The 115343-nt window shown below is 49.8% G+C and carries 100 protein-coding genes (2 of these 100 only partly in view); 28 read left to right on the top strand and 72 right to left on the bottom strand.

Annotation, left to right across the window (positions count from 1 at the left end):
* The 9 genes from AAIH57_RS21555 to AAIH57_RS21515 all read right to left on the bottom strand — a co-directional run.
* Positions 1–95, bottom strand: partial view of a Dps family protein gene (locus AAIH57_RS21555; RefSeq protein WP_430022926.1) — the beginning only. 385 nt of this gene lie to the left of the window's left edge; the window shows 95 of its 480 coding nt (coding positions 1–95); it begins with the start codon at positions 93–95; its stop codon lies off the left edge, out of view.
* A 343-nt stretch (positions 96–438) separates the two neighbouring features.
* Positions 439–1179 (bottom strand): HAD family hydrolase, encoded by a 741-nt coding sequence (locus AAIH57_RS21550; RefSeq protein ID WP_430022925.1) that lies wholly within the window; start codon positions 1177–1179, stop codon positions 439–441.
* A gap of 135 nt (positions 1180–1314) precedes the next feature.
* The gene (locus AAIH57_RS21545; RefSeq protein ID WP_430022924.1) at positions 1315–3060 is read right to left on the bottom strand and encodes an adenine deaminase; all 1746 of its coding nucleotides are present in this window, start codon (positions 3058–3060) and stop codon (positions 1315–1317) included.
* A gap of 100 nt (positions 3061–3160) precedes the next feature.
* Positions 3161–4219: an ABC transporter ATP-binding protein gene (locus AAIH57_RS21540; RefSeq protein WP_175396797.1), complete on the bottom strand. Its 1059-nt coding sequence runs from the start codon at positions 4217–4219 to the stop codon at positions 3161–3163.
* Positions 4220–4237: 18 nt separating this feature from the next.
* Positions 4238–5029 carry an ABC transporter permease gene (locus tag AAIH57_RS21535; RefSeq protein WP_024632851.1) on the bottom strand — a complete coding sequence of 264 codons (792 nt, stop codon included), beginning with the start codon at positions 5027–5029 and terminating at the stop codon, positions 4238–4240.
* Between the two features lie 4 nt (positions 5030–5033).
* Positions 5034–5855 (bottom strand): ABC transporter permease, encoded by an 822-nt coding sequence (locus AAIH57_RS21530; protein WP_095290986.1) that lies wholly within the window; start codon positions 5853–5855, stop codon positions 5034–5036.
* Between the two features lie 282 nt (positions 5856–6137).
* Positions 6138–7076, bottom strand: a complete 939-nt coding sequence (locus tag AAIH57_RS21525) for a nucleoside hydrolase (RefSeq protein ID WP_175396798.1) — start codon at positions 7074–7076, stop codon at positions 6138–6140.
* 102 nt (positions 7077–7178) lie between these two features.
* Positions 7179–8249, bottom strand: coding sequence for an ABC transporter substrate-binding protein (locus AAIH57_RS21520; RefSeq protein ID WP_430023116.1), 1071 nt, complete (start codon positions 8247–8249; stop codon positions 7179–7181).
* A 236-nt stretch (positions 8250–8485) separates the two neighbouring features.
* Positions 8486–8830, bottom strand: coding sequence for a Na-translocating system protein MpsC family protein (locus AAIH57_RS21515; protein WP_095290982.1), 345 nt, complete (start codon positions 8828–8830; stop codon positions 8486–8488).
* 475 nt (positions 8831–9305) lie between these two features.
* On the opposite strand from AAIH57_RS21515, the gene AAIH57_RS21510 reads away from it, so the two are divergent.
* Together AAIH57_RS21510 and AAIH57_RS21505 are read left to right on the top strand one after the other, a co-directional pair.
* Positions 9306–10217: a hypothetical protein gene (locus AAIH57_RS21510; RefSeq protein ID WP_430022923.1), complete on the top strand. Its 912-nt coding sequence runs from the start codon at positions 9306–9308 to the stop codon at positions 10215–10217.
* Between the two features lie 261 nt (positions 10218–10478).
* Positions 10479–11222 carry a DUF3105 domain-containing protein gene (locus AAIH57_RS21505; RefSeq protein ID WP_430022922.1) on the top strand — a complete coding sequence of 248 codons (744 nt, stop codon included), beginning with the start codon at positions 10479–10481 and terminating at the stop codon, positions 11220–11222.
* 134 nt (positions 11223–11356) lie between these two features.
* Here the strand turns inward: AAIH57_RS21505 and AAIH57_RS21500 are convergent, their stop codons facing one another.
* Together AAIH57_RS21500 and AAIH57_RS21495 are read right to left on the bottom strand one after the other, a co-directional pair.
* Entirely contained in the window at positions 11357–12310 is a 954-nt protein-coding gene (locus AAIH57_RS21500; protein WP_430022921.1) for a nucleoside hydrolase, read from the bottom strand.
* 233 nt (positions 12311–12543) lie between these two features.
* Complete coding sequence (locus AAIH57_RS21495) at positions 12544–14775, bottom strand: MMPL family transporter (protein ID WP_430022920.1); 2232 nt, start codon at positions 14773–14775, stop codon at positions 12544–12546.
* Between the two features lie 174 nt (positions 14776–14949).
* On the opposite strand from AAIH57_RS21495, the gene AAIH57_RS21490 reads away from it, so the two are divergent.
* Positions 14950–15573, top strand: coding sequence for a TetR/AcrR family transcriptional regulator (locus tag AAIH57_RS21490; protein WP_430022919.1), 624 nt, complete (start codon positions 14950–14952; stop codon positions 15571–15573).
* A 122-nt stretch (positions 15574–15695) separates the two neighbouring features.
* A complete protein-coding gene (locus tag AAIH57_RS21485) occupies positions 15696–16271 on the top strand; it encodes a GNAT family N-acetyltransferase (protein WP_430022918.1) in 576 nt (191 codons plus the stop codon).
* A 59-nt stretch (positions 16272–16330) separates the two neighbouring features.
* Here the strand turns inward: AAIH57_RS21485 and AAIH57_RS21480 are convergent, their stop codons facing one another.
* Both AAIH57_RS21480 and AAIH57_RS21475 read right to left on the bottom strand, forming a co-directional pair.
* Complete coding sequence (locus AAIH57_RS21480; protein WP_430022917.1) at positions 16331–17227, bottom strand: diacylglycerol/lipid kinase family protein; 897 nt, start codon at positions 17225–17227, stop codon at positions 16331–16333.
* Between the two features lie 102 nt (positions 17228–17329).
* Positions 17330–18544, bottom strand: a complete 1215-nt coding sequence (locus AAIH57_RS21475) for a serpin family protein (RefSeq protein WP_430022916.1) — start codon at positions 18542–18544, stop codon at positions 17330–17332.
* Positions 18545–18823: 279 nt separating this feature from the next.
* On the opposite strand from AAIH57_RS21475, the gene AAIH57_RS21470 reads away from it, so the two are divergent.
* Complete coding sequence (locus AAIH57_RS21470) at positions 18824–19357, top strand: hypothetical protein (RefSeq protein WP_430022915.1); 534 nt, start codon at positions 18824–18826, stop codon at positions 19355–19357.
* A 147-nt stretch (positions 19358–19504) separates the two neighbouring features.
* Here the strand turns inward: AAIH57_RS21470 and AAIH57_RS21465 are convergent, their stop codons facing one another.
* From AAIH57_RS21465 to uxaC, 4 genes are all read right to left on the bottom strand, one after another.
* Entirely contained in the window at positions 19505–21391 is a 1887-nt protein-coding gene (locus AAIH57_RS21465) for an ABC transporter ATP-binding protein (protein WP_430022914.1), read from the bottom strand.
* A complete protein-coding gene (locus tag AAIH57_RS21460; RefSeq protein ID WP_175396808.1) occupies positions 21388–23115 on the bottom strand; it encodes an ABC transporter ATP-binding protein in 1728 nt (575 codons plus the stop codon). The genes AAIH57_RS21465 and AAIH57_RS21460 overlap by 4 nt, the downstream gene beginning before the upstream one ends.
* Positions 23112–23654, bottom strand: a complete 543-nt coding sequence (locus AAIH57_RS21455; protein WP_430022913.1) for a MarR family winged helix-turn-helix transcriptional regulator — start codon at positions 23652–23654, stop codon at positions 23112–23114. Before AAIH57_RS21455 ends, AAIH57_RS21460 begins: the two co-directional genes overlap by 4 nt.
* Before the next feature lie 199 nt (positions 23655–23853).
* Complete coding sequence (uxaC, locus tag AAIH57_RS21450) at positions 23854–25296, bottom strand: glucuronate isomerase (RefSeq protein WP_430022912.1); 1443 nt, start codon at positions 25294–25296, stop codon at positions 23854–23856.
* Positions 25297–25500: 204 nt separating this feature from the next.
* Between uxaC and AAIH57_RS21445 the strand changes: the two genes are divergently transcribed.
* Positions 25501–26247, top strand: coding sequence for an MBL fold metallo-hydrolase (locus tag AAIH57_RS21445; protein ID WP_175396811.1), 747 nt, complete (start codon positions 25501–25503; stop codon positions 26245–26247).
* Between the two features lie 81 nt (positions 26248–26328).
* Here AAIH57_RS21445 and AAIH57_RS21440 read toward each other — a convergent pair whose 3' ends face one another.
* Both AAIH57_RS21440 and AAIH57_RS21435 read right to left on the bottom strand, forming a co-directional pair.
* On the bottom strand, positions 26329–27801 hold the full coding sequence (locus tag AAIH57_RS21440; protein ID WP_175396812.1) for an alpha-amylase: 1473 nt from the start codon (positions 27799–27801) through the stop codon (positions 26329–26331).
* 128 nt (positions 27802–27929) lie between these two features.
* Positions 27930–30257, bottom strand: coding sequence for a helicase C-terminal domain-containing protein (locus AAIH57_RS21435; RefSeq protein WP_430022911.1), 2328 nt, complete (start codon positions 30255–30257; stop codon positions 27930–27932).
* A 135-nt stretch (positions 30258–30392) separates the two neighbouring features.
* Between AAIH57_RS21435 and AAIH57_RS21430 the strand changes: the two genes are divergently transcribed.
* Together AAIH57_RS21430 and AAIH57_RS21425 are read left to right on the top strand one after the other, a co-directional pair.
* Positions 30393–30890 (top strand): antibiotic biosynthesis monooxygenase family protein, encoded by a 498-nt coding sequence (locus AAIH57_RS21430; RefSeq protein ID WP_430022910.1) that lies wholly within the window; start codon positions 30393–30395, stop codon positions 30888–30890.
* A 159-nt stretch (positions 30891–31049) separates the two neighbouring features.
* The gene (locus AAIH57_RS21425) at positions 31050–33032 is read left to right on the top strand and encodes an LTA synthase family protein (RefSeq protein ID WP_430023115.1); all 1983 of its coding nucleotides are present in this window, start codon (positions 31050–31052) and stop codon (positions 33030–33032) included.
* A 129-nt stretch (positions 33033–33161) separates the two neighbouring features.
* Here the strand turns inward: AAIH57_RS21425 and AAIH57_RS21420 are convergent, their stop codons facing one another.
* The 4 genes from AAIH57_RS21420 to cidR form a co-directional block, all read right to left on the bottom strand.
* Complete coding sequence (locus AAIH57_RS21420; protein ID WP_175396815.1) at positions 33162–33833, bottom strand: GNAT family N-acetyltransferase; 672 nt, start codon at positions 33831–33833, stop codon at positions 33162–33164.
* Positions 33834–33864: 31 nt separating this feature from the next.
* Positions 33865–34542, bottom strand: coding sequence for a GNAT family N-acetyltransferase (locus tag AAIH57_RS21415; RefSeq protein ID WP_430022909.1), 678 nt, complete (start codon positions 34540–34542; stop codon positions 33865–33867).
* 70 nt (positions 34543–34612) lie between these two features.
* Positions 34613–35470, bottom strand: a complete 858-nt coding sequence (locus AAIH57_RS21410; RefSeq protein ID WP_175396817.1) for a carbon-nitrogen hydrolase family protein — start codon at positions 35468–35470, stop codon at positions 34613–34615.
* Positions 35471–35527: 57 nt separating this feature from the next.
* The gene (cidR, locus tag AAIH57_RS21405; RefSeq protein ID WP_175396818.1) at positions 35528–36421 is read right to left on the bottom strand and encodes a cidABC operon transcriptional activator CidR; all 894 of its coding nucleotides are present in this window, start codon (positions 36419–36421) and stop codon (positions 35528–35530) included.
* Between the two features lie 164 nt (positions 36422–36585).
* Between cidR and AAIH57_RS21400 the strand changes: the two genes are divergently transcribed.
* From AAIH57_RS21400 to AAIH57_RS21390, 3 genes are all read left to right on the top strand, one after another.
* Positions 36586–36957 carry a CidA/LrgA family protein gene (locus tag AAIH57_RS21400; protein ID WP_430022908.1) on the top strand — a complete coding sequence of 124 codons (372 nt, stop codon included), beginning with the start codon at positions 36586–36588 and terminating at the stop codon, positions 36955–36957.
* Complete coding sequence (locus AAIH57_RS21395) at positions 36954–37634, top strand: CidB/LrgB family autolysis modulator (RefSeq protein WP_175396820.1); 681 nt, start codon at positions 36954–36956, stop codon at positions 37632–37634. The genes AAIH57_RS21400 and AAIH57_RS21395 overlap by 4 nt, the downstream gene beginning before the upstream one ends.
* 105 nt (positions 37635–37739) lie before the next feature.
* Positions 37740–38258, top strand: a complete 519-nt coding sequence (locus AAIH57_RS21390) for an AbrB/MazE/SpoVT family DNA-binding domain-containing protein (RefSeq protein ID WP_175396821.1) — start codon at positions 37740–37742, stop codon at positions 38256–38258.
* Between the two features lie 230 nt (positions 38259–38488).
* Here AAIH57_RS21390 and AAIH57_RS21385 read toward each other — a convergent pair whose 3' ends face one another.
* The gene (locus tag AAIH57_RS21385) at positions 38489–38863 is read right to left on the bottom strand and encodes a DoxX family protein (protein WP_175396822.1); all 375 of its coding nucleotides are present in this window, start codon (positions 38861–38863) and stop codon (positions 38489–38491) included.
* A 579-nt stretch (positions 38864–39442) separates the two neighbouring features.
* On the opposite strand from AAIH57_RS21385, the gene AAIH57_RS21380 reads away from it, so the two are divergent.
* Complete coding sequence (locus tag AAIH57_RS21380) at positions 39443–39715, top strand: winged helix-turn-helix transcriptional regulator (RefSeq protein WP_175397069.1); 273 nt, start codon at positions 39443–39445, stop codon at positions 39713–39715.
* A 95-nt stretch (positions 39716–39810) separates the two neighbouring features.
* Here AAIH57_RS21380 and AAIH57_RS21375 read toward each other — a convergent pair whose 3' ends face one another.
* From AAIH57_RS21375 to AAIH57_RS21355, 5 genes are all read right to left on the bottom strand, one after another.
* Positions 39811–40815 carry a Gfo/Idh/MocA family protein gene (locus tag AAIH57_RS21375; protein ID WP_430022907.1) on the bottom strand — a complete coding sequence of 335 codons (1005 nt, stop codon included), beginning with the start codon at positions 40813–40815 and terminating at the stop codon, positions 39811–39813.
* 68 nt (positions 40816–40883) lie between these two features.
* A complete protein-coding gene (locus tag AAIH57_RS21370; protein ID WP_430022906.1) occupies positions 40884–42542 on the bottom strand; it encodes a glycerol-3-phosphate dehydrogenase/oxidase in 1659 nt (552 codons plus the stop codon).
* 401 nt (positions 42543–42943) lie between these two features.
* Positions 42944–44431, bottom strand: coding sequence for a glycerol kinase GlpK (glpK, locus tag AAIH57_RS21365; protein ID WP_430022905.1), 1488 nt, complete (start codon positions 44429–44431; stop codon positions 42944–42946).
* An 81-nt stretch (positions 44432–44512) separates the two neighbouring features.
* The gene (locus tag AAIH57_RS21360; RefSeq protein ID WP_175396826.1) at positions 44513–45091 is read right to left on the bottom strand and encodes a glycerol-3-phosphate responsive antiterminator; all 579 of its coding nucleotides are present in this window, start codon (positions 45089–45091) and stop codon (positions 44513–44515) included.
* A 235-nt stretch (positions 45092–45326) separates the two neighbouring features.
* Positions 45327–46091 carry a GTP cyclohydrolase II gene (locus tag AAIH57_RS21355; RefSeq protein WP_175396827.1) on the bottom strand — a complete coding sequence of 255 codons (765 nt, stop codon included), beginning with the start codon at positions 46089–46091 and terminating at the stop codon, positions 45327–45329.
* Positions 46092–46415: 324 nt separating this feature from the next.
* Here AAIH57_RS21355 and AAIH57_RS21350 point away from each other — a divergent pair, with 324 nt between their 5' ends.
* From AAIH57_RS21350 to AAIH57_RS21325, 6 genes are all read left to right on the top strand, one after another.
* The gene (locus AAIH57_RS21350; protein ID WP_430022904.1) at positions 46416–47690 is read left to right on the top strand and encodes an ABC transporter substrate-binding protein; all 1275 of its coding nucleotides are present in this window, start codon (positions 46416–46418) and stop codon (positions 47688–47690) included.
* 44 nt (positions 47691–47734) lie between these two features.
* A complete protein-coding gene (locus AAIH57_RS21345; protein ID WP_430022903.1) occupies positions 47735–48685 on the top strand; it encodes a carbohydrate ABC transporter permease in 951 nt (316 codons plus the stop codon).
* Between the two features lie 21 nt (positions 48686–48706).
* Entirely contained in the window at positions 48707–49534 is an 828-nt protein-coding gene (locus AAIH57_RS21340) for a carbohydrate ABC transporter permease (protein ID WP_175396829.1), read from the top strand.
* A 277-nt stretch (positions 49535–49811) separates the two neighbouring features.
* Positions 49812–51365 carry a gluconokinase gene (gene gntK / locus AAIH57_RS21335; RefSeq protein ID WP_430022902.1) on the top strand — a complete coding sequence of 518 codons (1554 nt, stop codon included), beginning with the start codon at positions 49812–49814 and terminating at the stop codon, positions 51363–51365.
* Positions 51366–51981: 616 nt separating this feature from the next.
* Positions 51982–52797: a hypothetical protein gene (locus AAIH57_RS21330; RefSeq protein WP_175397071.1), complete on the top strand. Its 816-nt coding sequence runs from the start codon at positions 51982–51984 to the stop codon at positions 52795–52797.
* A 119-nt stretch (positions 52798–52916) separates the two neighbouring features.
* Positions 52917–53876, top strand: a complete 960-nt coding sequence (locus AAIH57_RS21325) for an MraY family glycosyltransferase (protein ID WP_175397072.1) — start codon at positions 52917–52919, stop codon at positions 53874–53876.
* Positions 53877–54048: 172 nt separating this feature from the next.
* Here the strand turns inward: AAIH57_RS21325 and cydC are convergent, their stop codons facing one another.
* From cydC to AAIH57_RS21305, 4 genes are read right to left on the bottom strand one after another with little or no spacing between them, the layout of a single operon-like run.
* Positions 54049–55953, bottom strand: a complete 1905-nt coding sequence (gene cydC / locus AAIH57_RS21320) for a thiol reductant ABC exporter subunit CydC (protein ID WP_430022901.1) — start codon at positions 55951–55953, stop codon at positions 54049–54051.
* A 1-nt stretch (position 55954) separates the two neighbouring features.
* A complete protein-coding gene (cydD, locus tag AAIH57_RS21315) occupies positions 55955–57829 on the bottom strand; it encodes a thiol reductant ABC exporter subunit CydD (protein ID WP_430022900.1) in 1875 nt (624 codons plus the stop codon).
* A gap of 1 nt (position 57830) precedes the next feature.
* Positions 57831–58886: a cytochrome d ubiquinol oxidase subunit II gene (gene cydB / locus AAIH57_RS21310; protein ID WP_430022899.1), complete on the bottom strand. Its 1056-nt coding sequence runs from the start codon at positions 58884–58886 to the stop codon at positions 57831–57833.
* On the bottom strand, positions 58831–60246 hold the full coding sequence (locus AAIH57_RS21305) for a cytochrome ubiquinol oxidase subunit I (RefSeq protein WP_175396833.1): 1416 nt from the start codon (positions 60244–60246) through the stop codon (positions 58831–58833). Before AAIH57_RS21305 ends, cydB begins: the two co-directional genes overlap by 56 nt.
* A gap of 384 nt (positions 60247–60630) precedes the next feature.
* Between AAIH57_RS21305 and AAIH57_RS21300 the strand changes: the two genes are divergently transcribed.
* The 5 genes from AAIH57_RS21300 to AAIH57_RS21280 all read left to right on the top strand — a co-directional run bounded on the left by AAIH57_RS21300 (position 60631) and on the right by AAIH57_RS21280 (position 65435).
* Positions 60631–61923: a hypothetical protein gene (locus AAIH57_RS21300; RefSeq protein ID WP_430022898.1), complete on the top strand. Its 1293-nt coding sequence runs from the start codon at positions 60631–60633 to the stop codon at positions 61921–61923.
* Complete coding sequence (locus AAIH57_RS21295; RefSeq protein WP_430022897.1) at positions 61923–62813, top strand: glycosyltransferase; 891 nt, start codon at positions 61923–61925, stop codon at positions 62811–62813. Before AAIH57_RS21300 ends, AAIH57_RS21295 begins: the two co-directional genes overlap by 1 nt.
* A 1-nt stretch (position 62814) precedes the next feature.
* A complete protein-coding gene (locus tag AAIH57_RS21290) occupies positions 62815–64155 on the top strand; it encodes a glycosyltransferase family 4 protein (protein ID WP_430022896.1) in 1341 nt (446 codons plus the stop codon).
* Complete coding sequence (locus tag AAIH57_RS21285; protein ID WP_430022895.1) at positions 64152–64823, top strand: class I SAM-dependent methyltransferase; 672 nt, start codon at positions 64152–64154, stop codon at positions 64821–64823. The genes AAIH57_RS21290 and AAIH57_RS21285 overlap by 4 nt, the downstream gene beginning before the upstream one ends.
* Positions 64824–64886: 63 nt before the next feature.
* Positions 64887–65435: a hypothetical protein gene (locus AAIH57_RS21280; protein ID WP_430022894.1), complete on the top strand. Its 549-nt coding sequence runs from the start codon at positions 64887–64889 to the stop codon at positions 65433–65435.
* An 88-nt stretch (positions 65436–65523) separates the two neighbouring features.
* On the opposite strand, the gene AAIH57_RS21275 is transcribed toward AAIH57_RS21280, so the two are convergent.
* From AAIH57_RS21275 to AAIH57_RS21245, 7 genes are all read right to left on the bottom strand, one after another.
* Entirely contained in the window at positions 65524–66831 is a 1308-nt protein-coding gene (locus AAIH57_RS21275; RefSeq protein WP_430022893.1) for an MFS transporter, read from the bottom strand.
* Positions 66832–66897: 66 nt separating this feature from the next.
* A complete protein-coding gene (locus tag AAIH57_RS21270; protein WP_175396839.1) occupies positions 66898–68076 on the bottom strand; it encodes a winged helix-turn-helix domain-containing protein in 1179 nt (392 codons plus the stop codon).
* A 166-nt stretch (positions 68077–68242) separates the two neighbouring features.
* A complete protein-coding gene (locus AAIH57_RS21265) occupies positions 68243–69037 on the bottom strand; it encodes an ABC transporter ATP-binding protein (protein ID WP_430022892.1) in 795 nt (264 codons plus the stop codon).
* Positions 69038–69039: 2 nt separating this feature from the next.
* The gene (locus AAIH57_RS21260) at positions 69040–69900 is read right to left on the bottom strand and encodes an ABC transporter permease (protein WP_430023114.1); all 861 of its coding nucleotides are present in this window, start codon (positions 69898–69900) and stop codon (positions 69040–69042) included.
* Between the two features lie 150 nt (positions 69901–70050).
* Positions 70051–71100: an ABC transporter substrate-binding protein gene (locus tag AAIH57_RS21255; RefSeq protein WP_175396842.1), complete on the bottom strand. Its 1050-nt coding sequence runs from the start codon at positions 71098–71100 to the stop codon at positions 70051–70053.
* 315 nt (positions 71101–71415) lie between these two features.
* Positions 71416–72054: a helix-turn-helix transcriptional regulator gene (locus AAIH57_RS21250; RefSeq protein WP_312884309.1), complete on the bottom strand. Its 639-nt coding sequence runs from the start codon at positions 72052–72054 to the stop codon at positions 71416–71418.
* Positions 72055–72075: 21 nt separating this feature from the next.
* Positions 72076–72963: a rhodanese-related sulfurtransferase gene (locus AAIH57_RS21245; protein ID WP_175396843.1), complete on the bottom strand. Its 888-nt coding sequence runs from the start codon at positions 72961–72963 to the stop codon at positions 72076–72078.
* Positions 72964–73380: 417 nt separating this feature from the next.
* Here AAIH57_RS21245 and AAIH57_RS21240 point away from each other — a divergent pair, with 417 nt between their 5' ends.
* On the top strand, positions 73381–77007 hold the full coding sequence (locus tag AAIH57_RS21240; protein ID WP_430022891.1) for an InlB B-repeat-containing protein: 3627 nt from the start codon (positions 73381–73383) through the stop codon (positions 77005–77007).
* A 97-nt stretch (positions 77008–77104) separates the two neighbouring features.
* Here AAIH57_RS21240 and AAIH57_RS21235 read toward each other — a convergent pair whose 3' ends face one another.
* From AAIH57_RS21235 to lspA, 17 genes are all read right to left on the bottom strand, one after another.
* Positions 77105–78529 (bottom strand): YfcC family protein, encoded by a 1425-nt coding sequence (locus tag AAIH57_RS21235; RefSeq protein WP_430022890.1) that lies wholly within the window; start codon positions 78527–78529, stop codon positions 77105–77107.
* A 4-nt stretch (positions 78530–78533) separates the two neighbouring features.
* On the bottom strand, positions 78534–79727 hold the full coding sequence (locus AAIH57_RS21230) for a M20 family metallopeptidase (protein WP_430022889.1): 1194 nt from the start codon (positions 79725–79727) through the stop codon (positions 78534–78536).
* A 370-nt stretch (positions 79728–80097) separates the two neighbouring features.
* Positions 80098–81006, bottom strand: coding sequence for a LysR family transcriptional regulator (locus AAIH57_RS21225; RefSeq protein WP_175396848.1), 909 nt, complete (start codon positions 81004–81006; stop codon positions 80098–80100).
* Positions 81007–81140: 134 nt separating this feature from the next.
* A complete protein-coding gene (locus tag AAIH57_RS21220; RefSeq protein WP_430022888.1) occupies positions 81141–82250 on the bottom strand; it encodes a hypothetical protein in 1110 nt (369 codons plus the stop codon).
* A gap of 56 nt (positions 82251–82306) precedes the next feature.
* Complete coding sequence (locus AAIH57_RS21215; protein WP_430022887.1) at positions 82307–83812, bottom strand: ATP-binding protein; 1506 nt, start codon at positions 83810–83812, stop codon at positions 82307–82309.
* A complete protein-coding gene (locus AAIH57_RS21210; RefSeq protein WP_175396851.1) occupies positions 83809–84519 on the bottom strand; it encodes a response regulator transcription factor in 711 nt (236 codons plus the stop codon). Before AAIH57_RS21210 ends, AAIH57_RS21215 begins: the two co-directional genes overlap by 4 nt.
* Before the next feature lie 239 nt (positions 84520–84758).
* On the bottom strand, positions 84759–85679 hold the full coding sequence (locus tag AAIH57_RS21205; RefSeq protein ID WP_430023113.1) for a helix-turn-helix transcriptional regulator: 921 nt from the start codon (positions 85677–85679) through the stop codon (positions 84759–84761).
* 234 nt (positions 85680–85913) lie between these two features.
* A complete protein-coding gene (locus AAIH57_RS21200) occupies positions 85914–87323 on the bottom strand; it encodes an MATE family efflux transporter (RefSeq protein WP_175396852.1) in 1410 nt (469 codons plus the stop codon).
* 286 nt (positions 87324–87609) lie between these two features.
* Positions 87610–88473: a carbohydrate ABC transporter permease gene (locus tag AAIH57_RS21195; RefSeq protein ID WP_175397077.1), complete on the bottom strand. Its 864-nt coding sequence runs from the start codon at positions 88471–88473 to the stop codon at positions 87610–87612.
* A gap of 55 nt (positions 88474–88528) precedes the next feature.
* The gene (locus AAIH57_RS21190) at positions 88529–89410 is read right to left on the bottom strand and encodes a carbohydrate ABC transporter permease (protein ID WP_175396853.1); all 882 of its coding nucleotides are present in this window, start codon (positions 89408–89410) and stop codon (positions 88529–88531) included.
* A 56-nt stretch (positions 89411–89466) separates the two neighbouring features.
* Positions 89467–90798, bottom strand: a complete 1332-nt coding sequence (locus tag AAIH57_RS21185) for an extracellular solute-binding protein (RefSeq protein WP_175396854.1) — start codon at positions 90796–90798, stop codon at positions 89467–89469.
* A gap of 125 nt (positions 90799–90923) precedes the next feature.
* Positions 90924–91712, bottom strand: a complete 789-nt coding sequence (locus AAIH57_RS21180) for a response regulator transcription factor (RefSeq protein ID WP_175396855.1) — start codon at positions 91710–91712, stop codon at positions 90924–90926.
* The gene (locus AAIH57_RS21175; protein WP_430022886.1) at positions 91702–93465 is read right to left on the bottom strand and encodes a cache domain-containing sensor histidine kinase; all 1764 of its coding nucleotides are present in this window, start codon (positions 93463–93465) and stop codon (positions 91702–91704) included. Before AAIH57_RS21175 ends, AAIH57_RS21180 begins: the two co-directional genes overlap by 11 nt.
* Positions 93466–93743: 278 nt before the next feature.
* Complete coding sequence (locus AAIH57_RS21170) at positions 93744–94571, bottom strand: carbohydrate ABC transporter permease (protein WP_175396857.1); 828 nt, start codon at positions 94569–94571, stop codon at positions 93744–93746.
* The gene (locus AAIH57_RS21165; protein ID WP_175396858.1) at positions 94571–95437 is read right to left on the bottom strand and encodes a carbohydrate ABC transporter permease; all 867 of its coding nucleotides are present in this window, start codon (positions 95435–95437) and stop codon (positions 94571–94573) included. Before AAIH57_RS21165 ends, AAIH57_RS21170 begins: the two co-directional genes overlap by 1 nt.
* A 24-nt stretch (positions 95438–95461) precedes the next feature.
* Positions 95462–96667, bottom strand: coding sequence for an ABC transporter substrate-binding protein (locus AAIH57_RS21160; protein ID WP_175397078.1), 1206 nt, complete (start codon positions 96665–96667; stop codon positions 95462–95464).
* Positions 96668–96964: 297 nt separating this feature from the next.
* Complete coding sequence (lspA, locus tag AAIH57_RS21155; protein WP_175396859.1) at positions 96965–97456, bottom strand: signal peptidase II; 492 nt, start codon at positions 97454–97456, stop codon at positions 96965–96967.
* Positions 97457–97685: 229 nt separating this feature from the next.
* Between lspA and AAIH57_RS21150 the strand changes: the two genes are divergently transcribed.
* Positions 97686–98165: a heme-degrading domain-containing protein gene (locus AAIH57_RS21150; RefSeq protein WP_246310951.1), complete on the top strand. Its 480-nt coding sequence runs from the start codon at positions 97686–97688 to the stop codon at positions 98163–98165.
* Between the two features lie 193 nt (positions 98166–98358).
* On the opposite strand, the gene AAIH57_RS21145 is transcribed toward AAIH57_RS21150, so the two are convergent.
* The 15 genes from AAIH57_RS21145 to AAIH57_RS21075 all read right to left on the bottom strand — a co-directional run bounded on the left by AAIH57_RS21145 (position 98359) and on the right by AAIH57_RS21075 (position 112265).
* A complete protein-coding gene (locus tag AAIH57_RS21145; protein ID WP_175396860.1) occupies positions 98359–99306 on the bottom strand; it encodes a nucleoside hydrolase in 948 nt (315 codons plus the stop codon).
* 57 nt (positions 99307–99363) lie between these two features.
* Positions 99364–99768 carry a DUF350 domain-containing protein gene (locus tag AAIH57_RS21140; RefSeq protein WP_175396861.1) on the bottom strand — a complete coding sequence of 135 codons (405 nt, stop codon included), beginning with the start codon at positions 99766–99768 and terminating at the stop codon, positions 99364–99366.
* A gap of 15 nt (positions 99769–99783) precedes the next feature.
* Positions 99784–101094, bottom strand: a complete 1311-nt coding sequence (locus AAIH57_RS21135) for a glutathionylspermidine synthase family protein (protein ID WP_430022885.1) — start codon at positions 101092–101094, stop codon at positions 99784–99786.
* Between the two features lie 5 nt (positions 101095–101099).
* A complete protein-coding gene (locus AAIH57_RS21130) occupies positions 101100–101381 on the bottom strand; it encodes a hypothetical protein (RefSeq protein WP_175396863.1) in 282 nt (93 codons plus the stop codon).
* On the bottom strand, positions 101381–101914 hold the full coding sequence (locus tag AAIH57_RS21125) for a hypothetical protein (RefSeq protein ID WP_430022884.1): 534 nt from the start codon (positions 101912–101914) through the stop codon (positions 101381–101383). The genes AAIH57_RS21130 and AAIH57_RS21125 overlap by 1 nt, the downstream gene beginning before the upstream one ends.
* A gap of 182 nt (positions 101915–102096) precedes the next feature.
* Positions 102097–104025: a ribosomal protection-like ABC-F family protein gene (gene abc-f, locus AAIH57_RS21120; protein WP_175396864.1), complete on the bottom strand. Its 1929-nt coding sequence runs from the start codon at positions 104023–104025 to the stop codon at positions 102097–102099.
* 97 nt (positions 104026–104122) lie between these two features.
* Positions 104123–104284 (bottom strand): hypothetical protein, encoded by a 162-nt coding sequence (locus AAIH57_RS21115; RefSeq protein ID WP_175396865.1) that lies wholly within the window; start codon positions 104282–104284, stop codon positions 104123–104125.
* 109 nt (positions 104285–104393) lie between these two features.
* A complete protein-coding gene (locus tag AAIH57_RS21110; protein WP_175396866.1) occupies positions 104394–104678 on the bottom strand; it encodes a hypothetical protein in 285 nt (94 codons plus the stop codon).
* A gap of 51 nt (positions 104679–104729) precedes the next feature.
* The gene (locus AAIH57_RS21105; protein ID WP_430022883.1) at positions 104730–105728 is read right to left on the bottom strand and encodes a glycosyltransferase; all 999 of its coding nucleotides are present in this window, start codon (positions 105726–105728) and stop codon (positions 104730–104732) included.
* 17 nt (positions 105729–105745) lie between these two features.
* On the bottom strand, positions 105746–106723 hold the full coding sequence (locus AAIH57_RS21100) for a phosphotransferase (RefSeq protein WP_430022882.1): 978 nt from the start codon (positions 106721–106723) through the stop codon (positions 105746–105748).
* A gap of 275 nt (positions 106724–106998) precedes the next feature.
* On the bottom strand, positions 106999–107940 hold the full coding sequence (locus AAIH57_RS21095; protein ID WP_430023112.1) for a glycoside hydrolase family 113: 942 nt from the start codon (positions 107938–107940) through the stop codon (positions 106999–107001).
* A 34-nt stretch (positions 107941–107974) separates the two neighbouring features.
* On the bottom strand, positions 107975–109012 hold the full coding sequence (locus AAIH57_RS21090) for a glycoside hydrolase family 130 protein (RefSeq protein WP_430022881.1): 1038 nt from the start codon (positions 109010–109012) through the stop codon (positions 107975–107977).
* A gap of 24 nt (positions 109013–109036) precedes the next feature.
* Positions 109037–109876, bottom strand: a complete 840-nt coding sequence (locus AAIH57_RS21085; RefSeq protein WP_175396870.1) for a carbohydrate ABC transporter permease — start codon at positions 109874–109876, stop codon at positions 109037–109039.
* Positions 109873–110760: a carbohydrate ABC transporter permease gene (locus AAIH57_RS21080; protein WP_175396871.1), complete on the bottom strand. Its 888-nt coding sequence runs from the start codon at positions 110758–110760 to the stop codon at positions 109873–109875. Before AAIH57_RS21080 ends, AAIH57_RS21085 begins: the two co-directional genes overlap by 4 nt.
* Positions 110761–110951: 191 nt before the next feature.
* Complete coding sequence (locus AAIH57_RS21075) at positions 110952–112265, bottom strand: ABC transporter substrate-binding protein (RefSeq protein WP_430022880.1); 1314 nt, start codon at positions 112263–112265, stop codon at positions 110952–110954.
* Positions 112266–112495: 230 nt separating this feature from the next.
* Between AAIH57_RS21075 and AAIH57_RS21070 the strand changes: the two genes are divergently transcribed.
* The 3 genes from AAIH57_RS21070 to AAIH57_RS21060 all read left to right on the top strand — a co-directional run.
* On the top strand, positions 112496–113668 hold the full coding sequence (locus tag AAIH57_RS21070) for an AGE family epimerase/isomerase (protein ID WP_430023111.1): 1173 nt from the start codon (positions 112496–112498) through the stop codon (positions 113666–113668).
* A 2-nt stretch (positions 113669–113670) separates the two neighbouring features.
* Positions 113671–114855 (top strand): glycoside hydrolase family 130 protein, encoded by a 1185-nt coding sequence (locus AAIH57_RS21065; protein WP_413036386.1) that lies wholly within the window; start codon positions 113671–113673, stop codon positions 114853–114855.
* 181 nt (positions 114856–115036) lie between these two features.
* On the top strand, positions 115037–115343 hold the start of the coding sequence (locus AAIH57_RS21060) for a substrate-binding domain-containing protein (RefSeq protein ID WP_175396874.1). 707 nt of this gene lie beyond the right edge of the window; 307 of the gene's 1014 nt are visible here — the first part of the coding sequence; the start codon lies at positions 115037–115039; its stop codon lies beyond the right edge, outside the window.

Raw genomic sequence — 115343 nt, 5'->3', positions numbered from 1 at the left:
AGTACGGACCAGCCTGCAATCTGGCGGTTCAGAACTTCGTGCTGTGCAGCGGCATGGTTAGCAAAAGTGTTGGTTTTCGTTTGAATTGTGCTCATGGATAATTATCCCCTCTCGAATGTGATATCATTTGATTTTTTAATCATCATATAAGTTAATTTACACTTCTTTAATTTAGACTTAATCTAAATCTTGTTTTAATTATAACACCACCTTTCTACTTTGTGAAGAGATGAGCCCATTCAATCCAATGAAGATTCCATGAAGTTAAGCTTCATCTTTGGTCCATCACCAGAACCCGGAGCCATCCAGCTTACACACAGCATTTATACCTTAGATAGGAATAATACACAGCGATCATCCTCACATATCAAAACAAAACAAAAAACAGCCCTTCACCTCAGTGAGGTGACAGGACTGAATGAAAGAACGTATGACTCTTTATTTATGAACAAACTCGGATGTAAGAATACGAGCTACTTCACTATACGTGCGTGCCACATGATGCGGCTGATGATCCGATTCCGGCTGGGCATCACGGTGGTTGAACCAGATGACTTTCCATCCGGCGTTGACTGCACCCACTACATCGTTACGCCACGAATCTCCAATGTAATAACTGGAACGGGCATCTGTCCCTGTCTGCTTACTTACATGTTCAAACAACCTGGAATCCGGTTTAGCATAACCGATGGTGCCTGAGATGAAGATTTGCTCCTCGGGAACGAGGCCAAACACATCCAATGCTTCGAGTTTCCGCTTCTGATGTCCTCCCTCACCATTGGTAATGAGCCCTACGGTATGTCCGTCTGCCATAAGCTTTCTCATCAGGTCATATGCACCTTCAAAAGGCTGGATCTGAAACTGTCTGTTCAGATATTGTGCTTGCAGTTCTTCAGCATGACCCTTTAGCAAAGCTATGTCGAACTCCTTCATCGTCAGTTCAAACCTTTGCCGCCGCATCCGTTCCACCGCTTCTGGCTCAGGAACAGCAGAGAGGTCCTCCTGATCGGACAACCAGTCACTATAATAGCGGAAACGATGGTAAGCCTCTGCATATGGAAAATCATCAGGAAGTCCGAGAACTTCCTGCAAAGCTCCACGGAGCGGCTGCAAGTGGTCGTACAGGGTATCATCTACATCAAAAAATATGGCTTTTGTGTTATTTGTTCTTTCCGTCATTACTGATCTTTCCTCCTAACCATTGCTCCACATACTCCTTCTTAGTATACATGCTAAACTAGAAGCGCCCCATTTCATAGCATACTGCTTGAAATGGGGCACTTCTATAATCACTTTACTGTAATATCTAAATACTCATTGCTGCTCTACAATCAACGGTACAACTTTGCCTGCATTTACATCAATCAGGCCGTGATCCGTAATTTTCAATGCAGGACTCACCGCGAGGGAATGAGTGCTGATGGACATGATCGGGTTATAGTGCACATAACCAAGAGACAGCATTGCTGCCCGCAATTCCTTCACCTGATGAGAAACTACGGCGAGCGGCTCTTCCGTTAAAATGCCTCCCACAGGGAGCTCCAAGTGAGACAGCACCTTGCCATCCTCTACCACACAGAATCCGCCCTGGCTCGAAATAACGGTGTTAGCTGCCAGAATCATATCTTCACGGTTGCGTCCAACGACCAGGAGGTTGTGGTTGTCATGTGAATACGTCGTTGCAATAGCCCCCCGTTTAATCGTATCTCCACCGATCAAACCATGTGCCCGATTGCCATTGACACCATAACGCTCAAAGGTAGCAATCTGTCCGTATCCGCTGTCTTCCCACTGGAGTTCACCATTGGCAGCCTGAACCTGAGCGATATGCTCTTCCACAAAGGTGGACCCATCTTTCACCATCATGACGCGGCAGTTGTATGGTCCTTCATCCGTCTGATTGGCCGTACCCACAACTTTCGGATCGCTCAATTGAATAGCGAAATCTTCTGCTGCCAACTTGTCCAGCTGTACACTCTTATAAAAATGGGACGGGAACTGTCCGGTCATCCGTTCCTGCTTATACGGTTCGTAGTCGTCATAAGCTTTCCGGCCATTTTTGTACACCTGGTCAATCGCCAATTTCTCCAGATCGGATAACAGAACATAATCCGCCACTTTACCTGGGGCGATGCTGCCACGGTCGGTCATTTTCATCCGGGATGCAGGGGTAGACGTGGCTGCGTAAATCGCATCTTCGGGACGCATGCCCATGCGAATCGCTTTACGCACAATATGATCCAGATGACCGCGTTCTACAAGTGAATCCGGCATAACATCATCCGTCACAAAGCAGAAATGCTGAGTGACATCATGCTGAATCAGGTACTCCATCACTTCTGGCGTCATCGATTTCTCCTGAATTTCAATGAACATGCCTGCTGCAATTCGAGCCTGTAATCCCTCGATGCTCTGATGTGTATGATCGGAATCCACACCTGCATAGATCAGTCGATGCAGATCGAGTCCTAGCAGTTTTGGTGTATGACCTTCAATGACAAGATCCGGATAATGCTTGCGGATATGCTGCAAAATTTGATTGGTCTTACATTCCGGATCACGGATGACATCCACATAGTTCATGATTTCACCCAAACAGATGATCTCTCCGGTAGCCAGCAGCACATCCATGTCTTCAATCTCGATCGAGCCGCCTGTCGTTTCCATCGGCGTTGCCGGAACGGAGCTCGGGATGGCATAGAACATGTTGACCGTTGTCTCACGACTCGCAGCCATCATCTCCTGCACCCCTTCGAGCCCAAACACATTCGCCATCTCATGCGGTTCCGCTACAATGGACGTTACCCCGCAGCGAATCAGACCATGGGAAAAGGTAGCCGGCGTCACCATCGTACTCTCGATGTGCAGGTGGATATCGATAAGGCCCGGAATCATGTATCTTCCCCGTGCATCGATGACCTCATCTGCCTGAATCAGCTCAGGGCCGCCTGGTCCGACGTACATAAACCTGCCGTCCAGTACAGCGACGTTGTTCAATTCAAACCGTTTATAATAACTGTTATACACATTTACATTCACAATCAGTTGATCTGCACGCATGGGGCATAATCTCCTTCTTCTGAGCACGCTGCATATCCAATCATGCAGCATGCTGCCTTTGCTGCTTCTGCTTCCTGCTGCTATTTACGTTTTATTACTGCTATTCAACGAGGACGAGCTTGTCCTGCGGGAAAATCAGGCTGACGCGCTGCCCGCTAAGGTACGGCGTCTCCATTTCCTGGTTGGCTGTAAAGTCACCGAGTTCTGTCTCAATGACATACTGATAGCTGCGTCCCAGATACGTACTCACCTTCACGATCCCTGGCAGGGCATTTGCCAGATCCGCTGACGTATCCCCACTAACGATTAGATCATCCGGGCGAATCGCACCTTTGCGGGCACCAGGACGTGCCGTTCCGGGATGGGCTGTTGCGGTGAACAAACGTCCTCCCGCTTTCAACGAGATCTCATCTCCCGCATCACTGCGCTCAGCAAACTCAATAAAGTTATGGAATCCGATGAATTGGGCTACAAATTCCGTTGCCGGATATTTGAAGATGGTCTCCGGGCGGTCGAGCTGCTCGACAACGCCTTTGTTCATGATCGCTACCTGATCCGAGATGGAGAAACATTCCTCCTGGTCATGGGAGACATAAAGTGTCGTAATTCCCAGCTCCTGCTGAATCCGGCGAATCTCCACCCGCATGTTGAGCCGCAGGTTGGCATCCAGGTTACTGAGCGGTTCGTCAAACAGCAGCAGATCCGGTTCAATCACAAGTGCGCGGGCAATCGCCACACGCTGACGCTGTCCACCGGACAGCTCCTGCGGGAAACGTTTCTCGAAACCGTTCAGGTTCACCACTTCAAGAATACGCATGACGCGTGCCGAGATATCCTTGTCTTTCACCTTGCGCATCCGCAGGCCGAAGGCCACGTTGTCATAAACAGACAGGTGCGGAAATAACGCATAACTCTGAAATACAAATCCGAAGTTCCGCTTGTTCACCGGAACCTTCGTATAGTCCTTGCCGCCGAACATAAACTTGCCCTGTGTTGCTTCCAGGAATCCGGCGATGAGGCGCAGCGTAGTTGTTTTGCCGCAACCGCTCGGTCCGAGCAGGGAGAGCAGCTTACCTTTTTCCAGCTCCAATTGAAAATCCTTCAGGATCGTCTGGTTATCGTAAGCCACCGATACGCGATCCAATGTCAGCAATGCCATAGCGTTCTGCGCCTCCAATTAACGTTTAGTAAAGTATGAAAATCCGCCCATGATCCGTTCGATCACGAACATTAAAAGTCCGGTCAGTACCATCAGCAGCACGGAAATGGCTGCAATGGTTGGGTCAAAATAATTCTCGACATACGTCAGCATCTGAATTGGTAATGTGCTTACCCCTGGTCCGGTCATGAACACGGAGATGTCCACGTTGTTGAACGACTCCAGAAAGGCAATCAGCACAGCCGCCAGAATCCCCGAGCGAATGTTGGGCAGCACGATCTGGAAGAACGTTCTGACACGCCCCGCACCGAGACTCAGCGCAGCTTCTTCCACTGCAAAGTCAAAACTCGACAGACTTGATGCAATGACGCGAATAATAAATGGAAGCATGATAATGGTGTGACCGATCAACAGTCCGAGATACATCGGCAGATGGTAGATTACGATCAGGTATTTCATCAATGTAAAACCGAGCACGATTCCCGGAATGAGTACCGGTGACAGGAACAATGCATTCAGCACGGACTTGCCTTTAAAATCGTAACGACTAAGTGCATACGCAGCCGGAACCCCGAGCAGCAGCGCCAGCAAATTCCCCAGCAGGGAAATGATGATGGACGTCTGGAACGTACGAAGGAAACCGCCTGTGTTGAAAATATTCTCGTACCAGCGGAGGGAGAAGCCCTCCGGCGGAAATTTGAGTACCGTTCCCGGTTCAAACGAAGTGACCGATATGATCAGAAGCGGGCCCAGCAGAAAGATAAAGACCAGCAGACTGAACAGGCCCAGCCCGATATGTTTCTCCCGCATATGTCTACCCCTTCGGATTTAAAGTTTTGGCCATTTTGTTCATGACACCGACCACGACAAATGTAATGACAATCATAATCGCGGCAACGACCGAGGCCAGATACCAGTCGTTGAGGGTCATGGCGTTTTGATACAGGAACGTGGCGATGACGCGCTGCTTGCCTCCAAGGAGGGCTGGCGTCGTATACGCCGTAAGGCTTCCAACAAACACGAGCACGGCTCCGATGACAAGTCCTGGCACAGCCAGCGGGAACACGACCCGGCGGAATGCCGTAATGCGGGATGCACCCAGACTTTGCGCTGCCTTGAGCAGGTCATTGTCGATGTTCTCAAGCACACCGACCAGAGAAATGATCATCAGTGGCAGGAACAAGTGAGTCAGACCGATCATCATGGCTGCCGGCGTGTACAGGATATCCAGCGGCTTGTCCACGATGCCCAAACCAACCAGAGCGTTATTGATCAGCCCTTTACGCCCAAGAATGATCATCCAGCTGAACGAGCGCACGACCGGGCTTGTCAGCAGCGGGAAGATGGCCAATGCCAGCAGAATACCTTTGCGGCGCGGCGCTTTCTGCGAAATATAATAAGCTGTTGGAAATCCGAGCACCACACAGACGAGGGTGGTGACCACGCTGACCTGCAGCGTCGTAAGCAATATTTTCAAAAAGTAAGGGTCTCTGAAAAAATGCATGTATCCTTCAAACGTGAAGGAGTTTTCCTGGAAAAACGTTGATCCGATCGTCAGGACAATCGGAATGATCATAAATGCCGCCAAAAACACAAACCCCGGCAGCAATAGCCAGTAGATTACTGATTTCTTCATCGCGGTACTCCTGACTTGTAAAGTGGTTGTATTCCTACGTTTCATTTAGGCACATTTCAAAAATAAGTGCTTCACGTTAATCCCACCAGCCGTTCCGGTTACGAATCGTTCTTTCGATCGCTGTTATCCTTGGATTTTCTTGATCTCCTTCTTATAGAAGGAAAAATCCAAGGATAAAGGCGAACGCTTCGCTTCTACAGAATCGATTTCGTCCCCTACACTACCAGCGAATTACGTAAGGACTGATTTTTAGAGTGAACCCCAATTCCGTAAAGATCATAGCTACGCATTTAACGCGTTGATAAACAATTCAAGGAATGCTTCGGCGTCTACGGTTTCGCAGACGAGGGTGTTGGGCTGCTGGCCCAAACGGTTTTGAAAGTCGCATACCATCTGACCATCGCACAGGCGGCTGGCCGTCTCGACATCCACGTAATAGGATTTGCGTCCAACCAGTTCCGGGGCGAGGGCAACGCCAACGGCCAGCGGGTCATGCAGAGCGCAAGCCCGGATGCCATTCATTTGCTCATAACGATTGATATAGATTTCGGTACTTTGAGCCACGTACGAACGCAGTGCAGGATCTGTGAGACGCTCAATCGTTGCTTCATTCAGCAGCGTTTGACGTGTTACATCCAGACCTACTTGTGTAAGCTTCTCAATGCCTGCGTGCAATACAATGCGTGCAGCTTCCGGATCAGCGTACGTATTGTACTCTGCCGTCGGTGTAATATTGCCATGTCCGCGAACAACGCCACCCATGAAGATGACTTCCTTCAATAATGAAGGCAGTTCTGGACACTTGAGCAATGCGAGCGCGAGATTTGTTAGTGGCGCAGTCATAATGAGTGTCAGTTCACCCGGGTACAGTTTGGCTTGCTCCACAATGAACTCCGGTGCAAAGCCCTCTTCCGCCTTTTTGGACACTGCCGGATCAGGCAGTGCTCCGCCCAATCCGTCCTGTCCATGTACCCGATGTTCATAATGCGATTTGCGGGTGAGTGGTCCTGCTGCTCCGGCAATCACCGGGATTTCGGGTGCACCCGCCAGTTCAAGAATTTTGCATGTATTATCGGTTGCCTGCTGGAGCGATACGTTCCCACAGACCGTGGTAATGCCGAGAATGTCCAGCTTCCGGCTTTTGACGGCCAGCAAAATCGCCAGTGCATCATCAATACCCGTGTCTACATCCAGGATGATGCGATTTAACGCTTCACTCATACGTGCTCAACTCCTCTACCCTTAATCGTGCTTGCTGCAAAGTTTATTGCTTCCGAACCTTCGTTTATGCTGTCGTTCTTCTTAAGCTTTATTCCATGATGCTTATTGGGCAATCTCACGGTTCCAACGATCTGTCCATGCTTTCGCTTGTTGATTCACGAACTCCATATCCAGCTTGTTCAGCTTCTCAACCACGTCAGCACCATACGTTACGCCTTCTGCCTCTTCAGCAGTCAGTTCAACCTTGGTGTTTACCGGGGAATCCACTTTGGCTTTGGCAGATTTCGCTTGCACATCCTGGCTCAGCTGCCAGTTGATGAATTCTTCAGCAAGCTCTTTGTTTTTACTGCCCTTCACGACATTGATTGTGTTCATCACGGCATATGCACCTTCGCTAGGTGTAACAAACTTCGCATTAGGTACGGCTGCTTTCAGATCCTTGAAGTACATTTCCATGATCGGTCCGCCTGCAATCTCTTCCTGGGAGAACATGTTCACGTACTCGGACGTTTGGCTGTAGAATTTCACCACATTGCCGCTCAGTTTTTTCAGTTCAGCAAATGCCGCATCTTCATTGAACGTATCATTTCCGGCTACACGGGAAGCTGCATCCACCACCATTGGTCCTGCCGTTGCCGTAATATTCGGGATGGTCAGGTTACCCTCGAATGCCGGGTCCCACAGGTCACTCCAAGAAGTCACTTCTTTGGAAACGAGGTCAGGATTGTAGGCGATACCGAGCTGTCCAACCGTGTAGGCCGGGCCATAATCTTCACCAAGCGGTGCTTTTGCGATATCATAAATGTCATTTACATTTGGAATTTTGGAACGGTCAATTTTCTCAAACAGACCTTCATCAATGCCTTGTTGTGCATAGTAGTCAGACAGGTAGATGACATCGACATTCGACGTGCCCTGACGAATTTTGTTCAGACGTTCAGCGTTATTGCCGACTTCAAGCACGATGTCTACATTATGTTCTTTTTCAAATGGGCCAAATACTTCTTCATTGAAGAAATCTTCGGAGAAGCCCCAAGTGGAGATCACCAGTTTATTTGCTGCTTTTCCCCCACTGCCTGATGCGCCTGTCGCATCATCCGTGCTGCTGCCACACCCTGCAAGTAATACCGATGTCATTGCCACTGCTGCCAAACCGCTAATCCACTTTTTCATCATGATCCTGAATTCCTCCTGAAATGTGTGATGTGTATAAAAAAAACAAAAAGAAAAGCATTCTTGTAAGAACAAGAACACTTTTCTTCGTAAACAAAGGAAAGCGACACCCGCTGCCGGTACATCATTGGTTTCTGCTTCAGAATCAATCCAAAGACAAACGCCATCATATGAAATTGTCAGGGACGATATAAACGGAACGTGCGCATGACCTGTATCGAACCAGTCGATCCACGTTATGCCTGTTCCAGGATGATATTCGTAATGGCCCACTGCGTGGACGCATCATAATCCCGTAATACAGCTTCGATTGGCAAACCCATGTGCTGCTCTAGCTTCTCCCGGAATTTCTTCTTATATAAGACAGACATGCGGAAGTCCACTTCCAGCTTTAAGCCGGGGGCCTCCCCTTCCAGGGCGTCAGAGCGTGGCGAACGACGGTGCTTGGCAAAGAAGGTCACAATATTCTGATCGACGGTCACTCTCAGGAGAGTGGTACCGAAGCCGAATAGTTCCTTCGAAATTTCGTTGTAATACTGGCACATCTTTTTCTTGCTTTCATTACTGTCCAGCAGTTCCATGAATTCACCTTCATCATTTACTACCGTACATTCGACGTGTTAACACGTTTGATTATACATAAATATGCGGTAAGAGGCAACCCAAAAGATATACTTAACATGCAAATAACACATAAAAGCGAACGATAGCCAAAAATACACTGAATTTCATATGCCAATTCTGCCGTAAACAAAACCTCGCTGCCTCAAGACTTCATATAATATTGTGGCTTAGAAATCCATTTTTGATACGCCACCTTACTCGAAGCCCCACCTTTCTCTGCTTACGCCCCGGTATGAATCGGACTGGCTGACCATACGATAGAAGTATATATCAACCATTACAATACCTGTTTCTCGCTTATAAGACCTCTCTAGCATTTGGGAAATAACGGATATTAATTCTACTGGAAACATAGACAAACTTCGGCACCACCCGTTAAAATGAGACAAAATGTCTATGTTTCTTTAATTTATGAAATTGGAGGCTCATGCCATGAAATGCCCAGTATGTAATCATGAAAATGGAAATGCGCATTATTGCGAGAGGTGTGGTACAGATCTGACTCAGTCATCCTCTTCTTCTACCACTCCCCGCGACCACGAATCAGCAGCAGCTGCCGAATCGGAATATACGCGTTGGTCCAGTACGCAAGCAACGCCTTCTTCATCCGTTTCTTCCCGTACTCCCTCTGCAACACCGATTGAACAGACATATGACAATTCCGGTCCAAATAACCATTCATCGGATGGAGACAGTAACACGAATCAGTGGAGCAATGTCATGCAAAATGAGAAAATTCAGCAAGCCAAAGAAGTCAGCAAACAGTATTTATCCTATTTTCTTAGCGTACTAGCTCGTCCTTATCAGACCATGAAAACCGTTGGTGAACAACATGCACTGAACGGGTTGATTACGATGGCTCTTATCGCGATTCTGTCGTCTACATACTTTTTAATTACCTTCAGCCGCTTGGATATGGAAGGGGTATTTATAGCCGGGTTTATTCGCCCGCTGTTATTTACCGCCGTCATCCTGATCGTGGCTGTTATCCTGATCTACGCTATATTGAAAATTGAAAAAGTCATGTTTCGTCCGAAAACGCTCGCAGCCCAATATGGTACGTTACTCGTTCCGGCTGTGCCATCGCTCATTCTGGCGAACCTGTTTATTTTCATCTCTTTCCGTGTCTCCATATTCTTTCTGGTTGTGTCCTATGTCATTCTATTTGCAGGCATGAACACGGTGCTGTTCCAGTATCCGCTCAATCGCATCAAATCAGCCTTCGATAGCATGTATGCTGTACTTATTGCCAACGTTGTTTTGCTCTATATATTGTACCGTTTTCTCACAAGCACCATTATTGGTATTCTGGGCATGATGCTTTCGCCTTTTGGGCGTTTGTAATCAGCATTCCATATTATTAATTTTCATCTCGGAGAGACCCTTCTGCATCGTTCAGAAGGGTCTCTTTTCGTTTCCCAATCCATGATTGCACTGTCATCTTCGATACACTATAATGTGTAGTGCAAACCTTATGTTTGTATTTACGTACCGAGGTATTTCATTTTTTTCCTGAAGACGGGTTCTCATCGCAGTTTAACACTACGTAATGTAGTGAAATAATGCTATTTCCATTTTAAAAAAAAGAAAGAAGAGGATCAACCGATGAATCACGATATGAATCACATGCAAATGAACCACGAGGCAGGCACATCCTATCTGTGGCTCATTGTGGGTGCAGTTCTGCTGCTGCTTTCCATTGCAGCTTATATCCTTGCGTCACGCACACAGGGCAAAGTCCTGAGTCATATGAACAAAGATGAACGAGCCACAATCAAAAAGAAAAGTCGATCCATCCGGCTGGCTGCACACTCCTTGCTCGGGGTGTCGATCATTGTCCTTGTTCTTTTCTTCATGCAAGGTGCATTTACCAAGTATAATGTGGCTGATCTTAATGCGAACGCTACGATTGATGTAACAGATGACCCCTACTATGGTGCAGAACACACGGAGGAACCTATTGATTACGAGATGACGATCCCCACATCAGGGCCTCATAATCCGCATGACATCAAATTTGGTTTTTACACCGATTTCCCGGGGTATCCTTATCTTGTCCACAATCTGGAACATGGAGATATCATCATTTATTACCGTGAGAATGCAAGCGATGACCTGAAGGAGCACCTGAAATATCTCACCAAGTTCCGGGAGGCAGGAGCCGGTATCCTCGCTGTCCCGAACAAGGATATTCCCGAGGGCAGTGAAGTCGTGGTGACCGCCTGGACCAAAACGATGAAGCTGGACCAATTTGATGATGCAAAAGTCGGCACATTTATTAACCAATATATTAACCAAGGACCGGAAAAAATCCCTGCCTCCATTCGCCAGGGCGGCGGCACCATGTAATCACTACCGACCTTACAACCTTTAATTGCATAAAAACATAAAAAGCCGCACGGCGGAAACCAGGGAAAATCCTTGGCTGTCCACCTGCGGCTTTATTGTATTGTAATAATAGTACAACCCTGAAGTTGTCTGAATTAATAGCGCTGCGGAGCAGCTTTTTTACCCAGATCCGTCATATACGTGAAGAATGCCTCTGGATCGGTATCGTATACCAGTTGTACTGGACGTCCGTCAGCTTGCTCTACCGTGCGGCCCTGGCTTGGACCATCCGGAATCACGATGCAATTCACGGTTTTCTTTTTCACGATGTCTTCGCGTCCAACGGAAGCCGTTGTCAGCACGTCCCACAGATAATATGTGGAGTTCGTCTCACTGTAAACCAGTGGCGGGCATCCTGCATAGCAGTTCCCCAGGAAATCAACACCTTCGTAGCGGCGCTCAGCTGCCCAGCGATTACGCACAGCAGGTGTAAGAGGTACTTTGTTTGTACTCTCTAGTGCAACCAGGTCAATTTGAATACCGCTTTCCCATACACGGTAAGCTGCTTCCGGATCCCAGAATACGTTCCATTCAGCTGTGCCGTCATGCTCAGGCTCTTCCACGTTCCCTCTTTCGAACGTACCGCCCATCCATACCAGCTTGTCGATTTTCTCTTCGATGTCCGGTGCTTCGTCGAGTGCACGCGCGAGGTCTGTCAGTGGGCCTGTGAACAGAAGCAGCGTTTTGCCTTCCGTGCTGCGCACTTTCTCAATCAGGTGCTGGTGAGCCGGAACGGATGACAATGGAGCTTCCATTTTGCCAGACTCGTTCAGGATAGGTAGTGCATCTACATAAAAGGAGTGCAATCTCCAAGCCGCAGGAAACGGATTTTTACCTCTGGAGTTGGATTTGGATACTTCTACGGAATATGTACCGAAGCGATCAATAATTTTACGGCTGGCATCTGTGGCTGGCTCCAGATATCCATCTGCCGGAATAACCGATACACCTGTAACTTTTACATTGTCCATCTGCAGAAGCATGAACAGCGATACGAGGTCATCCACGCCGCCGTCATGGTTAAAGTACACATTAAGATGGTTCGTCATTGCTTGCTTTCATCCTTCCCCTGGTTGTCCCTATGATGTTATTCCATCCGTCAGCCCAAGACCAACGTTCCTTCTATTATGTCCCAAAACCCTGTTATACGTAAACCTTCCCCACGGACTCGCCATAAAAATGCGGACAGTGCCGTTGTTCGCACTGCCCGCATCTCTACATCCATGACGCGCTCATTTTGAGCGAAGTCTTGGTTCGGTTCGTCCTGAATCCCCACTATGGATTACATGGAGGATGTTTGCTTCTCGCCCGATTCCTCAGCGATCGGCTTGTATTTTCCAGGCCAGAATGCCCATTTGCCCAATAAGGTGGTGATGGCAGGCACCATGAACGGGCGAACAAGGAACGTATCGAGCAGCACACCTGCTGCCGTAATAATACCGAACTGCACCAATACCTGAATCGGCAGTGTTGCCAGTACGGCAAACGTTCCCGCGAGAATCAGTCCGGCTGAAGTAATGACCGACCCGGTCTCGCCAACACCTTCCTTGATCGCTTGGCGAAGGGGCATCGTTTTACGTTTCTGCCAGATGCTTGAGATCATGAAGATGTTATAGTCCTCACCAAGTGCTACCAGGAATACAAAGGAATACAGTGGAATCGCACCCTGAATAGCATCTGCACCAAGTCCATAATGGATGATGAGCCATCCGAGTCCAAGGGCCGAGAAGTAGGAGAGCACCACGGTGGCAATCAGATATGCCGTTGCGACCACAGAGCGCAGATATAACAAGAGCAGCAGGGTGATTATCCCGATGACAACCGGAATAATGATGCTCGCATCCCGTTCTCCGGTAACTTCAATGTCGTACTGCTCAGCAGTCTGACCATCGATCCAGACATGACTGTCAACACTCGTCACTCCTGCGTCGGTCAATGCCTGTTCAGCCGTTGCACGCAGATCCGGAATATGCTGCATCGCCTCCATGGAGTATGGATTCAGATTGAACTCGACATCATAGGCAGTGATGTTGGCATTCTCTGCACCCTGCTGGGCATCACTCACCTTGCTAACATAATCCAATGCTTCAAGGCGCTGCTTCAGATCTGTTTCCTTGCCCTCGGCATCAATAATCACCTTGGCTGGGGCCAATTCGCCCTCGGAGAATTGTTCCCCAATAACGGTAAACCCTTCACGGGAAGGTACATCTTCCGGGAAGGAAGACAGCAGGTCATACGTGAATTTGATCTGACTTGAGAAGGCAGCAAGTCCACCGAGCAGTATCAGCGTAATGGCCAGAACGGTCCATGGCTTGGTGATGACTGTGCGGCCAATCCAGCTTTCCTTGATTTTGCGTGGAGCTGGAGCCGGTTTACCTTTTTTCTTGGCACGCTCCACTTCCATATCGTGCGTACGAGGTACGAACGGGTAGAATGATCCCCGACCGAAAATTGCAAGCAGTGCCGGAACCAGCGTCAAACTGGCAATAAACATGATGAAGATGGACAAACTGAATGGAACGGCAAAACGGTGATACGCACCGTACTCAGCAAGCAGCAATACCAGCAGGGCTGCAACGACGGTGAATCCACTCATGGCGATCGCGCCGGATGATCCGGTTATTGCCTGGAAGAGTGCCTTCTTTTTGTCCGGCTCATGATAGAGAATCTGGCGGAATCTGGAGATCATGAACAGGCAGTAATCCGTTCCTGCTCCGAACAACAATACGGTCATAATGGAGATGGACTGTGCATCAACTGTAATCCAGCCCTGATCCGCCATAAATCCAAGAATCGGACTCGTGACCATGTAGGCGAAACCAACCGCAATAATTGGAATGATTGCCAGTACCGGTGAACGGTAGATCAGCAGCAGCAGTACCAACACAAGCACAACCGTCGCAATCAACAGAGACACGTCGGCTGATGAGAAAAGCCCACTCGCATCAATAGAGATACCTACAGGTCCGGTGACCCGTGCACTTAATGTATTAGCATCATCAATGGCAGCATCAAACGGGTTGGAGCCAAAAATGTCTTCCGTTTTTTGTTCAACTGCCTCGATGCCTTCCTTGAGCTGCTCCGAATCGGCACCCTCATTGAAGAAGAGCGGCATAATTAGCGTACTTCCATCCTCCGACAGTTGACCCTTCAGCGCCTGTGGCGGCATTTGATACAAAGGTACAACCGCTTGCTGCTGCTCCACTGGATCCTGATCCAGCCGCTCTGTCAGCGCCTGAATCTGTTCGATCTGCTGATCTGTCAGCCCGCCGGCTTGACGCCAAACGATTAATGCAGGCAGCCCTTCCCCACCGGGAAATTCTCTTTGGGCAACCGTAGCCGCCTCTACCGATGGTTTGGAATCACTCAGGTCCTGCGCATTATTCGTTTCACGCTCGCCTACGGCTGGCCACACCATACCGAGCACAACCGCAACGATAATCCATACCAACAGCGTAATCCATTTGCTTCGTTTGCCGGCAACCCAGCGACCGTAGCCTGATCCTTCTTGCATCGTCTCTTCATCTCCTGTTCTGTTTCTATGAAGCCCTATTGTATATGAATTGTAGAAATGAACCACGGGTCATAGTATAATCGAGTTAATTATATATACCGGAAGGTTAATTATGCAATACTAATTTTATGAACACTTTATGCCAAGATAATTTTATGTAAAGAGGTATGCCGCATGAATAAAAAAACAACGCCACCCCGCTCGCCGGGAAGACCCAAAACAGGTGCCGATCAAACATCGGTCCAGTCCAAAATACTGATGACTGCTTCGCAGTTATTTATGGAATATGGTTATGAACCTGTCTCTCTCCAGCAGATTGCTTCGCAATGCCATGTAACCAAAGCATCCATCTATTACCATTTCTCCAGCAAACCGGAGCTGTTCACTGTTGCCATTACGCGAATGATGGCCATGGGCATGCAGCAGACTGCGCTTCGACTGGAGGAACCGGGGACATTGCAGCAGCGACTGGAGAATGTTGCGACAGCGAAAATGCAGCAGTCCCACGTGGATACCGAGACCATGATGCGCGAAGCGGAGACCTACCTGAATGCCGATCAGCTCGCCCAGATCCGTGAAGCCGAGATGCGAATCTTTGAGGTTCTCGCTGCACACTTCAAGCAGGAAATGGATAGCGGTTATCTGCGGCCCGCCAATCCCATGCTGCTCGCTCATGCGTTTACGTCCCTGCTCATGCTGGCGAACCGTGAAGATGTACGCACTATGCATGGAAGCATTGAAGAGCTGGCTCATGAGCTGGTTGCTTTGTTTTTGGATGGAGCTGTTCAGAAAAAGTGAAGTGTACAGCATTGGAATATACCCATGTCAGTATCCTTGGTCGATGAATTTACATTCCGTAGAGGCATAGCATATGTTATTTGTGATGTCTACGCATTTAAATCTTTTAGGAGGAATTACTCATGTCCCAACCAACACCAGCCCCACGTGTTCCCCGTCTGCTTCAGACAGAACGGATCTATCTGCGTCCATTTGAGACGACGGATGTGGATGCCTATTTCCCCGGACTGTTTGACGCGGAGATGCGCAGGCTTACTGGAACACAGAACAGTTTTACCCGCACGCAAGTTGGAAAATTTATTGAGAATGCAGGTCAGGATGATTCACGACTCATGCTGCTGATTGCCTTGCAGGACAATGATCAGATTATTGGCGAAGTTGCCCTGATGGACATGCATGCCAAGAATCGAAGTGCTCACGTCCGAATCGGCATCGATCGTGCGGAGCACCAGGGCAAGGGCTATGGCAGCGAAGCGCTGCTGCTGATGCTGGATTACGGTTTTGGCATCTGCAATCTGCACCGAATTGAGCTTGAAGTGTACGCCTTCAACGAGCGGGCCATTCGAGCGTATGAGAAGCTGGGCTTCCAGCGCGAAGGTACACGAAGAGATGCACTGTACTATAACCATCGATATCATGATGCCATTCTGATGAGTATGCTGGAGCATGAGTTCCGGGAAAGACATACCGCAGGATAATTTACAGAGCGAACTCGACAAGATTGAAGTTTAATGTTTGAAAAAAGAAAAAACGGAGACTAATACCCATCCCCGGTCAGAAAAGTCAGATGACCCGCCAGCACCGACAGCTCGGCGGGTGTCTTCATATATAATTCGCCATCCGTATCGGCTGACATAGGTGCATCTGTCCGCAGCTTCAAAGTCGAAGCCTTCAAGTAACTGATACTTTCGTTCTGGGGCTGCCAATCTCCCTCCGGTTTGTGCGAAAGGATCTCTCGCAGCAGAGGGATGCCCGTCTCATGAATAACAAGGACATCGAGCTCGCCGTCCTGAAGCGCATCCGGGGCAAACGGCAGCGAATTGGTTCCCAAAAACCGCCCGTTAGCCGCATAGATCATGACGGCTTCGCCTTCCATTGTTTTGCCATCCGCCTCCATCTCGTAATGAAAAGGCTTGGTATTGTTAATGGTTTGCAAGGTACTGATGAAATAACTGAGCTTGCCCAGCGTACCTTTCAGGTTGGAGTTAATATTCTGCGATGTATCACTGATTAATCCGATGCCAAAAAAGTTTGTGAACACCCGGTCATTAGCCCGCCCAATGTCGATGGATACAGCGCGCCCCTCAAGCATCTGGCGTGCCGCGGTCTCCACATCCGGTGATAGTCCGAGAGAACGCGCAAAATCATTACAGGTGCCGCCAGGCAACACCCCGATCAGCGGTGGATTCTGCAAATCAGCCAGTCCATTCACACATTCATGCACCGTACCGTCTCCACCCAAAATAAACACAACATCAAATTGCTCTCCACGTTCACGGCACAATGCTTCTCCCTCTCCAGATTCATCTGTGCGAACAATGACGAGTTCACGAACGGCAGGCGCAAGTACCCCGGCAGCAGTGCCCACAGCATCCACGCGACTCGCTTTTCCGGCATGGTTGTGATGAATTAACAACGCTTTGTTAAATGTCATCGCTCTCTTCCTCCGTTCCAATGCTTGTTTACCCTATAACCGCTAGGGTTGAAGCAGTAACAGCCTTAAACCTTAAGCCACTTCCAAAATTCGGGTAACAAGTCACTGGGAAGCCTGCTGTTCGGGGTGGTGAATGGCTCCGGCAAAGACCCATGTTCCGGTTGCCTCATCCACCACTGCAACCATGAATGGACGGTTAACCTCCATCTTGACCGGGTCTGTGGGGGGAGCACTCCCAGCCCGCATCTCCACCAATGTTGAGGCAGCCGCTACGGTCCCTTGCTCATTCACTTCCATTACCGCTCGATGAATAACTTGACCGATATATGCTTGCCAGTCTGGTCCCCGCGGGATCATTTTCGTAAAATCGGCATCATACGGGTCAAAGGCCTTTTCCATACCAAGCTGCTGTAAAGCTTTTTTTAGATTGATTCCATACTCGGCGCGAAAACGCGGCAAAGACAAGTCCACCAGCTTAAATTCAGCTTCTTCTTCTTCCAACCTTTTGGGATGTTCCTCCAGCTGTTGCTGGACTTCTTCCAATGTACGATCCTCCCGTGGTAGCACAACAAGCAGATGCATTTGTCCGTTCCCATAGGGCAGCCGAATTGCCTGCCAATCCTCATTTTCCGTGTAATGAAATTGCTTCGACTGTTGCATCATCGGCACAGACACAATGCTTCCGTCTGCAAGCTGGAATTCGTCATGTTTTGTATGCTCAGGTTCAAATTCATTCATCCAATTGCCGTCAAATGCTATGGCATTCACTAGAATCATTAGTGTTTCCGGTACAGGCGGTTCCTGCATCATCTGAAGAATCATGCCACGGCTATGCTGTTCCACCCATTGATTAATTTCGTCTTTGGCCCGTTCCGGTTGTGTGTGTAATGGCGAGATTTCGGCTTCAAATGTCTGCTGTAATGATGCTTTATACACTTCTTCTACCGTAATTCCTTCCTTAATCCACATGGCATTGGCAATCTCGATCTGTATGCCGGCACCTAGATGCGTCAAAAACTGATGCATTGCTGCTTGGGCAGTACTCAGCTGCTCTTTATTCCATTCCGACCAACCCATCACTTCTGCCATTTCTCGCTGTGTTTCTCCATTACTCCCATAGTATGCCATGCCCATCCCCGCTGCGATACTATACGGAGAGATCAGCAGGTTTTCTCCAATCGATGCCTCCTGAGTCCCAAGCTGCCTGATCAGTTGCAGACCCAACCTGTTCATTGCCTGGATCTGTTCCGGATGGATCTCTTTTAGAAGAGCTCTTCGTTCATCAGCAGATAATTCCTGAATCGGTTTGGTTTCCATTCTGCTCTGGTCCTCCTGTTCTGAACAACTTGTAATCAACAGCCAACAAACACAACATAATAACAGGTGTAGACATAACCGGGCATGCATCATAATCCCCCCCATATCCGTAATACTAGATAGCGGTCACGGCAAATGGTTATTTCCCTTTTTTTACTAAACGCAAGATTGAGATGAAAGGTTACTCCGCACCCTATATTCCATCCTACTTGAGAAAGCACCATTCAAAACAAGTTAAATCGGTTATATCTATACCATATACGAATGGAGGGATTCCCTATGATTCCGGCAACGTTGGAACAATTGGAGCAAGTTCGCAAGGAATGCCGTACGATGGTCCGCAAAAGAGCTACCGCTTCCGCGGGTACCACTCTCGTCCCTTTACCTGGCACAGACGTACTGGCCGATGTGGGGATGCTTATGCAGCTATTGCCTGCCATTAACAATAAATTTGGATTGTCGCAAAAACAACTCGATGGCATGGACCCCGAGACCAAGTCCATGATTTACGGATTCGTAATGTCCATCGGAAGCAAAGTGATCGGGCGCATGGTAACGAAGGAACTTGTTGTACATGTACTCAAACGGGTCGGGGTACGTGTAGCCACCAAATCCGTTGCCAAGTTCGTCCCGCTTGCAGGCCAAGGTCTCGCCGCAGCTCTCAGTTTCACAGCCATGCGCTATGTGGGGAATAAACATGTCGATGACTGTTATGAGGTTGTGAAACGCATGATCGAACAGCGTGAGCGGATTCCGGGCGAACCCGCGCCTGCTGCGCTTGATGAAGCGAATACGAACGAGAAGCTGGAGTAGAAAACGGATGCCCATGATTCTGCAGACAAACCTGTGGCGGAATCCAAAGAATAGAGATTAACTTCACGGCAGAAACAATGATGCGCAACACAAATAGCCGGGACACCCCTCAGGGCAGTCCCGGCTATTCATTTATATCAAATGCAATCAGATTGCCTGTGGCTGCTGCTCTGCAAACTGGCTGTTGTAAAGATCCGCATAAAATCCTTGCTGTGCCATCAATTCCTCATGATTACCCTGTTCGATTACATTACCGTGATCCATGACGAGGATGAGGTCCGCGCCGCGAATGGTAGACAAACGGTGAGCAATCACGAAGCTGGTGCGATCCTTCATAAGGTCATTCATCGCTTTCTGGATAAAGATCTCGGTCCGTGTATCCACACTGCTCGTGGCTTCATCCAGAATAAGAATGGATGGGTTCGCCAAAATGGCTCTAGCAATTGTCAGCAGCTGTTTTTGTCCCTGAGAGATATTCGATGCTTCTTCATTCAGCACTGTATCATAACCATCAGGCAATGTACGGATAAAGTGATCCGCATGCGCTGCATCGGCTGCCTTAACAATTTCCGCTTCTGATGCACCTTCACGTCCATAGGCGATGTTATCCCGAATGGTTCCATTGAACAGCCATGTGTCCTGAAGGACCATTCCGAACAGGCTGCGCAGCTTACCGCGTTCCATGTCCCGGATATCAACACCGTCAATCGTGATCCGGCCATCCTGAATTTCGTAGAAACGCATCAACAGGTTGATCAAGGTTGTTTTACCGGCTCCAGTTGGTCCCACAATGGCTACGGTCTGACCCGGTTTAACATCGATGTTCATATTTTTGATAAGAAGTTCATCCGGTTTATATCCAAAGTTAACACCCTGAAACGCAACCGCACCTTTAGGCTGCTGTAATTGCACGGGTTGGTTGGACTCAGCCACTTCTTCCTCTTCATCCAGCAATTCAAATACCCGCTCCGCCGAAGCGATGGTGGATTGAATGATATTAGAAATGTTCGCAATTTGGTTAATCGGCTGTGTGAATTGACGAGAGTACTGCGTGAAGGCCAGAATATCCCCGATCGAGATGGCTCCGCGTGTAACAAAGATCCCGCCGACCACACAGATCAGGACATAACCCAGGTTACCGACAAAGCTCATGAGCGGCATGATGATCCCTGAGATAAATTGGGCTTTCCAACCGGATTCATACAGCTCTTCATTGACCTTCTCGAATTGCTCTACCGATTGTTCTTCGCGTCCAAATGCTTTTACGACCTTATGTCCAGTGTACATTTCCTCGACATGTCCGTTCAGCTCGCCAAGTGATTTCTGCTGACCAGCAAAATGTTTTTGCGAACGGGATGCCACCAGCATCACAACGATTACGCTTAATGGCAGTGTCAAAATGGTAATCAGTGTCATCCAAGGACTAATCGTCAGCATCATGATGATTACCCCAACAATCGTTACGACAGAAGTAATAAACTGTGCCAAACTCTGCTGAAGCGTATTACTGATATTGTCCACATCATTGGTCGCCCGGCTGAGCGTCTCCCCATGGGTGCGGGAGTCAAAGTATTTCAGAGGCAGCCGGCCAACTTTGGCACTGATCTGCTCACGCATGTCATATACAACACGCTGGGCAACGCCAGCCATCAGGTATTGCTGAATATACATAAATGCTGCACTGAACAGATACAATCCCAAGAGCAGATACAACACTTTAGTTAATGCAGGAAAATCAATACCTGCCCCCTGAATGCCCTGCAGAATGGCAATGGCGCCTTGACTCAATATATCGGTCCCTTCAGCCATGACCTTCGGACTGATAATGCTGAACACGGTACTCAGAATCGCTGCAACCAGTACACCGAGCAGGCGATAACGGTGTGGCTGGAGGTAATGAATCAGCCGCCGCAGAGTACCTTTAAAATCCTTCGGCTTCTCACCCGGTGGACGCATGCCCATACCGCCTCCCGGATGTCCTGGTCCGCCAGAGGAACGAGGTGATTTGCTTTTTTGTCCGGTACGTTCACTCATGCGATCTCCTCCTCTGTCAGCTGGGATGATACAATTTCACGATACACTTCATTATTCGCCAGCAGCTCTTTATGTGTGCCGGAACCGACAATGCGTCCTTCATCCATCACCAGGATCCGATCTGCATCCATAACTGTGCTTACTCGCTGTGCAACAATGAGTACTGCTGCTTCAGTCGTTTCGGATTTCAGCGCAGCACGAAGTTTGGCATCTGTTTTGAAGTCCAGAGCTGAGAAGCTGTCGTCAAAAATATAAACTTCCGGGCGGCGAACAAGTGCGCGTGCAATGGACAAACGCTGTTTCTGTCCACCAGACACGTTATTACCACCTTGAGCAATAAGGCTGTCATACCCGTCTTTCATCTCGGAGATGAAGTTCTCCGCCTGAGCGGTCCGGGCTGCATGGATGACTTCCTCCATCGTGGCATCATCCTTGCCGTGGCGAATATTCTCCGCAATCGTGCCCGTGAAGAGGACTGCCTTTTGCGGCACAAAGCCGATTTTCGCTCGCAAATCCTCCTGACTAAGTTCACGTACATCCGTACCGTTTACCCGTACGCTGCCTTCCGTTACATCATAGAAACGAGGAATAAGGCTGAGCAGTGTGGACTTCCCTGATCCCGTACCGCCAATAATGGCTGTTGTCTCACCAGGACGGGCTGTAAACGAAATGCCTGACAGTGCAGCATTCTCTGCTCCCGGATAACGGAATGTAACATTGTCGAATTCAATGGTGCCCTGCAGGGATTTCATGCTGCGAGGCTGCTCGGGGTCACTGAGGTCTGGCTGCATATCCAGCACTTCGTTGATCCGTTCTGCGGAAGCAGAAGCTCTTGGAATCATGACAAAGATAATGGAAACCATAATCAGCGAGAACATGATCTGCATCGCATACTGGATAAACGCAATCAGGGAACCGATATCCATATTTCCACTGTCTATGCGCTGTCCGCCGAAATAGAGAATGGCAATCATCGAGAAGTTCATGACCAGCATCATAACCGGCATTAATGTCGCCATCAGCACGTTGACCTTGATGGAAGCATCTCTCAGATCCGTGTTCGCCCCGTTGAAACGAACGCGCTCATGTTCTCCCCGATTGAAGGAACGAACCACCCGAATGCCTGTTAATTGTTCACGCAAAACCAGATTGAGCCGATCCAGCTTCTTCTGGATTTGTTTGAACAAGGGGAGACCTTTAGCACCAATCAGTGCAATGGCTCCAGCCAGTACAGGCAGGACTACGAGAAAAATGGTGGATAATTTGGCGTCCTGGGATACGGCCATAAAAATACCACCGATACACATCATCGGAGCCATAATCATCATGCGCAGCATCATCGTTAATACGTTTTGAACCTGTGTAATGTCATTCGTTGTACGTGTAATTAGTGAAGCTGTGCCGAGTTTATCAAACTCCTGCAGCGAGAAATTTTCCACATGGCGAAATACCCGGCTGCGCAATTGTTTGGCAAATCCACCCGCTGTACGGGATGAGAGGTAACTGGCTATCACGGAACAAGCCGTTCCCGCGATGGCGATCACCAGCATCCAGCCACCAATCTGCCAGATGTACGGGACATCTCCTTTGACGATACCAAAATTGACGATATCGGCCATCAAGGTTGGCAGGTACAGCTCGGCGAGCGATTGCAGCAATACCAGACCCAAAATGAATATAATGGGGATTCGATATGGCTTGAGCATGCGAAACAGTTTCATCATGGCGTATCATCTCCTTCTGTCGATTGCTCCTTTTGCAGGGAAGCGAGTGTATCAAAAAAGGTGTATACCTTCGTCAGCAGCTCAGCTAGCTGAGTGCTGTCTTCCTTTCCCAGATGCTCAACCAGTCTGTTGAATATTTGCATGCGCTCTTCGTGAGCAGCCCGTATAATGTCACGGCCCGCTTCCGTAATTGTAATGCGCACGGCACGGCGATCCTCCGGATCCATCGTTCGTTTAACCAATCCCTCGTCTTCAAGGCCACGAATTACAGGGGTAATCGTAGGCGATTTCACTCGCAGCAACGCACTGATTTCCGATACCTTCAGTCCCTGTTCATTTTCATTCAACTCTCCCTCGAAATCGGGAGGATTATCTCTCCAATCCAGACGTTCTCCCGGATGTGAACCGTGGAGCAAACACGCCAACACCATAATTTCATTATGGTTACGCCCATGGGGTTTATGGTGTCTCCATTTACCCTTATTAAACTGCATGATGGAATACAGCAGCTTCTGGGCTACCGGATCCAGATCCGTCATGTATGGTTCCTCCTCCTTTTTAACATTCTCAGTACATTCTCAATTAATATAGGGTTACTATTAAATAGTTAATCAATTAAATAGCACATCAATTAATTAGGTATACTAATTATATTTCCATCAACAGTGAAAGTCAAATGACTAAATTACACCAAAAAAACCGTGGCAGACCGCCACGGTTTTGAATGAATTTAGCTAATCAGGACTGCGAAGCAGAAACGGTTTTGAGCGCAGAGGAGAACGGGAAATACTCCTTGGCATTGTTGTAGGCAATACCCTGAACAATCTGACCAAGCAGATCCATGTCATGCGGCGCTTCTCCTTGTTCCACCCATTCCCCGATCAGGTTGCAGACCAGACGGCGGAAATATTCATGCCTTGTGTAGGAGAGGAAACTGCGAGAGTCTGTCAACATGCCCACAAAGCGGCTGAGCAGACCCACATTCGCCAGTGCCTTCATCTGAGCGAGCATACCGTCCTTGGTATCGTTGAACCACCATGCTGCGCCAAGCTGAATTTTACCCGGAATGCCACCACCCTGGAAGCTGCCGATAATGGCTGCAAGCACCTCATTATCCCGTGGATTCAAGGAGTAGAGGATTGTTTTTGGCAGTGCCTGCTCTTGCTCCAATGCATCCAGCAGACCAATCATCGCTGAGGACAGCGGCGTATCATTCACGGCATCGTATCCGGTATCCGGTCCAAGCTGTGCGAACATTCGGCTGTTATTGTTGCGGGCCGCATTGATGTGGAACTGCATCACCCATCCTCGCTGTGCATACAGTTTGCCCAGGAAGGTCAGCGTGACGGTCTTATATTTGTCCTCGTCCTCCCGGCTCACTTGATGACCTGCAAGTGCTTTGGCAAAAATCGCCGCCGCTTCTTCCCGTGTTGCCTTGCCATATGGCACATAATCAAGCGCATGGTCGGACACTCTGCCTCCTACGGAATGGAAGAACTCCACCCGGGATTCCAGCGCCGAGAGGAATGAGTCATAATCGGAGATGGCTGTCCCTGAAGCCTGAGAGAGCTTGCCCACCCAATCGATGAAGGTATCCCGGTTCAGTTCAAGTCCTTTGTCCGGACGGAAAGAAGGCAGCACCGCTGTATCAAAGCCTTCGATCTCCTGAATCTTCAGATGATACTCCAGGGAATCACAGGGATCATCGGTAGTACACACAACAGTGACATTGGATTTCGTAATCAGGTCACGTGCGCCAAATCCCTCACTGTTCAGCTTGGCATTTACTTTTTCCCAGATCACTGGAGCACTGTCTGCGTTCAACACTTCATACACCCCGAAGTAACGCTGCAGCTCCAGATGAGACCAGGCATATAACGGGTTGCCAATCATCATCGGTACCGTTTTGGCATAAGCCAGAAAGCGATCATAGTCGGTCACTCCTTCGCCGCCGGTAATGTATCGTTCTTCTATTCCGTTCGCTCGCATCAAGCGCCATTTGTAGTGATCCCCGTATAACCAGGCTTCTGTAATATTGCCAAATGTTTTGTTCTCGTAGATCTCCTGTGGACTGAGATGGCAGTGATAGTCAATAATCGGCATGTCCTTGGCATAATCCTCATATAACTTGACAGCCGTCTCATTGTGCAGCAAAAATTGTTCATCCAAAAAAGACTTCATTCGCTTCGCACGCTCCCTTTAGGTGAGTTTACGTTCATATGGGTACACATCCCAAGCTTTACGCTACACTGTTTCCTCTCAAAGTTCAATAACAAATGATAGCGTATTCAAAAAAGGTTGATTTAGGCATATGTCCTGCAACAATGTATACTGATTTTAGTGGTATATATGCTGATCTGAAGATGATAGAAGGAGATGAAATCGATGAAAATTACATTTCTGGGTACAGGGGATATGTTCAGTGTGGAGCAGTACCACAACAGCATGCTGGCCGAATTTGGAGGAACCCATTTGGTTATTGATTTTCCGGAATCGAATGCCAAAGCCCTTAAAGAGTATGGGTTTCCTATGACCGATATCCATAATGTATTTATCACCCATTTGCATGAAGATCACATTAATGGAGTACAGATGCTCGGATATTACGCACAAATTGTGGGTGACCGCAAACCACGCCTGTTTATCCACGAACAGCTAGTTGAGCCGTTATGGAGTATTCTTTCCCCAGGCATGCGCTACACAACGGATGGCGAGCGTACGATGAGTGATTATTATGATATCGTACCCTTGCCGGATGGAGGCACATTTGAATTGGGCGGCGTGACGTTTGAGACCTTCCGCACACAGCACGTTCCGGGCATGGTCAGCAATGGCATTCTTGCAAAGCCCTACTTCTACTATAGTGCAGATAGCACGCTGGATCAGGAACGAGTGGAGCAAGCTGCCCCTGATGTGCAGCTGATTTTCCATGAATGTCATATGCATGATCTGGTGATCAAATCACATACCTCATTGAAGGACCTGGAACAGCTGCCTGCGGAAGTAAGGCAAAAGACTGTCTTAATGCATTATCATGACGAATATGCAGATGTGAGTAACCGGGAACGGTTCAACCGCGAGCATGACCTGCGTATGGTCGGCACATTGGAATCCTTTGAGCTGGATATGTAAATATGCACAAAAAACCACCTGATGGCATACCATCGTCTCAGGTGGTTTTAACCGTTTATATCTTCTTATTTCAAAAATATCTTACTCTGTTGCACTTTCCTCGCCAGGCAAAGCCCATACGGACAAACCTCCGCCACACACATGGAAAGTAGCCCATCCGTCTTTCTCGATGGTGATGCTATCTTCACAACTATGTGTCAGATCCGTCCACACTTCTCCCGCGCGGTGCTCGCCGACAAACATTCGTTTCTCGCCATCATCGCCATTGGAGATTACTACCGCACAACCGGAACCCGGCAAATCCTTCACGCCACGGCGTACCCACCCAATCGTATTGGGATGATCGAAGTAATCCTCCTGCTCCCCATAAGCTATGTTATAGCGGGCAGACAGCAGAATGTCCAAAATCTCCTTCTTGCCCTCAACGGGCTCCGGACCGCCAATTCCATAGTAATCCCCGTAAAAGACAACCGGGTACCCGTCACGACGCAGCAGGGTCAGTGCGTACGCGCTGGGTTTAAACCAGTCATCAATCCACGATTCCAGCGCTTCATGCGGCTGGGAATCATGATTATCGACAAACGTTACGGCATGCGTTGGATGCGTCTGAACCAGCGTGTCATCGAAAATTTTGGACAAATCGAAGTCCCTTCCTGCCAGTGATGCCTCATGCAGCTTGTAGTGAAGAGATACATCGAACAGGTCAATCTGATAGTCCACCGTATCCAGGAATTCACGGCATGCGTCAAGATTGGAATTCCAGAACTCGCCTACGATGTAGAAATCCTGCCCCCGCTTGCGGAGCATCTCTGCTGCGAATTCCTTGATAAATTCGTGGTTGATATGTTTGATCGCATCCAGCCTGAAACCGCTGCACTGCAGCGTATCGATCAGCCATTTTCCCCATTGGAGCATCTCCTTGCGGACCTCGGGGTGATTGTAATCGATGTTAGCGAACATCAGGTAGTCATAGTTGCCGAACTCATCATCGACATTCTGATTCCAGTTCTTGTTCTCACCTGCGATGCGGAATATGCCATTGCGTTCTTTCCTTGCATCAAAGTCCGTACCGTTAAAGTGTTCGGAGCTCCACTTGAAGGAAGAATACTGGTTCCCACGGCCCGGGAACGTGAATTTGGTCCAGCCCTCAATTTCGAATGGTTTGGAAATTTCCTTCAACCGGTCATTGGGATCCACTTCAATCACTTTGATAACTTCTTTCTCGTCCGCACCTGCCTTGTGATTCATCACCAGGTCGACATAAACGGCCACGCCGTTTTTCTGACACTCGGCAATGGCCTCCACCAGTTCCTGTTTGGTTCCGTACTTCGTTCGTACGCTGCCTTTCTGGTCGAACTCACCCAGATCGTACAGATCGTAAACACCATAGCCGGTATCTTCCGGGGTAATGGCCTTGGTCACAGGGGGCACCCATACCGAATCAATGCCGTTGGCTTTCAGCTCCGGAGCCATTTGGGCCAGTCGTTTCCAATGCTTACCGTCTGCAGCCAAATGCCATTCAAAAAACTGCATCATCGTATGATTTCTCTTCATCAAAAACCGACCTCCTTGATTGCTTTCGAAGCGGACGTTGGAACGGATATGTATTCGCCCTTGTTCGTTCGTTTGCTATCCAAGTAATACCCTTTTTGACCCATGCTTCAATCACTTAAACCGAGAAGTTATCCGGACGACGGCGAAATGCGCTTGTAGTCCTGCCACTCCTCCGGCAGAAGGGAACGATATGGTTCCTGGGTGAAACGATCATCCACCAGCACAAGCACACCGGTATCTTCTTCCGTCCGAATTAATCTGCCGCCTGCCTGCAGCACTTTATTCATACCGGGAAAAACATAGGCATAATTGAAGCCATTGCGCCCTGAACGGTCAAAATAATCACGAAGTACGTTGTTTTCGAGCCCAATCTGAGGAAGTCCAGCACCCACGACGAAAACGCCGTTTAGACGGTCGCCCGGCAGATCCACCCCTTCCGAAAACACGCCCCCCATCACCGCAAATACCAATCGCGTTCGTTCCGGATGGGGCTGGAATGCATTCAAAAACTGCTCCCGTTCCAGATCATTCATGCCTTGCTCCTGCATAACCGTATCAGCCTCTGCGGGGAACTGCATGTAGGTTTCATAAACTTCACGCATATAAGGATATGATGGGAAAAAGACAAGCAGGTTGCTGCGCGGCCACTCGGCTACCAGCTGGCGCAGCATGTTTGCAATCGGCTGTCTGGAACGTTCACGGTCCTTGTAGCGGATGGATAACGGCAGCAGCCTTACATCCAATTGTTCCCGCTGGAAGGGGGAAGGAATACGCAGGGTATAATCCTCTTCTTCCGCACCAAGCATGTCCCGGTAATAACGCAGCGGCGACAAGGTTGCCGAGAAATGAATGATGGAGCGGAATCCCTTCGCCGTCTGACGCAGCAGCACGGATGGATCGAGACAGAACAGCTTCACCCTCACTTCACTTCGCACACATTCGGCATAGGTGACGAATCGTTCATCATACAGCTTGGCAATACGCAGGAAATTCTGTGCCGTGAAGTAGGCATCCAGCAGCAGCTGATCTGTTTCGGCATTTCCTGAACCGCCTTCAACAAGGTTCTGCTCTGCAACCATGACAAACGGCTCCAGCAATTCGATCAGTTCTTCCGGCGCCTCTTGCTGCAGCAGCTTGCCGTCGTCACCTCCGTTTTTGCGAAGGGTAATCAGGTATTTATCAATGGCCCTGGCATGATCAGTAATGGCCTTCGCGGCTGTCACACCGTTGCCCAGCGCTTGAAACTCCCTTTTGACATCCAGAAAAACAGCCTTCTCCAGCTCTGCCGAGAACATCATTCGGCCGCGATCGACCAGATTGTGTGCCTCATCGACCAGCAGCACGGTTTTGCGTTTTTGCTCCTCCAGCATGCGTTTCAGAGATATGCGCGGATCAAAAATGTAGTTATAGTCGCAGATGACAGCATCGGCAGCATATGCTGCATCGAGCGAAAATTCGAAAGGACATACCCGATGCTTGCGTGCGTACTGTTCAATAACCGAGCGAGTCATTAACGTCTCATGTTCCAGCATATCCAGCACGGCCCCATTAATACGATCATAATACCCTTCACACATGCCACACTGCCCGGCATCACATGCTTCCTCTTCCTTGAAACAGATCTTGTCCTTTGCAGTCAAACTGATGACATGCATGTTCAGCCCTTCTGCCTGCATCCTTGCAAAGGCTTCTTCTGCTGCAACCCGTGTCGTGGTTCTTGCCGTCAGATAGAACAATCGACTGGCTTCACCTTCACCAATGGCCTTGACGGTAGGAAACAATACAGACATCGTTTTGCCAATTCCGGTAGGCGCCTTCGCCATTAATCCTTTGCCTTCACGAATGGTCTGATACACCGCTCCTGCCAGCTTGCGTTGCCCTTCCCGATATTTTCGAAACGGAAACGGAAGTTCTTTTACCGTGATATCACGCTTCTCTTCGTAAGCAGCGATCATCTCGGCATACGGAGCATATCCAGCGATGACGTCTGCGGCAAATTGTTCTAGCTCCTGACGTTCCAGCATGCGGCGGAATCTTCTCTCCTGGTTGGTCACGGTCTGAATATACGTGAGCTGCACTTGCATTCGGGGCTCATCATGCTGAACAGCATACATATATGCATACATGATGGCCTGCGCCCAGTGGACCGGAAGTCCGTCACCCAAATCGTCCAGGCTGCTGGCCGTTGATTTGATCTCATCCACTGTGAGCTGACCCTCCAGACGAATCAGACCGTCACAACGTCCTTCCACTACATAGATCAAATCCCCATGCTGGATTTCAGCTTCGAGCACGACTTCTTTCAGATCTTCTTCCGTATAATCCTTCTGCACCCGCTGATGAATCCGTGTTCCTTCCTGCATCGATGCATTGGAGCGGAATCCGGGACGAATGCTGCCGCTGCGATATACATATTCAACCAAAGGCCTGACTGATATTCGAATGGTATTTAACATGCGATCACCCGTTCTGTTTTAGTCTTCCTACTTTATCATGAAAAGACCTGACCAAACCAGCCATTCCGCAGATTGGACTCGTCCCTCCCCATATGCTATGTTGAGGGGGAACGTACATTTAAGGAGGCAGCTTCCATGTATATATATTTGGTTCCTTCCCCGATTCCGGACGTGCTCGCTGCATATCCGCATCTGACCCTGCGGAGCGAGGAGCAGGTTCGCCTTGCCATTGAAACGACAGAACGTCTGATGAATATTGAGCCGAATGACAGCGTAGCCGCATATGAGGCATTTGATGCCGCAGGCTCCTGGACAGGCGGAAGCTTTGCTGTTTTGAATAATATCCCTGTTACGGAAGACGGCCGTGTCGACTTCGAGGAACGGTTCAAAAACCGTGCGCGCAAAGTGGAGGACGAGCCTGGTTTTGTCGGTATCCGTGTGCTCCGACCCCTGAAGGATGATACGTATGTTGTACTTACCCTCTGGGAGTCAGAGAATCACTTCAAAGACTGGCAGCAGTCTCAGGCATACAACCACGCTCACCGTAACCGCAGTACGAGTGAAGGGCCGACCGCGCAGAAACCAGCCATGTTCCCTAGAGCTTCTTTTGTTACGACATACACGATAGAATAATTGATAAATTCATGAACCCCAAGTTTCCGAACAGTCTATGTAGTGGATCGTATGGCCTCTTCCTGAATGGGAGGGGCCTTTCTATTTCGTATTTTTGACACAACATACCATGAGGTAGCATAATACTTGTTAAATGAAACTTCGGAAGGGAAGGCGGTTATGTTGTCACGCAGTTCACTCACCCGGTTTCTAAGCGGACCGTTTATATTGTTCACCGTTATTATGATTATCAAAAGCTCCCTGGCCTGGATCGTCATCTTTGATGATATTCCGGTCTGGAAACCATTGCTTACCGAGCTTCCACTCATCTGGATCTGCTTCTGTCTCATTGAGTGGTTCGCAGGCAAAAGGCGGATGTGGGCCTATCTTGCACTGAATCTGGTGCTGTCAGGCATTTTCTTCGCTGCCATTATGTATTACAAATATTATGGAGTTATCGTCAATTATCACGCCCTCGCGCAGGTTAATCAGGTGACTTCGGTTAAGAGCAGCATGTTCTCCTTGCTGGACCCGTATTACTTGTTTATTTTTGCGGATATCCTCATTATTAGTGGCATATTGATCCGACGTCGGATCAAGCTTGGCGCTGCCGAACGTCCGGAAAAAGCACCTCTGGATCGCAGAAGCAGACGACGGGTTGCCTCTGTAATTCTCATCATGTCCCTGGTAATCTGCATGCTCAATATATATCCGAACCGTGCAAGCATGAGCGAGATTACACAAGCGGAACAAATGGGGATTCTCGGTTACGAGGCGTATACGATTCTGGCGGATCGACCTGACAAGCCTGTGCCCCTGGATACAATCGATCAGGATTACATTGATCAGATTAAACAAACGACCGAGATCGACGCCGTTGTGGATGCGGGAGCAGCCAAGGGCCGGAATGTGATTGTCCTCCAACTCGAATCATTTCAGAATTTCCTGATCGGACTTAAGGTGGATGGACAGGAAGTCACACCAAATATCAACCGTCTTGCAGAGGAGAGTCTATACTTCCCCAATTTCTATCAACAGGTAGGCCAGGGTAATACATCGGATGCCGAATTCGTTGTGAACACATCCTTCTATATCCCGCCAAACGGAGCTGCATCTACGATCTATGCCGATAAGGCTCTGCCAAGTCTGCCCAAACTGATGTCCGCGGACGGTTATCAGACAGCCACTTTTCATACCAATGATGTTCGTTTCTGGAATCGTGATCAGCTTTATCAGGCACTGGGTTTTGACCAATATTATGATATAAATTATTTCGGCACAGAAGATTCCATTGCCTTCTCGGCATCGGATGAGGTGCTGTATACGAAGACACTCGACAAGCTTGAAGAGATGCAGGCAGCAGGTTCTCCATTCTATGCACAGATTATTTCCATGTCTGCGCATCACCCTTACCATTTGCCGGAGAGCAAGGTAAGCCTGACACTGCCAGAGCGGTACAAGGACACATTGCCTGGCGATTATCTGGTATCCCAGCATTATGCCGATCAGGCAGTGGGACAATTAATTGAAGGTTTAAAACAACGCGGACTATGGGATAACAGCCTGCTGGTGGTATACGGAGATCATCTCGGTCTGCCTATCTACTCCCTTGATCGGGATGACAAAGAACTAATGAAGGAAATCTATGGCCGGGAATATACATCCGCGGACATGATTAATATCCCGCTTATCGTTACCGCACCCGGCATTACGCCTGCTAAACAGCTCGAACAGATTGGCGGACAGGTGGACATTCTGCCAACGATAGCCGGGCTGACCGGAGCTTCTCTCCAAAACCAGCTGCATTTTGGGCAGGATCTGCTGCGAGAGTCAGGCAATCTGCTGCCGGAACGCTACTATCTTCCATCCGGTTCAGTGCTTAACGATGCTTCACTGTTCATTCCGGAAACAGGGTATGGCGACGGAACCCATTACTCACTTGCCAAAGCCGGAAGGCAGGATATACAACAGGTGGAGAACAATGGGGATCAGGACACTGACCCATCGGAAGAGAACGCTGTTCCAGCAACAACCACTCCGGATGATGGCTCTTCGTCCTCTGAACGTTATATTACGAAGGATGAGTATGAACGGGCTCTGGATCTCATGCATTTGTCTAACAGTTATTTGATTCAGCTGCCTGATGGAAATACGGAAGAGTAATTCCCAAGCCATCATTCAACCTTATAAAACAATCACGAAAAGCCCTTGGAACAGGATTGAATCCTGCTTCATGGGCTTTATTCATTTCACAGCTATAGTAGGCTGAGCAATATTCTAAGCTTTATAGTATCACAATGGCAGCAGCGGAACCGTAGTTCTAGCACGCAATTGGTCTACCATGGCAAGCCATTCCTGCGGCTTATTCGGCAGGACGGCATAATAGCGATTCAGGAAATCGGCCACCAGGCTGGCTGGCAATTCTCCCTGCTCCTCATGGCTTGGCATGAAGCACAGATCAAGACCCCCAACCGCTTCCCCATCACCTTGCCAGGAAGGATGAACATACGGGAAATCCAGTCGTTGATATCCGAGATGGGACAGCACTTCACGGCGCACATATGGGTCCATTGGTTTGATGCCGCCAAATTCATGATCCTGGCTCAGATATGGATTATAGATTTCGGCAAACATGCCGAACAACTCCTTGCCGTTCGCGGATGCAAGCTGCTGCAGGTCACGTTTACGATGATTGGCAAGGAAACTGCCGATCCCTAGTCCTTCGCGGCCGATGATCGTAAAATCGGTCATGGCTACATTCCAGTCTTCGTAATAGCGGTATTCTGTCGCACCCACCACGTTTCCTTCGTGTACAGCCACAAATACGCGAATGCCCGGGTCTTCCAGCGGTTCCTGCCACAGCGGAAAGTCCAGTACTTCCTCTGGCGGGAAAATCTCCTGCATCAGCTTGTGCATCTGGGCAAACAGGGGATCATTAATCGATGTTATACGAGTAAATTCCATGGATTCATCTACCTCCTTAATATGCGTTCCATTATGACTTGAACGGATTGCGCCATTCCATGAGGGCTGCATAGTTGCAGGACTCCTCGTCATCCAGATAATCGGCCGTCACACCTACGGGCATCCGTCCGCAGCGCAGCAGGAACGAGATCACCGGATCACGGATCTCGCCGGATACGACCTGCTCCAGATACGCCTGAGCTGTCATCTCGTCTGCAACCAGATGGTATCCCGGCATTCTTCCGGCACCGAGCAGCCGGTCCATTCCCTCGGCAATCACCAGATGATACATGGCCTGCATCATGAGCTGCGCCAGTCCCCACTTGCGGTACTTCGGACGTACACAGAGATCGACAATATAGAGCGTATTGCCATCCGGCTGATGATTGCGGATGTATCCGTCATCCGTCACTTCTGCCCAGGTATGGCTCATCGGATGTGAAGGGTCCCAATGTATTCGCAGCGAAGTCATTGACCCCGCCAGCTCTCCTTCCACTTCAATGCAGATGGCGCCGTCCGCGTAATTTGCGATGTGACTGGCAAGCTGCTCATGATTCCAGAGCAGCTCTTCCGGATAGGGCGGAGGGAAGCTCTCGGCCTGGATGCGAATCAGTTCATCGAAGTCACCCGTCTGGTATGGACGAATGATAGCCTTAACGGGCTTACCGTTTCGATCCGGACCGGTAATCAACATTTCTTTTTGATACATGCTGTTCCTCTCCTCCTCTCAGCAGATAACGCAATTACTGTTCATACCTCAGTATCGGCGGATCAGCAAACTACTCCCAATCTGTATACAGATCAGTGCGGCGGTCACGCCAGGTCGTTACGGATCCGCGCTCACGCACTTCGTAGAGCAAGTCCAGATCCAGATCGGCCGTTACAATCATATCGTCGTTAATTTCGCCTTCAGCCAGAATACCGCGCGGGGGGAACGGGACATCATTCGGTGTAATGATCGCTGCCTGCCCGTAGTTCGCCCGCATGAAGTCCACTGTCGGCAGGTTGCCTACCGTACCGGTCAATACAACATAAACCTGGTTCTCCACTGCGCGGGCATGACTCGTATAGCGCACCCGGTAGAATCCGTGGCGGTCATCCGTACAGGAAGGACAGAAAATGACGTCAGCCCCTTTGGCTTTTGCCATACGGACGATCTCCGGGAATTCGATATCGTAGCAAGTCAACATCGCAATTCTGCCTTTATCTGTATCAAACACTTCCAATCCATCACCCGGTGCCATGTTCCATTCCTGCACTTCGGTTGGAGTGATATGAATCTTGGCCTGGCGTGCAATACGTCCATCCGGATAGAACATATGGGCAGTATTATACAGCTTGCCTTCGCGTCTGATGACGTGGGTTCCCCCGATCAGATGCATGTTGTATTTGGCAGCCAGCGATGTGAACAGCTGCTCGTATTGCTCCGTAAAGTCTGGCAAATCCTCAATTGTCAGCGCATTGCCCTGACTGTCTCCGATAGACATTAACTGAGTCGTAAAAAATTCGGGAAACAGCACAAATTCGGTTCCGAATTCGTCAGCTGTCCGTATATAATGCTCGGCTTGTGCAGCGAACTGCTCAAAGGAGCTGATGGTTTGCAATTGATACTGTACAGCGGATACCCGCAGTTTCATCTTCCTCCACCTCCACCATTATTCTGCTCTCATTGTAACAACGAAATGAAGTAATTTCTATTTCCTTTGTTCGCTCAACATCGCCTTTGTAAACCCGATCCACTCCCGGGTGGCAAAAGAAAGATATCGGTCCTTGCGCCAGATCATGCCGAGCTGCCAGGGAATCACGGGTTCCACAACGGGCATAATGCGTACACGCATATGATCCACCTCACGGCAGATCGTTTCCGGCAGTAACGCCACACCCAGATTGGCAGCGACCATTGCACTGAGCAGATCCCATTGTGAGCTTTCATAGACGACCCTTGGCTGAAATCCTACATGCTGACAGGCAGCAATAATTCGATCATGCAGGGCAAAATCCTCCCTGAACAGCACGAATGCATCATGCTCCAATTCACGTAAAGCAACCGACTCTTTTCCCGCAAGCGGATGCGAAGGGTGCACGAGCAGATTCAGCTTTTCCTCCACAAAAACAAAATGATCGACGAGCTCATCCACCGTCGGAAGCACAGCAACACCAATATCCAGTGCACCGCTGATGACATCAGCCTCGACCTTCTTGGCACCATCCTCAAACAGTTGAATGCTCACTTGCGGGTAGGCCTTATGAAATTCACCAATGATCATGGGGAAAAAGCTGGAACCAACCATTGGAGGCAGACCGATACGCAGATGGCCTTTCTTCAGGTTCATCAGATCATCGAGTTCGGACGACAAACTTCGGAACGACTTCTCGATCTCCAGTGCCTGCCTGAAGAAGACATGCCCCGCATCGGTCAATTCGACTTTCTTCCCATACCGATCCAGCAGGGTAACGCCAAGCTCATCTTCAAGGCTTTTGACGGTTTTGCTAATCGTCGGTTGGGTGATAAACAGAACTTCAGCCGCCTTGGTAAAGCTCTGCTGCCGGGCGACTTCCAGAAAATATTGCAAATGGCGGATATCCATCGTCTGATTCCAGCCTCTCATAGATAAATGGAATAGAAAACATTCTTAATATGCATTTTACTCATGAAAGAATGCGATGTAAAATTTGTAACAACAAAGTATGTTTCCATTCATTTTCATAAACAATCAAATCATTCACGTTGATGATATAAGGAGGAATTAAAGTGAAAAAATGGGGCCTTGGTGTGCTGCAAGTTGCTCTCCTCATGGTCTTTTCACTGCTCATGGACCAGCTGGCCCGTGTTCTCCATTTGCCTGTGCCGGGTTCCATACTCGGTATGGTCGTGCTGTTCATTTTGCTTCAGACACGGGTCGTGAAGCTGCGCTGGATTGAAGTCGGAGCCGCCTGGCTGCTCGGTGAACTGCTGTTGTTCTTCATTCCTTCTGCGGTGGGCATCATGAACTACATGCCTATGCTGGAGCATGACGGACTGCAAATTCTGTTCATTGTCCTGCTAAGTACATTTCTGGTTATGGCCTGCACGGGCCTGGTTGCCACACGAATTGCGAAAAGAAAGGGGCGTCACACCGGATGATTGGATTTCTCTGCCTGTTATTAACCGTCGGTATCTACTTGATTGCCAAACGCATGTATCGTCAACTGCCCAAGGTTTATCTGTCTCCACTGCTGATTACGCCCCTGCTTGTCGTTGGCGTTCTGCTCGCAACCGGGACGGATTATGAGGCTTACAGCAGTGGTGGCAAATGGCTGAGCCTTCTGCTGCAACCGGCTACGGTAGCTTTTGCCGTACCGTTATATACGTTCTTTCATGTACTCAAAAAGCATATATCCGAGATCGTCTTCAGCGTGATGACCGGATCGGTGGTCGCCGTGCTGTCTTCCGCCCTGCTTGCCAAATGGCTGCAGCTGGATTCCGGGCTGATCCATAGCCTGATTCCGCGTTCCATTACCACACCGATTGCCATGAACGTTTCGGCTACCATTGGGGGCATCCCCGCAGTTACAGCGGTTTTTGTCATCATGACAGGTTTGCTGGGTGCAATTATGGGCCCTTCCATCGTAAAAGTGCTCCGCATTGACGGAGAGATTGCCCGCGGAACCCTGCTGGGAACGGGCGCGCATGGAACAGGAACCTCGAAGGCATTTGAGCTCAGTTCCCTGACAGGAACCATCTCCAGTATCTCCATGGTACTTGCTGCATTGTTCACTTTGGCGGTTGCACCCGTTCTTTCCAAACTTATTTTCCCATAATAGATGGAATTATCCCTTTTATTTGAAATATTATTGTTGTATTAAAGCCCTTTCTTCCTTACAATAAGGACAGGTTTTATAAGCGAATATTGCGGGGGAGATGCGATGAAAAGAACCGGAATGAAGAGATCTCTGGACCGCCTTGGACGAATTGTCCTTCCCAAAGAGATGCGGGATACGATGGAAATCCATATCGGCGATCCGCTTGAGTTTTTCATTGAAGGGAAAGAGTTGATTTTGAGAAAGTACAAATCAACATTGTGTGTGTTTTGCGGTGATATGGATACGGATATGTATTTCAAAGAGCAATTCATCTGCCGGACGTGTGCTGTTCAATTAAAACACCCGGATGACTCTCCCGAATGGTTCGTTCCTCAGAACAAACAGGCTCCTGCAGCCGTGGAGCGTCCTGCTTCTGATTCCGCCAAAGTCTCTTCTCCCACTTGGGATGAAGGAACTGTACCTGCCAGCACTGAATACCCTGACCTGCGGCCCAAGACGGCGCGCATGCTGCAACAGATGAAAGAAATTGTTGAACAGAATCCTGGTTTGGCTCAGCAGCAGATTGCGGAAAAGCTTGGTATAAGCCAAGGACGCGTCTCCCAATTAAAGAAATTGCTATAGTACGATTTCAATTCATTATTTATAATCAGGAGATTTTCCTCTATAGGAAGTCCTACTGCAAGAGAACCCTTTGTGATGTGTGGGTTCTTCTTTTTTTTTAATAAGGACAGTCTTTGACTTCTTCAGCACCAGAGAATAAGTACGGACCAGGAAAAGCATAACAAAAGAGGACTGCTGTTTATGACAGCAGTCCTCTTGTACTAATTTAATCTATACTGTTTGATCTGCTGTTACGCCTGAATGACTTCCAGGATCGATTCTTCTTCCTCCAGCTTGCGCATACCGATCACCAGAACGACAATAGTGGCAACCAGCAGTGCTGCCGGAAGAGCTATGGCCCCGTATTGCCCGTAGATCAGATGACTGCCGAGCGCACCAATCAGAATAAACGTCAGCACCCCTGCTGCCAACATGCGGGTACGCGGGATCAGCAGCCCTACTGCGCTAAGCAGCTCTACCGCTCCCAGCAGATACATCGTCCATTTCGGATACGAAAAGCTTTCGAAGGTCTGCACCATCATCTCCGCACCCATCACTTTGTTAAGCCCCGTCATCACAAATACACCCGCTAAAACAACCAGTACAATATATCCAATAACTTTCATTATGTATGTTCCTCCTGTAACGAATCTAATGGTTAGACAAAAAGAAAAGCTTGAGCATCTTGCCTGCTGCGCATTCCGATTCCAGTCCAATCTGCAAGATGCTATCTATGTAAAAGCTGTCTTGCGACAACTCGGTTTTCATGCTGGCATGTGAACCGACAAAACAGTCCGTTTCCATATGATAGGTATTAATGAATACCAACTTACTTTTATGAAGTGAGTATATAATAATAAGATTATTTATTCAAGTAATTTTTTGATAAATAGTGTATAATACATACAAAAGGGTTGCTGCATGGGTTGTTGTCGTGACTTTTTGGATTGAATGTTTTCTTATTTTTCGTCAGAGTGGCATTAAGCCAGACACTTTTATATACAAACATTTAGCATAAATCCAGTGAGCGACTTCCAACCGGCAAGATATGATCGAAATGACCTTTTCGTTTATATCTTGTACCCGGGAGTGATTGGAATCGAATTATGCAAAATGCAGATACAAGCATCGTTATGTGAATCGAGGTGAACACGTTGAAGCTGAGAAAAGCAAAATCGCCAAGTCCCTGTTTGATCACTCAGGCCATGGACATCATCGGTAAGAAGTGGGTCCTGTTAATCATGTACCAGCTGTTGTCCGGACCCAAGCGTTTCACGGAACTGGAAGCGGAAATGGCCATTAGCGGTCGTTTGTTATCCGAACGTTTGAAGGAAATGGAGATGGAAGGAATCGTAACCCGCCATATGTATCCTGAAATCCCGCCCCGGGTTGAATACGAGCTGACTCCCAAAGGCAAAGCTATTGAGCCGGTCATCGATCAGATTTATGGCTGGTCATCCGACTGGCTGAAACGATAGTAAGGTAATCGCTTATATGTAACACCAAAAAAGCCTGAACAGGGCTGATCTCCTCAGATCAGTTTCCCATTCAGGCTTTTTAATAATGAAATGAATTAGTGAGACAGATTCTTGGCAGGCTTAAGCTGCACCGGCAGTCCCGAATCCGCAGACACCAACGCAGCCGTTGTAATCTCCTGTGTACGGCAGGCATCTGCATAGTCAGACAGAATCCGTGTACGGTCCCCGGTACGAAGGGCATGAATAAACGCCTCATTTTCCCGTTCATACGGGTTATGTCCTGCCGGAATCTCCTGACCTGCCATCGCATGGGCAGCAGCACTCGGCAGCAATAGACGGTCCGGTGTCCAATCCCATACGCCAGCATCGGTATAGAACTGAAGTCCGGCCCCGCCTTCCCCATCCGGCAGCAGGCATGTATTGGCAATGCTCGCGATGGCTCCACTCTCCAGCTTGAGCGTAACATTCGCCACATCCGCCACCGTAACATGGTCATGTTTCTCATGCATCACACGCTGAGCTGCCACGGCGTACACCTCAGTTACTTCTCCCGCACAATACCGAAGCAGATCCACAATATGTGTTGTCTGCTCGACAAACTGTCCGCCAGACCCATCCTGACGCCGCCACCAGGCAACTCCTGGCATACCACCCATCCAACGTCCGAGTGCCATGCCTACCGTCTGATCCTTCATTGCTCCCCGCAGGACTTGAGCCGCTTCCTGATAGCGGAAGTGATAACCTACAGAAGTGAGCAAGCCTTTATCCTTCACCTGCTCCAATATCTGGCGCGGGATGTCCATCCCTGTGCTCAGCGGTTTCTCCACGAGGAACGGGACGCCGCGGCGAATCAGTTCCGCTTCAATTGAACCGTGGGACATCGGTGGCACACAGATGTAGACCGCATCCAGCTTTTCTCCATCCAGCATCTGTTCAAGCTCACTGTAACCCACTGCATCATATACGGAAGCCATCGCCTCAGCCTTCTCCAGCGTAGTCCCTAGCACACCTGCCACCCGAACACCTTCCATTCGTGCCAAAATATCTGCATGAACCTTGCTGAACCAGCCTGTTCCAATAATGCCGATCTGTAACGTCATGGATGTAATCCCCTCTCTTTGTTACGCGCTTACATGTTCCATTCGACCCCCGGAATCGAAATCCTGCATTACCTTTTGCCGGATGCCTCCAATATCAGCGGGTCCAGCTCCTGTTCGTACAATCTCTTTTGCTCATCCGGCCAGCATAACCGCTCACCCATGTACTGAATAACGGCCGACTTATACTTGCGTACCTCATGGATTCGAAAAAATAAATCCCCTGTCCGTCGCACCAAGAAGTCAGCCGGAGTTACAGCCATCTCTTCTTCAATAGCATAATCAAGCATGAGCAGCAGTTCCTGTGGCATGCCATGCCGTTCAGCCTTGGCACGCGGATCAGGCATGCGCTCGTATAGTGCTTCCACATTGGAGCCATAGGTACGGGCCAGCCGTTCCGCTGCAGACCGATCCAGCCCCAGAGCAACTCCGTCCTTAATTTTGCGCTCTGAATAGGAAGCAAATCCGGCTGAACCACCGACGTCTCCACCGGAGATTGGCATCTTCTTCGTGATGCTGGGACCTATGGATCTCCCCGTCTCCTGTTCCAGCTGGCGGGCAGCCAGATCAACAACCATTTCAGCCATTTTGCGATACCCGGTCAACTTGCCTCCTGCAATCGTGATCAGCCCGGACGGCGATACCCAAACTTCGTCCTTGCGTGATATTTCGGAAGGCCCCTTGCCTTCCTCGTGGATCAGCGGACGCACGCCGGCCCACCCCGACTCCACATCTTCGGCACAAATTTGAACTTCTGGAAACATGTCGTTCACCGCATCAATGACATAATCCCGATCTGCTTCGGAAATGAGCGGATGGGCCGGGTCATCTTTGAAGACGGTATCTGTCGTCCCCACGTATGTTTTGCCATCTCGCGGGACCGCGAAGACCATTCTTCCATCCGGGGTATCGAAATAAACAGCCTGTCGAAGCGGAAACCTGGACCCGTCAAACACCAAATGAATCCCCTTCGTCATCTGCAGCGTTTTGCCCTGGCGTGAACCGTCCACCTTGCGCAGCTCATCAACCCACGGACCCGAAGCATTGATGATCTTGCTCGCCCTTAGTTGAACATGCTGGCCTGTTATCTGATCTGTAGCCTGAATGCCGATGATCTTGCCTTGTTCCTTCACGAAACCGTCTGCTTTTACATAGTTCACAGCTTGTGCCCCGCGGCGCACAGCTTCTTTCATCACTTCAAGGGTGAGCCTTGCATCATCCGTCCGATATTCCACATATAGCCCACCGCCCAGCAGTCCCTCTCGGCGCAGCAAAGGTTCACGATCCGAGACGGCTCCGGCGTTCAACATTGCACGACGTTCACTGCGCTTTACGCCAGCGAGCCGGTCATACACCATCAAACCAATGGACGTGCTGAAGCGGCCAAATGTACCTCCCGTATAAATGGGTAACAGCATCGGTTCCGGTGTTGTCACGTGGGGTCCATTTTCATACACTATTGCCCGTTCACGCCCTACCTCAGCCACCATTTTCACTTCAAACTGTTTGAGATATCTTAAGCCACCATGTACCAGTTTGGTAGAACGGCTGGACGTACCCGCAGCAAAGTCCTGCATCTCAACCAGCCCGGTCTTAAGTCCGCGGGACGCTGCATCAAATGCAATGCCTGCCCCGGTAATCCCTCCGCCTATCACCAATATGTCAAAATGTGCATTCGCCATCGATTGAAGATACTCACTGCGTAGTCCTGCTGAGAAAGCTGCTGCCATCGGTATGCCTCCCATTCATTGACTTTATTTTCTTTACAAATTCTCCGTAAAAGAACAAAAAAAGACCACGTCATTCGCTGCAGCAATTGCTGAGCGGTACGTGGTCTCTCCCGATCTCCAGACATCATTTTTTAACTTGTGCCTTAATCCTATCACACATTTTAAGCGGCGTGAAGGCCTGAAATGACACATTATTCAAAAAAATTTCAAAAAGATGTTCTGCCTAAGGATGTAATTTCAAACTGACCCACTAACCTTTTTAATTTCCTTTTAATGGGCATATACATTTCCCCATCCAGGAAAATAAACCCTGTAAGTTATGCATCATTTTCCACCAATAAATATCAACTATTGAATTTGTTTAATGAAAAAGTACAAATGCCCATATTAAATTAGCACACTCACTTGAAGGCCATCGCAGCTTTTACCGCACGCTGCCAGCCGGCGTACAAGTCGTTCCTTGTTTCCTCCGCCATTACCGGATTGAACACACGCTCCGTGTTCTCATGATCTGTAAGTTCCTCGGTGCTTTCCCAGTATCCTACGGCGAGACCTGCCAAATAGGCCGCCCCCAGAGCGGTTGTCTCGTTTACCAAAGGGCGTTCAACCGGAACCCCCAAAATATCGCTCTGAAATTGCATCAAAAAGTCATTCGCCGCTGCACCGCCATCAACCCGTAATGAATCGACAGCGATGCCCGAGTCGGATTCCATGGCAGCCAGCACATCTCTGGTTTGATAGGCTAATGCCTCCAGCGCAGCACGGATAAAGTGTTCCTTGGTTGTCCCGCGTGTCAGGCCGAATACAGCCCCCTTAACCTCGCTGTCCCAATACGGACTGCCCAGCCCCACAAAGGCCGGCACCATATACACCCCATCTGTGGATGGCACCCTTGCGGCATAATCCTCACTATCCTTTGAGGTGCGCAGCATTCTTAACCCGTCGCGCAGCCACTGAATTGCGGAGCCTGCAACAAAGATGCTGCCTTCCAGTGCATACTCCACCTTACCGTTCACGCCCCAGGCAATCGTTGTAATAAGTCCATGATCGGACTGCACCGGATCTTCCCCGGTATTCATGAGCATGAAGCACCCGGTACCGTATGTGTTTTTCATACTGCCCTTGGTATAACATCCCTGCCCGAACAGGGCGGCTTGCTGATCGCCTGCTGCTCCCGCGATCGGAACCCGGTGACCGAAAAAGTGATAATCCATCGTATGTGCGTACACCTCAGAGGAACCCCGTACTTCTGGGAGCATCGCTTTTGGAATGTCGAGAATGCCCAGCAGTTCATCATCCCACTGCAGATCATAGATGTTATACATTAATGTGCGGGAGGCATTGGATACGTCCGTCACATGTGTACCTCCACTCAGCTTCCAGATGAGCCAGCTGTCGATCGTACCAAACAGCAGCTCCCCTTGCGCAGCACGTTCCCGCGCTCCTGGCACATGGTCCAGAATCCACTTGACTTTCGTACCGGAAAAATAGGGATCAATGAGCAGACCCGTTTTCTGACGAAAAAGGTCAGCGAGCCCATTTGATTTCAGCTCCTCACATATCTCAGCGGTCTGTCTCGATTGCCAAACTACAGCATTATAAATAGGCCGGCCCGTTTCTTTGTCCCACACCACGACCGTCTCACGCTGATTCGTAATCCCGATTCCGGCAATCTGGACGGGCTTGATTCCGCTCTCTGCCAAGCATGAAGCCATCACCGCAAGAATGGAACTCCAGATTTCATTCGCATTCTGCTCGACCCAACCCGGTTTGGGAAAATACTGCGGAAATTCCTGCTGCGCAATATGTATGATCTCCCCATCCCGGTTAAACAAGATGGCCCGGGAACTCGTAGTCCCCTGATCCAGAGCCATAATATACTTTTCCATATAGACAACCTCCTGTGTAAGCATATGGCATCATTCGATTCCAGCAGAGCTGCCTGAATTGATGCAATGCGTTGAGTTATGCTACTGCTTCGATCTTGTAAGCGATTCCCCAAAGTGTCGGATCAGGTCAAAATTGGACGTCGTTACTGCTGTTGCTCCAGCCTCGAGCGCCAATTCGACTTCTTGGGCGGATCGGATCAGTCCACCGGCAATAATGGGGATTCCTGTCCGCTCTGCCACCTCCGTAATAATATGCGGAATAACGCCGGGAAGCACCTCAATATAATCCGGCTTTGTTTTCGCCAGCAACTGATAACTTTTCTCCAAAGCATTCGTATCCAGCAGAAACACACGCTGAATGGCGGTAATCCCCTTTTGTTTCGCTTTTTGAATCACGGTCGCCCGCGTTGAAATCAATCCTGCCGGACGAATATGCTGACACAGATATTCTGCCGCGTACTCGTCATTCTTCAGCCCTTGTACCAGATCGGCATGGAGCAGTATCTTCTTGCTGCGGCGCCGAGCCTCATCCAGCAAACTCTCCAACTGAGCAATATGGGTATCCAGCAGAACCCCATACGTATAAGGGCCCTCAATAATCGCTTCGAACTGCTTCATGCTCTTGGCAGCCGGTAACATGCTCTGTCCCTCAAATGGCACAATCGTTCCTCCTGCATCATTCAGATTGCCTATATTGTATAATCCGCATGGTAGATCGGCAAGCAGAGCCAAGCGTAACAACTTAAATCCAATAGAACGCAGTGCTCCGTACTAAACACAAAAAAAGCCGTTGTTGCACACCTCTGAAGAAGTGAACAACAACAGCCAGCCTGTCGGTTATACAACAGGACATGTTCCACCGAAATCATGCTGTTTAACGCATACGGACTATACGTTAAGCCTGTGCATGCGGAAGCAGCACTTCATTAGCCCAGCCATCATTCTCTGCCAAGTGACCGGAACGGCTTACTTTGGTCTGTAAATATTTCTCATTGAAAGCCGAACGATCTCCCCACAAAGGAACACGTCCGCCCACATTCAGTCCCGCTTCCTGCAATGCAGCCAGCTTCCGCGGGTTGTTGGTGATCAATGTAACTGGTGCGGAACGCAGTGCACGCAATACGGCAATGGCATCATCATAGTTACGGGCATCGTCCGTAAATCCGAGTTGAAGGTTGGCATCAACGGTATCCAAACCTTCCTCTTGCAGAATGTAAGCCATTGCTTTGCTGAACAGACCAATACCGCGGCCTTCATGGTTCGCCAGATAGAACAAGGCACCGGCTCCATGGGCTGCGATCATTTTCATGGACTGTTCCAGCTGGAAGCCGCAATCACAGCGTTTGCTGCCAAAAATATCGCCGGTATGACAGATGCTGTGCATGCGGATCAGCGCTTCCTGTGCTTCAGCAAAATCTCCGTACACCAGCACACTCGATTGCTGACGCTCTGCCAGTTCGGCAGTCGCCAGTGATTCAATCAGTTCGCCGCTGTCCATCACCTTATCCGATTTCAGCCAGCTGTACCACTGGAATGTGCGTGTCTCTCCATCCAAATTGACCGGCAGTTTGATCGGTCCAACCAGATATATAAATTCTTTTCCACTCGGAAAAGTCTGGATTTTGGGGGCAAGTAGTTGAATAATATGTGAATTAATCATAATGATAAGTTCCTCCTGTTAAGCCATTTTATATGCTGGTTGAGCCGCATCTAGACCGAAAAAAGATCATCGGACGGATATGGTACGTATCTATATTATTGTCATCATCATTAGTTACTTTATGTAAGCAAGTTTAAAATAAAAATTATATTGTGTCAAGTAACTTTTGTTTTTAAAGTAACTAATAAAATTATGATATGGAACCGTCACAAATTTGTGTTTCATTTTTAGAATATTGGGTATGAGTTTATAAACTGCTCATAGAATGATGTTGTAGTCCAAAGTACTTCATGCCTCGAACTTAACGATGAGGGGGTTGTGCACATGATCCGCGGGAAAAAAACTTGCTGGACAGCCATCATGATGGTCTGCGTCCTGCTTATAAGCGGATGCTCCATCTGGCCAGGACAAAACGATTCTGCGAACAACAAAAAGGTAGCGCTTACACTTTGGTACTGGAACCGTTCCATTGATGATAAGCTGATTGCCAAGGCCAGGGAAAAGTTCCCGAATATTGAGCTGACCGCTCAAAAGATCGGCGGTGATTTTAAGGCAAAGCTCAAAACAACGCTGGCAGCCAAATCAGGTGAGCCGGATATTGTGGCCTTAAATGACTGGATCATGGAGCTCTTCCCCAGTGAGGACCGTTTTTATAATCTTTATGATCTCGGTGCAGGGGATATCGAAGATCAATATCTGGATTGGAAATGGAAACAAGGTGTAACACCAAGCGGACAGATGATCGGTTTTCCGATGGATACGGGACCGACAGCACTCTTTTACCGTGCAGACCTGTTTAAGGAAGCCGGACTTCCATCCGAGCCGGAAGATGTTTCCCGTCAGCTGAACAGCTGGGAGGCGTATGCTGCTGCCGGAGAACAGATCAAGGAGAAATTGGGAGGAAAGGTTTATCTGACCGACAACATTGGAAGCGTTTACAACCAAGTGTTATCCCAAGGAGCTGAGCGTTACTTCCGTCCGAATGGTTCGTTTATCGGCATGGACTCTCCTCTCGTACGAACAAGCTGGGATACATCCATTGATTTTAAACAAAAAGGACTGCTTGCCAATGCGGACGGCTGGACTCCAGGCTGGAATGCAGCGATGAACAATGGGGAAATTGCATCCTTCGTAGGTGCTGTCTGGATGAAACAGGTACTGCAGGAAGCTGCGCCGGATACATCCGGTAAGTGGCGGGTAGCCCGCGCTCCTGGAGGAGATGGCAATAATGGCGGTTCGTTCCTGTCTATTTTGAAATCCAGTGAGCATCCTCAGGAGGCATTCGAGCTGGTTCGCTGGCTGCAGAGTCCGGAAAACCAGCTGGAGCAATATCAAACATTGAACCTTTTCCCTTCCGCACCAGGCGTGTTTGATTCACCTGCAATGAAAGAAGAAGAGCCCTTCTTCGGCGGACAGGCGACAGGACCAGTGTTTGCCGAATCGGCCCAGCAGGTTCCAGATGCTTTTTTTGGTGAACGATACCCATCGGTGCACAACATTATTACCCGGCGGCTGAATGATGTCGCGAAGCAAAATGCCGATCCCGGACAGGTCTGGACCGATACCGTACACCGCGTCGAGCGGGAACTGCAGCGTTAACCTGAAGAACGTGTGTGTTCGATATCCGCAAAGGAGGAATTCATATGGCTGTCACCGAACCTCGCCTCACTCCCGAACCCGGAGCCGTGCGTCCGGACCTGGATCGGAAGAAATCTCTCCTGTCCCAGATTTGGGAGCATCGTGCTCTATATGTTGCAATTTCACCGTTCTATATTCTGTTTGCCGTGTTTGGCCTGTTTCCCATCGGTTTCTCGTTGTATCTGGCGTTCCACAAGTGGGACGGCATCGGAGTAATGACCTACAACGGGCTGAACAATTTCAAATACATGCTGACCGATGCCGAGTTCTGGCAGGCTGTGGGCAATACGTTCATGATCTGGATTTACTCCACCATACCCATGCTGTTCTTCGCCCTCATCGTGGCCTTTTTACTGCATGCGCCATTCGTGAAGTTCCGTACGCTGTTTCGGGTCGGTTACTTCCTGCCGAACGTCACCTCCATCGTGGCCGTGGCGATCATTTTCGGCGCGCTGTTTGCCAACAATTATGGCTTCCTCAACTACCTACTGCAGTCGGTCGGGCTTCCCGTCGTGGAATGGCTTAATGCCCCTTGGGGTATTAAGGTGGCCATCTCCTCCATGGTGGTCTGGCGCTGGACGGGTTACAACGCGGTCATTTACCTGGCCGGACTTCAGAGCATTCCGCAAACCTTGTATGAAGCAGCCAAAATTGACGGCGCATCCGGGATACAGTCCTTTTTCCGAATTACGATTCCGATGCTGCGACCTGTCATTCTGTTCACGGTAATTACATCAACGATTGGTGGCATGCAGCTGTTTACCGAACCCCAGATTCTCGTAGGCAACGATGGCGGCGCAGGTGCGGCCGGGATGACCATCGTTCTGTACCTTTACCGCGAATCGTTTATCAACAATTACTTCGGCTATGGTGCAGCGGTCGGTTGGGGCATGTTCCTCATTATTGCCCTGTTCTCCATCGTGAACTGGAAGCTCGTTCAAGGCAAATCATCCTGATGTGACAAGGGGGGAGCGCTCATGACGTCCAAACACCTCAAATCGCTGGTGTTGTATACCGGTCTTATCGGGGGCATGCTCATTTCCATGTTCCCGTTCTATTGGCTAATTGTAATGTCCACCCGGACGACGTCCGACATTTACGCCTTTCCGCCCCAGCTCTGGTTCGGGGGAGAACTATGGAACAATATCAGCCGGGTGCTGGAGCAGATTGACTTCTGGGGTGCATTTGTCAATACATTGTTTGTATCCGGCATGGTGACGGTGTTGGTGTTGTTCTTTGATTCACTGGCGGGTTTTGCGTTTGCGAAGTTTGAATTCCCGGGCAAAAAGTGGCTCTTCGTCCTGCTGCTCGCCACCATGATGGTGCCTTCCCAGCTGTCGCTGGTACCTTCCTTCGTACTCATGGCGACGTTCGGTTGGGTTGGTTCCTTCAAGGCCCTCATCATTCCGGGCATGGTGAACGCCTTCGGCATTTTCTGGATTCGCCAGTATGCCACGGAGTCCATCCCCAATGACCTGCTCGATGCGGGCCGAATTGACGGCTGTAATTTCTTCCGGCTCTATTGGAACGTGGCGCTGCCAATCCTGCGACCTGCGTTTGCGTTTCTCGGAGCGTTTACCTTTATCGGTGTGTGGAATGACTACCTGTGGCCGCTTATTGTCCTGACAGATGAGCGCAAATACACGCTGCAGATTGCCCTCTCACAATTAAACGGACTGTACAATACGGACTACGCCATGGTCATTGCCGGGACACTGCTCGCGGTTATTCCGCTCATCATCATGTTCCTGTTCATCAGCCGCCAGTTCATTTCAGACATTGCTGCAGGGGCTGTGAAGGACTAAGACATCGGCCATTTTGATCCATCCCTCAAGTCTGATATTCTTATCTATAGATAAATACCAGATGCCATATAAGTTGGATGAATAGCGACACGTAAACGGAGGGGACAGAAAGGACCTGAGGAAGTGCAACGTTCGCGTTTATAACCAAATTTCTTCCTTTGAAGAGAAGAACCAAGAAATTTGGGAATAACAGCGATCAGAAGGCTTTCTGTACCCGGAGTGTTAACGTGCAGCAGCATTCATTTAACTTATATGTTAGAGAAAGAGGGATGACAAAATGGCTTCTTCACCCTATATGATCGGCGTAGATATCGGTACCACCTCCACCAAAGCTGTGCTGTTTGAACAGAACGGCTCCATCGTGGCTCAGGGCGGTGCCGATTATCCGCTGTACACTCCTACTCCTGCGATTGCAGAACAGGATGCGGACGATATTTTCCAAGCTGTCGTGCAATCCGTTAAACAGGCCACGTCCAAGGCGGGTGTCAAACCTGACGAAATCCTGTTTGTATCGTTCAGCTCCGCCATGCACAGCATCCTGCCTGTCGATGAACACGGCAAACCGCTGATGCGGGCCATGACGTGGGCAGACAATCGCAGTGCAGAGTGGACCGAAGCACTCAAAAACGAGATGAACGGCCACGAAATCTACCTGAGAACAGGTACGCCGATCCATCCAATGTCACCTATAACCAAAATCATGTGGCTGACCCGGGAACAGCCGGAGCTGTTTAAGCAGACCCATAAATTCATCTCCATGAAAGAATACGTGTTCTTCAAGCTGTTTAATGAATACGTGATCGACCACTCCATGGCATCTGCTACAGGAATGATGAATCTCGAAAAACTGGACTGGGACGAGGAAGCCCTGCATGTGGCAGGGATTACGCCAGACCATTTGTCCCGGCTTGTACCGACCACTCATGTACTCAAGGAGGGGTTGAACCCGGAATACGCGAAGGAAATGGGCATTGCAGACAAAACACCATTTGTCATCGGGGCCAGTGACGGCGTGCTCTCCAATCTCGGCGTGAACGCCATTGATCCTGGCGTTGTGGCCGTGACCATCGGTACCAGCGGCGCGATTCGCACGGTAGTGGACAAACCGGTTACCGATCCAAAAGGCCGCTTCTTCTGTTACGCGCTCACTGAGGATGCGTGGGTAATCGGTGGTCCAGTGAACAACGGCGGGGTCATTTTCCGCTGGATTCGGGACGAGTTTGCGGCTTCCGAGGTAGAGACGGCAAAGCGACTGGGCATCGATCCTTATGAAGTGCTGACTCGTGTCGCGGAAAATGTACCACCAGGATCGGAAGGTCTGCTCTTCCATCCCTATATGACAGGTGAGCGGGCTCCGCTCTGGAATCCGAATGCTCGCGGCTCCTTCTTCGGTCTGACGCTTCATCATAAGAAGGAGCACATGATCCGCGCGGCTTTGGAAGGCGTGCTGTTCAATCTGTATACCGTCATGCTTGCTATTGAGGAGAAGATCGGCCGTCCCACCAAAATTCAAGCAACAGGCGGCTTTGCCCGCTCCGAACTGTGGCGGCAGATGATGGCGGATATATTTGACCAGGATGTGATCATTCCTGAAAGTATTGAGAGCTCCTGCCTGGGCGCAGCAGTGCTGGGTCTCTACGCTCTTGGCCGCATTGATTCCCTGAGTGCCGTCTCCGGCATGATCGGATCAACGCATCGTCATCAGCCTGACCCAGACAGCGTCCGCATCTACCGGGAATTGCTGCCAATCTTCATCCGGATCTCTCGCAAGTTTGAAGAGGAGTATGCGGATATCGCCGCTTTTCAAAATAAAACGATGCATCAGAAGTAAGCTTGCCACGCTAGCGAATCGCAGGCACCTTATGTTGAGGTTAAACCTTGGCATGTTGAAGCTAAAAAACTTCAGCCACGTTATTTCGGCAGGAGTTTGCGCTGGAACCGATAATGTAGCCAAATAAAGTGCCTGGGATTCGTTAGAGCACCGCTTCTGTTAAAATTCACCGAATAGCGTGTCTCCAGTTCATTAGAAGGAATATGAGTTGCTGCACGTTCAAGAGGGTCATCCCGTCATGTTTATGACATATGGGATGGCCCTTCTTCATGTACATTTCTTTTGTACAAAAATATTCTGAATGATGAATCCCCACTCCTCCGAACTCGAGGTTCAGACTCAAAACAATCGCACCTTAGAACCTGGAAAGAGATAGTCCAATATGCTACGGTCATAGATATGAAAAACAATATCCTTATTGTTTGAAAATGGAGCTGACTAATATCTGTATATACAGACCTTCCGTCGCGCATTAGAATCTTACTTTTACAGATTGGCTCAAGCAACGCATTGAAGACAAGCAGCATGTCCACTCTCTGCGAAAGGATGATCTGAACAGCCGATTTCCCGGTCTAGTGGAATGAATATGGAATACGACAGGAGGCTAACTGCATTGTTGGACAAAAAAGCGGCAAAAATACTGCTGAATACATTCTGGGGAGGTGGCGGCTGGAAGACTGCTCCTGCACCCTTCTCTGGTGATGAATTTGAATATGCCAAAAGCAAACATGTGATGTTCGATCCGCTGACCATCACCCATGACGAGATCGTTGATCGTCTGCACCAGCTTCACCAGGACACCACCATGAAGGAAAGAGTTGTTTCGGCTTTTGTGCACAGCCTGTCCACCAAAAAAGTATATTTACGCAGTGCGCTCTCAAGCTGGGCATTAACCTCACAGTTGCCTCTGCACACCTATGGGGAGCGGCCCGCACTGCATGCCAATACCAGTTCATGCGGGGATTGCAATTACCTGCGACTACAGTCGGACAGGGAATATGTAAACGTCGATCTGAACGTTCTGAATTTTGAGCGGATCAAATGGGGCGGTGTTCGTCATAACTGGCTGCTCTACTGCCTGATGGACCTGGAATTGCTGCGTCTCGACAATGAATCAAGCTACGAGGTAACCCCTGAAGATATAACCATACTTGAACACCTTCTCGCAGCCTCTCAGACAGGCGATCCCAGAGATAGTGCCCGCTCGCTTGAGAAGCTATGGAAAGGTCTGTTCCCTTCGAGCAAACAGGAACGGGATGCCCTGCTTGAGATTTGGGCGGCCTCGGGTCTGCTTGTTCCCGGAGATAAGCCCAGAAAAGGCAAGGGTGGCTCCAGTGATTTTATATTTGCCGCTACCTGGCAAGGAGATGACGGTTATAATGCAGAGGCCGCGAACCACTACTTTGGCTCTTATCTTCAACAAACGTTCTAATATGCTAGTGTTCTGTTGCATGTTTAGTCGTGCTGGTTACAATAATGACATCGACAGATTTCCGCTTTAGCTCGTATAATAGGGGGAAAATGGTAGATGGGAGTGAATCAAGCAATTTTATGGTATACATAATGGCATTTTTGCTGTCTTTTATTGTCGTGCTTCTGCTCATTCCTCCGCTTAGCCGATTGGCTCACCGCCTCGATTTTGTGGACAAGCCTCGGGAGGATGTAGAGCGCAAGCTGCACAGGCAGCCGATTCCACTGACGGCGAGTTACGCGATATTTACTGGATTCTTCCTGACATACATTGCATTTACGAAGCAGCTATCCATGGAAACGGCCGCACTGGTTGCAGGTGGCATGCTTCTGTTAACGATTGGTACCATTGACGACTGGTACAAAACAAAAGGCAAAGACTTCCCTGCCTTGCCCAAGATGATCATTCAGATCTCTGCAGCGGTGCTCGTATTTGCTTCCGGAATTGCATTCACCGGGTTCGTTAACCCGCTGACCTCGGAATACGTCATGCTTCCATTCTGGCTGCAATTCCTGCTGACGATCCTGTGGATTTTCGGTGTAACCACCGTTATCAACTTCTCGGACGGCATGGATGGGCTCGCTGGCGGATTATCGGCGATCTCGGCAGTCACGCTGTTTGTCGTTGCCCTGGCCAAAGGCCAAAGCGATTCAGCACTCATGTCCATCGTGCTCGTGGGTGTAACGCTTGGTTATCTGAAATACAACAAACCTCCAGCCAAGGTGTTTATGGGCGATGCGGGAGCCACATTCCTAGGTTTCATCCTGGCTGTCATTGCCCTTGACGGTGCATTCAAACAAGCGACCATGCTGTCGCTGTTCATCCCGATTTTGGCCCTTGGTGTACCGATCTTCGACAATATCTTTGTCGTGATCAAACGTTTCATTCAGGGAAAAGCCATCTATCAGGCAGATGCAAGCCAAGCCCACTATCGCCTTCTGCGTGCAGGGCTGAACCACAAGCAGGTGGTTGGCGTCTTGTATCTCATCAGTACCTGTCTCTGCCTTTCTTCCATTATTCTAATGCTGGTGGAGATGTAGGGGACTGGCGGCGTACGTTACAACATACAGGTATTAAAAGAGACGAGCCCATGATTTCATGGGCTCGTCTCTTTTGGCTGATGTGCTTCATCAACGATATAATTCCGAGAATGGCAGCACATTTGTCATGCCACCTGCATTATCCTGCCGCCTACGACATGCTTGATCACGCTTACCTGGAAGCTGCGGGTGGCAGAGGCATATCCGTCTTCTGCCAGTCTGCCCAGCCCGGTCGATCGAGTTCAACAAGACGACGGTAGCGCTCTTCCCGAGCCAGCAGCTGTTCGTGTGAACCCTGCATGGCAATTTGTCCATTTTCCATAAAAATAAGCTCATCCATCTGTTCCGCACCAATGAGGTGATGGGTAACCCAGATCATCGTTTTGCCCTGCATGCTGTCCAAAATGGTACGCATAAGTGCGCGTTCCGTCACCGGATCAAGTCCGACTGTTGGTTCATCGAAGATGACAACAGGCGTTTCCCGCAGCAGTACCCGGGCCAGCGCAATCCGCTGCCGTTCTCCACCCGAAAATCGAATGCCCGTCTCCAGCATCGGGGTATTGTACCCCTGTGGCAGAGACTCAATAAGGCTGGCTAGACCCACTTGGGCGGCCACACGCCTAATCTCCTCATCGGTTGCATGAGGACGGCCAATCCGCAGATTGTTTGCTACTGTCGTGTCGAAGAGGTGCGGATTCTGGTTCAGCACGGCAATGACATCAGGTACATTCTCCCCCAGCGTTTGCACAGGCTGATCGTTGATTAACACGGCCCCGGCCGACGACGGCCGCAGCGCACCTTGAATCAGCTTCAGAAGTGTAGATTTCCCGCCGCCACTACGTCCAAGAATAGCTAACCGCTTGCCCTGGGGAAGATGAAGAGATATATCCTGCACAGCATAGGAATCTTCTGAATCATACCGGTAACTTATGCGGTCGATCCGAATATCCGCTCTCAGCTTCGGAGGGATCCGCAGGCGGATTCGCTGATCTCGTGAATTCCTCGTCATGTCCATGGACATAGATAAAGCTTCTGGCACCTGCTCAGTGTCAGTCCCGACTGATGGGGCACCATGAATGTTCCCCTCACCCTCCAGATGCTGCAATCGCTCCAGCGATTCTCGGTATTGTGGAAGTCGCTCCACTGCATCTGAAACTGGCAGCAAGGCTTCCGTGAGTGGAAACAGTACCAGTACAAACGCCGCAATCATGACTGCGGGAAGCTGCCCGGCAAAAACCTCACTTCCTGCCCATAATGTCACGGACACTACCATCAGTCCAATGACACACTGGGCAATCAGATCACGCCACCGTGTCCAGCTTCGCAGGCTGCACCGAACCGAGTCTGCCTGCGCTTCTCCCTCTTCCTGGAGGCGGATAAATTCCGCCGCTCGTCCACTTGCCATCCAATCCCCCAGGCCAAGCACGCCGTCTGTCAGCCGGGTGTATAGCTGACTGTTCTTCCTTTTCAGCTGCACCCTCCGACTCCACGTCACCTTTAAAGTGATGGCAGGCAAGAGAGCAACAAGAAATAACATGTAGAGACCCATCCATAATGCAAATCCCAGATCCACGGTTCCAAAAGAAATAACCGCTGCACCATACAGAATTAGCGCCGTGACGGCCGGAAAGACGGTACGCAGATAAATGTCCTGCAATCGCTCCACATCCTCCGCGAGTGCTCCGAGTACATCGCCGGTCTGCATGCGGGAGCGCAGAAACAGAGCTTGCGGCTCCAATATCCGGTACAGCTTCACCCGCTGGTCCGCGAGCACACGCAGCACGGCATCATGACCCGCCAACCGTTCGACATATCGGAACACAGCACGGAAAATCCCGAAGGCACGCACGCCTACAATCGGTACGTATACCATCAATATATTTTCAGGACGGAGCGCAGACTTGGAGATCAGAAATCCGGAAGTGAAGAGCAGCAGAACTGCACAACATGCAGCGCATGTTCCGAGTGCAAGGACTCCGGTAAATCTCCAGCGGTACTGTGCGACGTAAGGAGCAATCCAGTTATTCTTTTTACTCCCGTTTCGAGCCGTTTCGGTCTGCTCATATCCGGCTTTCATCTCATACCGCCTCCATTTGGGCCTGAATCATCTGGTAGTATACGCCCTGTTTTGCCAGCAGCTTTTCATGCGTTCCTGTCTCCGCTATCGTCCCGCCATCCATAACGATGATGCAATCCATATGCGGCATCCAGTGCAGACGATGCGTAGCCAGAAACACCAGCTTGCCTTCAAATATAGGCAGCATGGTCTGTTTCAGTTCATACTCGGTTTCCACATCCAGATGTGCGGTCGGCTCATCCAGCAGCAGGACAGGCCGTGCACTTAGCAAGGCCCTGGCGAGGGCCACCCGCTGCTCCTGTCCACCGCTGAGCTGCCTGCCGCCAGCTCCAATCGGCTCATAGAGCCCCTTCGGCAAGGAAGTTACCAACTTGTTCAACCCGGCAGCGGCAATCGCACCGGCAACCTCTGCATCCGATGCTTCCGGCATATAGAAGCGAACGTTATCAGCCAGGCTTCCACTGAATATATAAGGATGCTGAGGTATGGCTGCCGTTTGCGTTCTCCAGGAGTCCATCATCTCTGGAGATACGGGCTGACTGTTCACTAATACCTGGCCTGAAGTGGGCAGTTGAAAACCCGCCAGCACGTCAATCAAAGTTGATTTCCCTGAACCACTGGCACCAATGATACCCACTTTGGCGAGACCCGAGATTTGGAATGTAACATCCTCCAACGAGCAGGGCCCCTCCTCTTCATGCCGCACTTGCACATCCGTAAGCGCCAGTCGGCTGCCCGCATTCCATAAAAGCTTCGATGAAGGGGCATAGACAGGGTCACGGGTGCTCTCCTCACGCAGTACAACACGTATCGTTGATGAGAGTACACTTCTGTTGCCAGAAGAAGGCTGATGCACAACTCCTGCTCCATCCGTCTCTACTTCTGCTTGAAAAACAGTATTGGCGTACGCCTCCCGCTGTCTCTCTTCTGCAGCTTTCCCCCGCTCAATCATCTGTTCAATCGCTGCTCCGGCCTCTTTACCATCCAATGTCGCATGATAATCGGCACCCACCATCCGTACAGGCAGGAAATATTCCGGTGCCAGAATAAGTACCGTGAGTGCTGGACCGAGAAGCATCTGTCCTTCCGTTAGCCGCAAACCCAGACCTACCGCGACAGAGGCAACCGACAGCATCGTGAAGAAATCCAGGGCGAAGGAAGACAAAAAAGCCATGCGCAGCGTAGACAGCGTCGCTATACGGTAACGCTGACTGACCCGAACAATCGTATTCGCGTGCTTGCCACTCTGTCCCAGCGTTTTCAGCGTCTCCAGTCCGCGAAGCGTATCCACGAAGTGATTCGCCAGTGCCTTGTATGACTTGAATTGCCCATCCATCTTGCGCTGTGCAGCAAGACCAACCAGAATCATGAACACAATCAATATGGGAAGGGTCAGCATCAAAATAATGCCGGACATGACATCCAGCTTGAACACATACAACAGAATCACAATAGGGGTGAACCCCATGCCCAGCATGCGGGGAATAAACAGCTCCAGATACGTTTTGTACTGGGCCGTCCCTTCCCGTGCCAGTGTGACCAGGTGTCCTGTTCCTTCTGTTTTGGCAAAACGCGGGCCCAGCCTGAACCACTGCTCCACCATCTGTCTGCGCAGATCGGTTCCTGTTTTCTCTGCATAACGCAAGGCAACCCGCTGCAACCAGAAGGAAATGGCATACCGGGCGGCAAAAGCAGCCAGGAACAGCAGCAGCACAGGGTACTGCTCTGTTATGGATGACCCTTCAAACAATGCTGTTATGGCCTCGGCGAGCCATTTGGCCTGCATAATAATCGTCATCGCCTGCAGCAGCACCAGCGCTGAAGCCAGCGCCAGTACTGGCCGAATCCCCGGCAGCTTCAGCAATCCCCGTCCCATGTCAGTACTCCAGGTGATGCTGCTCGTTCAGACGTTTGCGGAAAATGTAATAACTCCAGATCTGATAGCCGAGAACAAAAGGCAGCAGCGTGCAGGCTACAATGGTCATCACTTTCAGCGAATATGCACCGGATGCCGCATTGTAGACCGTCAGGTCAAACGCGGAGCCAAAGGAACTCACCATAACTCTTGGGAACAGGCCGATAAATACGGAAGCAAAGGCGATGGCAATGACACCTCCAGTCATGCCAAAAGCCCAACCCTCGCGCTTATGCCGCACGAAGTAAGCGGCAAGACCCAAGGAGACAGCGCCAAGGACCACCATGATCCAGAGCGCCCAGCCGCGCACGGCGAACACGTCCGTCATGAAGTATGTCATTATGGCATACACCGCAAGAATGGCAGCCAGCGGCAGCATCAGTTTTTGGGCAGTTTGCAATGCTCTCTCCCTGAGATCGCCAACCGTACGCAAGGAAGCGAACAGCAGTCCGTGAACGAGACACAACAAGGTTACGCTTAAACCGCCAACGACAGTATACGGATTGACGATGTCCAGGAATCCCGCACGCATCTGCATCTGCCCATCGATGGGGAGACCCTTCATGAGCGTGGCAAACACTACGCCGAACAGAAAAGGCAGGAGGCTGCTTGAGACAACAATGATGACGTCCCATGTTTTGCGCCAGCGTTCATGTCTCATTTTACTGCGGAATTCAAAGGCCACCCCGCGACCAATTAAGGCCAATAACACCACTACAAGCGGCAGATAGAAGCCACTGAATAACGTAGCATACCAGTGAGGGAAGGCAGCAAACATTGCTCCCCCTGCCGTAATCAGCCACACCTCGTTGCCATCCCAGAACGGACCAATCGAATTGATCAGGGTACGGCGTTCACGATCCGTTTTGGCAATAATGCCAGTCGACATGCCAACCCCAAAATCAAAACCCTCCAGAAAGAAAAATCCAACAAATAATACGGCAATCAGCAAAAACCACAACTCACTTAGTGACAACGGAATAACCCCCATCCACGCCGAACGGATCGGACGATTCATCGTGGTCCTCCGGCTTTTCTACTGCATATGGTCCTGCCTTGATCTCACGCACGAACAGATAGACCATCACAATACCCAGAACCGTATAAGCTGCTGTAAATGCAATGGTAGAGAACAGAATCTGGCCTGCACTCACATTAGGCGATACACTGGCTTCGGTCGTCATATATCCGAATACCGTCCAAGGCTGCCGCCCCACCTCCGTCATGATCCAGCCCGACGTATTGGCGATAAACGGCAGGGAGATGGCAAATACCATCAGGCGCATAAACCACTTTCCGGCTACCTCCAGCTTCCTGCGGAAGGCCAGGAACGTACCGTACAAGGCGAGTATAATCATTAAACCACCCGCTGCAATCATGATGCGGAAGCTCCAGAACGTCGTCCGTACTGGCGGGATGTAGTCCCCTGGCCCATAAGTCTGCTGATACTCAGCATTCAGCTCCTTCATGCCTTTGACACTTCCGGAGAACTTGCTGTAGGACAGATAACTGAGCAATCCGGGAATCTTGATCTCACCGGAGTTCTCCTGTTTGTCCGGATCGATAAACGCGACTACCGTCCATGGTGCAGGATCTTCCGTTGTTGTCCATGTCCCTTCACTGGCTGCCATCTTCATGGGCTGCGTTTCCACCAGATATTGCGCCTGGAAGTGCCCGGAGAACGCTACACCGAATGAGGAAACAAGACCAATGATGATCGCAATGTTGAATGATTTGCGGAAAATCTCCACATCCTGCTTCTTCATCAATTTGTAGGCACTAATTCCCGTTACCACAAAGGCACCCGTCATTAATGCGCCGAAGATGGTATGCGGGAATTCAACCAGCAGCTGACCATTGGTAAGCAGTGCCAAGAAATCATTCATCTCCGCACGGCCGTTGTTAATCTCGAAACCGACCGGATGCTGCATGAATGAATTGGCTGCCAGAATCCATAGCGCGGACAGGAATGTGCCGACAAATACGAGCCAGATACAGGCCAGATGCACTTTTTTGGACAACCGATCCCACCCGAAAATCCAGAGCCCGATAAACGTAGACTCCATAAAGAACGCCAGTAAGGCTTCAACCGCCAGCGGCGCACCAAACACGTCCCCGACGAAGCGGGAATACTCGGACCAGTTCATGCCGAACTGGAACTCCTGCAAAATACCCGTAACGACCCCGACAGCAAAGTTAATCAGGAACAGCTTGCCCCAAAATTTGGCCATCGTTTTGTAGATTTCCTTACCTTTGACTACGTACAACGTCTCCATAATTGCTACCAGCAGCACAAGACCGATGGACAGCGGTACAAAAAAGAAATGGAAGATCGTTGTGAGTGCATATTGGATACGCGATAACATAATCGGATCCATACCGTTACCCCTTCTTTCTGTTACATCGCAGTTAATTCGCATTCGGCATGGAAGCTGCACCTTCGCTGTCTGTCCGCCAAATACGCTTGATGAACGTATTGTGCCAGATTGCCTATTTTCTACATGTGACAATTATCACAATCCTCGTTGGAATTTCGAAAAAAATGTGACGATGGTCACACATTAGATAAAATTCAGCCTATCAATATGGCTTGCCAGCTTCGTCTATTCAGGGAAGTTGCTCATGTTTGGCACATAATGCCCATATGCTAGAGTCAGACATATCATGCGAAGTGCCATAAGGGCTTTACATATGATGTGGAAGAACGGATCCCGGAAACGGGGCAGAAACCTTGAACGCAGTCAAAGTGAGGTGATTAACACATGGATAAATCCGAAACCATACCGGAAAAAGCCACAGAACCGGCTTCAAAAGAGGGGAATGCAGAGCTCCCTCCCATCAGGTATATTCTCTTTCCACGCAAAGGCGGATGGTCCACTTTTCCTTACCCGGGCATCGCTGCCTTACTTGGGGCAGAGGGAGAGGTCTTCTATGTAAGCAGTCAGGAACGTTCAGAAGATATGCCCCAGGCCATTGCAGTGGTTACCTTGCCGGAAGCAGAATTACTGCTGCAGCAGTCTCGCACCGCAGCTGTAATCACCCACCCCTATTGGCTCATGGCAGCAGCTTCGCTGCATCCGGAGATCTGCATTGTACTGCTTCCCGAACCGGCAGGCGATGAAGCGGAGTCGCCGCTGTGGGAAAGCTGTATATCCCGGCTGGTTGGCGTTGCATCCCTGGTCGGCACGTCTTCGGAAACACGTTATATGAAGCTGGCCTTTCAGGGTATACGCTCGGTCTGGTTGGGTGGTGAAAACACGGCTCCTGCCGGCTCCATACCAAAGAATGATCTCGATTTTCCGCTAAAGGATTACGAATTGCTGTTCCTGCACGCCCTGAGACAAACCGTTGCAGGTGCACCGGACACCATTACTCCGCTCCAGTGCAGTATGCGTGCGGACTATTATCGCCAGCTCCGTTCAAAAACGGGGCCGCATGAGACGATTTCCTTTTTGCTGGCAGCCTATGAATACTTGCTGGACGATTCGCGAGCAGCTGCATCGCTTAACGAGGCTTTCATCCATGCCATCATGAGCGGACGAAGTGACTGCGTCCATTCCCACTACCGGTTCCTCTCGGCCATTCATGCCAAAGCAGGAGAAGTGGAGCATGCGCTGCAGGTCTACGGGATCAGTGCAGGCCATGCACAGGAACGGCATCACTATGAACAGTTATGCCGCTGGCTGGAGGCCGGGGAGAATCAACTTGTTCAGGCGGAGCTGCTGCGAATAAACGATGATTACGGAGCAGCACTCAGCATACTGGACGCACTTGGAGGAGAGACCGCGCGGCATTGGAAATTCCGAATTTATCAGGAGACCGGACGTGTGGAGGACGCCATGGCTCTGGTACACGCGGTGGATATTCAGGATGGCTCCAGCCGCAGGGATTATCAGGTATTATCCGGTACTGCCATGGCACTTCGCGGAGAACGCCACGGGGCAGTACGTCAGTTCCTCGAAGCAGCCATGGAGAATGAGGATGCACTCGCCCGGATTGTGGAGTTGGAACTGCTGGATCAGGCTGTACAGCAATTACTGGGGGAGGTGCCGTGATGCTGGACCCGAAGAAGCGCACACAACATATTCGGGGTCTGGGCATGCAGACAGACATCCGGGTTGATGTCCCCTCAGCTTTAACTGAATCAATTGCAGACAGTGTGGTGCATTCGAAGGGCACGGAGGAGCAGCGGGAACGTTCAAACCCGGTATCCTCTTCCATTCGCCGCGTTCGCAAAAGTAAGGGAAATAAACTGACCGCAATGCTGCAGGTCCGCAACGAACGAGGCAGATACCTCGAAGAGGTACTCGGTGATCTGAGTGAGTTCGTGGATGAGATCGTTATTGTAGATGATGCGAGCACAGATGGCACACCCGACCTATGCAGGGCCTATCCGAAGGTTGTCCGTCTTGAGGTGCTGGAGAAGCCCCTGTTCGCCGAGGAATGGCGGCTCCGTAACGCCCTGTGGCAAGCGGCAGTGAGTACCTCCCCAGACTGGATGCTGTCCGTCGATGCGGATGAACTCTACAGCTCGGAGGCCAAGGAAGCCATACGTACTCTGATCAATCAGGAGCATGCGGACTGGGTTGCATTCCGGTTTTACGATATGTGGGGTGGTCGAACTCATTATCGGGATGATGAATTATGGGGACTGCACAGACGACACACGGCCTCCCTTGTACGCTATATGCCGAACTATCCCTACTTTTACCCGCAGCAAAACCATCATGTTCCCCGCCTCCCCTTGTCCTGCACAGGCCTGCCTGGTATTAGCACGGAGCTGAAAGTACAGCACCTTGGATGGGCGGGCAGTCTGGAAGACCGGGTTCGCAAGTATCTGCGTTACAAACGCATTGATCCAAACGGCCAGTGGGGCAGTCTGGAACATTACGAATCCATCCTGGACCCGGAACCTCGGCTGGTTCCCTGGAAGGAGGAGCGGTGAGATGGGTGTGGTCAGTATTTTGACACACAGCTTCACAGATGGATACAACCGGGATTTCGGCCGGGTATTCGGAGGTGGGCTTGAACGTTACATTCTCGATCTGTGCAGCGTGATCCGCGAATTGGGGCACATTCCCGAAGTGCATCAGCTGTCCTATTATGAAGCATTTCAGACGCGGACGGAGCAGATTGACGTGTTTGGATACGCCTATGATATGGATGATGTGCCTGATGCCTTTGCCCGGATGGCCGCAGCAGCGCGCGGTCCCGTAATCTATGCCAGCTGCCTCTGGCAGCCCATCAGCTACAAACCCGGCAGTCTGGGGATCTGCCACGGCATTAACTGGGATCGTCCCGGTCTGCCGCTGGAGACCAAACAGCAGGTCGCCGGGCACATCCAACTGGCACTGGATGGACTGGTACGCATCGTATCGGTGGATTCCCATTTCCAGACCTTTTGCCGGGCTGCATGTACGTTTCGCGATCCCAATCAGGTTGTCCTTATTCCCAATGCAGTGGATACCTCCTATTTCACTCCAGCTCCGCCCAGACCCAGATTCGGTCAGGAACAGGAAGCAGAATGGTTGTCAGCGTGGAAGGAAGACCTTGCCAGCCAGGAAGAAGACACCGGGGTAGTCATATTGGGGTTGAGTACAAAAGAAGCGATGGAGCTCGCTGATGCTGACTTTTCCGATATGACCAATGAATACATTGAACCTGTTGCCAGCACCATTAGCCCTGATTTACATCCGAACCCTTCGCGCCCACTGCGGATTTTGTATCCGCGCAGAGTCAGTATGGAACGGGGCATTATCCCCATGATGCTTGCCTCAGATCGGCTGCTGGGGGCCTTTCCTGACCTGGAAATTGAATTTGCCGGAGAACTGGTCGAGGGCAGCACTGTAGGCAGAGCGTTTCGCTACTGGCATCGCACTCACCCCCACAAAGATCGGATAATACAGCGTACGTATGACTTCAGGGATATCCGGGAGGCCTATCACCAAGCCGATATTGCTGTGATTCCTACGGTGTTCTCGGAAGGTACCTCCTATGCCTGTCTGGAAGCCATGAGCTGTGGCATTCCGGTCGTTGCCTCCAACGTTGGCGGATTAAACGATCTCATTCAGGATGGTTTCAACGGGCTGCTTGTACCTCCGGGAGATGATGCTCTCACTGCTGCTCTGGTACGTCTCCTCGAGGACAGGGCAGAGCGGGAGCGCTTGGGCATATACGCCCGGGAGACAGCACTGGCCTACGACCTGTCCGGATGGCGGCGCAAATGGAGTACGGTATTGGAAAATTTCCTGGCAGACGCAGGATTGAGAGAGGGGATTCGGGGATGATGGACACACCCAATCAGACAGAACAGCTGGAATCAAGATACGTTCGGCAAAGTGACCCCAAAACAGATACGCTGATATTTCCGCTGCATCCGGCATGGTGGAGCAGACCTTACGAATACGAGTGGGCCCGTCAGTTTGCCCGTTCGGACGACGTCGTACTGGATGCGGCCTGCGGCATCTCCCACCCGTTCAAATTCTGGTTGGCCGAACACTGCCGGGAAGTTCATGCCTGTGATTGGGATGAACGCATTTTGTCGGAAGAAGCCATCCGGCTGAATATTGCTTCTGACTTTGGCGAAGAGGCCGCACGTGATCTGCCGGAATCCTACTTGACCAGGCTGCATCGCGCCCGGGCCAATCTGGCCCAGCTGCCGTATGCATCCGGCATGTTTGACCGAATATTCTGCATCTCGGTTCTGGAGCATCTGGATACAGGCACGATGCTGCGTGCCTTTCGCGAATTTGCCCGGGTCATGAACCCGGATGGACAATTAATTGCGACCTTCGATGTACCGGAGATGCGGCCTGATCTACTCGAAACCATCATGGCTGTTACCGGGCTGACGATTGACGGGAAGCTCGTTGTGGATGAGCCGGATGATGCCATCTGGTCAGACATGTATGGTGCACCGATTCGCTGCTTCCGGGCAGTTATTCGGAAAGGATGAAGTATTCTGAGTTAAACATGTTAGAGATGAACGAATAGCATCCTGCAGCGGGCTGCATCGCTCGTGGAAGAGGCTGCGCCAGAAGCTGTCAGGCGCAGCACTCCCGGCATTGTTGCGCCACCGGAAAATAACGCAGGGAGCGTGGGAAGTCTGTTTAATTCAGGTATAACCAATTCCACCACCCTTGGGTTATTGGGAGGAAGCGTAATCGTGACTGTCCAATTGGCCAATCCTGCTGGAAGCGGCAGAACATTGTATGTATCCCGATTTTCTGGTGGAATCACGGTCTCCCTCAATCTCCTGTCTTCCTTCAGTGGATCCATGATCCTCAGTGCCAATGGAACGCTGGCCTCGCCCAGTACACTAACACCTGTGAACAGCAATCTGTCCAGCACCAACACCAGTGTTGCAGCGGTCCGATTCTCCACTTCCGCTCCATCCGGGGCAACCACGTTAATGACGCTGCCTTTGCAAGCGGGACCCTTTTCATCCAATGTTTTTGGCAGTTATGTCATCCCGCCAGGACAGTCCATTAATCTGACGGTCAGCGGTTCCCTCACCGTCGGTGGCCTGCTTGCTTCCACTGCCTATTTCGCTTGGTGGGAGGTATAATCTATCCCTCTTCAAGAAGAGAAAGCCGCTCTCCGTCGAACCGGAAGCGGCTTTTGATTATTGTTTTTTTGCACCAGAATTACTGATGTTATATGTGTTCCTGCCGGACAGCACCCAGCGCTTCCTGGCCATTCCACAAAACACGCTGCAGCAATATACCTGCAAAACCAATAGCAAGCGTCGCAATACCAATGTATTGAAAGGTAAGACTTGGCCCTGTCGCACGAATTAATGCACCCCCTGCAAGCGGGGCAACGACAAGCACGATACTGGACAGAGAATTTTGGATGCCGAAGACGCGCCCTACATAGGCAGGAGGCGTTTCCTTTTGCAGCAAATAATTGAGCGTCACCATAAAGAGACCATTTCCGAGTCCGATGCACAGCCCCCAGACGATGACCCAAATATCTGGTGTTAGCGGCGCAACTCGTCCTAAGGCAGCAATACCTACCCCAATAACAAGATAACCCCCTCCGAGCCCCCAGCCATAACCGATCCGCGGCAGCCGATTCAACAGTAGAATCATGATGACTGCACCCGCACCAGCTGACGAGCCGAGCCATCCGATCAGGGCTTCATTTTCCGGTTTAATGCTGCGAAACAGCGTCGTGAACTGGTAATCAATCATAAGAATGGCCATTAAGCCAAAACACCCAAATAGGATGGTGCTCAGAATGGGCCGACTGCTGCGGATAAAGCTCCATCCTTTTGCCCATTGCGCAAGCACAGATTCGTTTTCTGCCTTCTCCTGCCCAAGCGTTTCATCCATATCTGAATCTTTTGGCTGTTCCGTTAAACGTCGCAAAGGCCATAATACCAACCCAGATAATAGACGAGTGCAGGCATTGATGACAATGCAGATCTGGGGTGAAAATACGGCCAGGATTACGGCACCCAGCAGCGGCCCAGCCACCTTGGAGCATTGTCCAACAAAGCCGTTCAGGGACGAAGCCTGAAACAAATGCTCCTCTGCCACTACTTGACGTGTCAGCGCCTGTTGGGCCGGAATGTGGAAAACTCCCATCATGGCTCGCAGGGCCAGAAGCGGAAGCAGCCATGCCGCACTAGGGGCGAACAGGATGGCCAATGTCAGTACAACGGTAATCACATCACAGAGCATCATGATCTTTACTTTGTGCAAACGATCCGCCAGCGTACCTGCGACCGAGCCCAGCAGTATGCCCGGGACAGCCATACAAACCGGAATAATCGCGATGATTAGTGGATCGGCACCCCACCGATATGCAACCATCACCTGGATGGCGAGTGCATCGAACCAGTCCCCAAAGGTCGCGAGCGCGTACGCGATAAACATGCGGACAAACTGAAAATTACGCCATAAACCTTTGGATGACATTTTGGACGGACTGGATGATTCATTGGAAATGCTAGTCATTATGTAGTAACCCTCCTTGATTACAGCCGTAGTGGTCTGTGTTCCATGGCTGTAATCATACGGGAGTTATATCAGAGGAAGATCAGAGGCTGGAGGAAACATGGATAAAAAAGCCCGGATTTCATCCGTAATCTGCTGTCCATATTCAGGAATTCCAAATTCTTTGGCGATTTCTGTGTAAACTTGTCTATATTTATGAAGCAGACGCCCCTGGATCCGGTGATGTGCCATGAACAATAGCACTTGATGCGCAGAATTTATATATAACGGTGCGTTTAAGCTCATTTTCAGCACATCGAGCCCATCATCGATTCTTGGCTCTGCTTCACGGGTCCGTCCTTGCCTCAGTAGCCATAACCCTTCCATCACCTGAAATCGCCCGATTTCACGCAAATAGGGTGCATCCTTCAAGCCTGATCGTAATGTGATCATCTGCTCCTCCACCCTCTCACCACTGCCGCCCCACAGCTCTACATACAATTCCGACAGTGCTACGGGAAGCTTGAAGTTGACCAGGTTGTCTGTCTCAATGACATGATATGTATCTGCCAGCTGCGCTTTGGCCCGTCGATATTGACCCACCTCTGCATAAACCTCAACAATATTCAGGATGCGGAGCTCTCGAAGCTGATCCGCGGACAAAGCCGATGAGCCCAATGCCCGTTCATACAACTGTAGGCTTTCCTCTGGTTCAACCAAGGCGTGTACAAAAATCAACAGCCAGTACACACGCTCCTCGAAAGGTATTTCCTTCGTTGTGATCAGCCATTCCAGATCTCCCTGAATAAAGCGGGTATACAATTGATAGAACGAGTCAATCTGAATGCCGAGGGCGTCCTGCTGATGAATCAGGGTTAGCATCGATCGCCCCTGCCCAAACAGATGATATTTGCGGAACAATCCATGGATCACTTCTCGCATCTCCAGATCTTGGGCGGAGGGATTAGAGGGCAGTGCTGTCCTATTGGCCTGAATGGTGAGCCGGTAACCATAGCCGCGTACGGTATCCAGCGAAATTTCTTCCCAACGTTTCAGTTTCTTGCGCAGCCGATACACATGATCATCCACGGTGCGTTCAACCGGATACTCCAGCGGCCATACCCGGTCCAGCAGCTGGCTGCGTGTAAATGCTTTTTCCTTGTTCTCGTATAAAAAATGAAGAAGCGCAAATTCCTTCGCCAGCAGTCGGATGGAATCGGTACGCCGGGTTACGGTAAATGTGCCTTCATCAAATTGCAATGACATGCTTGGTCCTCCTGTGCAAACTTGCTAATCCTAACGGTGTGGCGTCATTCCAAGATTTGATTTCACTACAATCTCGTATTTATGACATTGAAATCAATGTACCACAAAAAACCTTTTGCGAGCACGCAAAAGGTTTTTTGTATGATCTAACCCTATATCCCTGTACCTAACCAAGAACAACGCGGTCGTCTGCCATCTTTTTGCCGCTGATGCGCTCGAATTCGATGAGCAGCTCGGGTACGGTCAGTGTACGCTTACGCTCTTCACTGACATCCAGAATGATTCTGCCTTTGTCCATCATGATCAAACGGTTGCCAAGACGAATCGCTTGCTCCATATTGTGGGTAACCATTAAGGTGGTCAATCTCATCTCACGCACCAACGTTTCGGTCAGTTCCGTGATCAGTTCGGCACGCGCAGGGTCAAGCGCTGCGGTGTGCTCATCCAACAGCAGAATCTGCGGTTGGGTAAAGGTCGCCATAAGAAGGCTGAGCGCCTGGCGTTCTCCGCCTGAGAGGAGACCCACTTTGGCATTAGGACGCTTATCGAGTCCAATCCCCAGCTTCTGCAGCTGGGCATTGAAAATCTCCCGCCTTGCCCGGGTAACCCCGAAGCCAAGACCTCGCCCTTTACCACGTTTGTACGCCATGGCCATGTTCTCTTCGATGGACATATGTGGAGCCGTTCCTGCCATCGGATCCTGGAATACCCGGCCGATCCAGCTGCTGCGCTTATGCTCAGGCAGGTTTTTGATGGAACGATCATTAATCAGCACATCGCCCATATCCGGCTTCATTACGCCTGAAATGATATTCATCAACGTGGATTTCCCCGCACCGTTACTGCCGATAACCGTTACGAAATCGCCCGGATTCATCGTCAGATTCACGCCAACCAGTGCTGTTTTCTCATCGGTCGTTCCCGGATTGAACAGCTTCGTCACATGTGAAATCTCCAGCATGATCACATGCCTCCCTTCGCTTGTTGACCCGTGGACCGCATAAGCTCTTCGGTTCGTTTACGAGCAAGGCTCTTCTGCTTCATGGAGCGCTGCATGGTCGGGAACACAAGGGCAATGATGACGATCACCGCGGTAATCAGCTTCAGATCAGAAGTATCAAACCATTTGACCTGCAGGGCAAGCGCGACAACAATCCGGTAAATAATGGAACCAACCACAGCAGCGAGTGTTGCCCAGAATACCGTTCTTGCACCAAGAATAGCTTCACCGATAATAACAGAAGCGAGTCCGATCACGATCATACCAATTCCCATGGTGATGTCTGCGAAGCCGGATTGCTGTGCAATAAACGCTCCGGACAAGGCCACAAGCCCGTTGGACAAACTAACGCCAACAATGGTGGTCACATCTGTGTTTGCGCCAAAGCTGCGAATCATGCGTTTGTTATCACCTGTCGCGCGGAGTGCAAGTCCAATATCTGTTTTCATGAACAGATCGAGCATGATTTTAAACACCAGCACCACGATAATAATTAGCACCATGACATGTTCACCCGAGAATGGATTATCCATGCCCATAATGGATTTATTCGGTGCGCCAAGGATACGCATATTAATGGAGTAGAGCGCAATCATCATCAAAATACCGGATAACAATCCGTTAATTTTGCCTTTGGTATGAAGCAGACCTGTACATGCCCCAGCCACCATGCCTCCAGCCATTGCCGCCAAACAGGCGAGCCAAGGAGAGAAGTCATTGGAGATCATAACCGCTGCGATTGCGCCTCCTGTTGTGAAACTTCCATCTACGGTAAGATCGGGAAAATCGAGAATACGGAACGTAATATATACGCCAAGTGCCATCAGGGCATATAACAGACCGAGCTCTATTGCCCCTTCAATTGAATTCCAACTTATACTCACGCTACTTCCTCCCTGTCTATCGAAAAGAATGAGGCGAACCAACTGCACGTCCGCCTCGCATCCGTACTGCCGGGTTGTCGTCCGGTCAGATTATTGAATAATGTTGTTGTCCTGGTCCTGCACTTCAGCCTTCATCTCGTCGGTAACCGTGATGCCTTGGGCTTCAGCCGCTTTAAGATTCAGGATTAGATCGAGCTTGTCCGGAACAGTGACCTTCATATCGCCAGGCTTCGTACCATTCTTCAGAATGTCTGCGGCCATTTCGCCGACCTGGTATCCGTGGTCATAGTATTTGAAACCTACAGTTGCAAAGGCACCTTTTTCAACGGTATCCCGGTCACTGGAGAAGAACGGAATTTTGTTGCTGTTTGCCGTTTGAATGATGGTATCCACCGCACTGACAACCGAGTTGTCCAGCGTAATGTAGAAGGCATCGACTTTGCCTACCAGAGAATCCGTTGCCTGTTTAACTTCAGACGTATTTGTAACTGGGGCTTTCACCAGCTTGATGCCATGTGTTGCCAGCGCTTTTTCTGCATTGTCTGCCATGACAACGGCATTCGGTTCACCCTCGTTAATGACCAAACCAACGGTTTTGATGTCCGTCATGTATTTGGCAATAAAATCAGCCAATTGCACAATCGCCTCCGGATTCGTATCCGATGCCCCGGTTACGTTGCCACCCGGTTTGTCCATGTCACTCACCAATTTGGCACCAAGCGGGTCAGTGACCGCTGCGAAAAGCAGTGGCTTTTCTTTTACTTGTTGAGCCAGAGCCAGCGCAGATGGGGTTGCAATCCCCAGCACCAGGTCATTTTTGGAATCCCCTGCGATCTTTTGGGCAATGGACAGATTGTTTGTTGAATCACCTTGCGCATTATTGTAGTCAATGGTCAGGTTTTTATTTTCTTCAATTCCCGCTTCCTTCAGTGCCGCAATGAAGCCTTCTCGTGTTGCATCCAGCGATGGATGTTCCACAATTTGCGAGATAGCGATACGATACGATTTCTCTGCAGTGCCTTCACCCGCTGTAGTACCAGATCCTTCGGACTCTGTACCTGTACTGCTGTTATTTCCGCAACCTGCCGCTACGATCATTGAGGCAACCATCATCAGTGACATCCAGAACTTCTTTTTCATGTGAGAACCCCTCTCCATCTTCTAAATGTTGTACCCTTCCTCATCCAAGTGACACGATAGGGCGGGACAAAGCGAACGCTTCAGCGCATTGTTGCTTTTATCGACAAAAGCAGACAAACATAGACGTTCGTCATGCGACTGAAGTCCATGACCCATATTGGTCATTTTGTGTTTCTCTAATATTAAGGTGCGGCCTCTTTCCCGTCAATGGTTGAACCGCTTCCAATTTGGTTTGATCTTCTATGTATGATAGAAAACATTACATAAAGCAAAAAGAGATTGCTTCGAGTGATCGAAACAATCTCAAAATGTAAACTAATTTCCCGCAGCTTCGCGGATCTGATATGTGCATTTCTTGCCGCCGTCTGCGTAACATTCGGTGCGCTCCACATCCGCCTTCAACAAGGAACGGAACAGCTCGAGTTCACACCGGCAAGCCTGACGATATACATTCGCTACCTGCACAATCGGACAATTCAGCTCGGTTAACACGTATGAACCGTCCTCTTCTCTCGATGCATCCGCCATATAGCCATTTGCGTTCTGTATGCGTGCCAGCTCCTCCACACGTCCGGCCAGATCCTGGCCTTCCATCTGTGGTAACTTGCTGCGGAGCAACTTGTCCCGTCGGCTCTCGAACAACGTATCCACGATGCCTTCACCAGCCGACTCCGTCAGCTCCTCCAGCAGTTCAAGGGTAAGCGATGGATAGGATTTTGGAAAAAAGCCATCTCCGCGCGCCGTCAGGTGGTACACCGAAGAAGGACGTCCAGCTGTGGCCCGGGCTTCTCTGACTTCAATAAGTCCGTCCTGTTCCAGTGCCGTCAGATGACGGCGAATCGCCATGCCGGTCAGTCCCAATTCGGCAGTCATTTCCCTCGCGGTCATTGTGCCCTGACGCTTCAGCATGAACAATATCCGTTCACGAGTCGTCATTTCGTCTTCACGCTTCACGTGCAGCACCTGCTCTCCTGCTTATGCGTGTACCGGCGCTGCCTCCCGGCAAGCATCCGAACAAAAGCGGTTATGCGTCTCTTCGCAATCCTCACAGCACACGTGCTGCAGGTTGCAGGTTGGACAATTAATATATCGGTCATGTGTCGTTCCACAGTGATAACAGCTGGCAATGACGATATCTTCATCTGTCCGGTTAATCGGCACGGAGATTCGTTCGTCAAACACATAACATTTCCCGTCAAATAAACGTCCTTGTACTTCCGGATCTTTACCATAAGTCACAATACCGCCGTCCAGCTGTGCAACGTCCTGGAATCCTTCATTGATCATGAAGCCGGTCAGCTTCTCACAGCGAATGCCGCCCGTGCAGTAAGTAATGATCTTTTTGTCCTTCATGTCGCCCAGATTCTCCCGAATCCAATCCGGGAACTCGCGGAACGACTCGACGTCCGGACGAATGGCTCCGCGGAAATGACCGATTTCGTATTCGTAGTCATTGCGGCCATCGATAACGATGACGTCTTCCCGTTGCAAATGCTCGTGGAACTCCTTTGGTGAGAGACGTTTGCCGCTAATCACGTTAGGGTCCAGATCTTCGTCCACGCGGAAGGTTACCAGCTCCGCTTTGTGACGAACAAATATTTTCTTGAACGCATGCTCTTCCACATCATCAATCTTGAATACCATATCGCTGAACAGCGGATTGGCATGCATGTCCTTCATGTATTGCTCCGTTTGCTCCGGTGTACCGGACACGGTGCCGTTAATGCCTTCCGCTGCAATCAGAATGCGGCCTTTCACACCCAGGTCTTTGCAGTATTGCAAATGTTCTTGGGTAAACGTCTCGGGGTCTTCAATCTTCACGAACTTATAATATAAAAGCACGCGGTACGCGCTGTTACACATGTGTATCACCTGTTCCTATTCCATGTTGATATTGGCCGGATCATCCGACAAGCCTACAACGTTGCAACCTTGCTCATTAAAAAAGAAAATAAACAGCCGCCCGAAACATCGTCTCGAACTGCTGCCCAACATTCGACTTTTATTCCTGCATTCTAGTTTATCGGAAGCGGAATGGCTTAGTCAATATAAATGTATAGAAAGGGATGAAAGTTATGGAACATTCCAACCATAAATGATGTACGTCTGGAAAGTTTCAATAATTATTTTAAATTTGAACTGAAATCTTATTCATTTTTGCTTTCGTATCCATTACACTATGCTCATCATTATATGGCTTACCATTGTAAATCAGGAAAGTACAGTGGACGGGAGTAAGCATAACGTGAACATATCTATGAGGAAAATGGGGATGAAATTGTGAGTTTAACTTTATTCAAGAAAGTAAGTATCATCTGGTTGGTATTCCTGATCGGACTGAGTGGTCTATGGAATAATTCCAGCTTTGTACAACCGGCGCAGGCTGCGGGAGCAGAGCCTTATCTCGGTGAGATCAGATTATTTCCGTACAATGCAACACCCAGAGGATGGATGCCAGCTAAAGGCCAAACCATGTCAGTCACTCAAAATACCGCTCTTTACTCTCTGATTGGTCTGAATTTTGGGGGCGATGGAGTAAGAACATTTTCATTACCCAATCTAACAGCTGCTGCGCCTGATGGCATGGGCTACTACATAGCGATAAACGGAATTTTCCCTTCGCGTGAAGTGAGCATTTATGGTGAGGGACCATCCGTTCTTGGAGAAGTTCGTCTGTTTCCGTATCAGTTTACCCCACCAGGTTGGTTAGCTTTGAATGGCCAAGAGGTCTCAAAGTCCGCGTACAGCGACTTATATCAGATGATAGGCACGCCCGATGGTGGAGACGGGAATACCACATTTAAACTGCCCAGTTTCCCCAAAATGAACAATATCATTTACTATGCTATATCCACTGATCCGACCAAGCTTGCCGAAAATGGTACTGGCTCCGAGTATTTAGGCGAGATCATTCCCATGCTGGTTAACCTCTCGACTAAACACTGGATTCTTGCTGATGGGTCAGCACTTCTCACTAACCAAAATCAAGCCTTATTCAGCCTATTGGGTACCAGGTTTGGGGGCGATGGTCAGGTAAACTTTAAAGTCCCTAATCTGAACAGCAGTCAATCCGACCTGGTTTATTATGTTGCGAACGCAGGAGTATTCCCCAGCCTAGACTTTGGTCAACTGCCGGAAGCAATCGAAGACACCTATACCACCAACCAAAACTCCGCCTTGGTTGATCCTGCACCAGGCGTGCTAGCCAATGATAGGGATGCTTCTACCGCTATTTTGAGAAGTGGGCCGACGAACGGAACACTCGTGATGAATGCCAATGGTTCGTTTACTTATACTCCGAATGCCAACTATGTGGGAAGCGATAGCTTCACTTACAGTGCTTACAATGAATGGGGCACCAGTGTTCCGGTGGCAGTTTCCATAACTATTGAGCAAACTACAGCTCCAATCATTAGCGGCGCAGCTGACGGCGAAATATACAATCAAGCGGTCATACCTAGATTTAATAGTGGTACGGCACTACTTAATGGTGTTCCATTTGCAAATGGCACTGCGATCACGACAGATGGCGATTATACCCTAGCCGTTACCAATAGCCTTGGTACGACAACGATTCACTTTACGGTAGATACCCATCCCCCTGTTGTCACAGGCGTGACCCAAAACGGCGTCTATAACGTTAAACCCGAAATCACCTTTAATGAAGGAACAGCGACCCTCAATGGTTTCCCATTCAACAATGGGGATACGGTCCAATCTGAAGGAGAATATGTACTGGTTGTTACCGATCGTGCGGGCAATACTACAACCATCCAATTCAGCGTTTATGCGCCGCGAACGATCACGTTTAATAGTAATGGCGGTTCTAAAGTTACACAACAAACGGTGTCTTACGGTGAGAAGGCTATTGTTCCAGCAGTTCCAACCAAAGCCGGACACACTTTCGCTGGATGGTTCACCGATTCAGGCTTGAGTCAGGCCTTTAATTTCAATAATACAACTGTTACTGAAGATATTACGCTGTATGCGAAATGGACGATCAACTCCTACACCGTTAACTTTGAATCCAATGGTGGTACGGCAGTCGACGATCAATCTGTTCAATACAGAGAGTTAGCGACTGCTCCGGTCGATCCAACCAAAGAAGGACACACCTTTGCCGGATGGTTCACCGATTCAGATTTGAGTCAGGCTTTCGAATTTGAGAGTACGACTGTAACTGGCGATATCACCCTGCATGCCAAATGGACGATCAACTCCTACACCGTCAACTTTGAATCCAACGGCGGTACGGCAGTCGATGATCAGTCTGTTCAATACGGAGAGTTGGCGACTGCTCCGGTCGATCCAACCAAAGAAGGACACACTTTCGCTGGATGGTTCACCGATTCAGGTTTGAGTCAGGCCATTGATTTTAACAACACAGCCGTAACTACCGATCTTACGTTATATGCCAAATGGACGATCAACTCCTACACCGTTAACTTTGAGTCCAACGGCGGTACAGCAATCGGTGAACAGTCTGTTCAATATGGTGAGTTAGCGACAACTCCGGTCGATCCAACCAAAGCTGTCCACATCTTTGCTGGATGGTATACCGATTCAGGTTTGAGCCAGGCTTTTGACTTTGCCAACACAGTAGTAACTGGCGATATCACCCTGCATGCAAAATGGAATGCAAACCAATACACCGTCTCCTTCAATACTCTCGGAGGATCTGCAGTAGCTGATGTTGCTGTTGAGTATGGGAAGAAACTGTCAGCTCCGGTTTCGCCGAGCCGTTCAGGCTTTACGTTTGCAGGCTGGTATACCGACTCTGAACTGCAAACACAGTTCAACTTCGAACAAACGGAGATTACTGCCAATCTGACCTTATTTGCCAAATGGAATGTTAATGCTTCTCCACCATCAGGCGGCAATGGCGGTAACAGCGGCGGCTCCGGTAACCAAAATAACAACGGATCAAATGGTAATCCATCGCCATCTAACACAACAAATTCGTCAACTAATGGCCGTTTAACCCTTACAGCGGGGCAGGCAGGGCAAGTAAGTTTGGGCAATGGCATCACGTTAACGATCCCTGCCGGGGCGATGAATCAGGAACTGACGATCACGATGGATGAGGTTGCAGATTCTTCACACTTGCTGACCAATCAGACACAACTGCTTAGCCCGGTATATGAACTGCTCAAAAATGTCTCACAGAATTTCAATAAACCCGTAACATTGAAGATGGCCTTCGATGGATCAAGCTTGCGAAGCAATCAGCGGGCTGAACTATTCTATTTTGATGAACAAAACAAGACGTGGCTCTCGGCTGGTGAACCTTCTCTTGAAGGGTCACAGATCCAGGTGGACGTAGACCATTTCACCAAATTCGCTGTATTCGCAGTCGATCCATCTACAGCACCAACAGACATTGCGTTAAGCGATGTCGAGGGTCACTGGGCGGAAGAATTCATTCGGCAAGCTGTCCGTGATGGCATTGTGCAAGGGTACGCGGACGGATCATTCAAGCCAAACGCGTCCATTACGCGTGCAGAGTTTACGGTGATGCTGATGAATACACTGCAAACAAAGTACACAGAAGCCACTTTATCTTTTACCGACCGTTCAAAAATAGGAGCATGGGCACAGTCTGCTGTATCACGTGCTGTGCAAGCAGGATTCATTCAGGGAGACGCAGACGGCGCTTTCCGTCCGAATGATGCCGTAACCCGTGCCGAGATGGCCATGATGGTAGCGAATGCCTTGCAATTGAAGACAGAATCGGGCACCAGCTCCACTTTTGCAGATGACGAACAGATTCCTGTGTGGGCCAAAGCAGCGGTCGCTGGAATGCAAAATTCCGGATTGTTGAATGGTAAAGGATTGAATACCTTTGCTCCAAAAGATAACACCACACGTGCAGAAGCAGTGAAGTTACTGCTGAGCATGAAAAATTAAATCCCATAAATAAAAGCCTGTGTTCTGGCAGTATCCTATCTGAACTGTATATAACAGTTGGAGAGGAGCTGCCTCAGAACACAGGCTCTTTTCTTTATTAGGAATACTGAATGGTACTCGCGATCAGCATGAAGATAATGCCCAATGCAATCCACATCACCATCAGGGGCCAGAAAAACTTGACCCATTTCTGATACGGAATGCCGGATACGGCGAGACTGCCCATCAATGCGGAAGACGTTGGCAGAATCATGTTGGTGAAGCCATCACCGAACTGGAATGCCAGTACGGCGGTCTGACGGGTAATGCCGAGCAGATCGGACAGTGGCACCATGATCGGCATCGTTGTTACCGCCATGCCTGTACCGGATGTAATGAACACATTCATGATATTTTGGAAAAAGTACATGCCCAACACCTGAACGGAGGATGGCAGTTCACCGACCGCTGTAGACATCCCATACACAACCGAATCGATAACATTCCCCTGATCCAGAACAACCATAATCCCTCTGGCCAAACCGATGATAAAGGCTCCGTACGCGATACTACTTGCTCCCTTGACAAATTCACTCGCAATACGGCTCGGTCCGAATCCGGACACCAGACCGGAAATGACACCCATGCTCAGGAAAAGTGCCGCCAGCTCCTCCATCCACCAGCCTTCCTTCGATACGCCCCAGATCAATAGGGCAAACCCGGCAACAATCGTAACAATCGTAAGGATATGTGTGATGCGAATGGTTGGCAGCTTATTCAGATCAACGGCTGGTGTATCTCCTGCCTGCTCCTGTTCCAGCTCGTGTACCAAACCTCGAGTCGGGTCTGATTTTACCCTTGAAGCGTAGCGCATGATATAGATACTCGTAATGGCAATCAAGCATACCAGGATGATCGCACGCAGCCACATACCGGAGAAGATCGGAACTTCGGCAATGGCTTGAGCGAGCCCCACATTGAACGGATTCAGCAGTCCGGCGGTGAAACCACAGGAGGCGCCAAGTGAAATCATCGCTGTACCCGTTAGAGCGTCATATCCCAGTGCCCTGGCAATAGCGATACCTATGGGTACGAATACCATGACCTCTGTCGACATGCCCATCGTAAACCCGCCGACAGAGAACAGGGTGATAAACACTGGGATGACCCACAATCCCTTATTAGCGAATGAACGCGCCACCCTGCCAGTGAGGGCTTCGATCGTCCCCGTGCTTGTAATGATCTGAAAGGCTCCGCCAATGATGAAAATAAAAAATACGACGTCAGCGGAATCAACCAGCCCGCGGACGATGGATTTGGGGATATCCCACAGGCTTGTTGGATTGGCCTCCACATGATGATATGAACCCGGGACGAGCAGGGATTTGCCTGTAGCTTCATCTTTTACCCGGTCGAATTCACCTGCGGGAATGATGTAGGTCAGTACGGTAGCGACCAGTACCAGAATAAACAAGATGACAAAGGTATGCGGCATCTTGAACCATTTGCGTCGTTGTTGTGGTGGTTTTATTATGTTTTCCAATTGATCATCCCTCGTCCTTCTGTTGTTTCCAATCTTCAAATTCATTCCGCACCTGCTGCAATGCCGCCTTGTCCGCACACAGGTCATACGTTGTCAGTGCAAGTGCCTTGGCCGCACGGTTCAGCTCAATCATCCCCTCTTCTGCTCCGGCAAGCCGGGCAAACTCAGGGGTATGGGTCGTTGCGTCTCCCAACCGGATATACGGATGAATCGCTGCGGTTACCTGGCTCACATTGCCAATGTCCGATGAACCCACGCCACCCGTTTGCGGCGGATCATGTACTTCAATGCCCATGTCCTCCAGATTCTGCTGAAACAGACTCGCCAGCGCCTTGTTGTTATTGCGTTCGGCATAGATCAGTCCTTCCGAAATATCTACCGTTGCACCTACACCCTCGGCAGCATGGCGTACTACGCGGTAGACTTTCTCCATGACTGTCTTCAATTCCTCAACGGTTTTTGCCCGGATAATATATACCGCCTCTGCCAGTTCAGGCACAACGTTGGGAGCATCTCCGCCCTTGGTGATAATACCGTTCACCCGGACGTCATCCTTCAAATAAGGACGAAGCGAATTAATACCCGCATAAGCATTCACCAATGCATCCAGCGCACTGATTCCTTTCTCGGGGGAAGAGGCTGCATGCGCTTGTTTGCCATGAAAGGTGAAGGTTGCGTCCACACAGGCCAGCGCTCCCCGGAGTACCATCGTCTTTTGCTGCGGATGACACATCATGACCGCATCAATTTCGTCGAAGACACCCTCATTGGCCATGATGATCTTGCCGCCACCCTCTTCCTCGGCCGGAGTACCCAGAACAATGATCCGTCCAGGCAACTGAGGGCAGGCTTCCTTGAGAGCCAGCGCTGCACCTACTGCAGAAGTTCCGATCAGATTGTGTCCGCAGGCATGTCCAATGCGAGGCAGAGCATCATATTCGGCCAATAGAGCGATGGTAGGACCACCTGTTGCTCCTTCCCATACAGCTCGAAACGAGGTTGGAAGGCCGGAAATCCCTTTCTCCACCTGAAATCCGGCTGCTTCAAGCGGTTCAGTCAACCACTGCTGTGCCTGGACCTCCTTAAAACTAAGCTCCGGATTGGCATGAATGCGAAGCGATAACTCCCTTAGTTGTTGGTCAAGCTGATCCACCGTTTCCTTAATTTTTTGCTTCATATGAGCATGATCTTGATTCATAAAGTTTTGCCGCCTTTCTCCGAACCAGTTTTTCTATATTCAATTCAACCGAATAAATATACAATACGAATTTCATATATTGTATGTGTGGCCATGCCATAAGTAAATTCAAAAAAATTAAGGAAAGACCCATAAAAAATTTTATGGGTCTTCGATTACTAACATATGAATATCATGATTTGTAAGCATAGACGGCCATTTGACCTTCACTGCCGAGTTGTCTTTTGAGCCATTCAGCGTATGTACATCCCTCTTTAAACAAGCACTCACATAGAATTCGTATCATACTGTCCCGTAAAAACCCGCCTTTACGGTCCAAACGACACGAATAATTATACATAATGGCATGCAGCTGCCGAGATGGTTACATCTAATTTCCGTTCAATCCAGTCTGAGTCCCTTCCGTTCTCATCAAATCGATAAAACGGTTCACTGCAGCTTGCTGCAGCACACTTTTCTTATAGACAAGCCATGTATTGCGTCTCACGCTCTGCCCGTCCAGTCGAATCAGCTCCTGCTGATGGAGCCTGTCCGCATCTGTTACGAAGATCCCCGGGATAATGGCGTAGCCAAGTCCATACCGCACCATCTCCTTACAGGTCTCATAGCTATCTACCCGCATCGCCACCGCTGGCGAGCGATCATAGCGTTCATACCACCAGGCGGCCACTGCTTCACGAAACGGACTTATAGCCGCTCCCCCTGCTTTGGTCGCGGGTTCCTGAAAGGCGATCTGCGGCAGTTTGGGGAGTTCATTCAGATCGATGGGTTCCCGGGATACGATACAGACCGCTTCATCGTGCAGCAGATGTTTGCACTCAAACCAAGGGTGCTCTCCCCGAATGACGCCCACCTGAATTTCATCCCGCATTAACAGTTCAATCACCTCTACACTCAGTGCGCAGGTGACGGCAAACTCCACCTCAGGATACAATTCCCTGAATTGTTTTAACAGCGGCGGAAGCTTGTACAATGAGTAATGATTGGCGATCCCGAGTCGCAGTGTTCCCTTGACTTCATTGCGAATATTTGAGAGCTGCTCTTTCACCTGATGGAGATCACTCAGCATTTTTCGGGCGTAGATCGCCAGATGTTCACCTTCAGGTGTAAACCTGGCTCCTTTCAGCGATTTGTCGATGAGCGGTACGCCGAACTCCTTCTCCAGCTGCTGCAAACGGTAAGTCAATGCCGGCTGAGTCATAAACATGCGTTCCGCAGCTCGGGTAAGACTGCTCTCTTCGGAAACGCTCAGCAGCAAACGGCAGTCCTTTTCATCCATGACATGCCCCTCCTTCACTTCTCGTCTCTCCAGTATAACTTACTGCAGCCCTGACAACGTGTCTCTCCTTTAATACTTACCAATCAGCATAAGAAAAAGCCTGTGTCCTTCTGGGACCAGGCTCATCCTGATATTTACTCCGAGATCGTGATAACGGATGTGACAAAGTGGTACGATTCATTCTGCAGCACCGCTTGGGACAGCAGGATCTTGTTGCCTTCCGGGCTCCAGGCAAGCGGATCGGAGACATCGTCCATATCCGCCGAGATCTGGAATTGTTCCGCGGACTCCGTATTGGAAACGAACAGTCCCTTCTCATCATCGTTCTCCGAGTTGATCGTATACGCAATCTTGGAATCATCACCGGACCAGCTGGTGCCAAAAATCTGTGTGCCTCTGGCAAGTGTCGCCTTCTCATTGCCTTCGAGATCGGTAAGCACCAGCGCCCGTTTCGTATCAGCTGTTTTTTTCACAATGGCCAGCCTGGTCCCATCATTGGACGGAATAACCCACTCGACACTTTTCAGCACCTGCTTCATATCACCCGTGGTTGTATCGTATGCATTTAATTGTCCGTCTTCACCGGTAATATAGTAGATCATACTGCCCGAAACCCTGACGCTCCGTACGTTGAAATTGCCTGTCTCGACCAATACTTTCGTTGTACCATCCACACTGGCAGAGACGAGGTCCCCCTTCATATTCGGAAAGACAACATGCTCATTATCCAGCCATGCTCCTTCCTGGACGAAACCATCTTCCTTGCCCGCGTTGACGGTCTCCCCATTATGCAAGTTCAGAAAGAAACCTTTGCCCGTCGATTCCTCCGGCTCCCGGTAGAACAGGTACTGACCATCCGGTGAAACGAGCGGTGAGCCCAGACTGACTTCGCTCTCTTTGAGCGGTGTATCTGTTCCTTTCGTCAGGTCATACATATATAAGTTATGCGGGTATCTCTCCTGGCCTTCAACCGTGACGGGCTTCATTGCTGTGTTTTCCTTGTCCGATACGATCCAGTCATCACTTAGCCAGGCCACACCGCGCATATTGGGCAATTTATCGATTTTCTCCAGTTTGAAGCTCTGGTACACCGACGTATTGGGATTGTCTTTTACGGTAATATCCGTGCCCGTTTTCCCACTCTGAGCATTTCCCTCCGGCTCCGTACTCCCCCCGCAAGCCGCTGCCGACAACAGCGTTAACGCTCCCAGTGCACCCAATGCCGCCTGTTTCCAATTCATCATGGTCCCCCCTGACTTCTCTGCTATAGACCAAGCATACACATGCCATACTTCCAAAGTTATTCAGACTTGTTTCCAACTTGTAAACTTGAATCAGCGAGCGGGAGAACCAGCTGGAACGTGGTTCCTTCCTCATTCTTCGGATCGTTAGGCAGCAGTGTAATAGTTCCGCCCTGCTTCTCTACAAATTGTTTCACGAGCGACAGACCGAGTCCGGTTCCGCCTGTTTTTCTCGCCCTGTCCTTGTTGACCGTATAAAAAGGCTCAAAGATCTTCTCTCTTGCCTCTACCGGAATCGGCATACCCGAGTTGAAAATGCGAATCACTGCCTCACGCGTCTGCAGCCGCTGCTCGCTCTGTACCCGAATGACGCCGCCAGGCACGTTATACTTGATCGCATTATCCAGCAGGTTGATAAAAATATGCATGAGGCTCTCTCGGTCACTGCGAATGACGGCAGGCTGGATGTCCAGCTCCATGCGTAGTGCAAACTTCTCGGCTTTGCCTCGCATGCGTCCGCAGGCATCCTCCAGCAGCGCACCCACCTCTACATCCTCCGCCTGATTCTCGAAGTCGTACTTCTCCAGTGCTGACAAATGCAGCACCTTCTCAACCATCTCGTACAACCGCTCGGTCTCCTTGCCAATGTTGCTTGAGGCGTCCTCAAGTAACTGGGGGTCATCCCGGTACATATCAAGCAGTTCCACATATGCCTTGATCGAGGTAAGCGGCGTTTTGAATTCATGGCTGATGTTGCCGATATATTGTTTCTGCTGTTGTTCCAATGCCTGCAGTTTCTCGATTGCCAACTGCAGCTTCCGCTGCTCTGCATGCATATCTGTAATATTTTGCTGGATGGACGTGCTCATATAATAAATGCCTTGCCCCAGTTCTCCCAGTTCATCTTTGCGTTTTACAGGAGATTCCGTAATGTACTCGCCTTCCCGAATGGAATCGGCCGATTTTTTCAGCCTGGTAATGGCGACGGCGAAGCGATTATAGAATAGGTATCCAAGAATAAAGCTCAATGCAACGACGGCAATACCCGCCCATATGAACAACTGTAAAATCCGGGCATAGAATTCATGGTAGCTCTGGACCGGATACTGCATCCATACCGCACCCATCTGACCATCCGGACCGTCCAGCGGTGCTGCATAGAGCAGCGTGTCGCCTTGTTCATGGTAGGCGATTTTATTTTGCAGTGCATAGTTCAGTGTCTCCTGGATTTCCAGACTTTCACCTGGTGTAATGGACGAGCCCACCTGTGTTCCATTCATGTCATAGAGGGCAATCGGTAGCCCTGTGGAGTTCGCGAGTTCCTGTGCAAGCCTGCGGCCATTTTGCTTCAGAAAGGCATCCGTCTCCAGCCGAATGGCTTCGGTGTAGTAGGCCTGACGCACATTCAAATTGACCAGACGTGTCTGCTGCGACAGAATGCCCTCAATCTGTGACTGCTGGTTGCGTTCGATTCCCCGCAGTACGAGGGAGCTGAGCACCACAACAGTCAAAATGAGCAATGCCGCAAGAAAAACGCTGAATTTCAGCTTGATGCTTACCCTCATGCCGAACCGCCCGGATTGGGAGCAGATGCCTTGTAGCCGATGCCGTAGACGGTCTGAAGCTTTTGCTGATCCGTATCACCAATTTTTTTGCGCAAACGTTGAATATGAATGTCCACCGTCCGCGTGCCTCCCGCATACTCCATGCCCCACACCCGATCCAGCAGATCATCCCGTGTGTACACCCGTTCCGGATTGGACATCAGGATGGTGAGCAGATCGAACTCTTTGGGGGTCAGATCCAGCTTCTCTTCCTTTACCGTCACCGTTCGATGAGCCACATGAATACGCAAGTCACCATTTACAATGGCCTGACTCTTCTGCTCGTCTGCTGGAGGGCTGCTCTTCTCCACCCGCCGCATGAGCGCCTTCACCCGGGCGAGCAGCTCCCGGATCTCAAACGGTTTCGTCATATAATCATCTGCGCCCATTTCCAGGCCAACAATCTTATCCACGATGTCATTTTTTACGGTGAGTAAAATAATCCCGATATCATCGCGGTCCTCCAGTCTGCGGCATACGCCGTATCCATCGAGCCTCGGCATCATCACATCCAGAATCATCACCTGTGGGTGAAATGACGCCACCTTAACCAGCGCTTCCTCGCCATCATTGGCTGTCTCCACTTCATATCCTTCGCGCCGCAGCGCGTAAGCAATGGCACTGACGATACTTGATTCATCATCTACCACAAGCACTTTTTTATTCATCGGATTCATCCTCTATATTGATGTCATAAGTTCCTTATTCCTGGATCTATGTTAACAAGGTCTGGCCGGATAATCCATGAGGACTATACAATCTTGCAAGAAAGCCTGTATCCTCTCAGCTTGGACTTCGCCCCACTTTGTTTATACCCGCACACGACAAAAAGAGCCAATCCGCTATTGGATCGACCCAAGACTCGATATTGCATCAAATTCAGGTTATAGCGTGAATACATGATGAACTATTCCTCAAATGACAAGTTCATCGGCTCATCCGCCATCTCATATTCCGTCGCCATGTGGGTCAGCGGCGTATTTGGATCAACCTCTTCGAAACGGAAGCTGTCCACCCACACTTTGCCTTTGCCGTTCAGAATGACCCCGAATGAAATGACGGCACTGTCCTCCGGCACATCCAGCACGATGCTGTACTGATTCCAGGGCTGTGTGCCCGTGATCGGCCGGTCGTGCATGTTATCAAACTGAAGCACATCTTGTACATTGTTATCCACGCGCATCCATAACCCACAGAACCCATCCACACGTTCGGTCTTCACGAATCCGGATAATTTCATCCGTTTGCCCACATACTTGTCTGCCTTGAACTGCTGCATCATCGTGGCAAACTCATTACTTTCCATTGGTGTAACGGCCTTCAAGTAGCCGGACGCTTTCCCTTGATGCACTTCGGCGGGATCAATGCCCATCTCATAACTTTGCGGATGACTCCCCGTCAGCATCCAACCTTTAACTGTTGACTTCTGATCCATATGTAATTCTCCTCCTCTGGTTTTTCCGGTGAATACCTTCAGATCGAATAATTTGCGAAAACGTCCCGGTGGCATGCCATATATTTTGCGAAAGGCACGGGTGAACGCTTCCTGACTCTCAAATCCGCATGCCAGAGAAATGTCCAGAATACCTGCATCGGTGGAACGAAGTGCAACGGACGCATAACTCATCCGGCGATTCCGAATATAATCCACCACCGTCATGCCCACCTCATTGCGGAAAACCCGATGGTAGTGGTAGGGCGACAGCAGCGCCTCGGATGCCACTTCTTCAAGCCCGATATCCTCATCCAGGTGTGTCTCTATAAAATACAAACTCTGCTGAATCATTGCGCTGTAGCGGTTCAAAATGAAGTAACGCCCCCCTTCCATATCCATACTATACGGGATGGGCCTGAAACCGTTTTGATCAATTTTGCTAAACTTAGAATCGAACTCCCTGGAAACAACAAAGAGCCGGATTAGGGACAACATCGTCCTTAACCGACTCTTCTCGGGTATTGCGGCTGAAGAAGGTGTAAGACACCTTAGAGCTGCATGCATAACCTTCCAGCAACAGATGCTTCTATTCAAACTGAATTAACCCTTTACCGCAGGCTAACGAGATCAGACGGCCGGAACCGGCTGTGCACTAACCTCATCCTCATCATGCTCCACCAGTTCATGTTTCTCCCATGCCCGGCTCTTCCAGCGGAAGTACATAATGACCGCACGTGTCCATTCGTCCGCCGCAATCGCGAGCCAAACCCCGGCCAACCCCAGATGAAGCTTAAATACTAGAAGATACCCAAGCGGCAGACTCATGCACACCATGGAGATCAGTCCCATATATACCGGGAACTTGGCATCCCCTGCCGCACGCAGGGAACCGATAATGACAATGTTGCAGGTACGTCCGGTTTCGAGCAAAAGACTGAGCAGGAGTACCTGAGCACCCAGCTTGATAATCTCCGGGTTATCCGTAAAAATGCCCATTAATGGCACGCGGAAAATAATAATGATCACGTCAATGATCACGGTGGCCAGCAGAGCCCATTTTACACTGTCGAATACACGTTTGTACGCATCATCTTTGCGGCGTGCCCCCACAAGACGGCCGACAATGATGGACGTTCCCATCCCAATCGCCATGCTGAACAGATAAATGTAGCTGGAGATATTGCCCGCATATTGCTTGGTTGCCATGGCTTCCGCACCCAGATAGGTCACGTACAACGTAAATACGAGTTGGCAGGAATGATACACCATGGATTCCATCGCAGACGGAATGCCGATTCGCAGAATTTTGCCGATAAAATTTTTGGACAGTTTAATGTAATAACCGAATTCTACCCGAACCTCACTCACACGGTACAAAAGCCAGAAGAAGATCAGCAGGCAGATGAAACGGCTTCCCACCGTCGAGATCGCTGCCCCTTCCACACCCAGCTTCGGCAGGCCGAAATGTCCAAAGATCAGGGCATAGTTACCAATAACGTGAATGACATTCATAAACACGGATACGTACATGGTTTCCTTGGTATACCCGTGTGTACGAATGGTTGCAGCCAGCGCATTAATGAGGGCCTGCAGGAAAATCCCACCCCCGACAATGCTTATATACGAACGAGCATAATCGTAAATTTCACCTTGTATATTTAAAAGCGACAACAAATGTCCGCCAAACACCAGGAAGATCACGCTCAGGATCAATCCAACCACAAGATTAAGCGTGATGGCATTACCTGTAACCTGAGCTGCTTCTGTGAGCTTTTTCGAACCGATATATTGGGCTACAACAATCGCAGCACCATGTCCAATGACTTCTAGAACAAGAATGGCAATCGAGATAATCTGGTTAGCTGCCCCTACCCCGGAGACTGCATTATCAGATACCGAACTAAGCATGAGCGTATCGACGCTCCCCATCAACATAAACAAGAAGAGTTCCAGGAAAATAGGCCAGGTCAGCCGAATGAGCTTCAGATCCTTGGCATCTGAACGGAGGGACTCTTTGGTCGAGGATATTGCTGTCATTTTCTCACCTTTCCAACGTGGGCTTGATTTCATAGGGTATGTTAGCACAGGTGGTTTGAAAATGCAGTAGTTTTGCGAAAATAATTGAAAAAATTTTGAAATCCCATAAAAAGGTATTTTCATCATTTTCATTAGATGCGTCTTCCGTGCGCCTCGGAGAGATTATGGACGAGGAAACATAACCAATAAAGACCCTTTCATCGCTCGCCGGAAGGAGAGCTGAAAGGGTCTTCAATCTCAGAGAACGCGTATGATGCAGTGAAGTGAAGCACCGAGTCTGTACAACTTAACCTTTGACCGACCCCGCGGCAATCCCCTCTACAATTCGATTGCTCAGGACCAGAAACGCTATCAGGATTGGCAGAATGCTGATCATCAGCGTTGCACCGATCGCCCCCCAATCGGTTGTGTACTGTCCGATGAAGTTTTGCACCCCAACGGTTAAGGTTTTGTACGCATCCGTACTGATAAACGTATTGACGAAAATAAACTCGTTCCAGTCATAAATCATGTTGATGATTGCTGTCGTAGCAAGTACAGAAGCCGTCATCGGCAGCACAATCTGGAAGAAAATCCGATGCACCGAGCAGCCATCCATGACCGCCGCCTCCTCCACCTCTCTGGGAAGAGTATAATAGAATCCGAGCAGAATCATAATCGTAATCGGCATGTTGAATGCAATGTAGGACAGGATAACCGATAGGGGATGATCCGTGAGATTCAGCTTCAGAAACAGGCTGAACAGCGGGATCAGTGTGGAGTGCACAGGAATCATCAGACCCACCATGAACAGCCCCAGCACCAGTGAACGCCCCTTCCAGTGCATACGTGTGATAGCGAAGGTCACCAAACTGGCAAACAGAACCGTGAACACCACTGAAACCACCGTAATCCATACACTGTTGAAAAAGTATAAGCTGATATTGCCTTCGGTCCATACCTTGACATAGTTCTCCCAGCGCGGCGTAGCCGGGAGCGCAAAAGGCGCCATATCGAATACTTCCTGATTATTTTTGAGCGAGAATAACAGCAGCCAGACTAATGGCAATATTTGAAGCAAAGCCACCAGGGACAGGAGCACATACAGCAGGACATACCCGAATCTTCTCAACCATGCCGAACCTGGGCCTGTCTCCGGATGGACTGGCAGCCGAACAGCCGTGTCTGTCTTCACCGAAATGAACCTCCTTTCATTTTACATCGTGTCAGGAATACTGAATCGGTTCTTTCGAGGCTGTCACCTTGCGGAGCAGCCATGTAACGACCAGGCAGATCAGGAGCAGGAAGAACCCTACAGCACTGCCGTACCCAAAGTCAAAGCTGCGAAACGCCTGACGATACATGTAGGAGGCCATCACTTCGCTGGAGCCGTTCGGGCCGCCATCCGTCATGACGTAGATGAGGTCAAAATACTTGAGTGAGCCCACCACAGCCAGCACAATGGTTACCTTGATCACTTCCGTAATCAGCGGCAGCTTGATACGGAATGCAATCTGCCACGGATTTGCGCCGTCAATTCGGGCGGCTTCGACCAGCGACTCCGGGATATTTTTCAGTGCTGCATAATAGATCAAAATATAGAAGCCCGCGTACTGCCACAGAATTGGTACAAACAGCGCATACAGCACGAGCGATGGCTCCGCCAGCCAGGCTGGCGGATTACTTAATCCAATCGCTTCCAGAAACGTGTTCAGCACACCGTTGCTGGGATGATAGATTTTCAGCCATAACTGGGCGATAGCAACCGAAGACAGCAGCATCGGAATCAGATATATCTTTCGAAACAGATTTGCACCCTTGATCTTGCCCGACAGCACCAAAGCAATCATCAGATAGCCGATGAGGCTCAGCGCGGAGAACAAGGCCAGTAAGAAAGTATGATTCGCACTCTGCCAGAACGTTCCGTCCTGGAGCAGCCTGCTGTAATTATCCAATCCAATAAATGTCATTGCACCAATCCCATCCCACTGCATCAAGCCATAATAACCGGTGAGTACGATCGGAATGTAGATTAAGACCAGCAGCAGAAGCAGTCCAGGCAGCACATACAACGCAGCAACCAGACGGTTTGACATGACTCTGTTCAAAACATGATCCTCCCTTCAAGCGTTCAAGCATCCGAGTGGTGTAAGTGAGGGGTACATCAGTTGCCTTTATCAATCGCTGCCTGATGATTTTTCACAAAGTCCTCCGGTGTCACGGCTTTGCCAAACAACGCCTGAATCATATCCAGATGAGCCTGAGCTGCTGCCGGTTTCATCTGCACGTCTGCAAAGAGCGTAAGGCTGCTTGCCTGATTCAACTCATTCAGCAGATCGATATAGAGCTGAGGCAGCTGTACTGCAGCCGTATCGACTTTGGTCGCCGGAATGACCCCAGCTTCGGTCACGGAGCTTTCGCCCCATTTTTCCACAAAATACTGGACAAACTTCTGTGCCTCTTCCTTCACTTTGGAGTTCTGGGCTACAAACAAACCTACGCCCGGTCCACCTACCCAGCTGTTGATGTCGCCTTTGCCTCCGTCAATCGTCGGGAATTTGAAAAATCCAACCTTATCCTTGAATTCCTGCGGAATATCCGGGTTCGTTGTAAAGTTTGGCAATTCCCAAGTTCCCATCAGGTACATGGCTGCCTTCTCATTCATGAATTCGGATTTGCCTTCGTCGTTGGACAACCCGTTAAAACCCTTGTTGAATGCGTTCATATCGACGAGCTTCTGCACTTCTGCCGCAGCTTGGGTCAGAGCAGGATCTTCAAACTTGCCTGATCCGCTAATTGCCTTTTCCAGCGCATCGCCGCCTAAACGATTCGCCAGATACATGTACCAGAGTGAGCCGGTCCACCGGTCTTTATTCCCGAGTGCAATCGGCACTTCGCCGTTCTCGGTCAGCGTGTTCAGCACATTCAGGAATTCATCGTATGTGGCTGGCGGCTGCAAATTATATTTGGCAAAAATAGCTTTGTTATAATAAATGGGTGAGATGTTCAGTTCGATCGGGAGTGCATACGTTTTACCGTCTACAGCATACGCTTCTGTCGTTCCGGCTATAAACTTCTCGCCCAACGATCCATTCAGCAGATCATCGAGGGGCGCAAACAGATTGCCCTTTACATAAGGCTCCAGGAAGCCTGCGGCCCAGGTTACCCCGACATCAGGAAGTTCATTGGATGCGGACAGGATTTTCAGTTTGTTTTTGTATTGTTCGTTCTCCAGCACTTCCTGCTTGATGGTCACATTTGGATTATCCGTCTGATACTGCTGGATAATATCGTTGACCAGTTTGTTCTGCTGTGCAGAACTGCCGGCTGGCCAGAGGTGCATAAATTTCAGGGTCACCTTTCCGTCAGCGCCGCTGCCACTAGTATTACCACCGGATTCATCGCCTCCACCGGAACCTGCATTGTTGCATCCTGACAAAATGACAGCAAGGACCAGCGTCCATGAGAGAAGTAACGCCATCGTCTTTTTGCTCATAATCCCAACCCCCAATAGTGGTTTATCGGTTAATGTAACCGCTTTATAAAAATTGTAGCATGGGCACATTCACTCCATAAGACCAGAATGATTTGGAAAAACTCCACTATTTTAAGGTGTATTTGTTAGTTCTTTTCATGGACAGAATGACGGTATTTGCTGGGACTAAGCCCCTCCAGACTTTTGAATACCTTGATAAAATATTTATCCGTCTGGTATCCAACTCGCTCGGCTACCTCCGAGATGGGCATGGCTGTCTGTACCAGCAGTTCCTTCGCTCTCTGCACCCGTTTGCGCGTCAGATATTCACTGAAATTCAGCCCGACCTGCTCCTTGAACAGTACGCTGAAATAACTGGAATTCAGGTGCAGGGAATCGGCAATTTCACGCATGGTCATGTTCTCCCCGAGATGCGCTTCAATGTAAGCCAAAGCTTCGCCAATCGGCGTATCCCCGCGCTGTTCCCTTCGCTCCCTGACATCGATCAGCTTGGGATCAACCATCTTCTCCATCGTTTGAATGCGCCGCTGCTGTTCATGGACATGCAGTGCCTTCTGTACCGTCTGGAGCAGCTGCTCTTTATCAATCGGCTTGAGCAAATAATCCACCACACCAAGCTTGATCGCCTGCTGGGCATAATTAAAGTCTGCATACCCCGACATAATGAGGACAGCCGGCTTGCCGGGAAACTGCTGAATGGCCTCCACCAGCGACAAGCCCGATAACTCCGGCATGCGTACATCGGTGATCAGGAGGTCTGCAGGCTGGCTGGCGAGCCATTCCCTGGCTTCAACACCACTCGCAGCAGTCTGAATCCGGTTCTTCCCGGCAGACCATTCCTCAAGGGTTTTACGTATGCCTTCTCTTGTACGCGGCTCGTCGTCCACAATCAGAATCGTTTTCTCATGAATCATGTGCAGCCCCCGTTTCCCTCGGAATTTCAAAACTTACGACTGTTCCTACCCCCTCTTCGCTCTCCACTACAAGTTTGGCTGAGTCACCCAATTGGCTGCCAAAATAAACTTTCAGCCGGCGATGCACATTGATCAGCCCCACTCCCGTTCCCTTGGTGGATGCCGCAGGCCCGCCGTCCAGGGCTTGAATAATGGATAGCAGACGCCCCTCATCCATGCCTGGCCCATTATCGCGAACCTCGACGCGTACCCGACCTTCTGCCGAGGAAGGTTCAACACAGATCTCCACCTTTCCCGGTCTTAACGTACTTTCAATCCCGTGCAGTATCGCATTTTCCACCAATGGCTGGATCAGCAGCTTGGGGATAGGCACGCTGCGCAGTTCCTGGCTAAGCCTGATCTCCCACTGCATTCTCTCACCCAACCGCATCTGCATAATGTTCAAATAACGCTCTGCGTGCTCCAGTTCATCAGCTATCGTGACCCATTCATCCTGATGAGGACTGGAGATGATGTAGCGAAACAGCCGGGACATCGCTACCACCATACGGGACATTTCCTCGTCTCCCTTCTCCTCCAGTGACCAATAAAATGCCTCTAACGTATTAAATAGAAAATGGGGATTGATCTGGGATTGCAGCGCCTTCAGTTCGGCCCGGGACTGCATGACTTCCTTCTCATGCACCTCCCGGGTCAATTCGTTCTGCCTGTAGACCATCTGGTTATAAACGTCATTCAGTTCATTGATCTCCATCGTGGAGCTGACCATCAGATTGGGTCTCATCGCCCCCGGCTGTGCCCCGCGCATGGCCCGCATCAGCCGTATCAGCGGACGTGTGATCATCGTGGACAGAAAAAAGGACATCACGAGAAACAGCACCACACCGATGATTCCCGAAACGAGCAAGGCCGTTCTCAGGATCGATACCCCTTCGGTCGTTTCTCCTAGCGGTGTCAGCACAGCAAGTGTCCATCCCGTCAGCTCGGACTTATGCCGAACAACGATATAGGATTCCTCTCCATTCTGAATGACGGACCCGCTGTCCATGATGGCCTCGGGATCAAGGTTAATCTCCAGATTGGAAGTCACCACTTCACCATCTCCGTCCAGCAGCAGGATGGAGTCCTGTAACTCCCCTGTCTCATTCGAATCATTCAGTTGAAAAAAACTGCGCTGCATCCGCACCACAACATAACCCCCATGTTCAAAGGCATGATCCAGCAGGTTGATTCGACGAATGGCGAGAAGGATACCCGGATCTTCAGGGTCAGAGCCTGCCCACACTAATCTGCCTTTGCCTTCGTCCGCTTGGGTGATCCAGCTGCGCTCCACTCGGAGATCCAGGGATCGGTCATCCATCGGGAAAATACGGTTATAACCAGTTGTGTAGATCTCCATACTTTGTGCCCCGTTAATAAAAGATTGATAGCTGCCTGCAATTTGCAGCAGTGCTTGGCGTTGATTAAAGGTGGCCGGTTTTCCCCGCTTCTCGTCACTGAGCAGACGCTGCACGTACGAATCATCCGCGACCTGAGCCGTCAGGGAGTTCACTTGTGCAATGAGCGCATCCAATCGTCCACTGGCCTGTACTGCGGTCTGATGGATATGTTTCTCGGCATTGCTCTTCAATAACGCAGCCACCCGGTCATAGGCCGTCACACCTGCGAGCAGCAGAACGATGAGCATCACCAAGACGAAACCGACGAAGATCTGATTGCGAAGCGAGTTAAAGCGCCCTGTTTTTCCCTGCAACTTCTCCAATTCTCCTTTCTGCATATAAAAGAAACCACCATCTTACGCCTTGCTCTTGAAGACTGAGTACGACCGATGCTGGATTCTTCCATTTATTTAATTAAAGCGCTTGCAAAAAAACAGCTTACTTTCTTTGTTTATCGATTAAACTAACGAATAAAAAATAGCACAGTTTCCTGGGTTAATCAATCCGTTCGAATCGTTCAGAACGCTTTCTTAAAATAAAAAAAGAGAGGAGGACTCTTAGGGTCCGCCTCTCTATAGTCATATCCCTTTATTCATTTAACAGAACCTTGGGTCACCCCGTTAATGATCCACTTCTGAGCAAACAGATAGATGATAATCATCGGCAGCAAGGCCAGCAGGTACGACGCAAACGCCAGGTTGAAGTCGGTATTGAACTGACCTTGGAAGACGTATTGCACCAGTGGCAGTGTGTACTGCGCCGGGTCACTGATAATAATGAGCGGCAGCAGGAAGTCGTTGTAAGTAGACAGACATGTCAGAATACCAACCGTGGCACTGATCGGTGCCATGAGCGGGAAAATGATTTTCCAGAACGTTCCCCAGGTTGTCGCTCCATCCACAAAAGCTGCTTCTTCCAGCGCCACCGGAATGGACCGGATATATCCAACATAAACGAATACGTTAAAGGCGAGTCCATACACCGTATGTAATAAGGTAAGGCCAAGCAGATTCGTCATGTCCAGCGAAGATGTCAGTTTAACAATCGGCAGCATGATGATCGGAAACGGAATAAACATCGCACTGACGAAGTAGTAGTACAGCCCTTTGAAAAACTTCCGTTTCTCCATATTGCGCGCGATCGCATAGGCAACCATGGAGTTACTTAGCAGTGTCAAAATGACGGTAGATGCGGTAACGATGGCACTGTTACGGAACGATTGGAAGAAGTTCGTCATGTCGATGGCGCTTGCGAAGTTCTCCCAGTGCAGTGTTGTCGGGAAGGCAAATACCGACTGGGCCATTTGCTCCGGATTTTTCAAGGCGATCGTTACCGTCATATAGAGCGGGAACAGGATAAACAGCGTTCCCAGAACAACGAGCAGCATAACGAGCCAGTTTGTACGTGTACGGCTTCTCATTACAGATCCATCTCCCTTCTTTGCAGGAACCGGATTTGCAGAATCGAAATCACCGCAATAACGATGAAATAAATAACCGAGTTCGCAGATTGATACGCATATTCGCCGCCTTCAAATCCACCCGTATAGATCAGGTGGGAAATGGATTGCGTCGCCCGGCCAGGTCCCCCGTTGGTCAAGGCTACGATCTGATCGAAGACCATCAGGGAGTTTTTCATGGCCAGCACCATATTAATGGTGAAGAACGGGGCAATCAGTGGGAACGTAATGCTCCAGAATTCACGCCATTTGCCAGCACCATCAAGGTTCGAAGCTTCGTATAGTGTCGTTGGTATCGTTTGCAATCCGGCCAGATACAGGATCGTATTGAGTGCTACCGATTGCCATACGGCTACGATAACGATCCCGATCCATGCCAGACTTTCGCTACCGAGGATGTTGGTCGATAAGGCGCCTATTCCCAGGTTTTGTCCCCAGATTGGAAATACGTTGGAGAACAGATAGTTAAATATGTAACCTACAATCAATACACTCAGGATATTCGGCAGGAAGTAAATGCCCCGGAAAAAGTTGCGGAACTTGATCTTGGCATTCAGCCCAAGTGCGATGAGCAGACTCAGAATATTTGTCAGGATCGTCACCACGATCGCAAACTTGAACGTAAACCAGTAGGCATTGCCCACATTGTCATCCTGGAACAGATTAAAATAGTTTTTGAAGCCGACAAAATCATAACTTTTCCCGAAACCGTTGTAGTTCGTAAAGGAATAATAAATCCCCTGGAGAGCCGGCAGCGTCATAAACACGAAGAACAATACCACCGCCGGAACCGTCATCCAGTAATAGGGTGCGATACGTTTGTTCATACTCCATCCTCCTTTGGACAAGGCTTAACGCCGGTTTGCTACCTTGTCCCATTCTTTGTCGAGTGTATTCAGATAGTTGTCGATGTTTTTGTTTTGCAAAAAGGACTGTACGATGGAATTCAGCTGCACCGCAGCCGGAATGTAGTGATCGGCAAAATCAATAACTTTGCCCTGCTCGATATAAGGCGTCAGCTCCTGAACTGCAGGGTCGTCCTGCTCCACGCCTTCGACCGCCGCAAACAACGTTTGCTCTTCAATGTATTTCCCGATATTTTCAGGTTCCAGCAGAAATGCGATAAACTCTTCAGCCTGTTCCCGGTTTGGCGTATCCGCCGAGATCGTAAACAGGGAGTCAATGCCGTTTACCAGCTTGATCTGGCTTGGATCATTTCCGGTCGGGAACGGGAAGAAACCGATATCCACATTCGGATTCGCTTTGCGAATCTCGGAGATCGCCCAGGTTCCCTGGATATACATGTATGCTTCGCCGTTGGCAAAAGCCCGGTTACCGTCGGAATAGGCCTTACCGAAGTTATCGCCATGACCGTAATTCATCAGTTCAAGCTGTTTCTCGGCCACTTCGCGGTATTTCTCCTTGAAGGTTACCTTGTTCTCGCGTCGATCCAGATAGAAATCAATACCGACCAAGTTAGGTCCGAGTGCATTGAACGGCAGATTCGTCTGCCAGTCATCCTTGTATGTGAAGTAAAACGGAATCTTGCCTGCGTCCTTAATCTTTTGGGCGGTAGCAATCAGCTCATCCCATGTCTTGGGAACATCCAATCCCATTTCCTTAAACAGCGTTTTGTTATACATGATGCCGTTTGCATTTGTTGCATATGGAATGCCCGTCACTTCCTCCATGCCCGTGACATCCTTCAGCATTTGTATGTAATTCGGATCGATTGTCTTGGTCAGCGAGCTGTCCGTCAGATCGGCAAAAATCTCACTCTGAGCCAGAATTGAATATGTATCAGTTGCACCCATGGCCATAATATCCGGCACATCGTTCTTTACTACACGGGTCTTCAATACAGTTTCTGCATCTGGCGGATTCACCTGAGTGACCTGTATATCGGAATGCTCCGCATTGAATGTTTTGATCAATTCGTCAAAGGTTCCTTTGGCTTCGGGTTTGTTCTGGAAGAATTCGATTTGCACTTTGCCGCTTGCGCTCTCCCCGCTTGTACAAGAAGATAGAAGCACAGCCATTATTCCACATAGCAACATAGTCCCGAGTGCCTTGGTAAGCGATGTTCTCATGTTGTACCTCCCTCAGCGTTATATACGTAAAGATATACCCATTAAATTGGTGGAATAACCATTTGGTTAATTCTTCCACACAGAACATAACATAGGGGCGGGTTATTCAACCCTTTATTATTTCTAAAACGGTTTCGGCAAAAATGAATCATGGTGTTGTTTTCCAAGGGAACTGTCCGCATAACAAAAAGAAGGACATTGGATAGTCCAATGTCCTTCCTCATTCAATTTTCACGTAAACACAAAAAATTAATTTCTTTCGCTCTAGGAACGTTCAATTTTGGGCAATGCGCTGCGCAATCGCTTGGCCCGGTGACTCCGGTATGCGCGGATTAACATGCCGATCACCAGGAGTACTACACCGATGTTAATGGCTACATCCGCCAGGTTAAGAATCCCCCGCCCGGACGGAAATACGAGGAAATCCGTGACCTTCGCATAAACAAAACGATCAATGGCATTCCCCAAAGCTCCACCAACCATGAAACCTGCCCCCGCCTGCATCCAGAAACCGCGAATTTCACCTTTTCTCCGGTAATACAGAATACCCGCAATAAACAAAATGGCGACTACGCCGAATAGACGCGCATTCCCCTGAAACATGCTTCCCGCCATCCCGCTGTTCTCGTAATGCTGCAGCTGCATGCCCGAGTCACCGAGCCTCATCATGTCGCCAACTTCCATATACATCCTTACTGCCATCTTGGTTCCCTGATCCACCAGCGTAACCAGCAATGCTATAAAATAAAACAGCATATCGCCTCTCCTCCTGCCTCACTTCGCTTATTCATATCCTATGTTAACCTGTGGGATCTCCAGTGTATGTTCCCTTCACTTTAACACAGCCGAAGTCGTCTCTCCAAATGGATTGGCACGATACCCAAGCAGGGAAACGATTACATTGCCCAACCGTACCCGGCAGGGACCACACCGATCCGTGTCGAATGTAGACATGAACTATACATGTAAAGGGGCTGCCTGTAAATTGAACCTAACGATGACAGAGAAACTAAAGGAAATGCAGCAGGAAGAAACGGACTTGGTATTTCGTACATTCGACTCTGAACGGGCACTCCAGCTCGGACTCCATTTGATCGAGGAAGCAAAACAACGCTCACAGGCGGTTACGATCGACATCACACTCCAAGGACATCGCCTTTTTTTACATGCCATGGAAGGCACTCATCCAGACAATGAGGATTGGATTCGGCGTAAAAACAATGTGGTGAATCACTTCTCCTCCAGTTCATGGCATACCGCTCTTCGTCTGCGCAGTGAGAATAAAACACTTGAACAGGATTTTGGCCTGCCTTCTTCTGATTATGTACTGGCTGGCGGTGCTTTTCCATTAATTATGGAGGACAAGGGACAAGTCGGCACCATTACGGTATCCGGTCTGCCGGATGAGGAAGATCATGATCTGGTGACCACCGGAATCCGCTCATTTCTGTTGCAGCAAAGCTAATCCGCTATACAAAAAAAACACCTGATCGATATGATCAGGTGTATTTGCCATGTCACAGCAATCCTTCCGATAGCACAGACAATCGTTGTCCGGATGATCCGGAAGGATTTTTGCATTCCATAAGTTGATATACATCGCTAAAACTGCCGGACCGTATTACGGTAATCGGGCATATGGTCCAGGTAGTTCCGGTTTATTGAATAGCCGACAAAACGTCGAGCAGCATGGACTTGAATTTGGGCCGATCGATGGCCTCGCATACGCGTACGTTAGGCTCTTTGCCGAAACGTCCATTGATATCCACTACGCTGTATCCACGCGTCAGCTCTCCTGCCGCTTCCACATCCACGTAATACTGTCCTGATTTGGTCATGAGTGATTCGTCTGCGGCAACCGCCATCAGCAATGTATCCGGGTGTGTAGTGCCATTCAGCTTATGTACCGATTTGTTGAACTGCATGACCACTTTGTTGATTGCCGTGAAAAAGTCTGCTCCAGCTGTGCCAAGAGCTGCAATTTCTGCATGATCGTCATCATCCATGACGGAATATTGGGTACACATCTCCCAGCCAACCATCGTTGTTGGAATGCCGGCATGCAGTACAATTTTGGCTGCCTCGGGGTCCACATAGAAGTTGTACTCTGCAGCTGGCGTAATGTTACCCAGTGCATTATTCGTTCCGCCCATAATGTAGAGATGAGCAATCTCCGGAATAATGGTCGGGTCCTTCTGAATCGCCATCGCAATATTGGTCAGAGGTGCAATAGCCAGAAGAGAGATCTCTCCCGGATTGGCATGCACTTTCTCAATGATAAAATCAACGGCATGGCCGCTCTCGGGACGCTGGTCTGCCTTGGGGAAATGCGCGCCGCCCATGCCATCGTCACCATGAACGTCTTCCACTGTACGGTGCTGTGCCTGCCCATAGGCCATCAGTGGACGTTCGCATCCTTTATATACAGGCACCTTGCCGCCATGTCCAGCAACCTGTACGGTGTACAGGGCATTTTCAACCTCTTGGTCAAACTGAACGTTCCCACCCGTAATTGTGATGCCTTCCACCTGAAAGTGGTGCAAAGCCGTCAGGATCGCAATCGTATCGTCTCCTGCTGTATCTGTATCGATGATGACTTTTCTCATGATGCCGCGCTCCTTCTTCCGTTTGATATTCATTCCAAATAAACACTAGGGTTTATTTTACATCAAAAATGTACCGATGACGATGGAAACGCCGATGATAATGGAACGCAGCAGCTGTGCCACCGCCAAATTACCTCGTGCAATTTCATCACACACTCGCATTTTTGGAGTCAGGAAATCAAATATAATATAGACCAGACACAAAATAATGATTCCCAGCGCAGACCATAGCAGCATATCCAGCCACGAATGCGTGGAGAAGGACACCATTCCAACAATGATGCACAGTCCCAGCAGCTTGCTGCCCATGTACATGCCCGCCGCTTCATTTCCTTTGGTGATTTCCTCACTATCGTTATACCGGGTCAATTTGCTAAAAGCAAAATACCCACATACCAATACAACCAGCAGAATGCCAATACCTATCACAACATTCAGCAGGTTCAGCCCCAAGTTTTCCATTCCTACTCCTCCTCATTATCCATTACGTTCATTGACTGCAGCTGCACAATAATAAGCCATATCTCCGGTCACTTTCTCCCCGATCCGGGGCAGCACACCGGCAAAACGTCCACCGATGACAAACACACCTGTAAGCAGATAGCCGCTATAATCCCCGTCCTCTGTCTGAATCACTGCCTGCTCCATCGGAACAAGCTGCTGATAGACCTTCGGTTGATTGTTATAATAGGCTGCCATTTCTTCATCTTCATCCGGTCCTGCCGTGTTAATCTCCGTTTCCTCACCTAGCAAAAGGGTGCCTCGACCCTCACGGCCCCAATAACTTTTCTCTACATAAGGAGTAGATTCCAGCTCAAAGGGTCCTGCTTCGAAATAGGTGGGCAGCAGATACCGGGAAATCGAATCCAACTCTGCATCGGTAAACAGCCGAAAACCGCAGTACTCTGGAGTCTGTTCATTGCGTTCATAGAGGGACCAGATTGCAGCCATGAAGCCTTTGCTCTGCATCAGGACATGCTGTACGGGGTTCATCAGGCCAAGGCGACCATCCTGTACCAGTTCTAGCAGCGCTGCACCGATGTCCACACCTGTTGTCTCATCCCGATCATCCACAAGGTACTCCAGCGGATAAAGGCGATACAGCAGCTGAATCTGATGTCCATCATGATACAGCGCATCGCCTGGAACAATCTCCAATTCCTCCAGGGGAGCGTAGCGCACCTCATACCCGGCTTCCCGGCAGCGTTCCATCAGGTATTCCGTATTGGTCCGATCCTCCACATGCTCACCAAATGAGGTAAACGTCACAGGGCCTTGCAGTCCTTGCCCGGCATATGCCTCCAGCCACTTACGGAAGCAATTCCGGATACATGCATCCATGTCTGCGGATGGCGCAGTTAATGCAGCATCTTCAGCCATGCCTACCAAAATACGCTCCAGAACGGCCGCTTCGGGTATGCCGGTAGGCGTGTCGGTATTATTTTCGATACACTTGAATCCAGCCTCACCGATAATCCAGTCCTGACGCGTAATGCCACCGGTCACAGTCTCCATTCGTGCTGCCGCAATCAGTCCTGGATGAATACCCAGCTGGTGCTCCAGAAAACTGTCCGGCATATACTGCTGGATAAACCGCATGACTTTGCAGTATATTCCGTCGATCAGCTCGACTGCACGCTGCAGCTCATGTATCTCTTGAGGGGTATACATCGTCAGCGCAGGTACACAATATTGCTTGCCATACATCCGGTGATAGGGGACATGCTGCCCGGCTTCGCCCGCAAACACCTCTTCGTGACGATAGGGCAACGAGTGCATTTGCCTCATAACACTTAGCCTCCCGAACTGCGGAAGAAGCTGCCAAAGCCGCTCGATTTGGACTTTGATTTACTATAGGAGCTGTTCTTGCTGCTGCTGCTGCCGCCGTATGAGCCACCATAATAATAATGGCCGCTGCTGGAGTCATACTCACATCCGGTATCATATTCCGGGTCACACTCGTCGTTGCTGCCACAACCGGACAGCACCGCAGGCACGGCGAGCATCAGGGAAAAGGCAACCAGCTTCGCCCGCGATCCGGGTTTGGCCGTGTTATTCCGCTCTTCTTCTGTCATTACAGGTCTACCTCCTTCATGAAAAACAACACTTTCCTGCGATCCGCATCGAGCACGGAATACACGAATTCATAGGTCGTTCCGCTACGCACCATGTAATGGTCCAGGAGCCGTTCGGCAAGTTCCATCGTGTACGAAGAGGAGTCTGTCAGTTCCAGCTCCTGAAATGCCTTTCCATTCCACAGCATATACTCAGCGCTGTACATGGAGGACATTTTGCACATAGCCAGTGCAGCATCCGCAATCGCTGTACCGTAATCTGCAGGCATCTCGTTGTTGTACGCAGTCACATAGATGGCATGATCCCGAAGATCCTCGCATTCATTGGACAGGTGGGTCCACAGTTTGTTTTTCATCAGGGTTGCATCCACCAGTTTGCGCATGAACAGTTCATCCCGGGTGACGGATACCTGCTCCAGCTGCCCCGTCTCAACCTGCCGATCATCCGACCAGCTTCGATAAGTCAATGCATAATAGATAACGATAACCTCCCTTTTGTGTAGCTCTAAGATGAGCCGCCTCAATTCATACAAACGTATTTAACGCATGAGAAGGAAAAAAGTTACACTATTCTCCATGACATGTAAATAAGAACATTTGGAAATGAGTGGATCGCTAGACGATCGACCATGCTGCTGGTTGCTACCACCATCCAAAATAAAAAAAGCCGGAGACATTCTCCGGCCTTGCAAACAGATTCGAGGTCCGACTATACTCACATCTCTGCCCATTGGGCCAACATCTCATTATATTCACCGGACAGCTGCTCACGCTCGTTCCATACCTGTTCCAGATCAGGGGAATTTGCCAGTAATTCAAGCTGCTGATCCAGCTCCTGAATCTGCGCCTCAAGACGTGCCAGCTTTTGTTCCAGCTGCTCGGCCGACTGCCTTTTCTCCGTACCGCTCTCCGCTTGACGGGAAGCAGGCTGATCCTTTGATTTGACACTTGCCCGAGATGGAGCTGCAGCAGTAACGGTATGCTCTAGAACTGCTGCTCCTGCACGCGCCTGCAGATCAAGCTTTTTCTCCCGATAGTCTTCATAGTCTCCGAGATAAGTGGTCATCTCCCCGTTCTCCAGTTCCCAGACACGTGAAGCGAGGCGATTGACGAAGTAACGATCATGAGAAATGGCAAGCACAGTACCTTCAAAATCCACCAGCGACTCTTCCAGCGCTTCTCTTGAGGCGATATCCAGATGGTTGGTCGGTTCATCGAGCAGCAGCACATTGGGTTTGCGCTGCACCAGCAGAGCCAGCCGCAGACGGGTCCATTCACCGCCGGATAGCTGACCTACCGAGCGAAATACATCTGCGCCGTAGAATAGATATCTGGCGAGAATTCCACGCGCTTCGCCTTCTTCCACACCTGCCTCCAGGCGGAAATACTCAAGCACACTCAGCTTCGGATTGGAAGGCTCCTCCTGTTGGGCCAGATAGCCCACATCCACTCGTGCTCCCCATTCAAGCTGGCCAGCAGTCGGCTGCTCCTCTCCAAGCAGGAGCTTGAACAATGTTGTCTTGCCTGAGCCGTTGCGGCCAATCAGGGCAATTTTGTCCCCATGCTCAAGTAAACCCGAGACACCGCGCAGGATCGGACGTTCTCCATAGGCCTTCTCCACCTGTTCAATCACCGCCACCCGGCGTCCCGTCCGGTCTGTAGGGCGTACATCGAAATCCGCATTGCGCCGCTCGAGCACAGGCCGCTTCACCTGCTCCATCCGCTCCAGTGCTTTGCGCATCGAAGCGGCCCGCCGGAAGAACTTCTCGTTCCCGCCGATGCGTCCCCATTCCTCCAGCTGGCGGATCGTTTCTTTCATTTTCTTCATGACCTTCTGCTGTTCCTTGAACTCTTCGAATTGCTGCAGCAGCCGTTGTTCCTTCACTTTCATGTATTCCGTGTAGCCGCCAGCAGACGTTTGCGCTTCGCCATCCTCCAGCTCCAACGTTCGGGTCACCACGCGGTCCAGAAAATAACGGTCATGGGAGATCAGGACGATTGTGCCCGTATACTCCCGCAGAAATCCTTCCAGCCATTCCACCCGTTCCAGATCAAGGTGGTTGGTCGGCTCATCCAGCAGGAGCAGATCAGGACGCACGATCAGCTGTGAAGCGAGCACAACCCGGGTCTGCTCTCCCCCGGACAGGGAACCGAACCGCCAGCCGTAGTGCGCTTTGGCGATATCCAGACCGTCCGCCACCTGATCAATCCGAGCGTCCATTTCATAACCGCCCTCACGCTCAAACTGCTCCTGGAGTGCGGCATATCTTTTCAACAGACGGCCCAATTGGTCTGGATCTGCTGCATAGTCCGGGTCAGACATCTGCTGCTCCATTTCCTTCATTCGGCTGCGGCACTCCGCTAGCTCCTTAAATCCGAGCCCCAACACGTCCAGTACCGTATGATCATCCAGTCCTTCCGGAACCTGAGCCACATAGCCGATCCGTGTATCTTTCTTGATCATCAATTGCCCTTCGTCCGGCTGGTTCAGCCGGGCCATCAGGCGCATGAGTGTTGTTTTGCCGCTTCCGTTGCGGCCGATCAGGGCGACCTTGTCACCCTCCATGATTTCAAAAGTAATGCCGTCCAGCACCAGATGTGCTCCGTGATATTGTGTCAGTTGTTGCGCGCTAATGATCATCATAATAAGGTTCCTCCTATGATATGGAAGATCCTGACCGCAACACAAAAAGAGCCGCAGAGGTTAGCTCCGCGGCTCTTCAGAATTCAAGCAAAATTGCTTATCGTCCGAATGAGGTCAAGGCAGGCATCTTCTCGCAATGGTTAACTTCCGTATATTCAAAATTGGACAGACTTCTCCCGTTGTAGAAAAAAGTGTGAACAATGCCAGCCATAGCAATCGGCAGCTGGCTAATACGGTTGTTAAGCATCTCGTGATTCACCTGTCTTCACCTCCCTTGTCATAATTATTGTCAATATATCACAGACGAATGCATTCCTGCAACCATCCCATTTGCCCGATTCATCCTTATCGCGAATTAATCGTCCCGGTTAATTCCTTCCCCGTCGACGCAGTACCAACTCCGCGATCACAACCGTAATCAGTGTCAGCATTCCCGCTGTACCCAGAGAAACGCCGAGCAAGGCATACCCGATGCCATTCCAGCCGCCAATATCGATGCTAATCATGACCACAATGGCTCCCCCAAGCAAGGCTGCACATGGCAGTATATATTGTCCCCAGGTCATTCGCCGTCCCTGCATCCGGTAAATAAGCCAAACGATCAATAACTGAACTACCCACATGCCGAGCGTCCACAGAATGAGTACATCCATCAGGTTCTCCTCCGATCTGCTACATGGTCAAATTCCTTCATAACAGCCTTGTCACTTCAACCAATCTGCAAAAAACTTCCGGTACCCCTCCTTCATGATCGTACGCGAGAACGCACCGAACGCATACTCCCGGTTATCTTCCGATACACTTCGCGGTGCCGCCGCAGCCATGTTCACCAGCTCAAACCAGTTATCCTCATTGCCTGCAAAGGCATGTGTGGATCGAATATGACCATAGCACGGATGCTCCGGCTTCACGACCATTTTGCCCATCGCCATCGCTTCTGTCAGAGGCATCGCGAACGTGTCAAATGCTGAACAGCTCCAGTATACCTTGGCCGAGTTCATTAGCATAAATACCTCATCTTGGGTCAACGCAAACTGAAGTTTTACATTGTCCGGAATGCTGTATTTCTTCATGCTCTCCTCGTAACGCCGTCCGCCAAATACCATGTAGACTTCCTTGTCCGGGTTCTGCCGTGCATATTCCAGAACCAGATCCGGGCGGCGATTCGCTTCATCCCGACCGATCCAGAGCACACGGTTATGCACCACCTGACTTGGATCATAGTGGCGGTGTGCCAGCTCTTCATTGAACCCGATCGGAATGACATTCACGTCATGTACACCGAAATTGCGGGCCAGCTCTGTTTTTAGAAACTCTGTCTGTACAATGGCTTTATCCACCATCGTATAGAATGGCTTCATCATCTCATACCCCGTCAGTGCCGGGTCAGGGAAGCTATGAGGAAACAATACACTCTTCGGCAAGAACATTTTGAGAAACGTAAAACCGGATACGGTGTAGATGACATGCTCTATATGCTGGCTGTAGATCTGGTCGAGTACGATATCATAATTCACCAGGTCGCCCTTCTCATGTTCATAACCCGGCAGCCAGTCGTACCCGCTTACATGGCGCTCCGGCGAAATGAACACAATATCCACCCCCAGCTCCAGACCAATCTGCTTCAGGCGATCGGCGAATACGCGCGGCCCCTGTGCTTCGGTGAATTGAATTTTACGCATAACGAGTCCTACCTTACGCATGTTCTGCCCCCTCATTTCTATTCCGTGAATAACTGTTTCATGCACTGTTCCAGCGTTGCAGCCGTCTCATTCCACTGATTGCGCAATTGCTCCTCTGGCCATACACAGTCCGGATTCTTCAGATCAGAATCGATCAAACGCAGCATCCAGAGCGAGAATACAATGGCATACGCTTCATACCATCTTTTGAAAGAAACCCTCTTCACCTTTCTAGCGAAGCCCTCCAATCCGTCCAGATATACCTGAACCACTCGATCCCGCAGCTGTGATGTAACATGTCTTGGGAACAGTGGATGAGACAGATCGATTAAATGGTACAAATCCCAGAGCGGCGTATTGAGATGGGCATGTTCCCAATCGATAATGACAAGTCTGCCATTCACATCTGCCATATTGCCGGGATGCAGGTCCCCGTGACACAGAACGAGCGGAAGTTCTGTCTCTGCCGTTTGAATCAGTGTTGTGATCTCATCCCAGCAGGATGCAGACAGCGTCATTCCAAGCTTGGACAGCAAGTCACCCGTTGATTCCTTGGCGCCCAAGAGATCTTCAAGCATGTTCCCAATGGGCGGCTTCTGACCCACACGTGGCAGCTCGTCCCAACGGGGTGCCCAGAGCGTATGCCATTGCGCCATATGCACCGCAGCAGACAGCATCTCAGTTTCCTGCGACTGGTGCACCAGAGGCCCCAGATCCTCGTAAATCAACCAGCTCTGTTCTGGAGCGATTTCTTCGTTAGAAGAGGCGATTAGCTGCGGATAGATGGATGGCAATACGGACAGTACATGCCGGGATATCCACCGTTCACGCCCGTGCTGCCCGAGGTTCGTGAGGGGTTTGAAAATATAACTTTTCCCGGTATGGACCGTGAATCGCTCCACATATTTGCCATTCATCCCCTTGTAGAGCTGCTGCCGGCTGGTTATAAACTGTTCGTTCAATGTCCCTTCAGCCGTAACCCAGTCATGCGCATATTCGTTCATGCCCACCATCATCCATTCGTCCTTCCGTGCCTGCACATTTATATTTTCTATCCATCATACGTTGCTGCTCACAAGCCTGCAAGCTTGGAACAGAGTGCTTCTCGGATTAACCGGCTCACAAAATGAGCATTGAATGAATTCATAAAATTTAAAAAAGCAATCAAAAAAAGACGTACATGGAGATAATCCTGAGATCATCTGCATGTACGTCTTTTTCTTCGTGTTTGCTCACTCTGCGTATTCATTTATATCTCGCGTTTTGTGAATTGCTCCACACCGATAAAAAGTTAAACTTCGACCGCAATACCTTCATAAAAACGACGAATAACTTTCTCTGCTGGTTTACCATAAACGCCGTACCCGTCATCCGTCAGTGCATCCTGCTCCTGATACAGATGCGCGCTCCAGTCCCACAGGCCAAAGCCCCGAACCCACTCCCGCTGGCTGGCATGACGGAACATGGCTTCATAGAACCGCTCCTGTTCCTCTGCATTCACTTCACCTTCTAATCCCCAGTCATTCGGCACCTGCGCCGATCCACTGCGGCTCGGACAACCCGCTTCTGCAAAGAAAAAAGGTTTGCCATAAGGCGCAATCTCCTGTTCAATGCGATCCAGCTGCGCTCCCCAATCCCCGATAGGATAATATCCGCTCGACGAGATCACATCCACGGCATCCCACCATTTCACATGACCTTCCTGATACTTGTCGGTGTTGTAGGATACAAGGCCGGAATAGACTTCGCGCACTCCCGCGATCACCCCGCGCCACTCCTGATCCCGGCGCTCAGACTGCACCATCTCACAGCCAGCGATGAACATTTCGCACTTCTCTTGCTCTGCAATCGCTGCATAGTGCTTCTGATACGCGGTATAGCTGCGGAACCAGTCTTGCCATTTCGGCTCACACGGTACATCGATATCAAAAAAGTTAATATGTGCACGCCATGTGCCATCGGTGCAGTTGACCGTTGGTTTCAGAATGACACGCAGCCCTAGCGTGCGGGCATAACGCATCATGTCCACCAGCTCATCATCCTCCACCATATGCTCACCCCGGTACTTGACCTCTGTCGCCTGCGGATGATCCTGATGGGCCGCCAATGCAAAAATGACATGTGAACTGCCTGTGCGTTCGGCCATCAGGCGCAGGGATTCTCTTGCTTCCGGCTTACGGAAGTCCCCCCTGCCACTCATCCAGCCAAATGTAAATCCTTTGATGTAATCCATTTGCATTGTGCTTTAGAGCCCCTTTCATGTTCAATTAAAGCTTGCCTTCCTCGCGATCTCCGGCGATCACTTCGTCGGTCTCAATGACGTAGTTCACAATTTCTTCAACGGTCGTGTAGGCAACGCCAACATACGTATCGGCAGCACCATAATAGATCGCGATCCGCCCTGTCTCCGCATCATGCAGCGTTGCACATGGGAAGATGACATTATCGACGAACCCTTGCTCCTCATACCATTTCTCTGGTGTCAGCACGAAATTGGAGGAACGATATTTTACTTTGGACGGCTCCTCCAGATCCAAAATGACCGCACCCATGCTGTACACAAATCCGTTGCAGGTACCGGTTACGCCGTGGTAGAACATCAGCCAGCCTTCGGACGTTTCAATCGGAGCAGGACCGCCGCCAATTTTGACCGATTGCCACCAGCCCTCGCCGCCTTTGCTCATGACATGACGGTGTTTGCCCCAATACACAAGATCGGGGCTTTCGCTCAGGAAAATATCCCCGAACGGCGTATGTCCGCTGTCGCTTGGTCTGGACAGCATGACGTAGTTGTCCTTGATTTTGCGCGGGAACAACACGCCATTGCGGTTAAACGGCAGCATCGGATTTTCGAGACGGACAAACGTTTTGAAATCGTCGGTCTTCGCCAGACCCAGTGCTGCGCCATAGAAATCGGTACACCAGATGATGTAATAGGTGTCCTCCACTTTGACCAGACGCGGGTCATACGCATAGTTTGGCATGAAGGGGTCGCCATTCTCATCCACAAAAGCAATGCGCTCCTCCTCAATCGTCCATGATAATCCGTCTTCACTGGAACCCATATGCAGGTGCGGGCGGCCATTAATCGTTTCGGCGCGGAATACGCCGATAAACTTCCCTTCATAAGGAACGACTGCACTGTTGAAAATACGGGCAACCCCCTTGACCGGGTTACGCGGTACAACCGGATTCGCTGAATGTCTCCATACCGGCCCTTCCGTACCCTCCGGTTTATCCTCCCAAGGCATATTCGGTAACGTATCCCCAACAATGTGCACGTTCTTCGTTTCAACAACTGTCATCGATTCATTTCTCCCTTCGTTTTTCTATTTCACGGAGCCTTGCGCGAAGCCGTTGTAGATGTACTTTTGTAGCAGCAGGAAGATGATCATCGTTGGAATGATGGCGATCATGATGCCGGCACTGATGACTTCCCACTGGGATCCGAATGGCCCCTTGAATTTGAACAAGGCCGTGGATATGACCTGTAGATCCGTCTTCGGCATGTAGAGGAACGGCGTGTAGAAGTCGTTGTAGATGTTGACCCCCTTCACGATAATGACTGTTACAATCGCCGGTTTCAGGAGTGGCAGAATGATTCTCCAATAAATGGTGAAGTACGAAGCCCCGTCCAACATCGCTGATTCATCCAGCGCATTGGAGATGGAACCCAGAAACTGTAGGAAAATGTACACCGCAATAATATCCGTACCCAGGTACATGACGATCGCGGCCCAACGGGTGTTGAACAGATCGAGTGCGTTAATGATCTGGAACGTGGCGACCTGTGTCGTCACACTCGGAATCAGGGTAGCAAGCAGGAACGCCGCAACCATGATTTTTTTGCCTTTGAATTTGAATCGATCCAGTACATACGCAATCATGGAACCTGTTAATGTGGCACCCACGATGGAGATGATCAGGATAATAATTGTATTTTTAAAACCGACTAGCATGTTCCCGTCCACAAAAGCCTTCGTGTAGTTCGCAAAATTGAACCAGTTTTCAGGCGGAGCAAGCGGACTGCTTGTCGCGTATTCGGCATTGGTTTTGAGTGACGCAAACAGAACAACAACGATAGGCACAAGCGCAATGAACGCTGCGAGAATGAGTGAAGCATATTTAAATATGCTCGCGAGGGTGTATTTGAATGGTCGCACGTTCATTCCTCCCCTTTCATGGTGACACGCTGAACCAGCGTAACCAGAATAACGATAAACAGCAGGACGACAGCCATGGCTGATGCCAAGCCCAGTTTGCCATACTTGAAGGCCAAGTGAACGGTCTGAATGACAAACGTCTCACTGCCGTTGGAACCATCCGTCATAATATATGGAATATCGAACGCACTGATTGCGCCGCTGATCGCCAAAATCAGATTGAGCTGCAGGATGCGTGTAATGCTTGGCAGGATAATGTGGCGGAATTGCTGCCAGCGATTCGCACCATCGATATCCGAAGCTTCATAGACATCCTTTTGAATGGAAGAGATCGCACCAAGGAAGATGATGAAATTGAAGCCCATGTATCTCCATACCGATGCGCCTGCCAGAGAGACGTTGATAATATCGGGATTACCGAGCCAGAGCTGGGTGTACTGTCCAAGCCCGATCGCTTGCATCAGTGTATCCAGTGTGCCGTCCGGTTTAAAGAAGAACAGGAAGATAAATCCGATCGCTACCCCGTTTAATAAATAAGGGAAAAACAGTATGCCTTTGAAGAAGTTTTTGCCTCGGATTTTGAAACTCAGAATCGTTGCAAAGTATAGGGCCAGGCCCATTTGCACGAAGGTAGCCACAAAATAATACAAACTGACTATAAACACTTTGAAATATTCAGGATCACTGAAAATCCGCGTGTAGTTTTCGAATCCGACATAGTCGAACCTTTTGCTGTAACCATTCCAATCGGTAAAACTGTATTTGAACATGTTAATGACTGGCAAGTAAGCAAACGTGAACAGCAGTGCCAACGGAATGATCGAGAAGGCACAGATGATAAATATGCGCTGCGCTGAGTAACCCCAATTCGAAATTTTTAAGTATTTCATGCTCTCCACACCTCCAAGCGGTTCAACCGCTTTATATCGAAAGACTCCCGCCCAATAAACATTCAGAATTAAAGACAGCCGGAAGAAGGCATTTTGCACCATTCATGCGATACAAAATGCCTGCTGCAAAGGTTAGTTCAGCCATTTTTCCCGGCAGCTTTCATCCTGGCACAATCAGCTCGCACTTCTTGTTATTTCGCGAGTTCTGCCCGTGCTTTCACCCATTTGTCATTCAGATCTTTCATGATGTCATCATACGATTCGCTGCGGTTTCCAATAGCGGCTTCGATAATGCGTTTCTTGAAGTCAGGCTGCCAGAGGCCGATTTCACCCTCGTTATCAATTTTGTCGACCAGCCCTTCCTGCCCTTCCTTCGCAGGTGTAAGCGTGGAGAACTCCACATCTTGGAACTGATCCAGAATCGGCGGCAGTTCAGCACTTTTGTCTGCACTCATGCCTCCGCCTTGTTCTACCGCATAGTTCGACTTCGCCAGGAACCAGTCAATCCAGGCTTTAGCTGCCGGTTTGTTCTCGCTGTTTACATTCATCCCGATGTTGTAGTCTGCAGCGAGTGGAACGACGACATCACTTGCATTTGTAGGGAATGGCAAGAAGCCAATATTATCCGGCGTATCTGTCAGACCTTGAATTTGGGTGATGGCCCATGATCCGAGCGCCATCGTTGCAATTTTGCCGTTAGCCAGATCGGCCTTCGAGCTTTCCCAGTCGGTTGTTGTTGGATCCTTCTCGATCAGGCCGTTTTTCGCTGCATCATACAGCACCTTGTACAGCTCATAATGTGGTTTGCCTGGCACAAAGTTCTCATCCGTGTTCGGTTGGTCAATGTTGACGTAATCCACACTGCCTGCAACGGTTGGCAGATCCGATTCCCATTGCGTCAATGCCCAGCCGGAAGCGTAGTTGGTGTAGAGCGGTATGGCATCGGTATTATCTTTGACTAACTGCAGAGCCGCCTGAAATTGTTCCGGCGTTTTTGGTACATCCGCAATACCAGCGTCTTTGAATACCTGTTTGTTATAGATGATGCCGGAGAAGGTGATGACCGTAGGGATACCATATACCTGACCGTCCACCATCCGTTCTTCAATCCCCGTGTACTTGTCTTTCAGCTCGTCATACGTGCCCAGCGGCTCGAAAAAGTCGGGAATGTCCGCAATCGGTACACTCGTTGGGATCATCAGCACATCACCGTAATCCTTGGTACTCATCCGGATTTTCACTTGACCCTCATAGTCGGCGAGTGCCTGGAAGTTCACTTTGACATCAGGGTACTCCTTGTTGAACTCTGCTGCGTAATCTTTGAATACGGTATCAACAATATCCGTCCGCTGCGTCAGAACGGTAATCTCACCCTTAATATCTGCCGGATCTGTGCTAATCTCCTCTCCAGCCTGTGTGGATTCACCTCCTGATGAACAAGCGGCAAGCAGTGAAGTAATGAGCAGTATGGTAAGCAATAACGTCCAACCTTTATTTTTTCTCATGTGTTTCGGCCCCTTTCTTAAGTTAATTTAAGTTATCGATTAAGTTACAAAATGAATTTTATTATGGTAACGCTTACCTGTCAATTGATTTATTTATAACTTAACAAAAAGTTTTGTGACCAGATGCGTTGACAACGCTTTTTCAGATCACTAATATTGTTCATTAAGGTTACCGATAACTTAATCATGATGATTCTTGTTATGTTGAAGGAGCGCTCACGATGACTCAAATGACTTATATCAAAACCGAAATAAAGGAACATTGGGAAACACAGATCCTCCCCTTCTGGTCCAACCTCAAAGATCCTGTTCACGGCGGATTCTACGGGTGGGTCGGCAACGATCTTCAGGTAGATCCGCTCGCGCCCAAAGGCGGAATTGCCACTGCACGTCAATTATGGTCTTTTGCCGCGGCCTATCGGGTTACGGGAAATGAAGTCTGGCGCGGGCACGCCGAGCACGCCTATCGTTTTCTAGCAGACCATGTGATGGACAAGGAATACGGCGGCATGTACTGGATGGTAGAGGCCACAGGGGAACCACTGGATACGAGTAAACATGTGTACACGCAGTCCTTCGGGGTTTACTCACTCAGTGAGTACTATCGTGCAACCGGGGATGCTTCTGCGCTGGAACTGGCGAAAACGCTTTTTGCTCTAATTGAGGATCGAGGCCTGAATGCAGAATTACCTGCATATAAGGAGCAGTTTGATCGCTTCTGGAATGAACAGCCCAATGAAATGCTGAGCGAAAATGGCGTGATCGCGGATTATACGATGAATACGCATATTCATGTGCTGGAAGCCTACACCACGCTCTATCGCGTGTGGCCGGATCAGCAGGTGAAGACCGCGCTGGAGCGCCTGCTTGGCATTTTGCATGAACGCGTGTATGACAAGGACACCAAGTTTCTCGGCGTATTTTTCAACAATCAGTGGCAGTCCATTATCGATCTGCGCTCATTCGGACACGACATTGAAGCCAGCTGGCTGATCGATGAAACGCTGAAAGTACTGGGACTGGAGCAGCACCCGCAGTATGCCACGATGGTCACGGATATTGCCTATAACATTTCCAATGTGGCCGTACAGCCAGATGGCTCCCTGATGAATGAACAAGAAGGGGATCATGTGGATGAGAAACGGATATGGTGGGTTCAGGCAGAGGCGATGGTCGGCTTCTACAATGCCTATCAGCGTACAGGTGACCCTTTGTTTCTGGAGAGAGTGGAACGCTTGTGGACATATACAAAGGAACATATTATCGATCACCGCGCCGGCGGGGAATGGTACTGGTCGGTGGACGGGGACGGCACACCGGATCAAAGTGAAATCGCCGGACCTTGGAAATGCCCGTATCACAATAGCCGGTTCTGCATTGAACTAATTGAGAGGATGGGATAACGATGATACACCCAAAGTACAATGAATTGTTGGAGAAACAGGAGCAGCTGCTTACACGCCAAAATGAGATCGATCCATCATTTTACAACGGCGTATATGATCGGTATCGTTATCCGGTGATTACACGTCATCATGTACCGCTGCACTGGAGATTTGATCTGGATGAAACAACGAATCCGCATTTTATGGAGCGTCTGGGCATTAACGCTACGTTGAATCCGGGAGCCATCTATTTCAATGGCAAATACGTAATGGTCATCCGCACGGAAGGTTTGGACCGCAAATCCATTTTTGCCCTGGCGGAGAGTGACAATGGCATCGACGGATTCCGCTTCACAGGCAAGCCATTAGTATGGGAAGATATCGATGCAGAAGAAACCAACCAGTATGATATGAGACTTGTTCAGCATGAAGACGGCTGGATCTATGGCATCTACTGCTCTGAGCGTAAAGATCCCGAGGCCCCGGCGTTTGATACATCCAGCGCGGTGGCGCAAGCAGGACTTGTCCGAACACGAGATCTGGTCAGCTGGGAGCGTCTGCCCAACATCACGACCAACTCACCCCAACAACGAAATGTGGTACTGCACCCGGAATTTGTCGATGGCAAGTATGCGTTCTATACACGTCCACAGGACGGATTCATCTCGACAGGCAGCGGCGGCGGAATTGCCTTTGGTCTGTGTGATGATATCCTGAATCCGGTTATTCATGAAGAGACCATTATCGACGAACGAAAATATCATACGGTGTATGAAGTGAAAAATGGACAGGGGCCCGCTCCCCTCAAGACGGAACGGGGCTGGATTCACATTGCCCACGGGGTAAGGAACACCGCAGCTGGTCTGCGTTATGTGTTATACACGTTCGCCACAGATCTGAATGATCCGGCACGTATCATTGCCAAGCCTGGCGGACACTTTATTGCTCCTTACGACGATGAGCGTGTAGGCGATGTGTCCAATGTTATTTTCTGCAATGGGGCGGTGGTCAATGAAAATGGTGAGGTCTTCATTTATTACGCGTCCAGCGATACCCGCTGTCATGTAGCCACAACTACCCTTGATAAACTGGTTGACTATACCTTCAACACACCTGCAGATCCATATCGGTCCCTGGACTGTGCTGTCCAGCGCGGTGACCTGATCGAGCGTAATGAACTGCTCTTGCAGAAGCAATTCGCATGAATTTGTCCGACCAATGGACCCCGTCTGCATGATTTGAGCCGGATTTTCTTTATTCCACGTTGGTAACGATGTATACTGATATGGATGGTTATTATGTTTAAGTAAACGCTAAGCATAATGACAACACATTGTACTTAAACCGGCTTGAAGGAGGCGACCAAAGCTGAAGAACAATATCACCATGCGGGATATCGCCGACAGGCTCGGGGTTAGCAGTGTGACGGTCTCGAAAGCATTAAATGACAAAGATGGCGTCAGTGGCGAACTGAAGGAAAAAATCAAAGTGCTTGCCGTTCAGATGGGTTATCGGTATAACGCCGCAGCCCGTTCGATGAAGGAAGGCTTGACTCATAATATCGGCGTTATTATTCCGGAACGTTTTACCGGACCTACACAATCGTTCTATGTACGTGTATTCCAGCGCATCACCAAGCACCTGGAGGATCAGGGATACTACGGTATTCTGCACATTCTGAATGTGGAGGACG

The sequence above is a fragment of the Paenibacillus sp. MABNR03 genome, from assembly GCF_050455445.1.
GTDB classification, from domain to species: Bacteria; Bacillota; Bacilli; order Paenibacillales; family Paenibacillaceae; genus Paenibacillus; species Paenibacillus xylanilyticus.
This window is presented reverse-complemented; position numbering and strand designations above follow the sequence as displayed.

What these genes read in the sequence shown, in the direction of transcription:
- AAIH57_RS21530 (WP_095290986.1), bottom strand. Translation starts at nt 5,855, where the DNA reads ATGAAGAAATCAGTAATCTACTGGCTATTGCTGCCGGGGTTTGTGTTT.
- AAIH57_RS21210 (WP_175396851.1), bottom strand. Translation starts at nt 84,519, where the DNA reads ATGAATAAAAAAGTGCTTGTGGTAGATGATGAATCAAGTATCGTCAGT.
- AAIH57_RS21205 (WP_430023113.1), bottom strand. Translation starts at nt 85,679, where the DNA reads ATGGAAGGGGGGCGTTACTTCATTTTGAACCGCTACAGCGCAATGATT.
- cydD (WP_430022900.1), bottom strand. Translation starts at nt 57,829, where the DNA reads ATGGGACGGGGATTGCTGAAGCTGCCGGGGATTCGGCCAGTACTGGCG.
- cidR (WP_175396818.1), bottom strand. Translation starts at nt 36,421, where the DNA reads ATGGATATCCGCCATTTGCAATATTTTCTGGAAGTCGCCCGGCAGCAG.
- AAIH57_RS21070 (WP_430023111.1), top strand. Translation starts at nt 112,496, where the DNA reads ATGACTTATATCAAAACCGAAATAAAGGAACATTGGGAAACACAGATC.
- AAIH57_RS21375 (WP_430022907.1), bottom strand. Translation starts at nt 40,815, where the DNA reads ATGACGTTACAGATCGGCATTATTGGAACAGGCTGGTTCAGCAAGGTT.
- lspA (WP_175396859.1), bottom strand. Translation starts at nt 97,456, where the DNA reads ATGCTGTTTTATTTTATAGCATTGCTGGTTACGCTGGTGGATCAGGGA.
- AAIH57_RS21275 (WP_430022893.1), bottom strand. Translation starts at nt 66,831, where the DNA reads ATGACTAGCATTTCCAATGAATCATCCAGTCCGTCCAAAATGTCATCC.
- AAIH57_RS21260 (WP_430023114.1), bottom strand. Translation starts at nt 69,900, where the DNA reads ATGGCACTTGGCGTATATATTACGTTCCGTATTCTCGATTTTCCCGAT.
- AAIH57_RS21130 (WP_175396863.1), bottom strand. Translation starts at nt 101,381, where the DNA reads ATGACAGAAGAAGAGCGGAATAACACGGCCAAACCCGGATCGCGGGCG.
- AAIH57_RS21295 (WP_430022897.1), top strand. Translation starts at nt 61,923, where the DNA reads ATGCTGGACCCGAAGAAGCGCACACAACATATTCGGGGTCTGGGCATG.
- AAIH57_RS21200 (WP_175396852.1), bottom strand. Translation starts at nt 87,323, where the DNA reads ATGACAGCAATATCCTCGACCAAAGAGTCCCTCCGTTCAGATGCCAAG.
- AAIH57_RS21255 (WP_175396842.1), bottom strand. Translation starts at nt 71,100, where the DNA reads ATGAAAAAGAAGTTCTGGATGTCACTGATGATGGTTGCCTCAATGATC.
- AAIH57_RS21245 (WP_175396843.1), bottom strand. Translation starts at nt 72,963, where the DNA reads ATGTGTAACAGCGCGTACCGCGTGCTTTTATATTATAAGTTCGTGAAG.
- AAIH57_RS21095 (WP_430023112.1), bottom strand. Translation starts at nt 107,940, where the DNA reads ATGGATTACATCAAAGGATTTACATTTGGCTGGATGAGTGGCAGGGGG.
- AAIH57_RS21440 (WP_175396812.1), bottom strand. Translation starts at nt 27,801, where the DNA reads ATGAAGAGAAATCATACGATGATGCAGTTTTTTGAATGGCATTTGGCT.
- AAIH57_RS21515 (WP_095290982.1), bottom strand. Translation starts at nt 8,830, where the DNA reads ATGGAACTGCTGGACAGTAATGAAAGCAAGAAAAAGATGTGCCAGTAT.
- AAIH57_RS21220 (WP_430022888.1), bottom strand. Translation starts at nt 82,250, where the DNA reads ATGATGAATTGGAAACAGGCGGCATTGGGTGCACTGGGAGCGTTAACG.
- AAIH57_RS21305 (WP_175396833.1), bottom strand. Translation starts at nt 60,246, where the DNA reads ATGGATCCGATTATGTTATCGCGTATCCAATATGCACTCACAACGATC.
- AAIH57_RS21395 (WP_175396820.1), top strand. Translation starts at nt 36,954, where the DNA reads ATGATTGGATTTCTCTGCCTGTTATTAACCGTCGGTATCTACTTGATT.
- AAIH57_RS21350 (WP_430022904.1), top strand. Translation starts at nt 46,416, where the DNA reads ATGATCCGCGGGAAAAAAACTTGCTGGACAGCCATCATGATGGTCTGC.
- AAIH57_RS21165 (WP_175396858.1), bottom strand. Translation starts at nt 95,437, where the DNA reads ATGAACAAACGTATCGCACCCTATTACTGGATGACGGTTCCGGCGGTG.
- AAIH57_RS21475 (WP_430022916.1), bottom strand. Translation starts at nt 18,544, where the DNA reads ATGGAAACCAAACCGATTCAGGAATTATCTGCTGATGAACGAAGAGCT.
- AAIH57_RS21230 (WP_430022889.1), bottom strand. Translation starts at nt 79,727, where the DNA reads ATGAATCAAGATCATGCTCATATGAAGCAAAAAATTAAGGAAACGGTG.
- AAIH57_RS21465 (WP_430022914.1), bottom strand. Translation starts at nt 21,391, where the DNA reads ATGAGTGAACGTACCGGACAAAAAAGCAAATCACCTCGTTCCTCTGGC.
- cydC (WP_430022901.1), bottom strand. Translation starts at nt 55,953, where the DNA reads ATGAAAGCCGGATATGAGCAGACCGAAACGGCTCGAAACGGGAGTAAA.
- AAIH57_RS21145 (WP_175396860.1), bottom strand. Translation starts at nt 99,306, where the DNA reads ATGAGAAAAGTCATCATCGATACAGATACAGCAGGAGACGATACGATT.
- AAIH57_RS21545 (WP_430022924.1), bottom strand. Translation starts at nt 3,060, where the DNA reads ATGCGTGCAGATCAACTGATTGTGAATGTAAATGTGTATAACAGTTAT.
- AAIH57_RS21550 (WP_430022925.1), bottom strand. Translation starts at nt 1,179, where the DNA reads ATGACGGAAAGAACAAATAACACAAAAGCCATATTTTTTGATGTAGAT.
- AAIH57_RS21380 (WP_175397069.1), top strand. Translation starts at nt 39,443, where the DNA reads ATGGACATCATCGGTAAGAAGTGGGTCCTGTTAATCATGTACCAGCTG.
- AAIH57_RS21425 (WP_430023115.1), top strand. Translation starts at nt 31,050, where the DNA reads ATGTTGTCACGCAGTTCACTCACCCGGTTTCTAAGCGGACCGTTTATA.
- AAIH57_RS21525 (WP_175396798.1), bottom strand. Translation starts at nt 7,076, where the DNA reads ATGAGTGAAGCGTTAAATCGCATCATCCTGGATGTAGACACGGGTATT.
- gntK (WP_430022902.1), top strand. Translation starts at nt 49,812, where the DNA reads ATGGCTTCTTCACCCTATATGATCGGCGTAGATATCGGTACCACCTCC.
- AAIH57_RS21100 (WP_430022882.1), bottom strand. Translation starts at nt 106,723, where the DNA reads ATGATGGTGGGCATGAACGAATATGCGCATGACTGGGTTACGGCTGAA.
- AAIH57_RS21500 (WP_430022921.1), bottom strand. Translation starts at nt 12,310, where the DNA reads ATGACGAACCATCTTAATGTGTACTTTAACCATGACGGCGGCGTGGAT.
- cydB (WP_430022899.1), bottom strand. Translation starts at nt 58,886, where the DNA reads ATGAATCGTCCGATCCGTTCGGCGTGGATGGGGGTTATTCCGTTGTCA.
- AAIH57_RS21285 (WP_430022895.1), top strand. Translation starts at nt 64,152, where the DNA reads ATGATGGACACACCCAATCAGACAGAACAGCTGGAATCAAGATACGTT.
- AAIH57_RS21135 (WP_430022885.1), bottom strand. Translation starts at nt 101,094, where the DNA reads ATGAGGCAAATGCACTCGTTGCCCTATCGTCACGAAGAGGTGTTTGCG.
- abc-f (WP_175396864.1), bottom strand. Translation starts at nt 104,025, where the DNA reads ATGATGATCATTAGCGCGCAACAACTGACACAATATCACGGAGCACAT.
- AAIH57_RS21430 (WP_430022910.1), top strand. Translation starts at nt 30,393, where the DNA reads ATGTATATATATTTGGTTCCTTCCCCGATTCCGGACGTGCTCGCTGCA.
- AAIH57_RS21065 (WP_413036386.1), top strand. Translation starts at nt 113,671, where the DNA reads ATGATACACCCAAAGTACAATGAATTGTTGGAGAAACAGGAGCAGCTG.
- AAIH57_RS21140 (WP_175396861.1), bottom strand. Translation starts at nt 99,768, where the DNA reads ATGGAAAACTTGGGGCTGAACCTGCTGAATGTTGTGATAGGTATTGGC.
- glpK (WP_430022905.1), bottom strand. Translation starts at nt 44,431, where the DNA reads ATGGAAAAGTATATTATGGCTCTGGATCAGGGGACTACGAGTTCCCGG.
- AAIH57_RS21180 (WP_175396855.1), bottom strand. Translation starts at nt 91,712, where the DNA reads ATGATTCATGAGAAAACGATTCTGATTGTGGACGACGAGCCGCGTACA.
- AAIH57_RS21300 (WP_430022898.1), top strand. Translation starts at nt 60,631, where the DNA reads ATGGATAAATCCGAAACCATACCGGAAAAAGCCACAGAACCGGCTTCA.
- AAIH57_RS21110 (WP_175396866.1), bottom strand. Translation starts at nt 104,678, where the DNA reads ATGGATGTACTCATTCTGTGGACGCTCGGCATGTGGGTAGTTCAGTTA.
- AAIH57_RS21495 (WP_430022920.1), bottom strand. Translation starts at nt 14,775, where the DNA reads ATGCAAGAAGGATCAGGCTACGGTCGCTGGGTTGCCGGCAAACGAAGC.
- AAIH57_RS21345 (WP_430022903.1), top strand. Translation starts at nt 47,735, where the DNA reads ATGGCTGTCACCGAACCTCGCCTCACTCCCGAACCCGGAGCCGTGCGT.
- AAIH57_RS21535 (WP_024632851.1), bottom strand. Translation starts at nt 5,029, where the DNA reads ATGCGGGAGAAACATATCGGGCTGGGCCTGTTCAGTCTGCTGGTCTTT.
- AAIH57_RS21510 (WP_430022923.1), top strand. Translation starts at nt 9,306, where the DNA reads ATGAAATGCCCAGTATGTAATCATGAAAATGGAAATGCGCATTATTGC.
- AAIH57_RS21415 (WP_430022909.1), bottom strand. Translation starts at nt 34,542, where the DNA reads ATGTATCAAAAAGAAATGTTGATTACCGGTCCGGATCGAAACGGTAAG.
- AAIH57_RS21080 (WP_175396871.1), bottom strand. Translation starts at nt 110,760, where the DNA reads ATGAAATACTTAAAAATTTCGAATTGGGGTTACTCAGCGCAGCGCATA.
- AAIH57_RS21520 (WP_430023116.1), bottom strand. Translation starts at nt 8,249, where the DNA reads ATGAAAAAGTGGATTAGCGGTTTGGCAGCAGTGGCAATGACATCGGTA.
- AAIH57_RS21455 (WP_430022913.1), bottom strand. Translation starts at nt 23,654, where the DNA reads ATGACGGATCTGGATCCGGTAGCCCAGAAGCTGCTGTATTCCATCATG.
- AAIH57_RS21390 (WP_175396821.1), top strand. Translation starts at nt 37,740, where the DNA reads ATGAAAAGAACCGGAATGAAGAGATCTCTGGACCGCCTTGGACGAATT.
- AAIH57_RS21270 (WP_175396839.1), bottom strand. Translation starts at nt 68,076, where the DNA reads ATGTCATTGCAATTTGATGAAGGCACATTTACCGTAACCCGGCGTACC.
- AAIH57_RS21160 (WP_175397078.1), bottom strand. Translation starts at nt 96,667, where the DNA reads ATGTTGCTATGTGGAATAATGGCTGTGCTTCTATCTTCTTGTACAAGC.
- AAIH57_RS21185 (WP_175396854.1), bottom strand. Translation starts at nt 90,798, where the DNA reads ATGAGCAAAAAGACGATGGCGTTACTTCTCTCATGGACGCTGGTCCTT.
- AAIH57_RS21355 (WP_175396827.1), bottom strand. Translation starts at nt 46,091, where the DNA reads ATGATTAATTCACATATTATTCAACTACTTGCCCCCAAAATCCAGACT.
- AAIH57_RS21325 (WP_175397072.1), top strand. Translation starts at nt 52,917, where the DNA reads ATGGTATACATAATGGCATTTTTGCTGTCTTTTATTGTCGTGCTTCTG.
- AAIH57_RS21540 (WP_175396797.1), bottom strand. Translation starts at nt 4,219, where the DNA reads ATGGCATTGCTGACATTGGATCGCGTATCGGTGGCTTACGATAACCAG.
- AAIH57_RS21290 (WP_430022896.1), top strand. Translation starts at nt 62,815, where the DNA reads ATGGGTGTGGTCAGTATTTTGACACACAGCTTCACAGATGGATACAAC.
- AAIH57_RS21470 (WP_430022915.1), top strand. Translation starts at nt 18,824, where the DNA reads ATGATTCCGGCAACGTTGGAACAATTGGAGCAAGTTCGCAAGGAATGC.
- AAIH57_RS21170 (WP_175396857.1), bottom strand. Translation starts at nt 94,571, where the DNA reads ATGAGAAGCCGTACACGTACAAACTGGCTCGTTATGCTGCTCGTTGTT.
- AAIH57_RS21085 (WP_175396870.1), bottom strand. Translation starts at nt 109,876, where the DNA reads ATGAACGTGCGACCATTCAAATACACCCTCGCGAGCATATTTAAATAT.
- AAIH57_RS21265 (WP_430022892.1), bottom strand. Translation starts at nt 69,037, where the DNA reads ATGCTGGAGATTTCACATGTGACGAAGCTGTTCAATCCGGGAACGACC.
- AAIH57_RS21410 (WP_175396817.1), bottom strand. Translation starts at nt 35,470, where the DNA reads ATGAAACTGCGGGTATCCGCTGTACAGTATCAATTGCAAACCATCAGC.
- AAIH57_RS21490 (WP_430022919.1), top strand. Translation starts at nt 14,950, where the DNA reads ATGAATAAAAAAACAACGCCACCCCGCTCGCCGGGAAGACCCAAAACA.
- AAIH57_RS21340 (WP_175396829.1), top strand. Translation starts at nt 48,707, where the DNA reads ATGACGTCCAAACACCTCAAATCGCTGGTGTTGTATACCGGTCTTATC.
- AAIH57_RS21505 (WP_430022922.1), top strand. Translation starts at nt 10,479, where the DNA reads ATGAATCACGATATGAATCACATGCAAATGAACCACGAGGCAGGCACA.
- AAIH57_RS21215 (WP_430022887.1), bottom strand. Translation starts at nt 83,812, where the DNA reads ATGAGGGTAAGCATCAAGCTGAAATTCAGCGTTTTTCTTGCGGCATTG.
- uxaC (WP_430022912.1), bottom strand. Translation starts at nt 25,296, where the DNA reads ATGAAGTCTTTTTTGGATGAACAATTTTTGCTGCACAATGAGACGGCT.
- AAIH57_RS21420 (WP_175396815.1), bottom strand. Translation starts at nt 33,833, where the DNA reads ATGGAATTTACTCGTATAACATCGATTAATGATCCCCTGTTTGCCCAG.
- AAIH57_RS21435 (WP_430022911.1), bottom strand. Translation starts at nt 30,257, where the DNA reads ATGTTAAATACCATTCGAATATCAGTCAGGCCTTTGGTTGAATATGTA.
- AAIH57_RS21370 (WP_430022906.1), bottom strand. Translation starts at nt 42,542, where the DNA reads ATGGCAGCAGCTTTCTCAGCAGGACTACGCAGTGAGTATCTTCAATCG.
- AAIH57_RS21445 (WP_175396811.1), top strand. Translation starts at nt 25,501, where the DNA reads ATGAAAATTACATTTCTGGGTACAGGGGATATGTTCAGTGTGGAGCAG.
- AAIH57_RS21225 (WP_175396848.1), bottom strand. Translation starts at nt 81,006, where the DNA reads ATGGATGAAAAGGACTGCCGTTTGCTGCTGAGCGTTTCCGAAGAGAGC.
- AAIH57_RS21480 (WP_430022917.1), bottom strand. Translation starts at nt 17,227, where the DNA reads ATGACATTTAACAAAGCGTTGTTAATTCATCACAACCATGCCGGAAAA.
- AAIH57_RS21075 (WP_430022880.1), bottom strand. Translation starts at nt 112,265, where the DNA reads ATGAGAAAAAATAAAGGTTGGACGTTATTGCTTACCATACTGCTCATT.
- AAIH57_RS21105 (WP_430022883.1), bottom strand. Translation starts at nt 105,728, where the DNA reads ATGCGTAAGGTAGGACTCGTTATGCGTAAAATTCAATTCACCGAAGCA.
- AAIH57_RS21090 (WP_430022881.1), bottom strand. Translation starts at nt 109,012, where the DNA reads ATGACAGTTGTTGAAACGAAGAACGTGCACATTGTTGGGGATACGTTA.
- AAIH57_RS21485 (WP_430022918.1), top strand. Translation starts at nt 15,696, where the DNA reads ATGTCCCAACCAACACCAGCCCCACGTGTTCCCCGTCTGCTTCAGACA.
- AAIH57_RS21460 (WP_175396808.1), bottom strand. Translation starts at nt 23,115, where the DNA reads ATGATGAAACTGTTTCGCATGCTCAAGCCATATCGAATCCCCATTATA.
- AAIH57_RS21385 (WP_175396822.1), bottom strand. Translation starts at nt 38,863, where the DNA reads ATGAAAGTTATTGGATATATTGTACTGGTTGTTTTAGCGGGTGTATTT.